Annotated in this window: 108 protein-coding genes and 2 tRNA genes (1 of these 110 running past the window's edge); 62 read left to right on the top strand and 48 right to left on the bottom strand. The window is 41.8% G+C overall.

Annotation, left to right across the window (positions count from 1 at the left end; all coding sequences use genetic code 11):
* The 10 genes from JEY82_RS08340 to JEY82_RS08295 form a co-directional block, all read right to left on the bottom strand.
* Positions 1–97 carry the 5' end (the start) of a YggS family pyridoxal phosphate-dependent enzyme gene (locus tag JEY82_RS08340; RefSeq protein WP_304084829.1) on the bottom strand. Its footprint begins 605 nt before the window's first position, so only the first 97 of its 702 coding nucleotides appear in the window; it begins with the start codon at positions 95–97; its stop codon lies beyond the left edge, outside the window.
* Positions 98–275: 178 nt separating this feature from the next.
* Positions 276–1,190: a GTPase Era gene (gene era / locus JEY82_RS08335; protein ID WP_304084826.1), complete on the bottom strand. Its 915-nt coding sequence runs from the start codon at positions 1,188–1,190 to the stop codon at positions 276–278.
* Positions 1,191–1,481: 291 nt separating this feature from the next.
* Positions 1,482–3,875, bottom strand: a complete 2,394-nt coding sequence (gene topA / locus JEY82_RS08330) for a type I DNA topoisomerase (protein ID WP_304084824.1) — start codon at positions 3,873–3,875, stop codon at positions 1,482–1,484.
* Positions 3,876–3,998: 123 nt separating this feature from the next.
* On the bottom strand, positions 3,999–4,292 hold the full coding sequence (locus JEY82_RS08325; protein WP_304084822.1) for an Hpt domain-containing protein: 294 nt from the start codon (positions 4,290–4,292) through the stop codon (positions 3,999–4,001).
* Between the two features lie 49 nt (positions 4,293–4,341).
* A complete protein-coding gene (locus tag JEY82_RS08320; protein ID WP_304084820.1) occupies positions 4,342–7,515 on the bottom strand; it encodes an efflux RND transporter permease subunit in 3,174 nt (1,057 codons plus the stop codon).
* A 52-nt stretch (positions 7,516–7,567) separates the two neighbouring features.
* The gene (locus JEY82_RS08315; RefSeq protein WP_304084819.1) at positions 7,568–8,581 is read right to left on the bottom strand and encodes an efflux RND transporter periplasmic adaptor subunit; all 1,014 of its coding nucleotides are present in this window, start codon (positions 8,579–8,581) and stop codon (positions 7,568–7,570) included.
* A complete protein-coding gene (locus tag JEY82_RS08310; protein WP_304084817.1) occupies positions 8,565–9,176 on the bottom strand; it encodes a TetR/AcrR family transcriptional regulator in 612 nt (203 codons plus the stop codon). Before JEY82_RS08310 ends, JEY82_RS08315 begins: the two co-directional genes overlap by 17 nt.
* 204 nt (positions 9,177–9,380) lie before the next feature.
* Positions 9,381–10,043, bottom strand: coding sequence for a DUF3431 domain-containing protein (locus JEY82_RS08305; protein ID WP_304084815.1), 663 nt, complete (start codon positions 10,041–10,043; stop codon positions 9,381–9,383).
* Positions 10,040–11,413 (bottom strand): Na+/H+ antiporter NhaA, encoded by a 1,374-nt coding sequence (nhaA, locus tag JEY82_RS08300; protein WP_304084813.1) that lies wholly within the window; start codon positions 11,411–11,413, stop codon positions 10,040–10,042. Before nhaA ends, JEY82_RS08305 begins: the two co-directional genes overlap by 4 nt.
* A 194-nt stretch (positions 11,414–11,607) precedes the next feature.
* Positions 11,608–11,997, bottom strand: coding sequence for a hypothetical protein (locus tag JEY82_RS08295; protein WP_304084811.1), 390 nt, complete (start codon positions 11,995–11,997; stop codon positions 11,608–11,610).
* Positions 11,998–12,168: 171 nt separating this feature from the next.
* Here JEY82_RS08295 and JEY82_RS08290 point away from each other — a divergent pair, with 171 nt between their 5' ends.
* The 3 genes from JEY82_RS08290 to hisG all read left to right on the top strand — a co-directional run bounded on the left by JEY82_RS08290 (position 12,169) and on the right by hisG (position 14,021).
* Positions 12,169–12,606, top strand: a complete 438-nt coding sequence (locus JEY82_RS08290; RefSeq protein ID WP_304084810.1) for a Fur family transcriptional regulator — start codon at positions 12,169–12,171, stop codon at positions 12,604–12,606.
* 165 nt (positions 12,607–12,771) lie between these two features.
* Complete coding sequence (gene hisI / locus JEY82_RS08285) at positions 12,772–13,146, top strand: phosphoribosyl-AMP cyclohydrolase (RefSeq protein ID WP_092158000.1); 375 nt, start codon at positions 12,772–12,774, stop codon at positions 13,144–13,146.
* Positions 13,146–14,021: an ATP phosphoribosyltransferase gene (gene hisG / locus JEY82_RS08280; protein WP_304084806.1), complete on the top strand. Its 876-nt coding sequence runs from the start codon at positions 13,146–13,148 to the stop codon at positions 14,019–14,021. Before hisI ends, hisG begins: the two co-directional genes overlap by 1 nt.
* A 192-nt stretch (positions 14,022–14,213) precedes the next feature.
* On the opposite strand, the gene JEY82_RS08275 is transcribed toward hisG, so the two are convergent.
* Positions 14,214–14,351, bottom strand: coding sequence for a hypothetical protein (locus tag JEY82_RS08275; protein WP_304084804.1), 138 nt, complete (start codon positions 14,349–14,351; stop codon positions 14,214–14,216).
* A 62-nt stretch (positions 14,352–14,413) separates the two neighbouring features.
* Between JEY82_RS08275 and JEY82_RS08270 the strand changes: the two genes are divergently transcribed.
* From JEY82_RS08270 to JEY82_RS08255, 4 genes are all read left to right on the top strand, one after another.
* Positions 14,414–16,303: a molybdopterin-dependent oxidoreductase gene (locus JEY82_RS08270; RefSeq protein ID WP_304084801.1), complete on the top strand. Its 1,890-nt coding sequence runs from the start codon at positions 14,414–14,416 to the stop codon at positions 16,301–16,303.
* A gap of 286 nt (positions 16,304–16,589) precedes the next feature.
* Positions 16,590–17,540 (top strand): hypothetical protein, encoded by a 951-nt coding sequence (locus JEY82_RS08265; protein ID WP_304084799.1) that lies wholly within the window; start codon positions 16,590–16,592, stop codon positions 17,538–17,540.
* 176 nt (positions 17,541–17,716) lie between these two features.
* Positions 17,717–19,060, top strand: coding sequence for a glutamine synthetase family protein (locus JEY82_RS08260; RefSeq protein WP_304084797.1), 1,344 nt, complete (start codon positions 17,717–17,719; stop codon positions 19,058–19,060).
* An 85-nt stretch (positions 19,061–19,145) separates the two neighbouring features.
* Entirely contained in the window at positions 19,146–20,252 is a 1,107-nt protein-coding gene (locus JEY82_RS08255) for a hypothetical protein (RefSeq protein ID WP_304084795.1), read from the top strand.
* A gap of 26 nt (positions 20,253–20,278) precedes the next feature.
* Here JEY82_RS08255 and JEY82_RS08250 read toward each other — a convergent pair whose 3' ends face one another.
* The 4 genes from JEY82_RS08250 to JEY82_RS08235 all read right to left on the bottom strand — a co-directional run bounded on the left by JEY82_RS08250 (position 20,279) and on the right by JEY82_RS08235 (position 26,006).
* Positions 20,279–21,652 (bottom strand): sigma-54 dependent transcriptional regulator, encoded by a 1,374-nt coding sequence (locus JEY82_RS08250; protein WP_304084792.1) that lies wholly within the window; start codon positions 21,650–21,652, stop codon positions 20,279–20,281.
* A 47-nt stretch (positions 21,653–21,699) separates the two neighbouring features.
* Complete coding sequence (locus tag JEY82_RS08245) at positions 21,700–23,133, bottom strand: ATP-binding protein (RefSeq protein ID WP_304084790.1); 1,434 nt, start codon at positions 23,131–23,133, stop codon at positions 21,700–21,702.
* Between the two features lie 243 nt (positions 23,134–23,376).
* Complete coding sequence (locus JEY82_RS08240) at positions 23,377–24,720, bottom strand: glucose-6-phosphate isomerase (protein WP_304084787.1); 1,344 nt, start codon at positions 24,718–24,720, stop codon at positions 23,377–23,379.
* Positions 24,721–24,830: 110 nt separating this feature from the next.
* The gene (locus JEY82_RS08235) at positions 24,831–26,006 is read right to left on the bottom strand and encodes a pyridoxal phosphate-dependent aminotransferase (protein ID WP_304084784.1); all 1,176 of its coding nucleotides are present in this window, start codon (positions 26,004–26,006) and stop codon (positions 24,831–24,833) included.
* A gap of 315 nt (positions 26,007–26,321) precedes the next feature.
* Between JEY82_RS08235 and JEY82_RS08230 the strand changes: the two genes are divergently transcribed.
* Genes JEY82_RS08230 through ilvD form a run of 4 tightly spaced genes read left to right on the top strand, consistent with a single transcriptional unit; the run spans position 26,322 to position 29,966 of the window.
* Positions 26,322–26,681, top strand: coding sequence for a hypothetical protein (locus tag JEY82_RS08230; protein WP_304084781.1), 360 nt, complete (start codon positions 26,322–26,324; stop codon positions 26,679–26,681).
* Positions 26,682–26,708: 27 nt separating this feature from the next.
* Positions 26,709–27,395 carry a cell division ATP-binding protein FtsE gene (gene ftsE / locus JEY82_RS08225; RefSeq protein WP_092158020.1) on the top strand — a complete coding sequence of 229 codons (687 nt, stop codon included), beginning with the start codon at positions 26,709–26,711 and terminating at the stop codon, positions 27,393–27,395.
* Positions 27,392–28,273 (top strand): ABC transporter permease, encoded by an 882-nt coding sequence (locus tag JEY82_RS08220; RefSeq protein ID WP_304084777.1) that lies wholly within the window; start codon positions 27,392–27,394, stop codon positions 28,271–28,273. Before ftsE ends, JEY82_RS08220 begins: the two co-directional genes overlap by 4 nt.
* A 25-nt stretch (positions 28,274–28,298) precedes the next feature.
* A complete protein-coding gene (ilvD, locus tag JEY82_RS08215) occupies positions 28,299–29,966 on the top strand; it encodes a dihydroxy-acid dehydratase (RefSeq protein ID WP_304084774.1) in 1,668 nt (555 codons plus the stop codon).
* Positions 29,967–30,055: 89 nt separating this feature from the next.
* Here ilvD and JEY82_RS08210 read toward each other — a convergent pair whose 3' ends face one another.
* A complete protein-coding gene (locus tag JEY82_RS08210; protein ID WP_304084773.1) occupies positions 30,056–30,724 on the bottom strand; it encodes an HAD family hydrolase in 669 nt (222 codons plus the stop codon).
* A 111-nt stretch (positions 30,725–30,835) separates the two neighbouring features.
* On the opposite strand from JEY82_RS08210, the gene JEY82_RS08205 reads away from it, so the two are divergent.
* Positions 30,836–31,978 carry a geranylgeranyl reductase family protein gene (locus JEY82_RS08205; RefSeq protein ID WP_304084771.1) on the top strand — a complete coding sequence of 381 codons (1,143 nt, stop codon included), beginning with the start codon at positions 30,836–30,838 and terminating at the stop codon, positions 31,976–31,978.
* Here the strand turns inward: JEY82_RS08205 and JEY82_RS08200 are convergent.
* Positions 31,975–32,856: a DMT family transporter gene (locus tag JEY82_RS08200; protein WP_304084769.1), complete on the bottom strand. Its 882-nt coding sequence runs from the start codon at positions 32,854–32,856 to the stop codon at positions 31,975–31,977. The two genes, JEY82_RS08205 and JEY82_RS08200, sit on opposite strands and share 4 nt — an antisense overlap.
* 153 nt (positions 32,857–33,009) lie before the next feature.
* On the bottom strand, positions 33,010–34,182 hold the full coding sequence (locus JEY82_RS08195) for a homocysteine biosynthesis protein (protein WP_304084766.1): 1,173 nt from the start codon (positions 34,180–34,182) through the stop codon (positions 33,010–33,012).
* Positions 34,183–34,434: 252 nt separating this feature from the next.
* On the opposite strand from JEY82_RS08195, the gene JEY82_RS08190 reads away from it, so the two are divergent.
* From JEY82_RS08190 to JEY82_RS08170, 5 genes are all read left to right on the top strand, one after another.
* Positions 34,435–35,739 (top strand): DnaA/Hda family protein, encoded by a 1,305-nt coding sequence (locus JEY82_RS08190; RefSeq protein WP_304084763.1) that lies wholly within the window; start codon positions 34,435–34,437, stop codon positions 35,737–35,739.
* Positions 35,740–35,873: 134 nt separating this feature from the next.
* Positions 35,874–37,037 (top strand): DNA polymerase III subunit beta, encoded by a 1,164-nt coding sequence (gene dnaN / locus JEY82_RS08185; RefSeq protein ID WP_304084760.1) that lies wholly within the window; start codon positions 35,874–35,876, stop codon positions 37,035–37,037.
* Positions 37,037–39,430 (top strand): DNA topoisomerase (ATP-hydrolyzing) subunit B, encoded by a 2,394-nt coding sequence (gyrB, locus tag JEY82_RS08180; RefSeq protein WP_304084757.1) that lies wholly within the window; start codon positions 37,037–37,039, stop codon positions 39,428–39,430. The genes dnaN and gyrB overlap by 1 nt, the downstream gene beginning before the upstream one ends.
* Before the next feature lie 35 nt (positions 39,431–39,465).
* Positions 39,466–41,916 (top strand): DNA gyrase subunit A, encoded by a 2,451-nt coding sequence (gyrA, locus tag JEY82_RS08175; protein ID WP_304084755.1) that lies wholly within the window; start codon positions 39,466–39,468, stop codon positions 41,914–41,916.
* Positions 41,913–42,803: a tetratricopeptide repeat protein gene (locus JEY82_RS08170; protein ID WP_304084752.1), complete on the top strand. Its 891-nt coding sequence runs from the start codon at positions 41,913–41,915 to the stop codon at positions 42,801–42,803. The genes gyrA and JEY82_RS08170 overlap by 4 nt, the downstream gene beginning before the upstream one ends.
* 64 nt (positions 42,804–42,867) lie before the next feature.
* Here the strand turns inward: JEY82_RS08170 and JEY82_RS08165 are convergent, their stop codons facing one another.
* Positions 42,868–45,681: a DEAD/DEAH box helicase gene (locus JEY82_RS08165; RefSeq protein WP_304085066.1), complete on the bottom strand. Its 2,814-nt coding sequence runs from the start codon at positions 45,679–45,681 to the stop codon at positions 42,868–42,870.
* 469 nt (positions 45,682–46,150) lie between these two features.
* Here JEY82_RS08165 and JEY82_RS08160 point away from each other — a divergent pair, with 469 nt between their 5' ends.
* Positions 46,151–46,660, top strand: a complete 510-nt coding sequence (locus JEY82_RS08160; RefSeq protein ID WP_304084749.1) for a nitroreductase family protein — start codon at positions 46,151–46,153, stop codon at positions 46,658–46,660.
* Positions 46,661–46,718: 58 nt separating this feature from the next.
* Here JEY82_RS08160 and JEY82_RS08155 read toward each other — a convergent pair whose 3' ends face one another.
* From JEY82_RS08155 to JEY82_RS08140, 4 genes are all read right to left on the bottom strand, one after another.
* Entirely contained in the window at positions 46,719–47,462 is a 744-nt protein-coding gene (locus JEY82_RS08155) for a dienelactone hydrolase family protein (RefSeq protein WP_304084746.1), read from the bottom strand.
* The gene (locus JEY82_RS08150) at positions 47,455–48,390 is read right to left on the bottom strand and encodes a cation diffusion facilitator family transporter (RefSeq protein WP_304084743.1); all 936 of its coding nucleotides are present in this window, start codon (positions 48,388–48,390) and stop codon (positions 47,455–47,457) included. Before JEY82_RS08150 ends, JEY82_RS08155 begins: the two co-directional genes overlap by 8 nt.
* 163 nt (positions 48,391–48,553) lie before the next feature.
* The gene (locus tag JEY82_RS08145; RefSeq protein ID WP_304084741.1) at positions 48,554–48,649 is read right to left on the bottom strand and encodes a MetS family NSS transporter small subunit; all 96 of its coding nucleotides are present in this window, start codon (positions 48,647–48,649) and stop codon (positions 48,554–48,556) included.
* A gap of 3 nt (positions 48,650–48,652) precedes the next feature.
* Entirely contained in the window at positions 48,653–50,158 is a 1,506-nt protein-coding gene (locus JEY82_RS08140) for a sodium-dependent transporter (RefSeq protein ID WP_304084739.1), read from the bottom strand.
* Positions 50,159–50,660: 502 nt separating this feature from the next.
* Between JEY82_RS08140 and JEY82_RS08135 the strand changes: the two genes are divergently transcribed.
* Together JEY82_RS08135 and JEY82_RS08130 are read left to right on the top strand one after the other, a co-directional pair.
* Positions 50,661–51,017, top strand: a complete 357-nt coding sequence (locus tag JEY82_RS08135) for a response regulator (protein WP_092158048.1) — start codon at positions 50,661–50,663, stop codon at positions 51,015–51,017.
* Positions 51,018–51,376: 359 nt separating this feature from the next.
* Positions 51,377–52,300 carry an ACP S-malonyltransferase gene (locus tag JEY82_RS08130; RefSeq protein WP_304084734.1) on the top strand — a complete coding sequence of 308 codons (924 nt, stop codon included), beginning with the start codon at positions 51,377–51,379 and terminating at the stop codon, positions 52,298–52,300.
* Positions 52,301–52,352: 52 nt separating this feature from the next.
* Here the strand turns inward: JEY82_RS08130 and JEY82_RS08125 are convergent, their stop codons facing one another.
* Positions 52,353–52,619: a hypothetical protein gene (locus JEY82_RS08125; protein WP_304084731.1), complete on the bottom strand. Its 267-nt coding sequence runs from the start codon at positions 52,617–52,619 to the stop codon at positions 52,353–52,355.
* 269 nt (positions 52,620–52,888) lie between these two features.
* Between JEY82_RS08125 and JEY82_RS08120 the strand changes: the two genes are divergently transcribed.
* The 5 genes from JEY82_RS08120 to JEY82_RS08100 all read left to right on the top strand — a co-directional run bounded on the left by JEY82_RS08120 (position 52,889) and on the right by JEY82_RS08100 (position 56,909).
* Complete coding sequence (locus tag JEY82_RS08120; RefSeq protein ID WP_304084730.1) at positions 52,889–53,326, top strand: 4Fe-4S binding protein; 438 nt, start codon at positions 52,889–52,891, stop codon at positions 53,324–53,326.
* Complete coding sequence (locus JEY82_RS08115) at positions 53,323–55,104, top strand: aldehyde ferredoxin oxidoreductase C-terminal domain-containing protein (protein WP_304084725.1); 1,782 nt, start codon at positions 53,323–53,325, stop codon at positions 55,102–55,104. Before JEY82_RS08120 ends, JEY82_RS08115 begins: the two co-directional genes overlap by 4 nt.
* Positions 55,105–55,167: 63 nt before the next feature.
* Positions 55,168–55,243 (top strand) — tRNA-Phe (locus JEY82_RS08110).
* Between the two features lie 161 nt (positions 55,244–55,404).
* A tRNA-Phe gene (locus tag JEY82_RS08105) sits at positions 55,405–55,480 on the top strand.
* 193 nt (positions 55,481–55,673) lie between these two features.
* Entirely contained in the window at positions 55,674–56,909 is a 1,236-nt protein-coding gene (locus JEY82_RS08100; protein WP_304084722.1) for an NAD(P)-dependent oxidoreductase, read from the top strand.
* Positions 56,910–56,979: 70 nt separating this feature from the next.
* On the opposite strand, the gene JEY82_RS08095 is transcribed toward JEY82_RS08100, so the two are convergent.
* Positions 56,980–57,402 carry a GNAT family acetyltransferase gene (locus JEY82_RS08095; RefSeq protein WP_304084719.1) on the bottom strand — a complete coding sequence of 141 codons (423 nt, stop codon included), beginning with the start codon at positions 57,400–57,402 and terminating at the stop codon, positions 56,980–56,982.
* Between the two features lie 110 nt (positions 57,403–57,512).
* On the opposite strand from JEY82_RS08095, the gene JEY82_RS08090 reads away from it, so the two are divergent.
* The 14 genes from JEY82_RS08090 to JEY82_RS08025 all read left to right on the top strand — a co-directional run bounded on the left by JEY82_RS08090 (position 57,513) and on the right by JEY82_RS08025 (position 71,504).
* Positions 57,513–57,857 carry a DsrE family protein gene (locus JEY82_RS08090; protein WP_304084715.1) on the top strand — a complete coding sequence of 115 codons (345 nt, stop codon included), beginning with the start codon at positions 57,513–57,515 and terminating at the stop codon, positions 57,855–57,857.
* 42 nt (positions 57,858–57,899) lie between these two features.
* A complete protein-coding gene (locus JEY82_RS08085) occupies positions 57,900–58,283 on the top strand; it encodes a hypothetical protein (RefSeq protein WP_304084713.1) in 384 nt (127 codons plus the stop codon).
* Entirely contained in the window at positions 58,264–58,869 is a 606-nt protein-coding gene (locus tag JEY82_RS08080) for a hypothetical protein (protein ID WP_304084710.1), read from the top strand. The genes JEY82_RS08085 and JEY82_RS08080 overlap by 20 nt, the downstream gene beginning before the upstream one ends.
* 221 nt (positions 58,870–59,090) lie before the next feature.
* Positions 59,091–61,391 (top strand): Orn/Lys/Arg decarboxylase N-terminal domain-containing protein, encoded by a 2,301-nt coding sequence (locus JEY82_RS08075; protein ID WP_304084707.1) that lies wholly within the window; start codon positions 59,091–59,093, stop codon positions 61,389–61,391.
* 75 nt (positions 61,392–61,466) lie between these two features.
* The gene (locus tag JEY82_RS08070) at positions 61,467–62,933 is read left to right on the top strand and encodes an amino acid permease (protein ID WP_304084704.1); all 1,467 of its coding nucleotides are present in this window, start codon (positions 61,467–61,469) and stop codon (positions 62,931–62,933) included.
* A gap of 82 nt (positions 62,934–63,015) precedes the next feature.
* On the top strand, positions 63,016–64,365 hold the full coding sequence (locus tag JEY82_RS08065) for an amino acid permease (protein ID WP_304084701.1): 1,350 nt from the start codon (positions 63,016–63,018) through the stop codon (positions 64,363–64,365).
* Positions 64,366–64,739: 374 nt separating this feature from the next.
* Positions 64,740–65,519, top strand: coding sequence for a molybdate ABC transporter substrate-binding protein (gene modA, locus JEY82_RS08060; protein ID WP_304084698.1), 780 nt, complete (start codon positions 64,740–64,742; stop codon positions 65,517–65,519).
* 80 nt (positions 65,520–65,599) lie between these two features.
* Positions 65,600–66,289 (top strand): ABC transporter permease, encoded by a 690-nt coding sequence (locus tag JEY82_RS08055; protein ID WP_304084696.1) that lies wholly within the window; start codon positions 65,600–65,602, stop codon positions 66,287–66,289.
* Positions 66,286–67,347, top strand: coding sequence for an ABC transporter ATP-binding protein (locus JEY82_RS08050; protein WP_304084693.1), 1,062 nt, complete (start codon positions 66,286–66,288; stop codon positions 67,345–67,347). The genes JEY82_RS08055 and JEY82_RS08050 overlap by 4 nt, the downstream gene beginning before the upstream one ends.
* Before the next feature lie 14 nt (positions 67,348–67,361).
* A complete protein-coding gene (gene tsaA / locus JEY82_RS08045; protein ID WP_304084690.1) occupies positions 67,362–67,856 on the top strand; it encodes a tRNA (N6-threonylcarbamoyladenosine(37)-N6)-methyltransferase TrmO in 495 nt (164 codons plus the stop codon).
* Between the two features lie 37 nt (positions 67,857–67,893).
* Entirely contained in the window at positions 67,894–68,946 is a 1,053-nt protein-coding gene (locus tag JEY82_RS08040; RefSeq protein ID WP_304084687.1) for an ABC transporter substrate-binding protein, read from the top strand.
* Complete coding sequence (locus tag JEY82_RS08035; RefSeq protein ID WP_304084684.1) at positions 68,927–69,976, top strand: iron ABC transporter permease; 1,050 nt, start codon at positions 68,927–68,929, stop codon at positions 69,974–69,976. Before JEY82_RS08040 ends, JEY82_RS08035 begins: the two co-directional genes overlap by 20 nt.
* Positions 69,967–70,746: an ABC transporter ATP-binding protein gene (locus JEY82_RS08030; RefSeq protein ID WP_304084681.1), complete on the top strand. Its 780-nt coding sequence runs from the start codon at positions 69,967–69,969 to the stop codon at positions 70,744–70,746. The genes JEY82_RS08035 and JEY82_RS08030 overlap by 10 nt, the downstream gene beginning before the upstream one ends.
* Positions 70,747–70,787: 41 nt before the next feature.
* Complete coding sequence (locus JEY82_RS08025) at positions 70,788–71,504, top strand: substrate-binding domain-containing protein (protein WP_304084680.1); 717 nt, start codon at positions 70,788–70,790, stop codon at positions 71,502–71,504.
* Positions 71,505–71,577: 73 nt separating this feature from the next.
* Here the strand turns inward: JEY82_RS08025 and JEY82_RS08020 are convergent, their stop codons facing one another.
* Both JEY82_RS08020 and JEY82_RS08015 read right to left on the bottom strand, forming a co-directional pair.
* Positions 71,578–72,456 (bottom strand): NAD(P)-dependent oxidoreductase, encoded by an 879-nt coding sequence (locus JEY82_RS08020; protein WP_304084677.1) that lies wholly within the window; start codon positions 72,454–72,456, stop codon positions 71,578–71,580.
* Positions 72,457–72,560: 104 nt separating this feature from the next.
* Positions 72,561–73,151, bottom strand: coding sequence for a LysE family translocator (locus JEY82_RS08015; RefSeq protein WP_304084675.1), 591 nt, complete (start codon positions 73,149–73,151; stop codon positions 72,561–72,563).
* 90 nt (positions 73,152–73,241) lie between these two features.
* On the opposite strand from JEY82_RS08015, the gene JEY82_RS08010 reads away from it, so the two are divergent.
* On the top strand, positions 73,242–74,603 hold the full coding sequence (locus JEY82_RS08010; protein WP_304084672.1) for a PLP-dependent aminotransferase family protein: 1,362 nt from the start codon (positions 73,242–73,244) through the stop codon (positions 74,601–74,603).
* Positions 74,604–74,820: 217 nt separating this feature from the next.
* Positions 74,821–75,762, top strand: a complete 942-nt coding sequence (locus tag JEY82_RS08005; protein ID WP_304084669.1) for a sulfite exporter TauE/SafE family protein — start codon at positions 74,821–74,823, stop codon at positions 75,760–75,762.
* 71 nt (positions 75,763–75,833) lie between these two features.
* Here the strand turns inward: JEY82_RS08005 and JEY82_RS08000 are convergent, their stop codons facing one another.
* From JEY82_RS08000 to JEY82_RS19690, 3 genes are all read right to left on the bottom strand, one after another.
* Positions 75,834–75,962, bottom strand: a complete 129-nt coding sequence (locus tag JEY82_RS08000; RefSeq protein ID WP_304084667.1) for a hypothetical protein — start codon at positions 75,960–75,962, stop codon at positions 75,834–75,836.
* Between the two features lie 175 nt (positions 75,963–76,137).
* Positions 76,138–77,325 (bottom strand): type II toxin-antitoxin system HigA family antitoxin, encoded by a 1,188-nt coding sequence (locus JEY82_RS07995; protein WP_304084665.1) that lies wholly within the window; start codon positions 77,323–77,325, stop codon positions 76,138–76,140.
* The gene (locus tag JEY82_RS19690; protein ID WP_369681154.1) at positions 77,306–77,620 is read right to left on the bottom strand and encodes a type II toxin-antitoxin system HigB family toxin; all 315 of its coding nucleotides are present in this window, start codon (positions 77,618–77,620) and stop codon (positions 77,306–77,308) included. The genes JEY82_RS07995 and JEY82_RS19690 overlap by 20 nt, the downstream gene beginning before the upstream one ends.
* Before the next feature lie 120 nt (positions 77,621–77,740).
* Between JEY82_RS19690 and JEY82_RS07990 the strand changes: the two genes are divergently transcribed.
* The 5 genes from JEY82_RS07990 (at position 77,741) to JEY82_RS07970 (ending at position 83,665) form a co-directional block, all read left to right on the top strand.
* Complete coding sequence (locus JEY82_RS07990; RefSeq protein ID WP_304084662.1) at positions 77,741–79,048, top strand: ATP-binding protein; 1,308 nt, start codon at positions 77,741–77,743, stop codon at positions 79,046–79,048.
* A 264-nt stretch (positions 79,049–79,312) separates the two neighbouring features.
* Positions 79,313–79,870: a GAF domain-containing protein gene (locus JEY82_RS07985; RefSeq protein WP_304084658.1), complete on the top strand. Its 558-nt coding sequence runs from the start codon at positions 79,313–79,315 to the stop codon at positions 79,868–79,870.
* Between the two features lie 26 nt (positions 79,871–79,896).
* Complete coding sequence (gene gap, locus JEY82_RS07980; protein WP_304084655.1) at positions 79,897–80,916, top strand: type I glyceraldehyde-3-phosphate dehydrogenase; 1,020 nt, start codon at positions 79,897–79,899, stop codon at positions 80,914–80,916.
* A 188-nt stretch (positions 80,917–81,104) separates the two neighbouring features.
* Positions 81,105–82,664, top strand: a complete 1,560-nt coding sequence (locus JEY82_RS07975) for a hypothetical protein (RefSeq protein WP_304084653.1) — start codon at positions 81,105–81,107, stop codon at positions 82,662–82,664.
* Positions 82,665–82,774: 110 nt separating this feature from the next.
* The gene (locus JEY82_RS07970) at positions 82,775–83,665 is read left to right on the top strand and encodes an alpha/beta fold hydrolase (protein WP_304084650.1); all 891 of its coding nucleotides are present in this window, start codon (positions 82,775–82,777) and stop codon (positions 83,663–83,665) included.
* Between the two features lie 12 nt (positions 83,666–83,677).
* Here the strand turns inward: JEY82_RS07970 and JEY82_RS07965 are convergent, their stop codons facing one another.
* Both JEY82_RS07965 and JEY82_RS07960 read right to left on the bottom strand, forming a co-directional pair.
* Positions 83,678–85,348 (bottom strand): FAD-dependent oxidoreductase, encoded by a 1,671-nt coding sequence (locus tag JEY82_RS07965; RefSeq protein WP_304084648.1) that lies wholly within the window; start codon positions 85,346–85,348, stop codon positions 83,678–83,680.
* 157 nt (positions 85,349–85,505) lie between these two features.
* Positions 85,506–86,537 (bottom strand): elongator complex protein 3, encoded by a 1,032-nt coding sequence (locus JEY82_RS07960; RefSeq protein WP_304084645.1) that lies wholly within the window; start codon positions 86,535–86,537, stop codon positions 85,506–85,508.
* 177 nt (positions 86,538–86,714) lie between these two features.
* Here JEY82_RS07960 and JEY82_RS07955 point away from each other — a divergent pair, with 177 nt between their 5' ends.
* Both JEY82_RS07955 and JEY82_RS07950 read left to right on the top strand, forming a co-directional pair.
* Positions 86,715–87,134 carry an HIT family protein gene (locus tag JEY82_RS07955; RefSeq protein ID WP_304084643.1) on the top strand — a complete coding sequence of 140 codons (420 nt, stop codon included), beginning with the start codon at positions 86,715–86,717 and terminating at the stop codon, positions 87,132–87,134.
* Between the two features lie 125 nt (positions 87,135–87,259).
* The gene (locus JEY82_RS07950) at positions 87,260–87,550 is read left to right on the top strand and encodes an integration host factor subunit alpha (RefSeq protein ID WP_085103387.1); all 291 of its coding nucleotides are present in this window, start codon (positions 87,260–87,262) and stop codon (positions 87,548–87,550) included.
* Positions 87,551–87,649: 99 nt separating this feature from the next.
* Here JEY82_RS07950 and JEY82_RS07945 read toward each other — a convergent pair whose 3' ends face one another.
* The 6 genes from JEY82_RS07945 to JEY82_RS07920 form a co-directional block, all read right to left on the bottom strand.
* Positions 87,650–88,519: a septal ring lytic transglycosylase RlpA family protein gene (locus JEY82_RS07945; RefSeq protein ID WP_304084640.1), complete on the bottom strand. Its 870-nt coding sequence runs from the start codon at positions 88,517–88,519 to the stop codon at positions 87,650–87,652.
* Positions 88,520–88,629: 110 nt separating this feature from the next.
* The gene (locus JEY82_RS07940) at positions 88,630–89,142 is read right to left on the bottom strand and encodes a cyclic nucleotide-binding domain-containing protein (protein ID WP_304084638.1); all 513 of its coding nucleotides are present in this window, start codon (positions 89,140–89,142) and stop codon (positions 88,630–88,632) included.
* Positions 89,135–90,283, bottom strand: coding sequence for a TrkA family potassium uptake protein (locus tag JEY82_RS07935; RefSeq protein WP_304084636.1), 1,149 nt, complete (start codon positions 90,281–90,283; stop codon positions 89,135–89,137). The genes JEY82_RS07940 and JEY82_RS07935 overlap by 8 nt, the downstream gene beginning before the upstream one ends.
* A 191-nt stretch (positions 90,284–90,474) precedes the next feature.
* On the bottom strand, positions 90,475–90,945 hold the full coding sequence (locus JEY82_RS07930; protein ID WP_304084634.1) for a LysM peptidoglycan-binding domain-containing protein: 471 nt from the start codon (positions 90,943–90,945) through the stop codon (positions 90,475–90,477).
* A 58-nt stretch (positions 90,946–91,003) separates the two neighbouring features.
* A complete protein-coding gene (locus JEY82_RS07925) occupies positions 91,004–91,774 on the bottom strand; it encodes a hypothetical protein (RefSeq protein ID WP_092158121.1) in 771 nt (256 codons plus the stop codon).
* A 26-nt stretch (positions 91,775–91,800) separates the two neighbouring features.
* A complete protein-coding gene (locus JEY82_RS07920) occupies positions 91,801–94,215 on the bottom strand; it encodes a Lon protease family protein (RefSeq protein WP_304084628.1) in 2,415 nt (804 codons plus the stop codon).
* Positions 94,216–94,596: 381 nt separating this feature from the next.
* Here JEY82_RS07920 and JEY82_RS07915 point away from each other — a divergent pair, with 381 nt between their 5' ends.
* The 5 genes from JEY82_RS07915 to JEY82_RS07895 all read left to right on the top strand — a co-directional run bounded on the left by JEY82_RS07915 (position 94,597) and on the right by JEY82_RS07895 (position 97,335).
* A complete protein-coding gene (locus tag JEY82_RS07915) occupies positions 94,597–94,857 on the top strand; it encodes an AtpZ/AtpI family protein (protein ID WP_092158812.1) in 261 nt (86 codons plus the stop codon).
* On the top strand, positions 94,847–95,266 hold the full coding sequence (locus JEY82_RS07910) for an ATP synthase subunit I (protein WP_304084627.1): 420 nt from the start codon (positions 94,847–94,849) through the stop codon (positions 95,264–95,266). The genes JEY82_RS07915 and JEY82_RS07910 overlap by 11 nt, the downstream gene beginning before the upstream one ends.
* Positions 95,267–95,271: 5 nt before the next feature.
* Positions 95,272–95,958, top strand: a complete 687-nt coding sequence (atpB, locus tag JEY82_RS07905) for a F0F1 ATP synthase subunit A (protein ID WP_304084626.1) — start codon at positions 95,272–95,274, stop codon at positions 95,956–95,958.
* Between the two features lie 75 nt (positions 95,959–96,033).
* Entirely contained in the window at positions 96,034–96,357 is a 324-nt protein-coding gene (gene atpE, locus JEY82_RS07900; protein ID WP_304084623.1) for an ATP synthase F0 subunit C, read from the top strand.
* Between the two features lie 348 nt (positions 96,358–96,705).
* Complete coding sequence (locus tag JEY82_RS07895) at positions 96,706–97,335, top strand: redox-sensing transcriptional repressor Rex (RefSeq protein WP_304084621.1); 630 nt, start codon at positions 96,706–96,708, stop codon at positions 97,333–97,335.
* Between the two features lie 85 nt (positions 97,336–97,420).
* Here the strand turns inward: JEY82_RS07895 and JEY82_RS07890 are convergent, their stop codons facing one another.
* Positions 97,421–98,896 carry a sigma-54 dependent transcriptional regulator gene (locus JEY82_RS07890; protein ID WP_304084619.1) on the bottom strand — a complete coding sequence of 492 codons (1,476 nt, stop codon included), beginning with the start codon at positions 98,894–98,896 and terminating at the stop codon, positions 97,421–97,423.
* Positions 98,897–98,978: 82 nt separating this feature from the next.
* Positions 98,979–100,142, bottom strand: coding sequence for a lysylphosphatidylglycerol synthase domain-containing protein (locus JEY82_RS07885; protein WP_304084616.1), 1,164 nt, complete (start codon positions 100,140–100,142; stop codon positions 98,979–98,981).
* 204 nt (positions 100,143–100,346) lie between these two features.
* Between JEY82_RS07885 and JEY82_RS07880 the strand changes: the two genes are divergently transcribed.
* The 3 genes from JEY82_RS07880 to rsmG are packed head-to-tail and all read left to right on the top strand — an operon-like array spanning position 100,347 to position 102,960.
* Positions 100,347–100,802: a MarR family winged helix-turn-helix transcriptional regulator gene (locus JEY82_RS07880; RefSeq protein WP_304084613.1), complete on the top strand. Its 456-nt coding sequence runs from the start codon at positions 100,347–100,349 to the stop codon at positions 100,800–100,802.
* 31 nt (positions 100,803–100,833) lie between these two features.
* The gene (locus JEY82_RS07875) at positions 100,834–102,270 is read left to right on the top strand and encodes an MFS transporter (protein WP_304084611.1); all 1,437 of its coding nucleotides are present in this window, start codon (positions 100,834–100,836) and stop codon (positions 102,268–102,270) included.
* On the top strand, positions 102,271–102,960 hold the full coding sequence (gene rsmG / locus JEY82_RS07870) for a 16S rRNA (guanine(527)-N(7))-methyltransferase RsmG (protein WP_304084607.1): 690 nt from the start codon (positions 102,271–102,273) through the stop codon (positions 102,958–102,960). It abuts the gene before it with no gap.
* Here the strand turns inward: rsmG and JEY82_RS07865 are convergent.
* Genes JEY82_RS07865 through JEY82_RS07855 form a run of 3 tightly spaced genes read right to left on the bottom strand, consistent with a single transcriptional unit; the run spans position 102,957 to position 104,332 of the window.
* Positions 102,957–103,148 (bottom strand): hypothetical protein, encoded by a 192-nt coding sequence (locus JEY82_RS07865; protein WP_304084605.1) that lies wholly within the window; start codon positions 103,146–103,148, stop codon positions 102,957–102,959. The two genes, rsmG and JEY82_RS07865, sit on opposite strands and share 4 nt — an antisense overlap.
* A 35-nt stretch (positions 103,149–103,183) precedes the next feature.
* Positions 103,184–103,654 carry a 23S rRNA (pseudouridine(1915)-N(3))-methyltransferase RlmH gene (locus JEY82_RS07860; protein WP_304084604.1) on the bottom strand — a complete coding sequence of 157 codons (471 nt, stop codon included), beginning with the start codon at positions 103,652–103,654 and terminating at the stop codon, positions 103,184–103,186.
* A gap of 6 nt (positions 103,655–103,660) precedes the next feature.
* Positions 103,661–104,332: a metallophosphoesterase gene (locus JEY82_RS07855; RefSeq protein WP_304084602.1), complete on the bottom strand. Its 672-nt coding sequence runs from the start codon at positions 104,330–104,332 to the stop codon at positions 103,661–103,663.
* Positions 104,333–104,619: 287 nt separating this feature from the next.
* Here JEY82_RS07855 and JEY82_RS07850 point away from each other — a divergent pair, with 287 nt between their 5' ends.
* Both JEY82_RS07850 and JEY82_RS07845 read left to right on the top strand, forming a co-directional pair.
* Complete coding sequence (locus JEY82_RS07850; protein WP_304084599.1) at positions 104,620–105,204, top strand: 5-formyltetrahydrofolate cyclo-ligase; 585 nt, start codon at positions 104,620–104,622, stop codon at positions 105,202–105,204.
* Positions 105,192–105,938, top strand: a complete 747-nt coding sequence (locus tag JEY82_RS07845) for a polyphenol oxidase family protein (protein WP_304084596.1) — start codon at positions 105,192–105,194, stop codon at positions 105,936–105,938. The genes JEY82_RS07850 and JEY82_RS07845 overlap by 13 nt, the downstream gene beginning before the upstream one ends.
* Positions 105,939–105,948: 10 nt before the next feature.
* Here JEY82_RS07845 and JEY82_RS07840 read toward each other — a convergent pair whose 3' ends face one another.
* The 4 genes from JEY82_RS07840 to JEY82_RS07825 all read right to left on the bottom strand — a co-directional run bounded on the left by JEY82_RS07840 (position 105,949) and on the right by JEY82_RS07825 (position 110,170).
* Positions 105,949–106,158: a 4-oxalocrotonate tautomerase family protein gene (locus tag JEY82_RS07840; protein ID WP_304084593.1), complete on the bottom strand. Its 210-nt coding sequence runs from the start codon at positions 106,156–106,158 to the stop codon at positions 105,949–105,951.
* 81 nt (positions 106,159–106,239) lie between these two features.
* Positions 106,240–107,211, bottom strand: a complete 972-nt coding sequence (locus tag JEY82_RS07835) for a chemotaxis protein (RefSeq protein ID WP_304084590.1) — start codon at positions 107,209–107,211, stop codon at positions 106,240–106,242.
* A gap of 212 nt (positions 107,212–107,423) precedes the next feature.
* The gene (locus JEY82_RS07830) at positions 107,424–108,518 is read right to left on the bottom strand and encodes a glycosyltransferase (RefSeq protein WP_304084588.1); all 1,095 of its coding nucleotides are present in this window, start codon (positions 108,516–108,518) and stop codon (positions 107,424–107,426) included.
* Complete coding sequence (locus tag JEY82_RS07825; protein ID WP_304084585.1) at positions 108,512–110,170, bottom strand: glycosyltransferase family 4 protein; 1,659 nt, start codon at positions 110,168–110,170, stop codon at positions 108,512–108,514. The genes JEY82_RS07830 and JEY82_RS07825 overlap by 7 nt, the downstream gene beginning before the upstream one ends.
* A gap of 352 nt (positions 110,171–110,522) precedes the next feature.
* Here JEY82_RS07825 and JEY82_RS07820 point away from each other — a divergent pair, with 352 nt between their 5' ends.
* The 4 genes from JEY82_RS07820 (at position 110,523) to JEY82_RS07805 (ending at position 114,782) form a co-directional block, all read left to right on the top strand.
* Complete coding sequence (locus JEY82_RS07820; protein ID WP_304084582.1) at positions 110,523–112,007, top strand: GGDEF domain-containing protein; 1,485 nt, start codon at positions 110,523–110,525, stop codon at positions 112,005–112,007.
* A 318-nt stretch (positions 112,008–112,325) separates the two neighbouring features.
* On the top strand, positions 112,326–112,997 hold the full coding sequence (locus JEY82_RS07815) for a queuosine precursor transporter (RefSeq protein ID WP_304084580.1): 672 nt from the start codon (positions 112,326–112,328) through the stop codon (positions 112,995–112,997).
* A gap of 83 nt (positions 112,998–113,080) precedes the next feature.
* The gene (gene dapF, locus JEY82_RS07810; protein WP_304084578.1) at positions 113,081–113,929 is read left to right on the top strand and encodes a diaminopimelate epimerase; all 849 of its coding nucleotides are present in this window, start codon (positions 113,081–113,083) and stop codon (positions 113,927–113,929) included.
* A 367-nt stretch (positions 113,930–114,296) separates the two neighbouring features.
* On the top strand, positions 114,297–114,782 hold the full coding sequence (locus tag JEY82_RS07805; RefSeq protein ID WP_304084575.1) for a phage regulatory CII family protein: 486 nt from the start codon (positions 114,297–114,299) through the stop codon (positions 114,780–114,782).
* A 116-nt stretch (positions 114,783–114,898) separates the two neighbouring features.
* Here JEY82_RS07805 and JEY82_RS07800 read toward each other — a convergent pair whose 3' ends face one another.
* Entirely contained in the window at positions 114,899–115,114 is a 216-nt protein-coding gene (locus JEY82_RS07800; protein WP_304084572.1) for a hypothetical protein, read from the bottom strand.
* Positions 115,115–115,343 lie beyond the last annotated feature (229 nt).

The following is a 115,343-nucleotide window of genomic DNA, read 5'->3' as shown; positions in this document are numbered from 1 at the left end:
CAGATCCGGTCTTTCTTCCAGTCTTTGCAACTGCGTCAGCAACGTCTTCATTAACTGCCGCGAGGTTTTCTATAAGTTCTTTTTCCCTACTTTCCATCTGCTTACTACCAACCGTATTGAACCGGCTTATATTAAATTTCGGTTGTTATTAAATATTTCTTTAATAAAAAGAAAATAAAAGAACAAGAAAGCTCTTCATTTACCTTTCTAAAACAAATCACTCAGGTTAAAAAAAGCTTTCTCTTTTTTATGACCTCAACAAAACAGATTGTCTGCTATTCTCCAAGACCTATCGATCTCAAGAACCCAACGTCTTCTGTCCAGCCTTCTCTAACCTTAACCCAAAGTTCAAGCATAACCTTCTGCTCAAGCATTTCTTCTATTTCAGTACGGGCCTTGATTCCTATTTTCTTAAGGTTTTGACCGCCCTTACCGATGATCATGCCCTTATGGTTACTCTTAGTGGTGTAGATAATGGCACCGATATTAACAAGATTTTTCTCTGGATCTTCATTCCAGAACTCAATCTCAACGGCAGTGGAATAAGGAAGTTCCTGCTGAAGACTCATGAAAAGCTTTTCGCGAATAACTTCGGCAGCCATGAAGCGCATCGGAACTGTAGAAATCTGATCGTCAGGGAACATGGGAGCGCCTTCAGGCAGTGCTGCTTTGATCTTATCAAGCAATACGTCCGCGCCGTCTCCTTTGCGTGCTGAAATCGGAAAAAATTCAGCATCCGGCCACATTGCCTGCGCCTTTTCCATGACCGGCAAAAGCATAGCCTTATCTTTAACTTTATCGATTTTATTTACTGCAACATAAACAGGACGGCCTGAACCGTTGACCGGCTTTACCAAAGGAGCCAGCTCCTGTTCCATCAGATGAGGTTTGGATGCGAAAAAAGCGGCATCAAAAAGAACTACAATGACATCTGAACTTGAAAGAGCATCCCATGCGGTCTCAAGCAAAAAACGATTCATCTTTCCGCGCATTCTGTGAATTCCCGGAGTATCAAGAAAGACTACCTGAGAATCGTCATCACTGAGAATTCCGCTGATGCGGTTACGGGTAGTCTGGGGCTTGGGAGAGACAATCGCCACTTTCTGCCCGAGATAATGATTCATTAGTGTACTTTTACCCGAATTCGGGGGCCCGAGAAGCGCTACAAATCCGAATTTAAATTCCGACATTGATTTATCCTCATTTATTATTTAAACCCGCATATTTTTTTAAAAAAGCGGAATAAAAATTATATTTTCTTGTTTTTAAATTATTCTCTACCGAAATAACTACACGAAAAAAACGGTACACGCCAATTTTCTTATCGTCAGTTATTTACAACTAAAGGCAACCATACTTTTAACAATCAAGCCCTTCCCAAGCATGCTCGGGAAGGGCTTTGAAACACATTTATAACCTAGATAAAATCTAGCATTTATCTAGAGCCATACAAATATACTTATAAAACAAGCAGATATTCACTACTCTTCTTCTTGAGTATAGCCACATCCTTTTTCAGGACAGGCAATGTGAGTTCCTTTTGCTTTTGTTGTCTTTTTGACAAGCACAGGGTGTCCGCACTTAGGACAAGGTCCATCAATAGGCGGATACCACACGGCATAATCACAATCAGGATACTGATCGCAAGAGAAAAAGATTTTCCCCCGGCGAGAACTTTTTTCTACAAGCTCACCTTTGCAACCTTCTTTCGGACATTTAACTCCGGTAGAAAAAGGCTTCGCAAACTTACAATCAGGATAATTGCTACAGGCAATAAAGCGGCTTCCTGTTCTGGCTCTCTTTATTATGAGATCACCCTTACAATCCGGGCACACGCCCACAACCTGCGATTCTTCCGTTTCAACAACTTTAATAACGCCGTCATCATCACGCGCAAAGTTTTTAATACTGCGACATTCAGGATAACCCGTGCACCCGAGAAATTCACCTCTGCTGGAACGCTTGATTGCCATAGGCAAGCCGCACTTTTCGCAGGTAACTCCGGTATCTTCGGCTGGCTGATCTTCCAGAACTACAATCTGACCTTTATCATCACGAGTAAAGTTAACAATACTTTTGCATTCAGGATATTTTGAGCAACCTAAAAATTCTCCGGTCCGTCCGAACTTGATAACCATCGGAGCACCGCATTTTTCACACATAATCCCGGTATCCTCGCCGCCGCGCTTCATCTCTTTCTGCGCAGTTTCAAGGGTGGGATAGAATCCATCAGCAAAGGTTCTCATCAAGGAAGTCCATTGAAGTTTACCTTCAGCAACATCATCAAGCTGTTTTTCCATGGCGGCGGTAAACCCGACATCCATCAATTCCTTGAAATGCTCACTGAGCTGATCGCTGACAACAAAACCGAGTTCGGTCGGTACAAATTTTTTCTCTTCAATGACCACATATTCGCGATCCTGAATTGTAGAAATAATCGCAGCGTAAGTAGACGGACGTCCTATTCCTTTTTCTTCAAGCTCCCGAACAAGCGAGGCTTCGGAATAACGGGCAGGAGGCTGAGTGAACTTCTGTTCTTTATCAATTTTATTGACCTTGAGATTCTCACCTATTTCCAACTTCGGAAGCTCGATAAGTTTCTCATCGCCAGTCTTACCTGTTACGCGCATAAATCCGGGAAAAAGTAATCTTTCGCCCTTGGAACGCCAGATGGTTTCGCCAGCTTCAACGGTCACTACAGTATCCCAGAAACGGGCCTGCGCCATCTGTGAAGCAATGAACCTGTCCCAGATAAGTTTATAAACTTTAAACTGATCAGCCGGCAAAAACGGTTTTACATCATCAGGCTGAATCGCGGCATCAACAGGTCTGACTGCTTCATGAGCATCCTGCGCGCTGCCTTTTGATTTAAAGACTCTGGCCTTAGAGGGATAAAATTCTTTTCCGTACTTCTCAAGGATGAGTTTTTTTGCTGCATCACGAGCTTCATTCGCGATTCTGACTGAGTCAGTACGCATATAGGTGATAAGAGCTGTTGTGCCTTTATCGCCCAATTCAACCCCTTCATAAAGTCTCTGGGCAAGAGTCATGGTGCGCTTGGCTGAATATCCCAGTCTACGGTTAGCATCCTGCTGAAGAGTAGAAGTAATATATGGAGGCAGCGGGTTACGCTTGCGCTCTTTTTCAGTAAGATCGGTAATTTTAAAAGAAACATCCTGAACGGACTTCTCAAGGGCTTCAGCTTGCTCAGCAGAACTGATCTCGGCCTTTTTCCCTTTATACTTCCAAAGATCGGCACTGAACGGAGGAGGATTATTGCCTTCCAGTTCAGCTTTAAAGAGCCAGTATTCCTCAGGAATAAATACTCGCCTTTCTTTTTCACGCTCGACTACAAGTTTAAGCGCAACGGACTGAACCCTTCCGGCTGAAATTCCGCGCTTAACTTTTTTCCACAAAATAGGAGAAATTTTATAACCGACAAGACGGTCAAGAATGCGGCGGGCCTGCTGAGAATCAAAAAGCTGCTCATTAAGCGGCTGGGGATTCTCAAGCGCTTCTTTAACGGCGCGCGCGGTAATTTCGTTGAACTGAATACGACTTACGTTTTTATTAACGTCCTCAAGAATGGCCGCAACGTGCCATCCAATAGCTTCCCCTTCTCGGTCGGGGTCAGGTGCCAGATAGACGTGGTCAGCTTTGGCTGCCGCTTTTCTCAGTTTACTTACCACATCCTCTTTACCGGGGATGATCTGGTATTGAGGTGTGAAATCACCTTCTTCATCAACACCAAGCTTATTCTTTGGCAAATCGCGGACGTGACCGACTGAAGCGGCCACTTGATAGTTTTTACCAAGAAACTTGCTGATGGTCTTCACCTTTGCTGGGGACTCGACGACAATAAGATCTTTACTCATAGTTTGGAGCCTATAACCATCAAGAGGACACTATGCAACCATAAAAACAGCATGAAAACAAATAATAGCCCTTAAAAAGAAGTGCATAGAGGGTATAAGGGTTATTATTAACCCCGCTAACAATCAGGAAGAAATGATTCTTTTTAACTTGGTCAACTTAGTCTGTAAAAATTTTACATCATTTGAATCGCGTGCGGACAACTCAAGCTCTTTAGCTACCACACTTACGTCAGGAAGTCCGAAAGTTCTGGCTGAACCTGCAAGAGCGTGAGCTCCTTTATATAAATTTTCAAGAGCATCTTCGCTGCCGGATGAAGCATACTCGGACAAAAATCCTTCAATCTTCATAACTCGCTCTCCAAGATCAGCGGCATATCGTTCATTCAATTCAGCCAGCTTTTTTTCCAGTTCATTCACGTTTCACCCCTGTAGACAATAAACTTTGTGGACCGTTGTAGATCTATTTTTAAGACTGGAGACTCTGCTTCCGTTCTTTGCGCTTTTCTTTCCATTCCATGAATCCCATAAGAAGATCCCATTCGACCGGTATAATAAACAAAGTCAGGAATGTAGCAGTACAAAGCCCTGTTACGAAAGTTGATGCCATTGCTCCCCAGACCAGCGAATACGATGGAAAACCTATCGCCATCGGCAATAACCCGAGAGTTGTGGTCAATGTTGTAAGCAAAATCGGCCTGAGTCTTATTCTGACACCTTCACGGAGTGCTTCTTTGCGGCTCAATCCGGCCTGATAAAGTTTATTAATAAAATCTAATAACACTAGCGAATCATTAACAACAATCCCTGTGACTCCTACAGTTGCAATAAAGCTGTTCACCGTAAAAATGGTTTGCGACAGGAATGAGCCGAGTATAACCCCTGTCAGTGAAAAAACAACTGCGGAAAGTATGATCACGGGTTGGAGATATGATTGAAACTGAGTCGCTAAAATCAGATAAATTATCAATATTGCGGTAAAAAAAGCGTAGATAAGGGAAGTATACGATTTCCTTGTAGATTCAAATTCACCGGAAAAATTAATAGAGGCTCCGGGAAAATCTCCGCGCACGGATTCATAGAATTTTTTAATCCTGTTTACTGCTGTAGGTGAAGAAAGCCTTGAACCCGGTTTAATATTGGCTGTGATCGTCACTGCACGTTGACTCATAAACCTGTTGAACTGCCCCGGCTCCATATAAATAGAAGCCTTACACAAATCTCCGAGCCTAAGAGGGCTTTCGTGATGCTCCAGTACCGGAATGCTGAGAGCATCCTCAGGTGAAGTTAAAAATTCAGGATCTATCTTTAGACGCAGGTCTACATCTTCGTCAGCCAGTCTGAATTCCCCTACAAAACGACCATCCAAAACCGAGCCGGATAATCTTGCAACCTGCTTCGGGGTAAGCCCGTATTCTGCGACACGTTCATTTATGGGTAAAAATCTGAAGATTCTATTGGGAGTACCGTCATCTTTACCAAGGTTAACAAGCTCAGGCCCTAGTTCTTCATTTCCTTTTATAAAATCAAGTATTACTTTTGTCAGTCCCTGCACTGCCCCATGATCAGCGCCGAGCACTCTAATGTTTAAATCTTTTCCGGTGGGAGGTCCGTCTTTTTCAGGACGAACGCGAAGAGTCCAGCCCTCTTCACCGAATTTTTCAATTTCCTTTCTGATAAATTCCAAATGAGTTCCGGGATCATTTTCAGGAGCATCAGCAAAGACCTGTTTATTTTTTGCGGGCAGTTCAATTACTATATTGCCTAAATTGCTGCCATGCACCATTTCATAATCTTCATTTTGATAGAATCCGGCAAAAGCAGTAGCTGATTTAGACATGCCCGGTCCCATTTTTTCAATATACACCGACATTCTTTTCAACTTGTCAGATGTAATTTCAATGGGAGTTGCAACCGGACCTTCCATTTCAATATAATACAGGCTGTAATCATCGGGGAAAAACTTAATTTTAATCAACGGAATTGCACCGGAAACAGATACTCCCAGAATAAATATCGCCAGAACAAAAGCAGCAAAAACTACAGAGAGTGAAGTAAAACGGAACCGCATAACAAGTGAAAGCAATTTATCAGTCCAACGCCTTAAAGGACGCATAAAAACAGGCTCGTGTGCTAACTTATCATTTCCCTTGGAAAGTTTTTTAGCTCCCGGCCAATCGAGAAAATGAGAAGGAAGAATCACCAGACACTCAATCAGAGAAGCAATCAGCGCAAAGGTTACGGCTTTTGGAACCTGAGCAAAAAATTCACCTGTCGATCCGGACATAATCAACATGGGCAGAAAAGCTGCAATAGTCGTGGCGGTGGCTGAAATCACAGGCCAGAAAACCTCAGAAATTCCGTCTACTACCGCATCCCGTAGATTCTTACCTTCCTGAACATGACGGAAAATATTCTCAACGACTACGATTGCGTCATCAACAATTATTCCGCTGACCAGCACAAAGGAAAAAAGAGTAATCTGATTAAGAGAATTACCTGTAAGATGCATGATTGTCATAGTCACAAGAAAAGCAAAAGGAACTCCGATTGTAGTCAACATCGCATTACGGAACCCCATAACAAGATAGATCACCACAAAGACAAGCCCGATACCTACAAGCAGATTAAGTCCCAGCGTTTTCATGGCCTCATCAATATGAAGCCTCTGATCATTGGTCAGTACAAGTTTAACCCCTTCACGCTCAAGAGCTTCTTTAAATGAAGCTACGACAACTTCAACTTCTTCCGCAATCGTAACAGCGTTACCGTCTCGCGTTTTAACGATTTTAAGAGTTACGGCACTTTGACCGTTAATGGACGTTATCACCTGCGGATCACGGTACGAAACCCGCGCATCACTCATAACATCACCGATTGTTACAAACGAACCGTCTCCGTCCATGCGAATAATAGTCTCCGCGATCTCCTCTCTGGTACGAAACCGTTCATCAACAACAATTACATACTCTCCGGTATTAGAAACAAAGTCTCCGGCAGGAATAGAAATATTTGCATCTTCCAAAGCTCTGGCAGCATCTTCGAAAGTTATCTTAGTGCGAATTAATTTTTCAGGATCTAAATTTACATGAAATTCTCGAACATATTCGCCTTCAATCTTGACTTGATTGACTCCCGTAATTTTACGCAGCGGCACCTTCATTTCGTCCGCCATCATCGCAAGGGCACGGTTGGCCCTGTCACCCACAAGACATACCCTGATAACAGGTAGCCACTCACTCACATTAATTTCCATAAAGGACGGCGGGTCCATCTCTTTTGGCAGGTCATTTTGAATAGAAAGAACTCTGAAACGCAGTTCATCATAACTTGTTTTGTAATCTGTATCGTCGATGAATTTTACAAGAACACTCGACCGTTCTCGAAATGAGCGTGATCGGATGTATTCGACGTTCTCCAGATCATCAAGCGCGTCTTCAATCTTCTTTGTTACTAGAGCTTCAACGTCTGCGGGGGAAGCCCCCGGTAAGAATCCCGTGATCACAACCTTACCCATGTGAACATTCGGATAACGTTCAACAGGAAGATCATATGCACAGAAAAGACCGACCACCATCAGCAATATAAAAATTATATTTATAAAAACCGTCTGTTTCAGAGTAAACCGCATCAGCCCCTTCATGTGAAGGCTCCTTGTCAGATTGAAATTAACCTTGATAACCGTTCAAAAAATACTATGGCTTCAATAGAAACTGTTCACCAGCTTTGACGGCTCTTGAGGAGACACGGACTTTTCCATCCTTGGTTTTGCCAAGAACTAAAACTTTAACCCTTACGCCGTCGGGTCTGACAAGAAACCGGTCATCATACGCTTTAACAATCGCAGATTCGGGGGCAATCACAGAGCCTCCCTGATCAGGCATTTCTATCTTTAATTCTGTACGAAGCCCGCCTCTGAACTTAAAATCTCCGCTGGAAATTTCAAAATCTACATCAATTTTACGAGTTTCAGGATCAAAATCAGGAGAAATACGCTCAAGCTTTGCTTCAACAGATTTATCAATATCAGGGAGATCAAGAGTCACCTTGCCTTCCATTTTATTAATTTTTTCAAGTTCTTTCACTGTAAGGGCATAGGGAACTAAAAGAACTTTAAAATTACCGAGTTCTGCGACCTTTTCACCTTTAGTCACCCACTCTCCCGGCTCAATATAGCGCTTAACGACCTTCCACCCTACGGGAGCACGCAGGGTATAGCGGCGTAAATGCTCCTGATCAACGTTAAGTTTAAGTTGTAGCGATCTGAGAAGGCTTTCAGCGCTTTTAAGATTACGGATATGCAAATCAAGCTCAGACTGAGCGGCCGTATTCTTTTTAACCAGCTTAATATAACGCTCAGCCTCTTTATGATAATAATGCACATCGGACTGAAGCCTCTCGGTATCAGCCTTCAGCTGCGCGATTTCGAGCTTGATAAACTTTGGATCAAGATCAGCAAATAAGCCATCTGCACCTATTGTGTCTCCAATATCTGCATGAACATTGATACACATAGCGGACTCTTCACTCACCAGAGTCATTTCGACTCTCGGTCTAGTAAATCCGGTTAAAGATATAACCCGTGCAGCCGGTATGGCTTCAAAGACTTCCGGCGAGGAAGCCCCAACCGTTGTAGGAGTTGTCAGGCCAAGCAGCACAACCAAAAGAAAAGAAAGAAAAAAATCAATACAGCTATGTTTTATCTTCATATTGCTTAGCCTTTTTCAATTTTTCACGCTCAATTTGCGGAATAGTTATAAAATCTAAAACATCTTCAAAAATATTATCCATATCGATATCAGGTAAACAACATTGCAATTTGCCGGTTGCCGCCAGCGAAGCCAGCCCGTGAACAGAAGCCCACAAAGCCGCCACAGCCGTATCAACCGAAATATCTCCCACAACTCCGGTTGCAATACACTCGCGCACGGTCTCTTTAAAATTCAAGAAATTCTGATGAGGCTTGCCTAACCATTTTTCACAGGAACAAAACGATGGAGTCGCTTTGATAAAAAGAAGATCATAATATTCAGGCTCTTCCCGTGCAAAATTAAGATAAATACGCCCACCTTCTCTGACCCGCTGAAAAGGATCTTCAATATCTGGCAGATGCTTTTCCATTTGAGCAAACCTCTGATGTCCTTCCTCTCGAAGACAAAGAACAAGCTCTTCTTTGTTCTTAAAATAACGGTAAAGAGCAGCGGGGCTGTAATCTATCCGTGAAGCTATTTTGCGCATCGAAACATTATCAAAACCGTCCTTGGCAAAAAGCTCTTTTGCAGCATCTATAATCAGCTGCCGCATACGATCATGTTCTATTTTCTTTCTGGTGGATGTTGTCATAAGAATGGAAGTAGCAAGCAGTGCTCACTTTGTAAACGCTGTTCACTCTTTTTCAAGACAAAATATACATACAAAAGTCGCGGCTGACCTTACATTTTTGATCAATTGTCTTTGTAATGAATTAATTAATAAAGGAGGGTAAAATAAATGTAAAAGATATAAAAGTTAGGGATTTATAGTGTTGCTGCCGTTAAAAATAACCTGCCATAAACGTTCAAAGGCGTGCCCGGTGTTATTCGTATCACGGGGATCTGCTTCAATTATCGAAAGTGCTTTTTTATAAAAATCCAAGGGGCGGGTAAGAATTCGATCTCTTCGAACCATAAAAAGACCTGTAGCTGCGCTCGCAATAAATTGCTCAGGAGAGGTCCGGTTGAAAAGTTTTTCATACAAATCACCTACAGGAATATCTTTACCCCACCCTGACCATTTTCCTCTGCTTGCAGGATCAGACATTTGATGAGGTCTCCCTAAACGGTCACAACGGAGCCTGAACCAGGCAAATCCCTTAAAAGGAACATTTTTTGTAACCGTTGCCTGAATAAGGTTGACCAACGTAGTGCAATCAGCCCCCTCTTCCATATGAAAAAAGGGTGCACCCTGCAAAAACACCGTAAACTCTGGTAGATCAGAATAATTCCTTACAATATGAGTCAGATAAGTATGGGCCTCCCTGCCTATATTGGGTAAAGAAACTGCGCCTTCCACAACTGTTTCTCCCTTGTTATAAACAGTTGCGAAGCAATGAAGATCCTTAACCCATTCAAGATCTTCACTGTAACGAGCCACAACAGCCTGCACCTGCTCTTTGCTTAACTCGATTGTCATAACTGATTAGACTTGTTGCATGTAAGTGAAAGCGAACAGCTGCGTAAAACAAGAAAACCAAGAAGCCCTGCTACCGCGGAGGCTGCCAGAATACTGAACTTTGCATCCACAATAAATTCCGCATGATTTCCCCATGCAAGAGTGGCAATAAAAATAGACATGGTGAAACCGATACCGGCAAGTAGCGCTGCTCCTAAAAAATGTCCGGTCTGCATGGTCACAGGTCTATCCGCAATACCAATTTTAATAGCCACCCAGCTGGCCAGACAGATCCCGACAGTTTTACCAACAATAAGCCCAAAAAATATACCGATACTTACCGGGTGAAAAACATCAAGTCCGCCGCCGCTATCCGAAGAAAAACTTATTCCGGCATTTGCAAGAGCAAATATCGGCATAATAGCGAAGGCTACAAAATAATGAAGATTATGCTCAATCCTTTTCAAAGGGGGTGAAGCCATTAAAATATCATTGTGCATCTCCTCAAGCGAAGAAAGCATTTCCTTATTGGAAAGAGTAACCGGGCTCCTACCTCCTGCAAGTTCATATTCCATAAGACTTTTACGAATCGAAGAAACAAAATTTCCACAGCAAAGAGTTGTGGAAGCTGGAATTGTCATTGCTGCTAAAACTCCGGCAACCGTCGCGTGAACTCCGCTTTTTAAAAATGCGAACCACATAAAAACACCCAGAATTAGGTAAGGAAAAGGAGCTCTGCCCCCCATCCGGTTGAGCATGACCATCACCAGGAAAAATAAAAGTCCGAGACCTATGATCCAAAGAGATACACCAGAAGAATAAAAAATAGCGATAACCAGAATGGCCCCGATATCATCAACTATAGCGATTGCTGTTAGAAAAATTTTCAGACTGACGGGCACGCGGTCACCCAGCAGAGAAAGTACCCCGAGACTGAACGCAATGTCAGTCGCCATAGGAATGCCCCAACCGTGTACAGAAGACGTACCGTAATTGAAATAGGCATAGACAAGAGCAGGGACAACCATCCCCCCCACAGCTGCACAAATCGGTAATGATGCCTGCCTCAAGGAATTAAGCTCCCCGACTAAGACTTCACGCTTGATTTCAAGCCCCACCAAAAAGAAAAACACAGCCATAAGGCCGTCATTAATCCATAGAATTGCAGGCTTCGAAAGAATAAACTCCCCGGCTCCGACCGTAAGAGGAATATTTTTGAATTCTTCATAATAATGAGCCAAAGGGGAATTCGCCCATATCAAAGCAATAATAGTACAAAGTATAAGTACAACCCCACCGGATGATTCAATTTTTACAAATTGATTAAACGGCAGCAGCATTTTTTCAATAACAAGCAAATCTTCCTGAGTATGAATTTCCTGTTCACTCATAATCACTCCGTATTTTTTCAATAGCAATGAGACAAAACAAACTACGGGATACCAATAAAAAGCTCAATTATTCAATCAAAAAACTAAGAAAGCTTTTATTAATTTCGAACTCGCAGAAAAAAATAACTGGCATGTATTTAAATACATGCCAGTTATTTTTTTAGAGTAAAAGCGAAGCGTAAGTCTTCGTCAACCTACTGATTTGAGTGGGCTTCCGTAATTCTGGCTACAAGATAATCCTTCATAGCAGGGCTGTCTGCATCGAAACAATGCCCGTCTTCACCGAGCAGTCCACCGGGAACAAGATCACCAAGTTCGTCAGGGTCGGTTATTGTATCACCGAAAAAACAAACTGAAAGCCAGCGATCGGAAGGATCATCATCTATTACATCAACCATTACATAAAGAGGCCATTTGCTCTGCGTATTTTTTACTCCGCGAAGAGAATAAGTTACACCCGGTCTGGTTTTAAAAACCAGATCAGTTGCATCAAGTGATTCCAGCAAAGTTTTTAATGTAATAAATGTTTCTTTAACACCGGCGGGGTCTTGATCCCATTCGGCTATAAATTTATCAAGTTCCATTTCTAAGCTCCTTGTAAAATTCTTACCCATATATAACTTCAAATCGCCTTTAAGTTGCGACATTGATACTATTATGTCGAAATATGAGCAATGAGGATTTGACATTTACCTTTATTACATTGTAGAAAAATTTATCAATAACGGTAATAATCAGTCAATCGAGTACAGTTAATGAAATCAGCGAAAGACATTTTTTCAGAATATCTGTCCAAACAGAGACTTAAAATGACCCCTCAGAGACGAGCTATTCTTGAAGCTTTTCTTAATGAAGAAGGGCATATTTCGTCTGAAGAACTGTACAATCTTATCCGTAAAGAAGACTCTTCCATCGGACAGGCGACTGTTTACCGTACCCTAAAACTCCTAGCCGAATCCGGCATTGCTAAGGCTGTTGATTTCAATGATGGCGTGCTCCGTTATGAGCATAAATATGGTCATGATCATCACGACCATTTAGTTTGCGAACATTGCGGCAAGACCATTGAAGCCGTTGATCCTGAAATTGAACATCTTCAGGAAGAACTCGCAAAGAAGCACGGATTTGTGCTTACCCATCATGAAATGTACCTCTTCGGCGTTTGTAAGGAGTGTCAGGATAAAAGCGAATAAATCGCATTTACCTACAAGCACACTTAAAAGCGCCGCCTGAGACTCAGGCCGGCGCTTTTTTTCGCTTATAGGGACTAATTCAGATTGGTGAGTATCCGAAGTAATCTTTCCTTAAAAACTTTAAAATTCAAGCGGCTGCAAACGCCTACCAAATCAGAGGATTGTATGATGAAGCCTGATTTTGAAAAAATGAACGGACTCGTACCTGCCATAGCACAGGATGCCGAAACAGGAGAAGTCCTGATGATGGCATACATGAACGAGGAAGCATGGAACAAAACCCTTGAAACCGGTGATGCTCATTATTGGAGCAGAAGTCGTAACACCCTCTGGCATAAGGGCGGAACATCAGGCCATGTTCAGAAAATAAAGTCCATCAGAATTGATTGTGATGACGATACGTTAGTCTTGCTGATTGATCAGATCGGTGGAGCTGCGTGCCACAAAGGTTACAGAAGTTGTTTTTTCCGTGAACTTAAGGACGGCGCCGTTACAGAATGCGCGCCCTATATTTTTGACCCCAAGGAGGTTTACAAATAATGTCCAATATGCTCAAAATCGGCCTTCCTAAAGGCTCCCTACAAGATGCTACAATCAATCTTTTTGAAAAATCAGGCTGGAAAATAAATCTGCACCACCGCAATTATTTCCCGGATGTCAACGATGAGGAACTGACATGTGCCATGTGCCGTGCGCAGGAAATTTCTCAGTATGTTGAAAACGGAACTCTTGATGTAGGACTTACCGGAAAAGACTGGATCCTCGAAAATGAATCTGATGTTGTTGAAGTCTCAAGCCTTGTTTACTCCAAAGTAAGCAACCGCGCAGCACGCTGGGTTCTCGCTGTTGCAGGAGATTCTCCTTACCAGACAGCACAAGACCTTGCCGGCAAAAGAATCTCCACAGAACTTATGGGCTTCACCAAAAGATACTTTGAATCAATCAACGTTCCAGTTGAAGTTTCATACTCATGGGGCGCAACAGAAGCGAAAGTTGTAGAAGGGCTTTGCGATGCTATCGTTGAAGTTACCGAAACAGGTACAACCATCAAAGCAAACGGACTTCGCATTATATCCGACCTGATGTCCACAAACACCATGCTGATTGCCAACAAAAAAGCATGGGCTAACCCTTGGAAACGTAAAAAGATTGAAAACATCAATTTACTTCTACAGGGCGCACTTAAAGCTCAGAAAATGGTCGGCCTTAAGATGAATATGCCTAAAGCTATTCTTCCCGAAGCAATGAAAGTTATGCCAAGCCTGAACTCTCCTACTGTTTCAGAGCTTTCCGATGCAGCATGGGTTTCAGTTGAAATCATGATAGAAGAAGTTGCTGTCCGCGAACTCATCCCTGAACTCATAACAATGGGCGCAGAAGGAATTATTGAGTATCCGCTTAATAAAGTAATCTAACATACTATATTTAAAGGGGAAGACTTTCTTCCCCTTTAATCAAACCATTCATTTAATCACTCCGGATACAACTTCAAGCTGATAAAACTCTGGCGGACCGTATTTAAATCGTGCAAACTGATTTAAACGCGTCAGATGTGATTTTTACTTAAATAATATTTCGATGGCTCCCTCTATCATATGTACAAGCTGCTAATATTCATATTCATCCTCTTTCTGATATTCGGGTACCGGAGAAAACAGAAACTCAAAGGCGGCATCAATATCAACACTATTTTGATGGCGGCGCTGGCTGTTCTTTTCATAATTTCCCTGCTTACACGCTTTCAAAATTGATTCCCCTGCTGACTCAGCTTTGAATAAAAAAACGATCCAATTTTAAGAGGTCATCAATGAAAATATCCGCATGTTCATTAGATTGCCCCGACAGCTGTTCATTCGTAGTTGAAACGGAAAACAATAAGATCATCCTGAAAGGCAATCCTGAACATCCCGTTACCAATGGATTTATATGTGCAAAAGGAAAAAACCTTTTAAAACGCATCAATCATCCAGATAGAATTACTAATCCCCTATTAAAAAGAAACGGCTCCTTTGAGCTGATCTCATGGGAAAAAGCTTTTAGACTCTGCGCTGACAAACTCAATTCATTAGATCCTCAAGAAATTCTGCATGTCCGTGGTTACGGCTATAGAGGCGTGCTTGCTGATGCCAGCAATATTTTTTTCAGAACACTTGGAACTCTTGAAACTTACGGGTCCCTTTGCGACGAAGCCGGATGTGAAGCAATAGTCAGAGCCTTCGGGTCGCTTGAGCAAAACGATTTATCTGAACTCAGCAATGCCGATATAATAATCAACTGGGGCAAAGATCTTTCCCGAAGCTCTCTTCACACCGCTGCGTATATCAAAGATGCCATAAAAAAAGACAAACTTGTTATTTCCATTTCTCCGGGCGGCGACGGCAACGAAAAATTCAGTGACAAAATCATCACAATCCGGCCCGGCACAGACAGATTTCTGGCAGCAGCGTTAATCAAAATTTTACTTGAATCAAATAAAATAAGCTCTAGCTTAATTAAAAAAAGCAGCGGATTTGAACTGTTCAAAAAGCTCATTCAAACCTTTGATCTCAATAATCTATCTGAACTCTGCGGAGTAGATTTAAAAACTATTCGAGAACTTAGTAAGATCTATATATCGAACAAAAAAGTATCGTCGCTTATCGGTTGGGGAGTGCAAAGACACACCTTTGGAAGTGAAAACATTTCCTATATCTGCTCACTATGCGCGCTAAGTGGACAAATGGGAAAATCCGGGACAGGCTTTTATTATAACATTTCATCAGGCCGAAATTTTTCATCATGGGCGGCTACTCCCGAAACAAAAAACGATAACAATGTTCTCCTGCAAAAACTTGAAAGCGAACTAGCGAAGAGAGAAAAAAAAGTAAAATTTATCTGGATTGACGGTACGAATTTGGCAAACCAAACTCCGAATTGTGAATCCACCGCCCGCACCCTTGAAAACTGCGAATTTGTTGTAACAGTTGACGCTTTCATGAATGACACCGCCATGCGTTCTGATTTAATCCTGCCTTGCGCCCTGACCATGGAACGTGATGAAATTATTGGCAGTGCGCTTCACAATTACGTCAACTGGTCTGCAAAAGTTTTAACTCCGCGAGGCTCAGTAAAATCTGATTTTGAAATAATCAAAACACTGGCAGCTATGGTTTTGGACAAAAACCTGATTCCGGAAGCTGAACTTTGTTTTGAAAAAGCACTTAAATCTTCAACCACCCTTTTTACCTTTGAACAACTAAAGGAAAAAGGATTTGCGAAATGTGACTGGCCTTCAATTGCGTACGAAAGCTTCAATTTTAAATCCAATAATGGGAAGTTTACGCTTCCCAAAAAGCTCAGTGTCGAAGAATCAAACGGGAAAGGCTTTAATTTATTATCCCTGCTCAGAAAAAATTACTTACATTCACAAATCCCAGAAGAACATCAAGCCGGAACACCTGAACTTATCATATCTCCCGAATCTCCAAACCTTAATGACTTAAAAGAAGGAGAGAAGGCCATGCTGACCACAAAACTTGGCAGCATGAAAATTAAAATATGTTTTGACGAAACAATACACCCGGACGCTGCAATCATCAGAAGAGGCGGCTGGTTGAAACATGATCACAGCTCTAACAAAATTATAGAACCGCTGATTACAGATTTAGGATTCGGAACAGCTTACTACAGTCAGAAAGCGTGGCTTGAAAGGATATAGGCAAAGACACTCCCTATTGACCTGTCAGACGATTACAGTTATCGATAACCCATAAAGAATAAAAATTTCACTGCATCGCACTCTGAAGGCGACGATCTACCTCCCATAGATCGTTCCTAAATAGACAGAATGCGGTATTGGACGGAACCGGAAAGGGTTTTTATTCGCGCCTCAGTTATATGGGTACCCGACTCAAAAGAACTAAACGCGAAATCCTGAATCCGGTCCGTCCTGCCCCATTAAGATTCAACCTAAAAAAAACTCAAAAACAGGATAATCCTGACCGATGGGCACAGACACACTCACACACAAAGACCTCGCCGCGACCTCAGGCGTGTCTGTCACCACAATTAAAAGCTATCGTAAAAAATTCCCTGAATTCTTCCTGATTGCCGGACACGGTAAACCTTTGCGATTCAAAAAAGGCGCGGACAAACTTTGTTTGCGGATAAAAGAACTATTTGAGAAAAACCTATCGACAAAGCAGATTCGCGACAAACTTCTTGTAGAATTTGAGTCTGTTAAAGAGAATCATCACCTATCGGTAACCACAGAACCAAAAGATAATTCTAGTCTAGAACTAGAAAAACTTACCCGCATAACAATGCAAATGATGAATGGCATGGCAGGACTTGTAACTGCTCAGGCAAAAGCCGAACAGCGCCTTGGAAAGATTGAAAAAGGGTTATTTAAGCTTATAGAAAAACATGATTCGAATAACTCTGATAATGAACACTTAATCTCAGAGATTAAAAATATTTTTTCCTCCGCTACCGGTTTACCCCAACCTGAGAGAGTTACCGCCAAAAAACTTATTACTATCAAAAAAGACCATGGCGATTCCAGTTCGTACACTCTGGAATCAGACTCCAGTCAGATTTATCCTGAAAAAGACTTCCTTGAACTTCCAGTTGTAATCCACTCTGAAAACGGTGATTTTCTGGGTATGCCGGGAAAACCCGGCCAGCCTTTTACACTTAAAGAGCTGGTTGAACTCATAACAACTAAAAAAGCTCTCAATTCGAATAAAATATGGCGTAAAGAAGGACGTGAATGGATTCTTTCTTTTAAATCCCCTACAGGTCCACTCCACGAGCTTTTTTTCCAACGCACAAAAACACCTAAAGGAAACATCGTTTCCTTCTTTAACCGCCTGGATATCAATTCCGAATCTAAAGACCAAATCTTCCTTCTTTCGTTCTTCCGTGAAGTTCGTGACCTGATTGATGAAACATAACTTTCCCACTTAAAAATTGTATTAATATCGTTTGCAAAAAGACCGTTGACTCAGCTATAATCTAATGATTAGTAAAGCCTTCATCTTTTTTTTGAATATATGACAATACGTTAAACATATTTTGACGACGTCAACACATACTAAACATAACTTCTTCAATCAGGAGGAAAGCAACTATGGATGCACCTATCTTTAATTGCAAAAATGCAGATGATGTTCTTAAAGCTGTACGAGACTACAATATCAGCTTTGTTCAGTTCTGGTTTGTAGACATTCTCGGAACACTGAAAAGCTTTCAGATCACTCCTAAAGAACTAGAATCAGCATTTGAGGAAGGAATGGGGTTTGACGGCTCCTCCATTCTTGGGTTCACCAGAATCGAAGAATCAGACATGATCGCATTGCCTGACCCTAAAACTTTTCAAATATGTTCCTGGAGACCATCCCAACGCCCTGTTGCCCGTATGTTCTGCGACATTCAAAACCCCGACGGAACTCCTTACGAAGGAGACAGCAGATGGGTACTCAAAAAAACCCTCAATAAAGCCGCTGACAAGGGATACACTTTCTATGTCGGACCGGAGCTGGAATTTTTCTTATTCGCTAATGAAAAGGGTACCCAAATAATCGATAAGGGCGGATATTTTGATGCCCCCCCTCTTGATCTTGGTAATGATATCCGCCGCGACATCATCTTTTCTCTCGAAGAAATGGGATATGATGTCGAATACAGCCATCACGAAGTAGCTCCGAGCCAGCATGAAATTGACCTTCGCTATTCTGAATGTATGAGAATGGCTGATATCGCCATGACTTACCGTGTAATAGTAAAAAAAGTCGCCCGCAAACACGGTATCTACGCGACCTTTATGCCTAAACCTATGTATGGCGTTAACGGTTCCGGTATGCACGTTCACCAATCTCTGTTTAAAAACGGAAGAAATGTATTTTTTGATCCCAATGATGAATACCATCTCAGTCCTGAAGGAAAAAGCTACATTGCAGGAATTTTAAAGCATTGTCCGGAATTCACTTGCGTAACGAATCAGTGGGTAAACTCTTACAAACGCCTTGTTCCGGGCTATGAAGCGCCAGTCTACGTAGCATGGGCCAGAAAAAACCGCTCTACGCTTGTACGCGTTCCTATGTATAAACCGGGTAAAGAATGCGCGACCAGAATGGAACTGCGTTCTCCTGATCCGGCAGCAAATCCATATCTATGCTTTGCTGTTATGCTGGCTGCAGGCCTTAAAGGAATAGAAGAAGAGTACAAACTTCCGGACCCCATTGAAGGAAACGTTTTCGCAATGGATGCTCCAACCCTTGAAGAACATGGAATAACGGCTCTTCCCGGTAACTTATATGAAGCTGCTGTGGCTATGAAAAAGAGTGAATTGGTCAAAGAATGTCTCGGCGAACACATTCATACCAATTTATACAAAAATAAAATTAAAGAATGGGATGCCTACAGGACTCAAATCACTGAGTACGAACTCAAAACATACCTGCCCGTTCTTTAAATCTCACGATTACGAAGAACATATTAAATCCCTTCCGTGTCATGCGGGAGGGATTTTGAGTTTATAAACAATGGAGAAAGCTTTCATGATCAAAATATCCGACCTGAACACCGATCAAAGGCTTGAATCACTGACCTTGATGCCGGATTACTATCTTCAGGAAATATTCACCCGCGATATCAGTAATGAAACAACTGCAAAAATTCTCGTTATTCTTTCAGAACAATCAAAAGAAATAATCCTTTCAAATCTGAATACCGTCCGCAAAGAAAAAATTTCTTCCTTGCTTGAATCTTATTTTTCAGAACAATTATCACTTAGCACCATTGAAATTGAGCAAGCCTGCGAAGCATTACTTGATCGTGTAGAAAATCTTGTAAAATCCGGATTTATAAGACCGGCCCCGACTGTTGAGATAGATGATTCTTTTTTTGATCTGTCAGCAGAAATCAAACATTTCTCAGACTCACTTCCAAGATTTGATTTTAACCAAAATGATTTACATGATCTTATTTCGTGGTGGAATCTGGCGGCTAAAAACAGCAAAAAACTTTTCGGCAGGAAACCTGAAGTTCAAAACCTCATTTTAGAGCGGCTGGACGACACATTCAGCTCATCAATTTTCAGATTATCAATTGATGACGCTAGTGACATGCTTGTTCTTAAAGAATCAAAAAAATTACGCACTCGAATTCTCGAAGACTATAAAAAACGGGTGGACCTGATTGAAATTTTCTTTCTTTCGATAAACAGCAAGCAAGACTCAAACGAAATTGCTTCAAAGTTGGCCGCATTCTTTCCAGACAATGCAGCGATGCTGAGCCGTTTATTAAAACACGGACCGCTTCTGCTTTATCCTGCGGTAAAAGGCCGCCTTCCGCCCGAAGATATTGCAATGAGTCTTTTCAAACTGAAGCTTATTGAAGATGAAAACGGGCAAGCGGAAATGGAAAAATACACCCAAAAGTTTGATGACCAATTTTTCAACAAAGGATTGTCACTGATTCTTGCAAAGATGGATGAAAAATATCTGCGAAAAATATTAGCCGAGCGCAAAAAAGCGTATACTTTGGAGCTTGAAATTAAAATGAAAATGATAACTGACGCTATAATATGTATTAGAAACAACGTCAGCCCATATATATTGCTCGAGCTTATGAGCAGCTATACTGTCTACGATTTTCAGGAATAACGAAGGGGTGATGACCTTCAATCAAACTATTTCCCGCTGATACTGTATTTTTTCAGCTTATACTGAAGCAGACTTTTAGAAAGTCCAAGCATTTCAGCGGCATCAACTTTCACAAAATTACTTTGAACCAAGGCTCTGCGAACAAGAGTTGCCTCAATTTTATCTAAGGCCTGAGCCAGGTTGATTTTAGTAGGTAATAAATCGACAGCGCTTTTAAACTGTGCTTCTTCGTCTTTAATTTCAGCGGGCAGATCATCCGTATTGATAACCGTTCCGGAAGTAAGAACAACGCAGCGTTCAATAACATTTTGAAGCTGACGAACATTTCCCGGCCATTCATAAGCGGACATGTAGTCCATCGCAGCAGGTGAAAATCCTTCAAACTTTTTATTATTCTCCGCTGAATACTTAGCTAAAAAATGATCAATCATAAAAGGAATATCTTCTCTGCGCTCACGAAGCGGAGGAAGTTCAATACTCACAACATTGAGTCTGTAATAAAGATCTTCGCGGAAAGTTCCATTCTCAACAGCTTCCTTTAAATTTTTATTAGTCGCAGCAACAATTCGGATATTTATTTTTATAGACTCAACTCCGCCTACCCGTTCAATTGTTTTTTCCTGCAATACTCTTAGAAGCTTAACCTGCATGTCATGCGAAAGTTCGCCTATCTCATCAAGAAAAAGTGTTCCCTTGTCCGCCATTTCAAAGCGTCCGCGCCTAAGAGCTACAGCGCCGGTAAAAGACCCTTTTTCATGACCGAAAAGCTCACTTTCAAGCACTCCAGCACTTAGAGCCATGCAGTTTACTGATATAAAAGGATTATCACAACGCGGAGAAGACTGATGTAGAGCCTGAGCTACCAATTCCTTACCGGTACCGGATTCTCCTGTAATAAGAACAGTCGAATTGCCCGGAGCGGCTTTTTGAATCATCTCAAAAACCTGAAGCATCGGTTTTGAACGACCAATTATATTGTTCGGAGAGTAGCGATCTTTAATCTGTTCGCGAAGCATTCTGTTTTCACGCTGCGTTTTCGCGAACTGGGCGGCCTTTGTTACTGAGAGCATCAGCTCTTCATTGGCAAAAGGCTTGGTAATATAATCAAAGGCCCCTATTTTCATAGCTTCAACGGCTGACTCAATTGAACCAAACGCAGTCATAATGATCACAGGAATATGGGAAAAATTCTTTTTAACATGCTCAAGAACATCGCGTCCGGTGAGCTTCGGCATCTTCATATCAGTTATAACCAGATCCACTTCTGATTCATCGAGAAAAGCCAGACCTGTTTCGGGGTCTGAAAGCGCAGTAATATTATATCCCTCATCGGAAAGCATAGCTTCAAGAATGAGGAGGTAATTCTGTTCATCGTCCAATATCAAAATGTTAGTAGCCATAAATTATTACTCTATCCAAAATTTTTAAATCAGCACCGATAAAAGTGCTAGCAATCATGTTTTGCAGATAAAAAGACTTCTATCCGCGCGCCGCCTTCAGGATTATTCCCTACAGTTAATCTTCCCTCATGGTTTTCCACAATATTACTTACAATTGCAAGCCCGAGACCCGTTCCGCTGTCTTTAGTTGTAAAGAAAGGATCTTTAACTTTATCGATTATATCAGCGTTAAAGCCCGGTCCTGTGTCTGAAAAAACAATTGATAATCCATCTGCAACTTCATTGATAGAAATACGTATACTGCCGTCCTTCTCTATGGCCTGCACAGCATTCCCGACAAGGTTGTAAAAAGCGCGATAAAGCAAATCCTCATCAGCACATATTTTATGACCATGCGCATATTCAAGCTTAATCTCAATACCGCTTTCATGACATTTCGGTTCTAAAAAAGTAGCTATTTTATCAAGTAAATCAGAAGGATCAATTAAAACAAACGTTAATTTACGAGGCCTTGCGTAATCAAGAAAATCGCTGACAGTACGGCTGAGCCTTTTACACTCTTCATGAATAGCCGAAAGAATTCTCGTATTCATCGGATCGACATCTTTCATTCTTTTAAGAAGCAGCTCTGAACTGGAACTTATTATTCCTAAAGGATTACGTATTTCATGCGCAACACCCGAAACCATACGCCCAATACTTGCAAGCTTTTCACTTTGATTCAGCTCCCTTTCGAAAGTCTGCCTGTCTTTCATCCGCTGTGCATTAATGATATCTGCACGCTTGATAATCATCATGATGGTAGCAAATAAAATCAACGCTGAACAACACGATGTAAAGAGTATCAGCCTCTCAAAATTTATAACTGACTGGTAATCTTCAGTAATATCTTGAGTTAAAACCAAGGCTCCCATAATGATATTTTCATCAATATTCAAACTCTGTTCTGAACGCAGAGGATAAACTATCTTCAAAAGCATTGTTCCCGGACGCATATTAAAATCAAAAATAGCGCCTATCGCAGACTTTTTACTTATAAATTCATATTTCGGCTTACCGCTTTCAAGAACGGATTTAATAACTTCACCGCCTAAATCGTCTTTCCCTATATTCTCTTTATTCAATGAATACGAAATAATAAGGCTGGGATCATAAATACGCACTTCACTGACTTTATAACTATGAACAGTAGAACGAATTACCTGATCCAGACGGTCCATCTGTTCTTCGTTTTTTAACCCGATTTTACCATAACCTATGATCGTCGGCAGAATAAAACGCCTATATATCTGATGATTAAGGTTTTCAGCCTGTAACAGTGCAAATTCCTTATGCTTTTCAAGAAGGGTTTCATCTGCATGCTTCGCAAGAAAAACAGAAAGGCCCAAGCTGCTTGCTACAATGACTACCAGCAAAGTCCATGATAGCAATTTAACCAGCTGAAAAGACTGCATCTGCGGATCTTTAGATTTAGAATCCAAGTGTTGAGGCTCCTTATTTAAAGGCAATAATGCCGACTTTACCCTTTAAGAATCATAGTTATGGCAAACTGATTTCATTATTCAACCTAATCCTGTGAAATCATCTTTATAAGCCTTATGCAACAAAATCAAATCGGTCATCCATTAATATGAACGACCGATTTTTATATATCTTACCAAATAGGGTTTCCAAAGGGGATTATCCCCTTTGGTCCAGCTGAAAGCGAAATCATTTCTCAAATCTTAAAAAATCTGTTCTTCGCGTTTGGTGCTCAAAAAAGCTTCCAGATCATTTTTTTCTTCCTGCAATCCATCTGCTCCTAAACGAGCTTTGGCAAGACGCTTTCCAAGTTCAACTGCCGGCTGATCAATCGGATTAATACCCATCATCCAGCCTGTGAAAATGGTTGCCGCCATAAGAACCCCCATCAATCGTCCGGCTGATTCTTCGGAAGCCTCAGCCATCTTAAATTCTACTAAAGGAACATCGTTGGCCGACAGGGCCATTTTTGTTCCTAGCCCTTCAGCGTGAATCAAATCGCCAAAACTTTTTCCTTTGATATATGAAAATTTATCCGGGATATCCTCAAGGAACTTTTCTCCGTGAGGAAGTGAATCACAGGTTAAAAACAAACACCCCTTGTTCCGCGGCCCGTCTAAAAACATCTGATTAACAGAATGCTGATCAGTTGCACCGACTGCCGGAATAGGTTGACTACCCTTACCTTCCTTACCTAAACTTTCAGCCCATAGCTGGGCAAACCATTGTCCGAAACAAGCCCACTGAGGGATATAAGAGAAAAATATCAGCTCATTATAACCTTTTTCCATCAATGCGGCATTCCAGCAGGCTATTTTATATGATGGATGGTTAAGAAGTGTCTCAGCATCAAGAGTGGAAGACGCAAGCGGAGACAATACAGCGGAAGCTCCTTCCACCAACGAACGATAATCAATTCCCATAAACATTGCAGGAAGCAATCCCACAGCCGAGAGAACAGAATACCTTCCGCCAAGATTGTCGGGAACGTCTAAAGTACGAATAGAAAGCTCATCAGCCTGTTCACGAAGAAAACCGCTTTTCTTGTCTGTTACAAACAAAAAATTGCGATTCCATTTCTCGCCCAGCTTCTTCTGCATCTTTTTACGGATTAGAAAATATTGGCTGATAGTTTCAATTGTCCCGCCAGATTTGGAAACAACTGCAACTAAAGTTTTTTCAAGAGGAAGTTTTTCAAGATAAGATTCAAGGGTCTTGGCGCAGACATTATCGCCTATCCAAAACCAGGGGCCTTTGTGACAGGGTTCATCCTGCTCTGAGAAAAAAGCTTTCTGCAATGCTCTTGCTCCGAGGGCGGAACCGCCGATTCCGAGCAGCAACATGTGATCAAAGCCTTTAACGTAGTCCTCAAGACCTTCAAGATCATATAGAAGTTCCGCCATGTACGGCATGGAACAAAATGGTAATTTACCTTCGGCAACTTCTTTGCTGAATCTGGCGGAAATTGCATCCGCAGAAGCATACTTTGATTTTATATCAAGCTTATCCTGCCAACTGTCAGTCCAGTCAATAATGTTCGCTGCCATACTCGATCTCCGCGATTAAGGGTTCGTAAGCCTCTCCCGGAAAGATTTAATCTTTTCCGGGAGAGGTAAGATCCTATTACTAATCAAATATGACTATCTTTACGAACATTTTATTTTTTCATCAACACTTTCCCAACTTTTTCCAATGAAGTTTTGAGAACCTCATCATCAAGAGCATAGGAAAAGCGGATACAACGGTCATCGCCGAAAGCGGAACCGGGGACTAGAGCAATGCCTGCCTCTTCCAGAATCTTAGTACACATGGAAGCGGAATCAGGTGTTTCTTCGTCGAAGAAAGTATTCAAAACGGGGAACAGATAAAATGCTCCATCAGGTTTAGGACAAATAACTCCGGGCCACGAAGAAATAATATCATAAGCAAGATCTCTGCGTCTCTGGAAGGCAACAGTCATTTTATCAATCAAGTCCCAAGGACCTTCGAATGCTGCTACAGCAGCTTTCTGTGTCATGGAATTAACATTCGAAGTGGATTGTCCCTGAATTTTAATCATTGCTTTAACTAAGTCAGGATGAGCAAGTGAAGTTCCAACGCGCCATCCGGTCATGCAGAAGCTTTTGGATAATGCGCCGACAATAGCTACGTCTTCAGGATACTTTTCCCAAAAATTAGAAAGTGTAGAATAAGTCGCAGGCTTGTAAACAAGTCTATCATAAACTTCATCTGAAATAATGAAAATTCCTTTCTTTCTAGCCCACTCAGCAATTTCAGTAAGATGATCCTGAGGGTAATGTCCGCCTGTCGGATTGGAAGGAGTGTTTAAAACAAGAACTTTTGTTCTAGAAGTACAAGCCGCTTCCAGATCTTTAACCTGAGCAAGAAAACCGGATTCAGCAGTTGTCGGAACTATTACGGGTTTACCTTCTGCAAGTTCAACCATCGGAGGATAACTAACCCAATAAGGAGCAGGAATAAGAACTTCATCACCCGGATCGATCAGAGCCATGAATAGATTGTAAAGCGAATGTTTCCCGCCATTACTGATGATTGTGTTTTCTGCTTTGGCTGAAACATCGTAAAATCTTTTGTAATAACCGGCAACAGCTGTGCGCAGTTCAGGAATTCCGGGAACCGGAGTATAACGGGTGAAACCTTCATCGACAGCTTTTTTCATAGCATCACAAACATGTTGTGGAGTCTGAAAATCAGGTTCGCCAACCGCAAGGCTGACAATTTCTTTGCCCTGTGCGCGCAGTTCCTGTGCTTTTGCATTGACCGCCAAAGTTGCGGACGGCTTTGCTCTCATAAGTCTTTCAGAAATTTTCATATCGCTTTCCTGCTGCTTCAGTTATATGTTATTCCCCGATCAATGACTTGCTTTTGCCCCACTGACATCGGGAGCAATTTTCACAAAAATGACCAGTTACCGATTACCACTCTTTTTTATAAAACAAATTTGGGTTAGAAATCTTGAACATACTTTGCTTATATGACTTATTAAATATAATTCAAAAGAAGATGAACGTAAATCTTTCTGTGGGATATATCCTGCTTTCCACCGTGATTTTATAACCATTAACCGAAACAAACCTTTTTGCAAATCAGGTTCACCCCTGCTAAGATCTCAAATCAGGAGCTAAAAATGACCTACAGAATAATTTTTTTGATTACACTGCTTATGACCCTTGCCGCATGTGCTGCCGTTCCCATGAATGGTGACGTTACAATCGGAGACAGTGATCTGGGATCGGTTAAAATGTCTGCAACCAGAAATCCAACCGTGAAATCACACGCCACGTACTCCATTGTTTCAGAGCTTCCGGACGGAGCAGTATATAAAGGTAAAATACAAAGTAACCTTAAATCTGTCACTATGTTCAGTAACGACGGTAAAAGCATGAAATGCAACTTTAAAGTAAATGATTTAGTCAAAGGATTTGAATCCGGCGGAACAGGATCATGCACAACTTCTGAAGGACAGAACTTAAACGTAAAATTCTAGCCTTTCAACAACAAGGCACTATTTAATATGATCCGACTTAATCGCCTGTCGTACAGCTTCGGCTCAAACTGGGCACTCAAAGATATCTCTCTGCATGTTGATAAGGGAGAATTCATATTCCTCACCGGACATTCCGGGGCAGGCAAGACTACACTTATGCGTCTGCTTTATGGAGCTCTGCCGGTAACAAGAGGGCAGGCAAGCGTAGCAGGATATGATCTGCATAATATAAAACGTAAACATATTCCAAATCTGAGGCGTGAACTCGGAGTGGTTTTTCAAGATTTTAAAATTTTACCGAACCGCTCAGTTTATGAAAATGTGGCTCTGGCACTTACAGTCAGAAGTATGCCCAAATCCATAATAGATAAAAGAGTCAGGGCTATCATACGCGCTCTGGGCCTCGAAAGTAAAACCTATTCCAATTGCCACAAACTTTCCGGCGGTGAACAGCAACGTGTGGCAATTGCAAGGTCAATGGTAGTTAATCCCAAACTGATCCTTGCAGATGAACCCACAGGCAATCTAGATTTTGAACTTTCCATGCACCTGATGGATGTGTTCAAGCAATTTCACACCCACGGAACAACCATAATAATGGCCACTCACAGCCGTGAAATACTCCGCACAGTGCCGGATGCAAAAATTATTCACCTTGAAGACGGGCAAATATGTGAGCCTCCGGATTATATCCTTTCGGAGTTAAACCTATGATTTTTCTTCTTTTCAGACTGATAGGCAGAGGGATACGGGATTTAGGACTTCATCCCTGGGCAAACCTTTTTACGCTCATTGCAGTCACAATGGTTTCTCTGCTTGCAGGACTTTTTATGGTCACCCTGCATAACGTAAATCAGGAATTACTGAAAAGCAGAGGACAAGTTCAAATCCAGCTTTTCTGGCAGGCTGAAACATCTTCTGACCAATACAGCAAGCAATGGGAAAAACTCTCAAAGCTTGATGGATTAAAAGAAATCAGAACATTTACGCCTGACGAAGCATTGAAACAACTTTCCGAAGCTCTAAGCGGAACCGATGACTTTGCATGGATGAAAGAAGGTAATAATCCACTTCAACCAACCGCACTGCTGGCTTTTTCAGTTGAGCCGGGGGTTGAAAATGAAATGTGGGCAACCGATCTTCTCAACCAGCTTAAAGCTCTTCCTTTTGTTGATAAGGTTCATTACAATCCTTTACAGATTGATTTAGCCAGAGGTTGGATCAACCTTACACAATCCGTAATATGGCCCATAATCGGATTTCTGGGACTAGTCGTTGCACTTGTAGTCGGTAACACCATCCGCCTCTCACTCATGACTCGTAAAGACGAGATAGAAATTCTTTCTTTAGTAGGCGCAAAACAATGGTTTATCCGTCTGCCGCTTCTTACCGGAGGAGCTCTGCTCGGTTTATTGGGAAGTTCCATAGCACTTGGAACACTCTACGGTGCGCAAAAATTTTTCGAGGACGCCTTAAATTTTCCGCCGCTATTTATGAAACTGACATTTCTGCCGCCTGAACAATGCGGAGCTCTCATCGGAGCTGTCACTCTGATCGGAATGCTGAGCAGTTTTGTCGCTGTACGCGGCTAATTTTAATAATTTGATAGAGGACTTTATGAGAAGTAAAAAAATGACAGGCGGGCTGGAAAAAGCCCCTCACCGTTCCTTATTATATGCACTGGGTCTTTCTAAAGATGAAATGAACAGACCCCTTATCGGTATATGCAATTCTGCCAACGAAATTATTCCCGGTCACATTCATCTACATACAATCGTCAGAGCCGTTAAAGACGGTGTCCGCCTTGCCGGCGGTGTTCCAATGGAATTTCCCGCCATCGGAGTCTGTGACGGACTGGCAATGAACCATGCCGGAATGCGCTATTCCCTGCCGAGCAGAGAAATTATTGCTGACTCCATTGAAATCATGGCCACCGCTCATCCATTTGATGCTCTGGTTCTGGTTCCCAACTGCGATAAAATCGTACCGGGAATGCTCATGGCAGCTCTAAGGCTCAATATTCCTACAGTTATTGTCAGCGGCGGGGCCATGCTGGCAGGTAAAAAGGACGGCAAAAAAGTCGACCTGATTACTGTTTTCGAAGGAGTCGGTCAGGTTAAAACCGGTAGCATGACTGAAAATGAACTTTCTGATCTTGAACAAAGCGCCTGCCCTACTTGCGGATCATGCTCGGGTATGTTCACAGCAAACTCAATGAACTGCCTCTCCGAAACAATCGGACTTGCATTGCCCGGTAACGGAACCATACCGGCTGTAATGGCTGACCGTATCCGCCTCGCCAAAAGAGCAGGTACACGAGTAATGGATCTGCTGGAAAAAGACATTAAACCACGCGATATCGTTACTGAAAAAAGTCTCACAAATGCGGTTACAATGGATATGGCACTCGGCTGTTCAACTAACACCGTGTTGCATCTCCCCGCAATATTTGATGAAGCAGGTCTTAAACTGGACCTGACTATATTTGACAAAATCAGCCGCAACACACCAAACCTGTGCAAACTTTCACCGGCCGGACCTCATCATATTCAGGATCTGCACGATGCAGGCGGAATTCAGGCTGTGCTTGCCGAGCTGGCAAAATCAGGACGTATCGAACTGGATGCCATGACTGTCACAGGCAAGACCATCGGCGAAAATATCAAAGAACTTAACGCATGCGTTAAAGACCACGAAATAGTCCGCCCTATTGATAATCCATACAGCAACGAAGGCGGAATCGCTATTCTGTTCGGTAACATCGCCAAGGAAGGATGTGTTGTTAAACAGTCTGCGGTTGCTCCCGAAATGATGAAAACAACCAGCAACGCCAAAGTTTACAACTCCGAAGAAGAAGCTGTTGAAGCTATTCTGGGCGGTAAAATTGTCAAAGGAGATGCGATTGTCATTCTTTATGAAGGACCAAAAGGCGGACCGGGTATGCGCGAAATGCTGACACCTACATCCGCAATATCGGGCATGGGCCTTGGCGCAGATGTAGCACTCATAACTGACGGTCGCTTCAGCGGCGGAACACGCGGAGCAGCAATCGGACACGTTTCACCCGAAGCAGCATCAGGCGGAACCATCGGTATTGTTCAGACCGGAGATAAAATAAAAATTGATATTCCCGGCCGTTCAATAAATGTAGTTCTTACTGATGATGAAATTGCCGACAGAATGAAAACATTCAAACCTATCCAGAAAGAAATGCCTTCAGCATTTCTGAAAAGATACAGCCAAAATGTAACTTCAGCGTCTACTGGCGCTATTTATAAAAAATAAGTTTTATTAGCTTTCAGCATATAAAAAGGGGACTATTTTTCAAAATAGTCCCCTTTTTAATCTCCTACGAAAACTTTTAGCAATCCAGCCTAAACCCTACCCATTTCTTTCAAAATACCCATCAATTCTTGACAATCTTTTGCTATAAAATCCGGCTTTACTTTTTTTAAATCTTCGACTGACATTCTGCCTGTTGCTACAGCTGCTGTCAGTGTTCCCGCTCTTTTTCCCGTTTCAATATCAATCAGGTGATCACCTACCATCAACGCATTTTCAGGACATAAATTTATGACACCGAGAGCTTTTAAAATATGCTCTGGATGAGGCTTCACATTGTCCACATCGTCTCTGGATAAAAAACAACCGCACATTTTTTCAACATCAGGGAGTATTGTTTTTACCGCAACCGAGGTATTACGTGTAATGATTCCGGTTTTTATACCGCTTTGTTGCAATCCACATAAAATTGAATAGGTAAACGGAAACAATTTTCCATGTTTTGCCGCTTCAATTTCCATTGAAATTATTAAAAATCTGCATCTTGTGTGAAATTCTTTCCCGAGATCAGGATCATCTGTTGCAAGACAGGCTGCAATATGATCAACCCACTCAAGTGCCGGAAGGTTATCGGTTTCAGGCAAAGGGTCCAAAAAAGCTTTACCAATCGCCTTTAATCTCTTTTTCATTTCATTGAAATCAATGGTTAATTCTGCGAGAGTTCCATCAAAATCAAAAATTATTCCTTCAATTTTTTTCATAGTTTAAAAATATCCAAGGTCTTGCTTGCGAAAGCAGGTTTCTAAAGGTTATGAATGCAAATCTTGTTAGAAGATTTTACGAACTAATAACTGATTTTATCAGGAGTTCTTGTGCCAGGTAAATTTGATGTCATTATTGCAGGGGGAGGCCCAGCAGGCTCATCAGCCGCATATATCCTCGCTGAAAAAGGTTTTAAAGTAGCTATTATCGACAAGGCTGAATTCCCCAGAAAAAAGCTTTGTGGTGGACTTATTACCGACAAGACGATGAAAACTCTGGAAAAAATATACGGTTGTAACGAAAAAGATATAATTGATAATGGACTTATTGACTACGAAGCAGCCGAATATTCCGTTTATTACCGAGATCATAAAATACAGGACGGAGCATCACCGGTTCCTTTCCGTTTCGTAAACAGAGAAGTCTTTGATTACTTTCTTCTTAAAAAAGCTGCAAATGCCGGGGCGCATATTTTCACCTCGGAAGAAATAGTTCACTGCAATTATCAAGATGCTGAAATAAAAACTAAAAGTAACAAAATTTTCAAAGGTAAATATCTTCTGGGAACTGACGGAGTTAATTCCACTATCAGAAAATTTGTTCCTTATGACAAAAAAGCCTGGAAAGAAAACATGGCTTCCACCATCGAAATAACTTTCGATGCCAAAGATTATCCCAGAGAAGTAAAATGGCCTGAACTATACATAGGATGCCTTAAGGCAGGGTACATCTGGGTTTTTCCGGCAAAAGACAAGGTTGTGGTAGGTATCGGCAGTTTGAATCGCTGTACAACAAATTTTAAAGCTACTTTCATGAATTTTCTTAAAACTCAGGGAGTCAAAAATCCTGAGTCCATTCCTTTACACGGCTTTCCACTTCCGTACGGAAATTACATCAAAGATCCTTGCTATGGCAGAACCATACTGGCAGGTGATGCGGCGGGACTGGTAGAGCCTCTTTTCGGAGAAGGAATATTCTACGCATTACAGACTGGAAGATACGCTGCGGAAGCTATAGCCAAAGGTATTTCAGAAAATAAAAATCCCGCTCAATTCTATATTCCACGTTTACAAAAATATATATTCCCTGAAATTATCTACTCAAACAGATTGCGCTGGACGCTCTTCTATTCTCAAAGACTGCTCAAACACGTTTCATTTAAAATAGCGTTTAAATCTCTACCCACAAAACTTGCAGAAATGATCCACGGAATCAGATCATATAAATTTCTTTTGAAAAAATATTGGGATTAATGCGACTTAACCTGTGAAATCAACATACCACATAGCATAAGCCCGCAACCGAATAATCCTTGAGTTGTCAGCACCTCGCCCAATAGCAGACATCCGCCCAACGCCCCGAATACGGATTCTAAACTCAGTATGATCGCAGCGTGTGCAGGCTTCGCATCCTGCAATGCTATTACCTGCAAAGTGTACGCAACACCTACGGACATTAACCCGCCGTATAGGATAGGAATAGCTCCGTCAAAAATACCGCTTAATGAAACATCTTCTAAAATAAACGCGCCTATAAAACTTAATATTGAACAGGCTACAAACTGGCCGATAGCAAACTTAATAGGTTCTATCTTTGATGAAAAAAGTGAAATTACAATTACGTGCGCGGCCCAGAAAAAAGCACTTATAAGTACTAATAAATCACCGAAAGATATATTAAATCCTTCGTTAACACTCAGCAGATACATTCCGACTACCGCCAGCAAAGCACCAACCCATGTTGGCAATCCTGTTTTCTGCTTAAAGAAAAGCCCCATTATAGGAACAATTACAACATATAAACCTGTAATAAATCCGGCATTTCCGGCAGTGGTGTAAACAAGACCCCACTGTTGCAAAGAAGCTCCCAAAAACAAGACTAATCCGGTAATTAAACTTCCCTTGAAAAACTGATTCATATCCAGTTTTTTGTAAGTTCCGTCTTTCTTTTTTTCCCTGTCCATCCTGTGGACAAGTGGAAGGAGCGCAATGGCACCGAGAGCAAAACGAACAGCATTAAAAGTAAGCGGACCGACGTAGTCCATCCCTACTCTTTGCGCCACAAATGCTGTTCCCCAGATCATTGCTGTAACCAGTAAGAGTACATCAGCTTTTATATTTTTAGACTGCATTATTTTAACTTAGGTTTGAGTTTTAAAACAAGCGGGAAGAATGAACACAATTATCTAATTTCGCAAGACAAAAAGTTCCGTAGAAAAATTAATTTCTACGGAACTTTTATTAAAAACAACAAACTAAATTACAAATAAAAACAATCTGAAAATCTAAGTGGATTCAATCTCTTCAACTGGTTCAGTTAAAAGGAAATCACCCTTCTGAATCCATGATTTAAGCTTATCTGCAATTTCAAGAGAAATGACATGACTTGTTAACGGCACAGTAGGAATAACTTTCCCGTTAACTGTTATTTCACCTGATTTAAGTTCTTCAAAAGTTACGTGAGCAAGAGCACGTCCAATTCCGTTAGGATAGTCATAGCCGTAATCTTTCACAGGCATCTGAATATCAGCATCACTTACGCCGGTAAACCAGGCCATTTCTTCATTAAGAATCGGAATAGGAATACCGATACCTACTGAAGCTGTACAACCGTAACCTTGGAAGCTCAAACCGCGGAAATAACGTGGATCCATTCCTTCTAAATCACCTTTGATCATAAGAGTTCCGGATCCGCCGAGAGGTATACCTCTTTCATTACGGGCTGGATTCTTAACATGCTGTGTTCCAGCACCGATAACATACCCTTTAGAGCCAGCTAAAAAGATGCGTGTTCCAAGACCGATAGTCTTCAAATACGGATCATTGAAAAGCGGTGAAAGCTGTCCGGCTGTAGCGTAGTTTGCATTACGCTGATTAGCTTTAAGCGGCCCCATGTAAGTATAAATAGTACGGCTGGTCATATTAACTGCGCAATTGTAATTTTGATAACAATTGCGAGGGTTTAACATAACAGCATTTGGTAAATCTTTCAGCGTGATATCTTTTTCAATCTCTTTGCGCGGATAACAATCTGTTCCGTAAGCTTTGGCTTTAAGACGAACAGTCTTACCGGCAATCAAATCTTCGATTACATGACCGCCACCGTAAGCAAATCTTCCAGGATATACTTTGTTAAGCGGGTCGTCCTCAGCAGGCTCTGTAGCGCCAATATAAGCGTCCGCAGCTGCAATTCCAGCATAACATGGAACGTTATTCAGCCAAACCTGTGAAGTCTTCATTGTAGGCGGTTCCTGCCCAATATTGAACAGCATACCTGAAGAACACATCGGTGAAAAAGTTCCTGTTGTAACAACATCGATTTCTTTAGCTGCTTCAACTTTACCCTTGGAACGGACAATTTCGACCATTTCCTCAGCGTTGACAACTACAGCCTTACCATTTTTGATGCGCTCGTTTATCTCTTTTATAGTCTTGTTGACTTCAAAGGTCTTCGCCATTGAAAAGACTCCATTTTGATTAAGTTTTAGAAGAACAGAGATTGTGGCTTAAAAGCCCCTTGAATGCAATTTTATTTTTAAAATGTAATTTATCCTGACAGCAGTTTTTTAAAACGTTTTTAAGGGCATATCCGTCTTGGCTAAAGCTTTCTTTTAATGTATAAGAAACAATGCTTTTTAAGGGAAAAAAAAACTAAATTTTTCCTCTTTAATTTCAACAACTTACATCATTGGTATAAAAAAATAAATCACTTGAAGAATGCACTTAGAAATCACCTTCTGAATACATGCTCCGATTCAGACTTAAAACGCTGGTTTGACCCTATTAATCTCGATATTTCCGACGACACCGGAGATGTAGTTGTAACTTTTCCACATGCTTTTTTCGCTCAATGGTTCAGATCCAGCATCCAAGACAGATTTGAAGAGCAGTTAGGTTTATTCCTCGGTGGAGGATTTTCCGTTTCATACCTCAACAGCAGCACTTCAAGAACTCATACAGCCGGGCAAGTTACCGACACTAAAAAAATTGATTTTCCTTTCGGCCATAAATTTACTTTTGAAAATTTTCTAATCAGCAAGAGTAACTATTTTCCTCTGGCTTCCGCAAAAGAAGTAACACACGTCGACAGTGTTGCATTTAATCCCTTTGTTATCTGCGGTAAAAGCGGTTCAGGTAAATCCCACTTACTTAAATCTATTGCAAACGAGATCAGCAAAAAAGTTGAATCTGATAAAATATTTCTCGGAAATATAGACGATATTCAAAATATTTATTCCGTCCGCTTCGGCGGAGATATGATTCGCGCCAGAAACTACTTTTTCGATTTTGAATATTTCTTTCTCGATGATCTTAAGCAAATCCAGAAATACGAAAAACTCCAGCAGGAATTAATTTCTATTTTTAATAATTTCTATGAAAATGGAAAACAGATGGTTTTCTGCTGCACCGATAAATTAGCCTCCTACAGCTTTCTTGATCAGAATCTGAAGTCAAGATTGGAGTGGGGACTTATTGTGAATCTGAAACGCCCTGATCTCGAAATAAGGGCTATTTACATTCAAAAGCAGTGCAAACTTAAGAAGCTTCCGCTTACCAAAGACCAAATCCTGACACTTTCACAGAGATTTCAGGATTTCAGATATCTTCAGGGAATAATAATAAAACTTTCAGCATTCAGAGAACTTGTCCGCAAGAACATGGATGAAAAAGATTTTGAAAACATTTTGAACAACACTGAAGAAAAAACAGATGAGACTCTCACTCCCGAGTATGTGATCAAGTCTGTTGCAACGCATTTTAATCTCAAACCATCTGACCTTACCGGTAACAAACGGCATAAGATGACTGCACACGCAAGGCAGATTGCCATGTATGTTTGCAGGGATCTTTTAGGAATATCTTACCCTGCACTCGGAAGGATATTTGGAGGTAAAGACCACAGTACAGTCCTATATTCTGTTAAAAAAATACAGTTATTACAAAAGGATGATAAGGTTTTGAAAAGGGTGTTGATAGATTTGAAGAATACGTGTCTATTACGTGTTTCAAACTGAACAAGTTCATAAACAGTGTCTATATGTTCACAATGAATGACATTGAATGTATAAAAAAAAGTAAATGTTTTTAAATAGTTAACTCAATAAGAAACATAAGAACCAACCTTACTAAATCTACAAGGAGAATATATATGTATTTAAAGGTGAATAGGGACGAAGTCATCGAAGGATTGCAGAAGTCTGCCAGCATCATTCCCGCAAAAACAGGAGCTGCATATTTGCGGACAATCTGGCTGAAAAGTGAAGAAGGAAATTTGAGGATTATGTCCACAGATTCCAATCTTGAATTTTGCGGAACTTATCCTGCTGAGATCATCGAAGAAGGTCTTGCCGGAGTTCAGGGACGTGCTTTTTATGATCTGGTAAGAAAACTTCCTTCAGGAGAACTGGTAATCAAAAGTGATCCTGACGGATCAAGTATTCTGGTAGAGCAAGGATCAAGGAAATACAAACTTCCAGTAAATGATCCAACATGGTTTCAGAAATTTTCCACTTTTCCTGCTGAAGGAGCTGTGTACTGGTCAGGTGACTTTCTTCTTGAAATTATCGAACGCATTGCATTCTGCATAAGCGACGAAGACAGCATGGAAGCAATTGCTTGTATGAACATCGTTCCTTCTTCTGATGAAAACGGAAACTATGTTGAAGCATGCGGTCTTAACGGACATCAATTCGCAAGACTTAAATTTTTCAATGATGATATTCATGCTCTTCTTCCTGAGGAAGGCATTCTTATTCAAAAAAAATATCTTTCTGAACTTAAAAAATGGCTCACTGATGATGAAATTGAAATGAGCCTTATTGAAAAAAGATTATTCTTTAAGACTGCTGATGGAAAAGAAACTTTCAGCATGCCTCTGAGTTATTATCAGTATCCAAATTACAAGAATTTTCTGGCAAAGCTTAATGACGATGATGTTTCCCGTATGAAAGTTGAAAAATCAGAGCTTTCAAACGCTCTGGACCGTATTTCTATTTTTAATACCGATTCAAATCGTTGTGCGTCTTTCATGTTCAACCCCGGTGAACTTATTCTTTTCAGTCAGGGGCAGGAAGTCGGAACAGCAACAGAATCCATAGAAGTTGAGTTTAGCGGTGAAATGGAACGTATTGCATTTCCTACAAAGAATCTGATTGAGATCCTCGGTCATTTTCAATCTGGAAAAATCAGCTTTACTCTGACAGGATCTGAAGCTCCTTGCGGTTTAACCGGAGATGAGGACAATGAGTACCTCGTAATTGTTATGCCTATGAAGGTTCAGGAAGAGACTTACTACAGCGAGGAAGATGTTTAATGGCTCAAAACAAAGATCAGTATACAGCCGATTCGATTACCGTCCTTGAGGGATTGGCAGCTGTAAGAAAAAGACCTGCTATGTATATCGGTTCAACCGATACAAGGGGTCTTCATCACCTTGTATACGAAGTGGTGGACAACTCTATCGATGAAGCTATGGGTGGCTATTGCTCAAAGATTAAAGTTAAACTTCACATGGATAACAGTGTAACCGTTTCGGATGACGGCCGCGGTATTCCTGTCGATATTCATCCGAAAGAAAAAAAACCCGCTCTTGAGATCGTTATGACCCTTCTTCACGCGGGTGGTAAGTTCGACAACGATGCTTATAAAGTTTCAGGTGGCCTTCACGGGGTCGGAGTATCGTGTGTAAACGCTCTTTCCGAACATCTTGAGGCTACGGTCAGGAGAGACGGTAAAATGTATCGTCAGTCGTATGTGAGAGGAGTTCCGACAGGTCAAGTGGAATGCATCGGTGATGCTGTTACAACCGGAACAACCATCCGTTTCAGACCTGATGAACAGATTTTTGAGACTAATCACTATGATTTCAATGTGTTAAGAAAGCGTTTTCAGGAACTAGCTTATCTGAACAAAGGTCTTGAAATCGATTTTCTCGATGAAAGAACCAATGAAAAAGCAAGTTTTAAAGCTGAAGGCGGTATTGTTGAGTTTGTCAAAGATCTTAATAAAAGTCAGACAGCTGTAAGTGAAGTTGTATATGCTTACACTGAAGTGGAAAACGTAGTTACCGAACTGGCATTGCAATACAATACAGCCTACAAAGAAAACACTCACACTTTTGCCAATAATATCCGCACAGTTGAAGGCGGAACTCATCTGGCCGGTTTTAAAACCGCGCTGACAAGAGCAATCAACACTTATATTCAGAACTCTGATCTGCCTAAAAAGCTTAAACAGAAGCTTTCCGGTGAAGATGTTCGTGAAGGTCTGACTGCTGTATTGAGTGTTAAACTTTGTGATCCTCAGTTTGAAGGACAGACCAAGACCAAACTTGGTAACTCCGAAATGATGGGTATTGTTGCAACAATGGTTTACGACAAACTTTCATCTTATTTTCAGGAAAATCCGAAAGATGCGAAGTCAATTGTCGAAAAAGTTGTTGATGCTGCAAGAGCAAGAGATGCGGCAAGAAAAGCTCGTGAACTTGTCCGCAGAAAAGGCGCTTTGTCTGACCATTCACTTCCCGGTAAACTTGCTGATTGTCAGAGTAAAGATCCTTCAGAATGTGAATTATTCATAGTTGAAGGGGACTCTGCTGGCGGTTCAGCTAAGCAGGGGCGTAATCCTAAACATCAGGCAATTCTTCCGCTCAGAGGTAAAATTCTGAATGTTGAAAAAACCCGCTTTGATAAAATGCTCGGTAATAAAGAAATCCGTGCTCTTATCACTGCTATGGGTATCGGCATAGGACAGGAAGAAGGTGAAAAAGATTTTAACAAGCTCAGATATCACAAAGTCGTAATTATGACTGATGCTGATGTTGACGGATCGCATATCCGGACACTTTTGCTTACTTTCTTTTTCAGACAGTATGAAGAACTCATCCAGAGAGGTCATTTGTATATTGCTCAGCCTCCTCTTTATAGAATTGCAAAGGGTAAATTTGAAAAATTCATTAAAGACGATATAGAGCTTTATACTTTGCTTATTCAAAGGGTTGCAAAAGATATAATTATCAAAAGTAGTAACGACAAAGAATACACAGGTGAAAGACTTGCCACTCTGCTTGAGGATATCCGCTTTATTAAAAATAAAGTTTTTGATGCTATAAATATGGGTATTTCTGATAAACTTTTTGCTGCTTTAATCAGCTATGAAGGTAAAATAACTCCTGCTGATTTTGTTGAAAGTGATCCTGAAGAATTTGTCAGTAAAATGCTTAAATCCGGGTTTAAAGTTTTTATCGAACGTGAAGATGATGATGGTGAAGAACGGGTTTATGTTACTTTTGAAAATGAAAACGGAAACCGCACAAGACTCGCTGTTGAATTCTTCAATTCCAAACTTTTCAGACATTCTTTTGAAAAGAACAGGAATATTGTACAAGAATGTTCCGGAAACGATTTTGTTATTGAACGCGGTGAGATAACTATACCTGTCACCGGAATATTTAACCTTCTCGATGCAGTCCTTGAAGAGGCATACAAAGGAATCAATCTACAGCGCTATAAAGGTCTGGGTGAAATGAATCCTGAGCAGCTGTGGGAAACCACAATGGACCCTGATAAAAGGTCTATGTTGCAGGTAACTATCGAAGATGCTGTAGGTGCCAATGAAATCTTCATGGATTTGATGGGAGATAACGTTGAGCCACGCAGAGAATTTATTGAAAGAAACGCTCTTGCAGTTCAAGAGCTTGATATTTAATTCCGGCAATTTCCGTTTCCAATCGGAGGAAAATAGTGGATCAGATTACTATCGAAGAAGAACTTAAAAAATCGTACTTAGAGTATTCTCTAAGCGTCATCATAGGGCGAGCTATCCCTGACGTAAGAGATGGTCTAAAGCCGGTTCACAGGCGTATTCTTTACGCTATGCACGAACTGGGAAATAGTTATAACAGAGCATACAAGAAATCGGCTCGTATCGTCGGTGACGTAATCGGTAAATATCACCCGCATGGTGATTCTGCTGTTTACGATGCTCTTGTACGTATGGCGCAGGGATTTTCCATGCGCGATCCGCTTGTTGACGGTCAGGGTAACTTTGGTTCCATTGACGGCGACGCTGCGGCAGCAATGCGTTATACTGAATCAAGAATGTCAAAGCTCAGTTCTGAGTTTTTAGCTGACCTTGAAAAAAATACAGTCGATTTCCGAGATAACTATGACAACTCTCTGCAAGAACCGACTGTTCTGCCTACTAAAGTTCCTAACCTTCTGCTGAACGGAACAACTGGTATAGCAGTCGGTATGGCGACAAATATTCCGCCTCATAATTTAGGTGAATTATTAGACGGAACTCTGCATCTTCTGGATGCTCCTGAATGTTCTATTGATGATCTTATGAGATTCATCAAAGGGCCTGATTTTCCTACATCGGGATTGTGTTTCGGTGGTAAAGGGCTTGAAGAAGCTTATAAAACAGGTCGCGGAAGTATTAAGATCAGGGGTGTGTTGGGAGTTGAAGAACTTAAAAACGGTCGTCAAAGTATCGTTATAACTGAAATTCCATATGCTCTTAACAAATCAACACTAGTTGAAAAAATAGCACTTCTCATCGGAGAAGGTAGAATTGAAGGTGTTTCTGATCTTCGCGATGAATCAGACCGTAAAGGTATCCGCATTGTTATTGACCTTAAAAGAGGTTCAATCGCTGATATCATTATCAATTCACTTTACAAATTCACTCAGCTTGAAACCAGTTTCGGTATCAACATGATGGCTGTTTCCGGTAACAGACCAATGTTGATGAACCTTAAGAATATTCTTAGTTTCTTCCTTGAACATCGCCGGGAAGTTATTATCAGGCGTACAAGGTTTGACCTTGATAAGTGTGAAAAGCGTGCACATATACTCGAAGGTTTAAAAATTGCCCTTGATAATATTGATGAAGTTGTAAAAATCATCAGAGCATCAAGCAATGGCGATGAAGCCAGAATCGGACTTATCGATCGCTTTGAGTTTTCAAGGGTTCAGGCTCAGGCAATTCTTGATATGAGATTGCAGAGACTGACTAACCTTGAGCATGAAAAAATTCTTGAAGAATATGCTGAGATTCTCAAAAAGATTGAATACTTCAAAAGCATCTTAGAAAATGAAGACGTTTTGAAATCTGTAATCAGAGAAGAGCTTACTGATATAAGAGCTTCATATTCAACAGATCGCAAAACCGTGCTTATGGATCAGAATCCTGATGATATTGATATCGAAGATCTGATTCCTGATGATGACGCAGTTATCACTCTTTCAAGACGCGGCTATATCAAACGTACCCCTCTTTCCAATTATCAGCAGCAGAAGAGAGGCGGAAAAGGTATTGCAGGAGTTCAGACAAAGGACGGAGACTTTATCCATACTTTCCTGACAACTTCGAATCACCAATTCCTGGTGCTGTTCACTACGAAAGGGAAGATGTTCAAAATTAAAGTACATCAGGTTCCCGAATCCAGCCGTATAGCCAGAGGTGCACATATTGCCAATCTGCTTCCGCTGGAAAAAGATGAAGCGATCGCAACAGCTCTTACTATGCGCGAGTTTGAAGAAGACCGCTTCTTCCTGTTCGTGACTAAGAAGGGAATGGTAAAACGTTCCAGCATTGCTCTTTACCGTAATTGCAGACAGTCCGGAATCAGGGCCGTCAGTATGAGGGAAGACGATCAGCTGATCACGGTAAAAGAAGTTTATGCTGATTCCGAAGCAATTCTTGTTACCAAGAACGGTACTTCTATCAGATTCAGCTGTCAGGATGCCCGTGCAATGGGTAGAGTTGCCAGCGGCGTAAAGGGTATTGCCCTCCGTCCTAAAGATGAAGTTGTTTCAGGTGTTGTCACCGGTGATGAAGAACGTACCCAGCTCCTTACAATCTCTGAGGGCGGTTACGGTAAGCGCACAAATATTGAGCAGCATCGTCTCCAGACCAGAGGTGGTAAAGGTATAATCAGTATGCGCGTTACAACCAAAACCGGTAAGGTTCTTGGTTCCATTATGGTTTCAACTGACGATGAAGTTGTTATTCTTACTTCTGCTAATAAAATTATCCGCCTCGGAGTTAAAGACGTAAGTCTTGTAGGAAGAGCAACTCAGGGTGTAAGGCTTGTTAGAATGGATGAGAATAATCATGCAGTCGGATTTGACCTTGTAATGGATGACGGCGTTGAAGCTCTTGTTGATGAGGAAGAAACCGAATCATGAGACAATGGTTTATATTAATTTTCGTATCCCTGTTCCTTATGGTTCAGGGGTGCGAAAAACCCGCTGATGATAATTTTAAGGTAATTGAAAAAGCGCGTAAAAATTTTATCAGCGGGTTTTATGTTGATTCTGAAAAAGGCTTTGAAAGATATCTTCAAGATAATCCACAAGGTAAATACAGGTTTGAAGCGTGGAATTACCTCGTAAAAATAGATTCAGAAGTACGTCATGACAGTGAAAGAGGAGCTTCTTTACTGGAAGCTATGTATCTTGAATTTGGTCACAAGAACGATCTCGCGGCGGATTTAAAGGGTAAGCTTGCGGAGATGTACATAAGAAACGGTCAATATAAATTAGCCGTTGAAGCTCTTGAAAAAAGTTTAGAATTTCCAGATCAATCGTCTGAACAGCTTGATTCAACAAGAACATTATTAGCTAAAACTTTTCGTGATTTAAGAAATTATGATTTGGCAATTTATACCTATAATGATCTTGCCGGCAGCACTGATGATTCGAAAATAAAAGCTAAGGCTCTGTATGAGATGGCACAAACCCTCACTCTTATTCAGGCGTGGGAAAGAGCAGAGTCAGAACTTAATAAATTGATAGTAATGGATAATGTTCCAGAAAATATTCATGCAAAAGCGACATTTCTGCTTGCAGATATTCATGAACAAAAGCATGAATTTAAAGAAGCTATAGAATTGTTAAATAGAATCGTTGATACTTATCCTAATCCGCAAGCGGTGCAGTATAAGCTTGAATATTTAAAGAAACTTGAATTGTCCGGTGGAAAAGAAATAAAAGAAGTTAAAGATCGTAATATTAAAGTTAAAGACACCGGTAATGATGAAAATGAATCTGACGATTTTGGTGGGGCTATTTGAATTAAAGCTGGTGGCTGAGATATTTAATCTTTAAGGAAAATATCCCGCCACCATTTTTAATTTCCTACCACTCGACCGGCAACCGCACTTTCTTTTTATCCTTATTCGTGAAAAGCACATACCCGTTTTCTTTACCGAATAGATAAACATCTCTGGTTACAGCAACATCCTGCTTGCAATAATCGGTGATGAGATCCAGCCTTCCTTCTTTCCACCATTCCAAAGCTTGCAAACCATCTGCGCTTTTAGCTGTGTCTAATGTTGCCTGCGCGATGTTATCAAGTTTCAGTCTATATCCCAGCTTTTCGTGTACTTTTATAAGTAGATCCAGAGTAGGTAAACCTTTGTAATGGAAAGCATGCACTCCTGATAGTACTTTGTAATCAAACCTATCGATATTAAAGCCGATTATTAGGTCCATTTTTTGAAGGCGATCTATCATTTCAGGGATCTGATGCTCTTCATATTCGAAGAATTTATCTTCTTCAGAATCGTAAAGGACAGCGATGGATATACCCATGCGTTCAGCTTTATTCCAGCCGCCAACTTCTTGAGCTGAGCGTCTTGTTTCAACATCAAGCACTCCGAAATTTTTCGGTTCAATAACTTCCTTTTTAATTTCTTCGCCGAAAGGTCTGAGAAGCATATTTATATCCTCAATATTTTTAGGTGTTTCACCATGTATCATATTTTGCAGAACAAAAATTGCGGCACTTTTATCGATAGGACGATTGCCTGATCCGCATTTCGGAGAATGCACACATGTCGGACATCCAAGTTCGCACTCACAGTCTAAAACTATTTGTAAGGTCCGTTCAAGTAGTTCCTCTGCATGTTCAAAGGCCTGCATAGTTAGCCCTGCACCGCCGGGAATACCATCATAGATAAATACTGCCGGACCATCTACCTGCTCGTGCATGGGAGTTGAAATTCCGCCTAAATCGTTGCGGTCAGTGAGAACCATTAAAGGAAGAATTCCAATCGCGGCATGTTCCACAGCATGAATACCGCCCATGAAATGAATAAATTCATCCTCAGCTCTAAGTTTAATTTCAGATGAAATTTCCATCCATAACCCTTGCGTTTCAAATATGACCGGAGGCAGATCTAGAGGGACAATTCCTAACAACTGTCCGCCGCGCACAGCTCTTTTTTCATACCCTGTCACTTGCTCAGTTACTTTCAGTTTACCGAAACGCATTACAATGCCGAATACTGTTTTTTGAGAGTATATCTCAAGTATCTGTGTCGATTTATTTTTACGCGCGCGGGTGTAATAACCAACTCGTTGTTTGACAGCTGAAATTTTTCTGGAAGCTAAATCCAATTCTTTAATGCAGTATGTATTTCCGCGATGAATATAAACTGCGCCTTCGTGAGCCTCGGAATATGCTTTTACTTCGTCAATGGTACCGATAGGTTCTGATGTATCATAGTCTTCAATGTGAATGGTACCGCCGGCACCGCGTAGAGATATTTCCCGATGAGGTCTTTTTCGTTTGGAATAAATTTCATCGCCGCGTTTGTTTCGCAGAAGTACGCCTTCCTGCTCAAGTTCAAGAACTCTACTTCTGATTTTATCATCTTTGAGAAGATAGTCATTTTCGCGCAAAGTAAGTTCAGAAGCAGCACAGATGAGGTGTTTTTCCATAATTACGGGATTATATGGATTGAGCACAGCGTTCTCAGGCGGCCGTGAGAAAAAGTCTTCAGGATGGCGCATGAAATACTGATCAAGCGCATCTTCCTGTCCAATGAGGATAACTGCTGATTCCTGATTACTGCGCCCGACGCGTCCACCTCTTTGTAAGGTGGCCATAATTGATCCGGGATAGCCGACCATAATACAGAGATCCAGTCCGCCGATATCAATTCCGAGTTCAAGCGCGCTTGTGGATATTACTGCAAGTAATTCGCCTGAGGACATTTTTAATTCAATTTCTCTTCTTTCCTCAGGAAGAAATCCTGCTCTGTATGCACTTATTTTATCTTTATATTTTCCGGCTTTTTCACTCACCCACATGGCTATGAGTTCAGTCATTTTGCGGGACTGTGTATAGACTATTGTTCGTAAACCTCTGGTAAGTGCGGCTTTGAGCAGCTGTATAGCTGCATTTGAAGGGCTGACCACAGGATTGAAAAAAACAAAATTGCGTTTTCCTGATGCGGCTCCACTTTCAGTAATTGCTGTAACTTCAAGACCCGTCAGAGAATTACAAAGAGCGGCCGGATTACCGACTGTCGCTGATGAAAAAACAAAAGAAGGGGTCGCTCCGTAAAAGTTACATATTCTGAGCAGTCTGCGGAAAACCATAGCCATGTGTGAACCCATCACGCCGCGATAAGTATGCACTTCATCCACAACGATATGTGTAAGTCCGGCAATAAAAGAAGCCCATCGTTCGTGATAAGGCAGGATGGATAAGTGAAGCATTTCAGGATTGGTAAGAATAACAGACGGTGGATTATCGCGTATTTTTTTACGTTTATAGGGGGTGGTATCACCGTCATAAATTGCTGCATCCGGCCTGATATTTTCTGGCAGAAGGGCAGTCATTTCATTGAAAGTTTTAAGCTGATCCTGTGCAAGAGCTTTGAGCGGAAAGAGGTAAAGAGCGTGGTTATCAGGATTACGCAGACATTGTTCAAGAACAGGCAGATTATAAGTAAGTGTTTTACCACTGGCGGTAGGTGTTGCAACTACGACATTTCTTCCGGCACGGGCGTAGTCAGTTGCTTCCGACTGATGAGAGTAAAGATTCTCTATTTCTCTGAAATTCATAACGCAATCAAGAGATTCAGGCCATTTATGACGCGATTCACCGTACAAAGCACTATTACCGTCAATCACTCTGTGATGAACGACCTGATCCCCCATCACCGGAGAGGCGAGAAGTGAATTTATGTATTCCTGTACTTTGTCTTGCTGTTTCAAGTGGCAACCCGGTTTATGATTCAAGATCAATTAAGAATCATACCGGATGAGCACTTCGTCAAGGATTAAGAATGGAGTTAAAAGGCAAAAAGGATGGCGGCATCGAGTGGTGAGGGAGGAGGCTCGACACCGCCAAAGGGGTTGAACTAACAATTCCAAATGAGTAAGGCTTGTGTAGTTATTTCTATAATATAATAAATTCAGCGAAAATCAAGAATATTTAGTATTTTTTTTAAGTAATAAAGGTTTAAGAAAGATATATATTAGTAATTGTTTAAATACAGTATATTACAAAAAATTATGAACATATCAAAGAATGAATATACGAGCTTGCGCTTATAAAATTTGAATGTATATTGAAGTTTATATTTTTAATCATTTTGATAGAATCTAAAACCCGGAGCGAACTAAAATGGAAGTATTAGAAGCGATCCATACTAGAAGAAGTGTCAGGAAGTACGAAGATAAACTTATTTCTGAGGAATTGATTAAAGAGCTTCTCAGCGCAGCTATGATTGCGCCAAGTGCGGGCAATGCACAGCCGTGGCAGTTTATTGTAGTTGATGATCATGAAAAATTAGCCGGAGTTAAAGAATATAGTCAGTATGCCGCAATGGCGGAACATGCGCCTGTCGGTATTATTGTTTGCGGTGATTTGAGTCTTGAAAAATATCCCGGATACTGGGTGCAGGATTGTGCCGCAGCTACACAGAATTTACTGCTGGCAGCTCGCGCGAGTGGTCTGGGCGCAGTCTGGACAGGTATTTATCCGATGGAAGACAGAGTGAAAGCTTTCTCACAGCATTTCAATCTGCCTGAAAAAGTAATACCGCTCAGTTTTGTAGTACTGGGATGGCCTACTCATGAACAAAAGTATAAAGATCGTTACAAAGAAGAACGGGTTCATAAAAATAGCTGGTAGTTGATTTCTATAAATTGATCTTCGAAAAGCCTCGCAAAATGCGAGGCTTTTTTATGTTTTAAAGCCACTTGTTAAAATTATCTAAAATAATATCCCATGCCTTTTCAGCTAAAATGGGATCAAAAGCTGTGTCGTCAGGGTTTGCAAAGCCGTGCTTGGCATTTTGAATGCGTATCATCGACCAGTCAGGCTGTGCTTCATTCATTTCTTTTACGAACATTTCAGCGTGCTTTTCGGGTACTACTGGGTCGTTTTCAACATGAAGCGCAAGAAGCTTTGCTCTGATTTGTCCATATGCGGCTGGATGAGTTGTTTCTAAGTATCCGTAAACACTGATAGCGCCGTTTATTGTTCCTGCTAACTGCGCATCTTTTTCATTAAACTGTTCATTGCAACGGGCGAGTTCCAATACAGCCCCGCCTCCGAATGAGAACCCGAGAGCCGCAATTTTTGCGGAGTTAGCTTCAGGCTGATTAGTTAGAACTTCAAGGCATGCCTGTGCTCGTTTGCGCATCAAAAGCCGATCATCGCGGTAAATTCTGTGTGCTGTTCGCGCTTCATCAATATTTTTAGGTCGGTTGTCAGGGCCGTAGAAATCTGCGGCAAGCACAGCGTAACCGGTACGGGCAAGTCGTCTTGCGTGGCCTAAGGTGACTTTGTTCAGTCCGGTATATTCATGAATTAACAGAACAGCCGGGAACGATCCTGAAACGTCCGGTGTAACGAGTACGCTTTCGAGCTGTTCGCCTTGGTGTGTATGTTTAATCGTTCGTTCTTTAAGCACTGTGATAAAATTATTCATTATTTGATCTGAGAATAGAGCCGCATAAGCCGCCGGTTTCTTCGCAGTCATAAGAAGATTTATCTTCTTCCGGCTCAACATGAATAGTTACGTGGCAATTTTTAAGTTCGTCTTTTATGCAAATTTCAATTTCACTGCAAAGCGTATGAGAGCTGGCAATGGTTGATTTGCCGGGCAGAAGCAGATGAAAATCAATAAAGCGCTGAGAACCAGCCTTACGGGTTCTCAGTCCATGGTAAAGAATTTCTTCTCCTGCACATTTCCTGATAGATTTATCAATAAGTGAAAGCTCCGACTTAGGAAGGGTATTATCCATCAATCCTGAGTATGATTTTTTTATCAGGTAAAATCCTGTGAAAATAATATTCAAAGCCATTATAATTGCGATGATCGGATCAAGGATAGCCCATGATGGCGGGGTGAAAAGCATAACACCGAGGCCGAGCACAAGACCTATTGAAGTCCATACGTCTGTTAGTAGATGTTTAGCATCTGCTTCAAGGATGATTGAATCATGAATTTTAGCGCCCTTCAGCATAATTTTAGCGGTAATAAAATTAACGGCTGAGGAGAGCAGGGCAATGAGAAGACCGGTCAATAAATTATTGGGAACTGACGGTGATATAAACCTCTCAATGGAAGCATAAACAATACCTATGGCTGCAATTAATATAAGCATTCCCTCTGCGCCGCTTGAAAAATATTCTGCTTTTCCGTGTCCGTATGTGTGAGCGTGGTCAGCCGGTTTCATGGCGAGAGTCAGCGCTGCTAAAGCAAATAACCCTGCTGAAAGGTTAACAAGTGTCTCCATTGCATCTGAAAGCAAGCCTACAGAATCGGTGATATGCCATGCCCAGAATTTAAGAACCAGCGTGACTATCGATGCGGTAATAGAGTAATATATATATTTCTTGGGAGATTCGGACATAAGATGCAGCCTGCTAAGAGGTTAAAATCAGTTTTTTTAATAGTCTTGAATTACATTATCATTTGAAGATTGAGCTTAGCAAGGAGTTCATAAGTATATAAATAGAATTATAAAAAAGGCCGCTCCATCTGGAGCGGCCTTTTAACTTGTATATCAACTGTGATTATTTATTCTTAAGAGCTATGCGGAAACAGATTATTGCGCCGCCCCAGGTGATGCCGAGTCCGAATACCATCATAATTATTGCGCCGGTAGTCATAGTCTATCTCCTTTTGAGGAAGTGGTTGTTTTCTGATTTTTTCACAAAAGCAAAATCTTTGTGTGCAAATGTCATTGAGAATATTGAGCAGACAAAAAGGACAGCCCATCCGAATAGTATAATGGCTGTGTTTGAGTATCCGCCATAGTTTGTCTGAAGATCACCAATGAAGTTGTTGATGACCATGAAGCCGAGCATAACAGGCACAATGTACCGCAGGCAGGTTTTCCATAAGCCACCGACTTTCAATTCAGAAGTTGTGTTAATGTGCTGACTGAGAGCGTCCAGATCGCAGAACCATGCGATGAAGATGATTTCAATAAATCCGCCGATGAGTATTCCGAAGTTGTTCACAAAGTGGTCAACAATATCAAGCAACAGAAGTCCGCTGCCGGTTGTGAACATAATACTAATGAGGAATCCTATAACGCAGAAAAGAGTTGCTGCTTTTTGACGAGTAACGTTCAGTTTATCAATAATAGCTGAAACAACTGCTTCTGTGATGGAAATCATGGAAGACAGTCCGGCAACTACGAGAGCCAGAAAGAACATTACACCGAAGAAAACAGGCATCGGCATCAGATTGATTGCAGTCGGCAAAGTAATGAATGCCAGGCCAACACCGGAATTGGTAACTTCACTGACTGGAACACCCTGCTGTAGAGCCATGTAACCGAGAACACTGAAGATCATTATACCTGAAAGCATACTGAATCCGCAGTTGATGAAAACAGTCATACAGGCGTTATTGGTGATGTCAGATTTTTTTGGAAGATAACTGGAATATGCCAGCATGATGGCAAAACCTATTGAAAGGCTGTAGAAAATCTGTCCGAAAGCGTCAGCCCAGACTTTTCCTTTTAAAAGTGCGGAAAAATCAGGTTTGAAGAGCCAGTTGAGACCATCTGCAGCTCCGGGAAGCATTAATCCGCGGGCAATGAATATAAAAACCAGCAGGAAAAGAAGCGGCATAAATATTTTATTAGCTCTTTCAATTCCTTTTTTAACGCCGGTAAAGACGGCAAGAAAAGTACAGAACCATGCAGTAGCAGTTGCCGCAAAAATGGCCCACTGTATGCCGCCGATCTCCATTGGTGAACTACTGAGATGTAAAAAATCACCATAGAAGAAGTCTTTCGGGGCCATCCCCCAGCCTTGCGTGAATGATAGAATTAAATAATTCATGGCCCACGCGATGACGACTACATAATATGTGTCAATAATGAAGGCGACCATGATCTGCCACCAGCCGAGCCATTCCCAGCGTTTAGATATGGAAGCGAAAATTTTGGGAGCTGATCCTTTGAATTTCTGACCGAGTCCAAACTCCAGAATCATGAAGGGAATACCCGCAGCCAGCATCGCCACAAAATAAGGAATAAGGAAAGCACCACCACCGTTTTCATAAACTATGTATGGAAAACGCCAGATGTTACCTAATCCGATTGCAGACCCTACAGCGGCTAAAATAAAGCCGGAACGTGAACCCCATGTTTCTCTTTTTTGCATTTTGTTTGAACTCCTTTCGAGAAAAGACAACGGATTAAGCAAAAATTATACGTAATCCGAAAAAATATGTATATTAATGTGCTAAACGCACGAATGGTGATTCGCATAAAATACATTTTGACAATTGTCTATTAAAGAAAGCGGCTATTTTTTGAAGCTACGACTGAGGGATGCGGAGAAAATTGATTTTTTTAATTCATAAAAACAAGTTAATTAAGTGAATTTTATATAAAAAGATAAGTTTTAAGCAATAAAGAGTTAATGTACTATTAAGAAAAATTATATCTTTTAGAGAGTTGCATAGAAGAGGGTAAATTTTTAAAAGACTAATAGTTGCGATAGGTTAATGTTATATTCTAATATGCTTATTGCAATGGGTGCAAAGTGATTAATCTGTATCAGCACAGCTATTTAATCAGTCATTTTTTTTATAATTAGATGGTCGACTTATAGGGGCTGAATAGAATATGCTTTTCTAAGTAGTTTTTAAGGAGCATTAAGCATGGCTAATATCTTGGTTCTTGATGATGTAATAGACGCTGGAGTCCTTCTGAAACGTATTCTTGAACGTAAAGGACATGAGGTTTCGGTTTTTTCCGAAGAAGAAGAAGCTCTTAATCATGTTGCAAAGAATAAAGTTGATTTGGCGATTCTGGACATAAAGCTTAAAAAGATGACCGGAGTGGAAGTCTTGGAGCTGATGAAAGAAATATCACCGGATATAAAAGTGATAATGCTTACCGGATATCCTACTCTGGAAACAGCCCGCGCATCAGTTAAACACGGTGCCAATGAATATTGCGTAAAGCCTATTGATAAGGAAGAGCTTGAATCGAAGGTTGCGGATGTTTTGGGATAGATAGTTATTTTTTGCGCGCAAGATTTGTTGATAAGAGTAAGCTGCTAGTTTGTATCTTCAGTTTTTTTAAGTTGTTCAACTGTATAAATTACTTCATTTTTATAAAATTAAATCAATATAAGATTGATTTTTTTATAATATACGTTTTTTTACGTGTAAGGTTTTTTCTATAGCTTTTTATTAAGAAAAATAAATTTCAGCATGATTTTATATAGAAGATAGAGCTTGAATTGATCCGCTAAATTTGCTTTTTATAAGCTGCTTTTGGCGGATTATTTAGAAAGAACAGTCATTTTAAAATATAATTTATATACAGCGGTGAAAATACCGTAATGTAACTATAATCATAAGGAGAAATAATGTCTGATTTATCAATACTTTTCCCCGGTCAGGGATCTCAGGAACTTGGAATGGGGCGTGAGCTTGCAGAAGAATGGTCTGTTGCAATGGACATGTGGAAATTTGCTGAAACCGAAAGCGGACTGCCTTTAAGAGAAATTTACTGGCAAGGTTCCCCTGCGGATATGTCCAAAACCGAAGCGCTTCAGCCTGCGTTGACAGTAGTAAACTTGTCACTCTGGCTGTATCTCAAAGACAGCCTTACTCCCGCCGCAACAGCAGGACATAGTCTCGGCGAGTTTGCTTCTCTTGGAGCATCCGGCATTCTCAGCATCAATGATACAATAAAAGCTGTATCATTGCGCGGTAAGCTTATGTCGCAGGTCGCAAATGCGGATCATGGCATGGCCGCTGTTCTTAAGCTTTCACAGGGTGACGTTGAAGAAGCCGTTGAAATTGCCAGAAGTGAATCAGGTAAAGAACTTAGAATTGCAAACTACAATTCTCCGGCTCAGTATGTGATCAGTGGTGAAAAAACCGCTCTTGATGCTGCCGGCGTAGTAATAAAAGAGAAGAAAGGACGTGCTATAGTCTTGCCTGTCAGCGGTGCATTCCACAGTCCTCTTATTCAGGAAGCAGCGGATGAATTTGCAGCTTATCTTAAGAAGATGGATTGGAATATCCCTGCATTTCCTGTTTATTTTAATGCGACTGCTGCACCGGAAAAAAATCCAGAAGAGATTAAAAAGATCATGTGTGCTCAGATGACTTCATCAGTACGTTGGATTGAAATTATAGCCAATCAATATGAAGCCGGCGTAAAGACCTTTTTTGAACTCGGACCTAAAGGAGTTCTTACCAAACTTCTCGTAGCAAACCTTAAGGGTAAAGAATACGAAGGCCAGGGAATCGGTAATCTTGCGCAGGCTCAGGAAGTCAAATAGTTCTAAAATATAAGTGGAGGACAGCTTAGCAGTCCTCCACTTATTTTTAATGCTAAATTTTACAGGCATCACTGCCGGAGCAATAAGCATCAATAAAGCCCATTAATTGGTTTCCGAAGTAGACACATTTTTCACCTTCGATACATTTTAAAGCATCTCCGGTTTTGATGTGGGTCTGGAGGGTCTCTTTTCCTTTGCTCAGAGTGATGATCCATTCATTTTTTTCGTCGCTGAATTCGGCGGTAACATCCAGATTAAATTTTTTGATTTCAGGATAAAGCTCAATAATTTTTTCCGTTATCTGCGTACCTACTCTCATGATTTCCTCCGTTCCGGTTACCTGTGAACGCGGGGCCTATGCCACACATTAATTTGTTTTGCTTAGATATTAAATAATATAATAATGAGACGACAGGTCAAGGGTAATTTGATTAATCTTTGAAGGAAGAGCTTTTTGTTACGAGAATAGTGAGTGAAATTAATTTTCATATTTTTTCAGTTGTGTTAATAGTTGTTTCTGATTGTGTTGCTGGAAAAAACATTAAATTTTATCCATAAATTGTTTAATTGAACCTTTTGGAGTTTATTATGAAAACCCTGACTGCTGCCCATATGGAACGATGCATAGGATGTCATTCATGCTCCTTTGCGTGTGCGCGGCAAGTGCATAAGTTGCTGTCATGGAACACCGCAGGAATCAGAATTTCCTCTTCCGGAGGGTTATCTACCGGATTTGTGGCGAAAGTCTGTCTTGCCTGTGATCCTGCGCCTTGTGCGGTTGCTTGTCCCACTCAAGCTATGTCGCCACGCAAAAAAGGTGGCGGTGTTATCCATAAAAAGGATTTGTGCATACGTTGCGGAAAGTGTGCAGAAGCCTGTCCTGTTGATGCAATTTATTTAGATCTTAAGAAACGCCCGTTTGTCTGCATTCATTGCGGAAGATGTGTAAAATTCTGTCCTCATGAATGTCTTGAGATGCGTGAGTCCGAGAGCACGAAAAGAGCAAAGAAGGAGGACGCATTATGATTCGCGATTATTTTAGAGTTCTCGTGGTTGATCTTGCGACCGGTAAGGGAAATGTTGCCAAGATTGAGGGACGTAATGAATTTGCAGGGGGGAGCGGTTTAGGCGCGCTCCTGTTCGATATTTATGGACATGCTCAGCGTCCTTGGGATGACCCGGACCAGCCTTTGATTTTTTCAATCGGTGCTTTGACCGGACTTTTTCCGCTCATGAGCAAAACCGTTTGCTCATTTAAATCTCCGTATCATGATCAGTTTGCAGAAAGTCATGCCGGAGGACGTTCAGCTCTTGCTATCCGTTTTGCCGATTATGATGCCATTGTTATCAAAGGGCGCGCTCCGCGTTTGTCCTGTCTTTCCATCGGAATGAGTCATCTTGAAGTTAAAGATGTTCAGTTTCTGGCCGGAAAAGATGTTTTTTCCACAGGTAAGCTGCTGCGCCGCATGTTCCCCGGTTCAGGGCATCGTTCCATTTTACGCATAGGACCTGCGGGTGAAAGTTTATCCGGCATGGCTTGTATTAATGCCGATACATATCGTCACTTCGGCAGACTCGGTTCCGGCGGAGTTATGGGGTCAAAAAACCTGAAAGGTATTGTTATTCAAGGTGACGGTTCATTCGCATTGCCGGATAATAAAGATTATTCGAAGGTTTTTGATGAAGTTTATGAAAAAATGACCGGTACTGACATGATGAGTAAATATCATAATTTAGGTACTGCCGCGAATCTGAATGTTCTTAATGAGCTTAAGTCTCTGCCTTGGCGTAATCTTCAGGCCACTAAAGATGATGACATCGCCGGAATTACGGGAGAAAAATTTGCGGATGACACTTTGCTCAGGAACGCAGCCTGTGCCGGTTGTCCTGTCGGCTGTATCCATTTAGGTTTTGTTCGCGAAAAATTTATGGAACAGAATCAGTACATGTACCGTCAGGTGGCCTATGATTACGAGCCTATTTTTGCAACTGGCTCCATGCTTGGCGTGACTGATGCATTTCATGTTCTTGCCATAATGGACGAAATTGAAAAAGTCGGACTTGATGTCATGTCGGGCGGAGTTGCTCTTGCATGGGCAACTGAAGCTTTTGAAAAAGGTATTATTACTGAAAAAGAAACAATTGTTCCGCTCGCTTTCGGTGATGCTGAAGGATATAAAAAAGCGGTTAATTATTTAGGACAGGCAGAGAACGAATTTTATGCCGCACTCAGTAAAGGAACTCTCGTAGCCGCCAAGAAATATGGCGGAGAAGACTTTGCATGCGTCCTTGGTCAGGAAATGGCGGGATATGCCACAGGAGAGACTTTCTACGTTGCGGAGAGTCTAGGGTTCAGACATTCACATCTGGACTCAGGAGGGTACGCCTGGGATCAGAAAAACGACAAGAAGGATGTTGACGCAGTCTGTGATTTCCTTATCGGAGATGAAACAGGACGTGCTTTCATTACTTCAATGGTCGCTTGTCTGTTCGGACGCGGCGTTTATAATGATGAGCAGCTTTCCGCCTGTCTTAAATCTGTCGGATATACTGAAATTGCCGAGAACATGGATACCATCGGGGAAAGAGTCCGGGCAATGCGGTGGAAAGTTCGCTTCGATACCGGCTATGATCCGGATGCCATATCCATTCCGAAAAGATATAATGAAGTGACCACCTGGAAAGGTAAAACAGATCCTGAATATCTTGCCGCGTTAAAGAAAGAATATGGTAATAGAATACGTAATCTGGTTTCAAAAGAGGCCTTAATCAGGCTCGGATTGGATAAATACGAAAAAAATTAAGTAAAAACTAAAAAAGAGCTTGCCAAGGCGAGCATGTTTAGTTAGTTATCTCTCCTCAGCGGCGCCGAGGTAGCTCAGTCGGTAGAGCAGTGGACTGAAAATCCACGTGTCGGGAGTTCAATTCTCTCCCTCGGCACCATCTGTAAAGAATAGCCCTCATAATTTATTATGAGGGCTTTTTCTATTGTGGAAGATTTCAATCGAATTTGAGTCGTTTTTTTGGGTAAGCTTATAAATTTCTTTAGAGCTGAAATTCTCAGTTGACATAAATCAATGTTATGATAGGACTTACCTATCGGCGCCGAGGTAGCTCAGTCGGTAGAGCAGTGGACTGAAAATCCACGTGTCGGGAGTTCAATTCTCTCCCTCGGCACCACTTGGAAATTTAAGGGTTAAGCTAAATCAGCTTAGCCCTTTTTCTTTTTGTTTTTTAGGACCTTACATATAAAGTATAGTTACTCATCGTTAGAAATAAGTCTCTTGTCCAATCCGCTAACGTTATCAATAGCATTTGTTTTACGGATCTTGAAGCCAACACCATCCACTAAAGCCATAAAAGGGGTAATATAATGGGAAAACATATTATTGAGGAAGCAAGTCGCTGCCTGCAATGCAAGCGTCCTTTGTGCACTAAAGGATGCCCGATCAGTACCCCGGTCAATAAAATGGTGAAGGCATTGTTGGATGGGGATATGCAGAGAGCTGGCGAATTACTTTTCATGAACAATCCACTTTCTGTAGTTTGTTCACTCATTTGTCCTCATGAAAATTTTTGTGAAGGACACTGCATTCTCGGGCGAAAGAGTTCTCCCGTACAAGTGAGTGACATTGAAAATTACGTATCCAGATATTATCTGGATCAATATCAGCCAAGTCAGCCGCAAAACAAGAATAACGGCAAACGAATAGCCATCATCGGATCTGGACCAGCCGGCATCTCCGTTGCTTTTATCCTTGCCTCTCAAGGATTCGCCGTGACCATTTTTGAGTCTGAAGAAAAGATTGGCGGTGTCCTCCAGTATGGCATCCCTGACTTCCGACTTCCTAAAGATATTTTGGAAAAAATCAAAAAAAGATTGCTTAAATTAGGCGTAAAAATTCGCCCTAATACACTCATTGGTCCGGTAATAAGTATTGATGACCTGTTCCGGGATGAATATCAGGCCGTCTTCATCGGAACTGGAGTATGGAATCCCAGACCGCTGCGTCTTAAGGGAGAAACGCTTGGGCATGTTCATTATGCTATCAATTATCTCAAAAATCCCGATGTTTATACATTAGGAAAAAAAGTTGCCGTCATCGGAGCTGGTAATGTTGCCATGGATGTGGCGCGAACCGCATTACGGAAAGGTGCGGAGGAAGTGACCATTTTATACCGGCGTGGCGAAGAGGATATAAGTGCTACCAAGTACGAATATGAATACGCTAAACTGGATGGTGTTAAGTTCAAATTCTACACTTCTCCTCTTGAGATAGAAGATACTCGCGTATTGTGTGCCAAGACGCAGAAAGTTGAAGATGAGCAAGGTAAAACACGCCTCGAAACAATTGCGGGTGTTGAAGAATATTTTGAAGCAAACTCAGTGTTTGTTGCTGTCAGTCAGACCCCGAGGGGTAATTTATCTGGCCTTCAGGTTGGCAAAACAGGTCTAGTTATTACAGATGAGGAAGGACGTACAACCCGGGAAGGGGTTTTCGCATCTGGAGATGTTGTGACCGGTGCCAGGACAGTGGTTGAAGCGGTCAATTGTTCAAAGCGTTCGGCGCAATCAATTCTTGAGTACATTGAGAGTAATGCTTCGTAGAAGATTTCATTAAGGGCTAAGCTGAATCAGCTTAGCCCTTTTTCTTTAGGATGTTACAGATCAAGTATAATTATTCATCGTTAGAAATAAGTCTCTTGCCCAATCCTATAACGTTATCAATTTCATAGCCCAGACCTTGATAGAAAGCTAAAACCTCAGTATTTGTTTTACGGACCTGAAGATTAATTTTAGGGCATCCCTTCGCTTTTATTCTGTCTTCCACACAATTCATTATCTTTTTTGCAAATCCTTTTTTTTGAACTTCCGGAGATACTGCCAGATAGTTTATCCATCCTCTATGTCCTTCGTATCCGCCCATCACTGTGGCTACAATTTCGTTTTTGTATATACCTACCAAAAATAAATCAGGATCAATTATCATTTTTCTGCGAATATCATTTTTCGGGTCATTCCACGGTGCAACAAGATTGCATTCTTTCCATAATTCAATGACTTTTTCTTCGTCTTCCTGTTTGAATTCTCTTACTTGCATTAATTAATCTCATTTATGACTGAAGGGTTGCTTTTGGTATTTTTAAAAACAAATGATACCAAAAAAGTATCATTAGCAGCAATAACTAAAACATAAACACGGGGGTGATAATGAGCGAGAAAACACATCTTTATATTCTATGGACTAATGCTGATGTTGAAGCTGCAGAAAAAATGGTATTTATGTATGGTGTTAATTCATTACTTAAAGGATGGTGGGAGGAAGTAACCATTATTATTTGGGGCGGCTCGGTAAAGCTTGCAGCTGAGAACGAGACAATAAAAAAACTTATTTCAAGTGCGCTAAAAGCTGGCGTGAATATGAGTGTGTGCCGTTCCTGCGCTGATATGTATGGCTTGGTCGGAGAAATCGAAGCGCAAAAAGTGGAAGTCATTTATTGGGGAGAGCCGTTGACTGATCTTCTTAAAAGTAATGAAAAGTTACTGACAGTTTAATTTTTTATAAGTTATTATTTGGCAGAAGAACGAGGAGCAAAAATGAAAATACGGATATTTACATTAGTAATGTCGTTTTTAGTCGTATTCGGGTTGTCCGCTTGTGCAAGCTATGAGCGAACTACCGGAGTGGACAATACATGGCGATCAAAGGATGCGCCTGTTTTTAAGACTGGCGTGACGACTCAGGCGGATGTCATCAAAGCTTTGGGGCCTCCTTCACAGATTATTACTCTTAAAGAAAAGCCTGTTTTTTATTATTTGCATGAGCACAGAAAAGGTGGCGGAGTCTTTTTGCTTGTATTTAACTATGCCAACGATAAGGCTGTTTACGATCGGGCCGTATTCTTTTTTGATGCCGAGGGAGTTATGGAAGATTTCAGCTTTAGCAAGGAAAGCGTGCCTTATGAGCCAGAGATCGATTAAATTTTTAACAATACTTTTGCTTTGTTCTGTCTTGTTTTCAGGCTGTACTATTATCAAAAAAGAAGGCTTGAATTCGATTGCTTTTGATCCGGCTGAGTATGAGCAGGGCAAATCCTCATGGAATGAGCTTCTTGCCGATTTAGGTCCACCTGATCAGATCGGTGAAATGGGCAGTGGTATGGTCTGGCTGTATGAAAATATTGATATCAGTGAATTTCAAGTAGGTGCTTCTCTGCAATATGAATGGCTATCACTTATTAAACTTGTTCACGCAACAGCTGATGCCAAACGGGTGGCTTTATTGCTGACTTTTGATGAGGACAGGGTGTTGAAAAGCGGTAACCTTTTTGAGTGGGAAGACGACCTCGGCCACGATAATGCCGTTCAATTTTTCCTGGTTGTAACAAGTCTTGCGGATGCAGATCATTTATCTCGTGAACCGCAGCAGCTTCGATGGGGGAAAAATCTTCTTGCTCCATTGCCGGAGGGATTGAATGCTGCGTGGTTACCTGAATTAAACGGGAAAGGTATAGAGCTTAGAGGAACGCCTTTAAAAGCTGGGCAACATACTTTAGAAATGCATTAAGCTAGGTGTGTATGAAACTTTGATTTGGTAATGTAATGAAATAAGTTGAATTTGTTTTGCAGCTGATAGTCCCTTCATGAGAAATCATGGGGGCTTTTTTTTGATACTATAGCCATTATTCCAAATTTGATGTAATTGTAATTAATATAAAAAGTTTTTTAATGAGGGATGAATATTTTTTAAGGGAATTAAATACGAAATACTAGAAAGGAGTACGCGGGATGAAGATAACCAAGCATTCTTGGCCTGTTTTGATTGTTTCCGGTCAGTTTGAAGCATCAAATGATGAAGGACTTCGTCTTCGTGAGTTAGAAGAAGAACTTATCGGAGAGCAGGAATGCTCAGTAATCCCTTCTTACAGTTATGAAGATGCTGTTGAAATTTTCATGTCCCGTGCAGACCTTGGCGCAGTGGTTATTGATTGGGATATTCAGGGAGAGAGAGCGGATGAAGTTATGCCTCCTGAATTGCTTCTCGATGAAATCCGTAAACGCAATAAGACCATCCCTATTTTCCTGCTGACTGATCGAACTGCGATGGAAGATTTGGCGACGAAGGTGTTGCGCCAGATCAATGAATGTCTTTGGAAAACAGCCGATACTTCTGAATTTCTCGCCGGACGCATTGAAACTTTGCTCATTGAGTACGTAAAAAGTGTGTATCCGGTCTTTTTCGGTCAAATGGTTAAATATTCTGAAGCGTACAAATACGCTTGGCACACTCCCGGACATATGGGCGGTGAAGGTTTCCTCAGAAGTCCTGCCGGTGTTGCGATGCACAAATTTTACGGTGAAAATGTTTTTCGTTCCGATCTTTCCATTTCTGTTCCGGAGCTTGGTTCACTGCTCGATCATGAGGGGGTTGTGGGCGATGCTGAAAAGAATTCAGCGCGGGTATTCGGTGCCGATCAGACCTATTATGTTCTTAACGGAACATCGAATGTAAACCAGATTATCTGGCGCAGTCAGCTGGTGCGGGATGATATCGCTTTTGTTGATCGCAACTGCCATAAGTCGCTCAACTACGCCATGGTCATAACCGATGCCTATCCGATTTATATGGTTCCCCGCCGTAATAAACGCGGGATTATCGGTCCTTGCCGTTTGTCAGAATTTTCCGAAAAATCCATTCAGACTAAAGTTAAAGAAAACAAACTGATACCGGATAATATTAAATCGAGCAGCGTAAAAATGTCTGCGCTCACCAATTCCACTTATGACGGCATTTGTTACAACGTAATCAATATCAAAAAGCAGTTGCAGAAAAGTGTTGAGAACCTTCATTTTGATGAAGCTTGGTATGCTTACGCCCGTTTTCATCCGATTTACAAAGATCATTTCGGCATGGCTGACGATGATCTCAATGAAAATCATCCGCCTATTTTCTGTTCGCATTCTACTCATAAGTTGCTGATGGCTTTTTCACAGGCATCCATGCTTCATGTCAGGGACGGAAGTCATGTGAAAATTGATCCTGATGAGCTGAATGAATCATACATGATGCATGGCTCTACTTCGCCTCAGTACAGCATGATAGCCTCGCTTGATGTTGCAACCAAAATGATGGAAGACAGCGGCGAAGTCTTGATGAATGACACTATTCTGGAAGCTATTAATCTGCGTAAAAAAGTTTCCAAAATTGCTAAGGAAATGAAGGATGAGAATGATTGGTTCTTTGAAATGTGGCAGCCCGCCAAGGTTGATCAGGACGGGGAAATCAAAAATTTTGAAGATGTGCCGACACAGTATCTTTGTGAAAATCAGAAACCGTGGGTTTTCAGTTCAAAAGATGATTGGCATGGATTTGATGACATTGAAGATAATTATGCCATGCTCGACCCCATTAAGCTCACTTTCACAACTCCCGGTTTGAAGGAAAGCGGTGAAATGCTGGATGAAGGCATACCTGCTTCAATAGTCACTAACTATCTTATTAACCACGGAATTGTTTGCGAAAAAACAGATTATTATTCTTTCCTGCTCCTTAATTCAATGGGAACAACCAAGGCTAAACAAGGCTCCCTTTTGGCCGGATTGCTCAAGTTTAAAGAGCTTTATGACGGCAATGTTTCTTTGAATAAAGTGCAGCCTGATCTGGTGCAGAGTTTTCCGGAAGCTTATGACGGAGTGGGTTTGAAAGACCACTGTAACTCCATCCATAAATATTACAAAGAGCACAAACTGCTTGATAAGATGCAGGCCGCATTTCAGGTAATTCCTGATCAGGCTATGAAGCCTTCGGAAGCTTACCATAACGTTGTCCGCAAAAATGTTGAATATGTTGAACTTAAAGAAATGAAGGGCCGTATTCCAGCAGTGATGGTTGTTCCTTATCCTCCCGGCATTCCAGTGATTATGGGCGGGGAAATTTTGAATGACAAGGCTGATGCTGTTTATGAATATTTGGAAACCCGTCAGAACTTTGAGAATGTGTATCCCGGATATGAAAGTGATATCCACGGCGTTGAACGCATAGAGCGCGACGGCAAAAAGTACTTTAGAACCATGTGCGTAAAAAAATAATAATCAAGCAGATAAGTCCTTCGTAATATGCGGAGGACTTATTTTTTTTGAGATAAACGGGGCTGAATAATATAAATGGCTGAACTGAATAATTCACAAAAATCTAGCAAATTAAGCGTATTCACCCTGATGATGATCAACGTTGCGGCTATTATGTCGCTGCGTGCTTTGCCGGGGCTTGCCGAGTATGGCTGGTCATTGATTTTTTATCTTACTTTAGCGTCACTTTGTTTTTTTATTCCTTCTGCTTTGGTTTCCGCGGAACTTGCTTCCGGCTGGCAGGGCGAGGGCGGTGTGTATCTCTGGGTGAAGGAAGCCTTCGGACCAAAATGGGGATTTGTTGCCATCTTCATGCAGTGGGTGGAAAATCTTCCGTGGTTTCCGGCAGTGCTTGCCTTCGGAGCGTCTGCCATAGCTTATACTTTCAATCCTGAACTTGCTGAAAACAAATGGTTTATTGTCGGAGTTATTCAGATAACGCTTTGGGTTACTACTTTTCTTAATTTCAGAGATATGAAGCTGTCAGCTTTTTTCAGTTCTTCAGGTGCGATTGTCGGTACAATTATTCCCGGAATTTTGATTATTGTTTTGGGAATTATTCATGTGCTGTCCGGCAAGCCTTCGGAAATAGTTTTTTCAATGCCTGCGCTGGTCCCTGATATCGACAGCTTGCAACAGCTTATGCTGCTTGCGGCAATGCTTGTTTCATTTCTGGGTATTGAGATGTCTGCGGTTCACGTGAACGAGGTGAAAAATCCTGCGAAGAATTATCCTCGTGCAATTTTTGCGGCTTGTCTCATCATTATATTACTTTCAACTTTTGGGTCACTTGCAATTGCGTTGGTTATTCCGGCTGACGGGGTAAGTCTCAGTGCCGGAGTGTGTCAGGCTTTTGATAAGCTTTTTAAAATTCATAACATGCCGTTTATGACCCCTATTATATGTTTTCTTCTGGCTTATGGGGCGCTCACAATGGTTGTGACGTGGATGGTCGGACCTTCGAAAGGGATTCGGGAAGTTGCAAAGGAAGGGTATCTTCCTAAATCGTGGCAGAAAACCAACAAGTACGGAATTCCAACAAATATTTTAATTATTCAGACCGGTCTTTCAGCTATTCTTTCCTGTGTAATCCTGTTCATGCCGACAGTCAGCAGTGCGTTTATGCTTATGAGTGCTCTGGCGGCTCAGCTTTATCTGATCATGTATTTACTGATGTTTGCCGCGGCCATTCGGCTTCGCTATACGCATCCCGAAGTAAAACGCGGTTATACCATTCCGGGCGGCAAGATTGGTATCTGGATTGTTTCGTCCGTAGCAATGGTTACGTGTTTGTTTGTTATTGTGTTCGGTTTTATTCCGCCTCATGCCGTTCGCTCACAAGGAATGTGGCCCTCACTTTATTATGTCGGATTTCTTTTAACAGGCGTTGTTGTTTTCACATTGGTTCCATTAGTTTTTTATCATCGGGCAATAAGGAAGAAGGCTATGGCGGAAGAAGATATCCAAGTTGAAAAGATAATACCTGTTGAAGCTAATTCGTAATATATTAAACGTTTTTATTCCCTTATTATTACATAGGACTACGATTTAATATCCCAATTTAACGAAGATAAGGAGATGCAATATGGCTACAGCCGAACACAAAAAAATGGGCGTGATTGCGTGTACCGCAGTTGTAGCCGGAAACATGATGGGGTCGGGAATTGCTTTGCTCCCGGCAAACTTGGCCGCTATTGGCAGTATTTCTTTGATCGGATGGGGAGTTGCTCTGGTCGGAGCATTGGCGCTGGCATATGTGTTTGCAAGGCTCGGGATGGAAGATCCGCAAGAGGGCGGCCCTATCGCTTATTCCGGCGAAGTTGCTCCTATTCTGGGATACCAGTCCGGTCTGCTTTATTATCACGCCAACTGGATAGGTAATATTGCGATTGCTATTACAGGCGTGGATTATTTGTCAATTTTCTTTCCCATTCTGCAAGATCCGCTCTATTCGGGCATAACTTCCATAATAATTATCTGGATATTTACCGGTATCAATATTCTTGGAGCTGACTGGATCGGGCGGCTCGTTTCTGTCGGAGTTGTGCTGCTTTTAATTCCGGTGATAATAACGGGTACAGCCGGCTGGGCCTTTTTCGATATGGCACAGTTCAACAGCAATTGGCTTGTGGAAGGTCAAACTTCGGAATCAGCAATTCTAGCGGCTATTATTCTATGTATCTGGAGTTTTATCGGTGTGGAAAGTGCCTCGGTAAACACCGCAGTTGTAAAAAATCCGAAGCGTACAATTCCTATTTCAACGATGGTAGGGACGGCAGTGGCGGGGGTTGTATATATTCTTTCCTGCACCACTATCTCAGGCATGTTTCCGGCAAGTACTGTTGCTGCGTCGGGAGCACCATTTTCGCTGGCAATGGGCCATATCTGTGCAAATATCCCGTATGCTGAATATGTTCCTAAACTGGTTTCCGCTGTCACGGCTTTTGCCTGTCTGGCCTCACTCGGTTCATGGATGATGCTTGTTTCGCAGGCCGGTTGCAGGGCTTCAAATGATGGAACTCTTCCTAAGGTTTTCGGCAACCGGAATAAGCATGGTGTTCCCGTTGAAGGTCTTGTTTTTTCATCCATTATGATGAGCGTGCTGCTTGTTGTGTTGATGGTTCTGTCTAAAGGCGGAAGCACACAGAGTATGTTTGGAAATATCATTAATATTGCAGTATTATTGACTCTTCCTCCGTATTTTTACTCTGCACTTAATCTGCTGCGCCGTTATGGATTCAAAGCTAAAAAAGCATGGCTGCAACTCACCTCAGCGCTTCTAGCCTGTGGATTTTGTCTGATAGCCCTATCGGGTGCGGCAAAGGACGCATTAATCGGATGTATGGTTGTAATGCTTTGCACATTTATTTTTTATGTAGGAAAGGATCGCAGTGACTTTGAGAAGAAGGTCAGGGCTGAAAAGGAAGCTTCGTAAAAACGTACTAAGAGCAATATAAGTTTCGAACAAAAACAGCCTCCGCATTAGTGCGGGGGCTGTTTTTGTTTTATTATGTCTGTTTTGTCATAATAAAACAATGTTGAATGATAATGATGACTATCTGTCTGCATGTAACTGAAGCGAGTACTAGTATATGATGCTTGGGTCTGTGTTTATAATTGTTATAAAGGTTAAAAAATGAATGATAATAGAAGAGCAGGTTGTTTTATATTTTATTCTAGTACCATCTTGTAACTAATAATAGACGCATTGCTATTAATAGTCTTCCTTGTTATGTCAAAAAACACATATAATATTGACCTATTATAAATATTATAGAGTTTTTTTATAATTAATTTGGGGGATTTAAAATGTATAAATCAAAGTTACGTGTATTAACCATTTTTATGTTTTGCTTATTCTTTTTAGGATTAACAAGTGTCGTAAAAGCTGAAGAACTAAGAATTTTTTCCGGTGCCGGACTTATGAAGCCGATGGAAGAGTTGCGGCAGAATTTTGAGAAAAAAAATAACGTTACAATAAGTGTGCATTATGGCAGTTCCGGTGAAATTTTCGGAATGATGTCTATGGGGCAGACTTGTGATGTATTCATTCCCGGCGCAGAAAAATATACAAATGATGCCGTTAAAAACGGCTGGCTCTATAAGCCCAGCATCATCAAAATAGTTAAGCATATACCTGTGATTGTGGTTCCTGCTGGAAATCCGTTAAATATTAAGAGTCTTGATGATCTTGCCCGGCCCGGTTTGAAAGTTGCGCTTTGCGATCCTAAATCTGCTGCAATAGGAAAAGTTTCTAAAAAACTTCTCGGTAAATGCAAACTTTGGAAGAAAGTTGAGCCGAATGTTGTTGTTTTTGCTCCTACCTGCAATCAGCTTCTTATCTATACTGCTCTTGATCAGGCTGACGCCACAATTAACTGGTTAGACGTTACCACATGGGCGGAAGGCAGAGGCAAGGTGCAGACTATTAAAATCGATCCTGCCCGCAATATGATTAAGACGATTCCGACAGCGCTTCATATCTCGGCAAAAGATAATCCTCTGGCTGTTAAATTAAATGACTATATTGCTTCCTCTGAAGGAATGGCTGTATGGGAAAAATGGGGATTTGAAGCTTGCACAAGGTAAACTTTTTTAAGATATGGCTTCTTTGCTGTACGTTTTTTATAACAGCGCTTCTGGTTCTTGCAATCGGAGCGTTGTTTACTGTGCCTACTTTTGAAGATGTCTGGATGAATCTCCAAAGTGAAGAAATGCGTTTTTCGCTTACTTTGTCCTTGATTACGGGGCTTATTTCTTCTGTTTTGGTGATGTTGTTTTCTCTTCCGATTGGTTTTGCACTTTCAAGACTTCGCTTTCCAGGCAAAGGAATAGTCAGAACCATTATGGATCTTCCGATTGCTTTTCCAGAGCTTGTTTTGGGGCTTTGTCTCATTTTACTTTTTGGGAAAACTCCGATTGGTGCCGCTCTTAAATCAATAGGAATTAATTTTGTTTTCACTCAGGAAGGCGTAGTCGTTGCGCAGTTTTTTACGGCGCTACCCTATGCTATTCGCATAATGAAATCGACATTTGATTTTATCAGTCCCCGTATGGAATTTATCTCACGCAGTCTCGGCTATACTCAGTTTGAAACATTTATAAAAGTTTCATTACCTCTTGCCGGTAAAGGAATATTGGCTGCTTCAGTTATCGCTTTTGCCCGCTGCATCGGAACGTTCGGTACTGTTCTGATTTTAGCCGGTGGGTCGTATATGAAAACTGAAACGCTGCCTGTAACCTTATATCTCAATATTTCTTACGGAAACATGGGAATGGCATTAACAAGCGGATTGCTGTTGGTAGCGGTTTCATTTGCGGCGATTTTTGTATTTGAAATGACGGAAGTGAAGCTATGAGTTTTCTAAGTGTAAACGATTTGCATATTGATCTTGGCCAGTTTTCTCTGAAAGGAGTGTCCCTTGATCTTAAAAAAGGTGACTACCTCGCAGTGATGGGACCGACCGGTTCGGGGAAGACCATTCTTCTTGAATGTATAATAGGTTTTTATAAACCTAAGCAGGGTCATATTTTTTTAGAAGGGCGTGACATTACAGATGAAAAACCTGAAAAAAGAAGAATAGGCATTGTCTATCAGGATTACGCACTTCTGCCGCATTTAACCGTATTTAAAAATATTGAATATGGTTTGAAAAAAATTGATGCCGGAAAAGAAAGCAGAAGAGCTAAGATTATCAAGATGGCTGAATCGCTTAATATCAGTCATATTCTGCACCGTAAACCTGAAACTCTTTCAGGGGGTGAGCAGCAGAGAACAGCACTTGCCCGCGCCTTGGTTGTTGAACCGAAACTTCTGCTTATGGATGAGCCGCTTTCAGCCCTTGATCCTAAAACAAGACATAATATCCGTTCACTGCTCAGAAAAACTATCGAGAAGCTCGATATTACTGTGCTTCATATCACACATGATATGGACGATGTCTGGTCTATGGCAAATAAAGTAGCCATTTTTAAGAACGGAGAATTGTTGCAGCACAATACCAGAGAACAGGTCTTCAACTGTCCGGAAAGTTCCTTTCTTGCGGATTTTGTCGGGGCGGTCATTTACGATGGAAAGGTTGTCAGTAATTGTGGCGGGAAAAGTCTGGTTGATATTCAGGGACTTGAGCTTTCAGTTGTCGAGAATGTAAAAAGTGATCCGGCTGTAAAAGTAGCGTTGCGACCTGAAAATGTGATGGTTTTCAGAGAAAAGCCGACAGATGCTTTTGAGCGGAATATTTTCGAAGCAACTCTGGATGATTTTTATCATGAAGGGAATCTCTGCCACCTTTCATATAGCAGTAAAGGCGTTCGGATACCGGTTATGATGATGACCAATTCGTTTTATGAAATGGATTTGAAAAAGGACCAGAGTTCTTTTTTGGCGATCCGTTCTCATGATTTAAGAATATTATAAGGCGGGAACACTTTATGGACACAATTAATTTTCACCCGATAGGCTACATTCACTCCCCGTTTGATAAGCTTGAAGGAATGCCTATACAGCCTTCAGGAGCAAAGGATGATCTCGGATATATTGAACTTTCTGAAGATCTTCAAGAAGGCTTGAATGATTTGGATGGATTTTCACATATTATTCTATTGTATCATTTTCATAAAAATGAGGGCTACAAGCTTAGCGTGAAGCCTTTTATGGATACTGTTGAGCGAGGATTATTTTCTACCCGTGCTCCCCGCAGGCCGAATATGATAGGAATATCTACAGTTGAACTACTCGAAATTAAAGGAAATATTATTAAAATTAAAGGGGTGGACGTTTTAAACGGAACTCCCTTGATTGATATTAAACCGTATGTAGCAAAATTTGATGCAGTTCCGGCTGATCGTTTCGGCTGGTTGGAAAAAAATGCAAAAAAGTCGGAAACACTTAAATCCGATACAAGATTTGTTGGCGATAGTGATTGATAATTTGGATTTAAAATTTATAAAGAGAGAATGTTTTATGAAGAATTTAAGAATGTTAGGTGTGTTGAGTTGTTTGGCTATCAGTTGTTTAGTCCTTTTTGCTGCTCCTGCTATGGCGCAGAAGACTATTACTGATCAGCTTGGCAGAACAGTTATTGTTCCGGATGTAAGTAAGCGTGCGGTTGTTTTGCAGCATCAGGCTTTAGATATTATGATTCAGCTTGGTGCAGCCGACTCTGTTGTCGGTATTCTTGAGAAATGGGATAAATATCTGCCCGGCGCACGTAAAGGTATCAAAAATATCGAAAGCATGCCTACTCCCGGCGGCTTGAAAAGTGTGAATATGGAGAGCCTGTTAACTCTGAATCCTGATCTTGTAATTGTTACTCATTACGCTTCGAAAGATATGATTGATCAGATTACGAATGCCGGAATACCTGTTGTCGGGATATCCCTTTACAACGCAGGATATGAACATACCTCAGTTCTCAATCCTGATTTGAAAGATGCGAGCAAGGCTTATAATGAAGGATTGAAAGAAGGCGTTCGACTTCTTGGTAATCTTTTCGGCAAGGAAAAGAGGGCTGAAAAATTAATCTCTGTTATCGACTCAAATCAGAAAATATTGAAAAAACATCTCGGTAAAATTGCCGAAGATAAACGTGTAAGATGTTACATGGCTCACTCCAACCTCGGAACCTATGGTCGCGGCAAATATACAAGCGTAATCATGGAGCGCGCCGGTGGTGTGAATGTTGCTGCTAAGGATCTCGTCGGTTTCAAAAAAGTTACTATGGAAGATATCTTGCGTTGGAATCCTGAAGTTGTCTTTATCCAGTGGCGTCATCGTAAAATAGCAAAAGACTTGATTAGTGATCCGATTTGGAAAGAAGTCAGTGCTGTTAAAAATAATCGGGTATTTATTTGTCCTGAGTATGCCAAACCTTGGGGACATCCTCTGCCTGAGTCTATGGCTTTAGGTGAATTGTGGATGGCAAAAACATTGTATCCTGAAAAATTCAAGGATGTAGATCTGTCAGCTCTTGTTCAGGCTTATTATAAAGAATTCTATGGCACAGAGTATAAATAAATCCGGAATCTTAAGCGGCAGGAATATTCGAAGTAGATGGACTATTCTACTCTGGGTAGCTCCTGCCGCTGTTTTTTGTCTGGGGCTTGCCTGGGGAAGATATCAAGTTGACCTTTTGGATGTGTTGTTAATTTTAGGGGATGCTTTAGGGCTGCCTGTGGGTGGAGAATGGTCCTCAATTGTCCAGACAGTGGTGCTTAATGTTCGCTTGCCCCGCGTCCTTGCGGCCATGCTTATCGGAGGCGGGTTATCTGTTTCAGGAGCGGCCTTTCAAGGGCTTTTTCGTAATCCGCTGGTATCTCCTTATGTGCTTGGTGTTGCTTCCGGCGCAGGTTTTGGTGCCGCTTTAGGCATTATCATATGGAATCAGCCGGTGATGATTCAAGGTTGTGCATTTTTTTTTGGAATGACTGCCGTAATTGCCGCATGGTTGATGAGTCGTTTATATAAAGCCAGCGGGTCAATGATCATTGTTCTTGCCGGGGTGATAGTTGGAGCTTTTTTCCAATCGCTTCTTTCACTTATCAAATACCTTGCAGACCCTGATGATAAGCTTCCCGTGATTATTTATTGGCTTATGGGTTCTCTCTCCTCAATTACTATGGAAGACCTTTATACTGTTCTTTTGCCTATGGGAGTCTGCATTGTCGGGCTTTTGATGGTGCGGTGGCGGCTTAATGTTCTTTCTTTCGGTGATGAGGAAGCCAAAACTCTTGGAGTGGAAGCCGGACGGTTGCGCTTCGGTGTGGTTGTGGCGGTCACGATTATTACAGCCAGTGCTGTTTCCGTCAGCGGAATTGTGGGCTGGGTTGGACTCGTTGTGCCTCATCTCGCCAGAATGATGGTCGGTCCTGACTACAGAAAATTAATACCTGCAAGCCTTGCATTAGGTGCGTGTTACCTTGTGTTGATTGACGGCATTGCCAGAAATATAAGTTCAGCTGAAATTCCACTGGGAATCCTTACTGCCACAGTGGGAGCTCCATTTTTTGCTTGGCTCTTAGGAAGAGGGAGGACAGGTTGGGCATAGTTTTAACGGTTTCAAATCTTTCTTTTGCTTACGAAGCCGGAAAGTCCGTCTGGACAGATATTTCATTGGATGTTCACGCCGGAGAGGTGCTTTCTATACTTGGGCCTAATGGAACCGGTAAGTCTACTCTGTTAAGATGTATGGCTGGACTGCATGTTCCTTCGCTCGGTCAGGTTTCGATCGAGGGGAGGAAAGTACAAAAGATGAGTCGCAAAGATGTGGCTAGAGCTATCGCTTTTGTGCCGCAGATGCACACTCCTGTGTTTTCTTTTTCAGCTCTTGAAGTTGTTGTTATGGGCCGAACTGCACATATTGGTGCTTTTGCGTCGCCCTCTGCTAAAGATTACGCCATATCAGAACAGGCTATGGAAACTCTAGGGATTTTATCCCTCGCGCATAAATCCTACGATGAAACAAGCGGCGGGGAGCGGCAGTTGATTCTTTTTGCAAGAGCGCTTGCTCAGGAAGCACGCATTCTCTTGCTTGATGAGCCTACTTCGCATCTGGATTTCGGCAATCAGGCCCGAACGTTAGTACTTGTGCGTAAACTCGCTGATCAGGGTTTAGCCGTTGTAATGACCACTCATTTTCCCGATCATGCTTTAGGTTTTTCAGAGCGAACCGCATTGATTGCAGATGGAAGATTGCAAGGTTATGGAAGAACTGAGAATGTTCTTGATTCTGAAAAGCTCAGTGATTTGTATGGACTGCCCGTTGATGTGTTTACTCTTGAAGCCGGAGAAAAAGTGTGCATTGCCCGGGCAACATGATCAGGCAAAAAATGCTTAAGTAAAAAATGGAAGATTAGAATATGACAAAAGAAATACGTGTTTTTGCGGCTGGAAGTTTGCGTAAGGTTTTACCCGCTATGGCTGGACGGTCCGGTTTTTCAATAAATTCTGTCTTTGGTCCTTCCGGAGTTCTAAGGGAACGGATAGCACAGGGAGAACGACCAGCTCTGTATTTGTCTGCAAACCTTAAGCATTGTAAGATCCTAGCTGATATGGACCTTTGTTCCGAGCCGATAGTTTTTACTGAAAATTCGTTGTGCTTGTTCGGGCGTCCGTCAGCTTTGCAGCGCGGGGATGCTTTGCAAAATATGCTGAGTTCTGAAAATAGGGTTGGAACATCAACTCCAGTCGATGATCCCGGAGGAGATTACGCTTTTTCAGTGTTCGACAGGGCCGAGGTTATACAGCCCGGAAGCCGTGAGGTTTTGAGAAATAAAGCTCTGACGCTGGTCGGAGGGAAGAATTCTCCCAAATCGGCTGGACCGCATTCTCCGGTATATGGCTTGTTTGCCGAGGACAAAGTAGATCTTTTCTTGGGATACCGGACAACCGCAATGGATATTGCTCGAAGAATGGATAATATCGAAATTATGGATTTGCCTGATTCACTTAGTGTAAAAGCGCAATATTTTGCTGTTGTTATAGAAAAAAATAATGATGGAGTTGAACTTCTTAAGGGTTTGCAGGCTAGTGCTGCTCAGAATGCTCTTGAAGAGTTCGGGTTTAAAAGACCTTAGTATCTTTTTTTCAAAGAATAACCCCGCTGAGATCTCTTTTAGATAAGAAGTTTCAGCGGGGTTTTTATTTAATTTAAATCGCGTTCATTTTCTCAAGAACCTTATAAAGTCCCTGTGTTCCGAGCTCTTCATGCCCCATTGCCATGGCGGAAATGTAGAATTGATTTACAAGTGCAAGTCCGGGGAGTGAAAGTTTCATGCGTTTTGCTTCATCAAGGGCAATACCCATGTCTTTTACAAAGTGTTTGATGAAAAATCCCGGGTCGAAATCGCTGTCGGCAATTCTGCGGCCTAAGTTGTTGATGGACCATGAACCGGCTGCGCCTGAACCGATGACATCAATTACTTTATTAAGGTCCATGCCCGCTTTTTGAGCATAAAGCAGGGATTCCACAACGCCGATCATTGTTCCGGCTATTAGAATTTGATTACACATTTTGGTGTGCTGTCCCGCCCCTGTTTCGCCCATGAGCTGAACATTCTCGCCCATTATATCGAAAAGATCTTTGACCTTATCAAAAACTTTTTTATCGCCGCCGACCATAATTGCCAGTGTTGCATTGCGTGCACCGAGATCGCCGCCCGAGACAGGAGCATCAAGGGAGCCGACATTCTTATCAGCCGCTTCGGCGTGGATGAGTTCTGCCAAAGCCGGTTCGGAGGTTGTCATATCAACGATAATTTTACCGGGATCAGCATTGGCAAGTACGCCCTTAGTTCCGAGGATTGTCTGCTCAACATCGGTTGGGTAACCAACTATAGTGAAGATAATATCGGCCTTCTGCGCGACTGTCGCGGGTGAGTCACACCATGTTGCGCCCGCTGCAATAAGATCGGCAGCTTTGGCTTTTGTGCGGTTGTATATAAAAGCTTCGTGGCCCGCTTTTACAAGGTGCATACACATAGAGCTTCCCATTACGCCCGTTCCAATCCAGCCTATTTTCTTACTCATAATCCTGATCCTCACATAAAATTATATTTCAACAGTACTTAAAAGTTCATATCCTAATAAGTTCGAAACGAAAACCATTTGATACCGAAGTCCGGCTATATATTTTATTTATACAAAGCATATAAAGTTGCGCCGACCATAAGCACTACCATTGATGAATTGATGCAGAGTCTAAGTTTGCGGGTGCGCATTAGACGAAGCAATGAGGATCCCGTGTAGCCCCAGAGGCTGTGGAAAATTAATGCTCCGCAGGCAAAAGTAAGCACAAATATGCTGATTTCAAAAATTCGGGGGGCCGTAGGGTCTGCAAATTGACTGAATGCGGATATGTTCATAGCCCAGTTTTTGGGGTTCAGCGGGTGGAGCATCAGCCCGTCATATATTGAGAACGGCCTGATTTTTTCGGGAGGCTGCACGTTCATGCGCATAATTTTTAAGGCGAGATAGAGGATATATATGATGCTTACAACCTTGAAAGCTGAGGCTGTTCGTGGCGATGTCGTATATAATTCTCCAAGACCTAAGGCTATAAGCAGCCCGACAACTATTCCGCCAGTAACCATCCCGATAAGAAACGGTATGGATTTTTTGAAGCCCACTGTCTGACCCAGTGCCAGCATCGATAAATTGCCGGGACCGGGTGTTCCGGTCATGACAATAACAAAGAGCAAAAACGGCCAGTAATTTTCCTGCATAATATTTTCCTTTCGAGATTGTGTGTATCAATTTTTCTGATTGTAGACATATTGTTGACATTGTGTGTAGTCAATGGAATTATTGTGTGCATGACAAAATGGAACCCTATACTTGAAGTCGGGACAGGTCCGAAATATCGAGCACTGGCTGATGTTATTGAGCGTGATATCTTTGCAGGCAAGCTTAAACCGGGGGATCGACTCCCCACACACCGTGAACTGGCTGACGAGCTGGCAATCAATGTCAGTACTGTTACGCGCGGTTATGTTGAGGCTGAGCGGCGCGGTCTTATTTCGGGAACTGTAGGGCGCGGAACATTTGTGGCTTCGGATGCGCGGATTTCTTCATCTATGGTTTCATTTGAACCGCATGCTCCCGGTCTTATTGAGATGGGTATGGTTAATACCTTTTACGATCTGGACCCTGACATTCAAGAGGGAATGAAAAGGCTTATCCGGCGGCGTAACTCGAATGCCTTTATGCGCTATACTGATCCGCGAGGATTGCCTGAGCATCGTGCGGCAGGGGCGGAATGGTGCAAACGTTACCGTCTTGATGTCACTCCTGATGATGTACTCGTCTGCTCAGGCGCACAGCACGCACTTACCTGCTGTCTGACAGGGTTGTTTCGTGCGGGGGATCGTATTGCTTCGGACGCTCTCACTTATCCCGGCATGAAAACTTTGGCGGCCATGCTCGGCATCCGGCTTGTTCCGATTACAATGGATAAGGAAGGTATGCTTCCTGAAGCGCTTGATACTGTCTGTCGCAGAGAGAATATCAAAGGGCTTTACCTTATGCCCGGAGTACAGAATCCCACTACTGCGTGTATGTCTGCGCAACGACGCGAAGCAATTGCTTTGATCGCGCGTAAGCATTCTCTTCTTATCATTGAAGACGATGCTTATGATCTGACCACGCAAAGTTCTCTGCTTCCGGTTTCATATCTGGTTCCTGAAAACAGTGTTCACATTGCAGGGCTTTCTAAATCTCTGGCAGTGGGATTACGGGTGGCTTTTATGTCCGCTCCCAATCATCTGCGCGATCAATTGGCGCATGCGATTTTAAATACAGTATGGATGACTCCGCCGCTTAATGCAGAGCTTGCTTCTGAGTGGATAAAGGATGGCACCGCAGATACTATTATTAATCTTAAGCAGAATGAAGCCAGAAAGCGTTTTTCAGCTGTTAAAGATCTTCTCGACGGGTTGATCTATTACGGGCAACCAACGGGATTTTTTATTTGGCTTCAATTGCCGAAACCGTGGCGGGGTTATTTGTTTGAAGCCCGGGCCCGTGAGGCTGGAATAAATATATTCGGTGCGGAAAAGTTTGCGGTGGGGGACAGCGTTGTTCCCGCAATGGCTAGGATTTCACTTAGCGGGCCGCGCACGGCAGATGAATTGTTGAGGGGGCTGACGATGTTGCGGGAGATTTTCTATGGTGGCTAGATTTTGAAACAAAATGCCCCGACCGAAGTCGGGCTGGTGTGATTAGATGGATTTTCAAAGTTTCAGCTTGAGCCGAGTCAGGTCCGGGGAACTAAATTCTGCTTAAATTGAAGTTGTTTTCTACTCACAAGGTATGATATAGGAAGTCAACGAGTGAAGATTATAATAACAACGCTCTATTTGTGAGCTGCACAATCTGAAAAGCGAGAATAAGTCTATGTATTTTCCCGTTGCCGGAATCGAAGTAAACCCTCTTGTCCCTCCATTAGTGGCTTTCGTTGTATCTTTCTTCACTTCTATGGGCGGAGTTTCAGGCGCATTCCTGCTTATGCCTTTTCAGATGTCGTTTCTCGGTTATACTTCACCATCCGTTTCGGCAACGAATCAGCTCTTTAATATTGTCGCTATTCCGTCAGGTGTTTTGCGCTATATCCGTGAAGGGCGCATGGTTTGGCCTCTGACTATTGTTGTTATTGTGGGAACTTTGCCCGGTGTGCTTGTCGGGGCTATTGTTCGCGTCAAGTGGCTTCCTGATCCAACAGCATTTAAGCTTTTTGCATCAGCAGTGTTGTTGTGGATCGGCGTTAAACTCGCCTTAAGCATACTCAAAAAAAATAAAAGTCCTAATAAAGACGCTGAAGAAAAGTTTCAGCAACTCGTCAAAGATCATTCAAAGAGAAATGATGAAGGTGAAAAACTTCCGACTGTACGCGTTCTGAAATTCTCAGCTACACGCATCAGTTATGAATTTTATGGCGAGGTTTATGATTGCTCATCAATCGGCCTTCTTTCACTATCTTTGATAGTTGGAATTGTGGGCGGTATTTATGGAATCGGAGGCGGGTCTATAATTGCTCCGTTTTTTGTGACTATTTTCGGGTTGCCGGTTTATACCGTGGCAGGTGCGGCGCTTATGGGAACTTTTGTTACTTCGGTGGCGGGAGTGTTGTTTTATCAAGCCATCGCCCCGCTTTATCCGAATATGGCAATAGCTCCGGACTGGACGCTTGGCATTCTTTTCGGCATCGGCGGCATGGCGGGCATGTATTTCGGTGCGCGTTGCCAGAAATTTTTCCCAGCTAAGATTATCAAATGGATGCTTACGGTCATCATTTTATTTACCGCGGGTAAATATATTTCAGAGTTCTTTTTGAAGTAAGGATAGTAAAATTATGTGGATTGAGGAAAGTCTGTAATGTATACGGTGACAAAGGAACCCGGTTCCAATTGTCACGGATGATTATTTTTTTTGATTGTTTCTACTACTGCAGTTGCTTTACGACGTTTTGCTTCTTTAACTGTGATGAATTGTCCATTCTTGGCATCTCTACCAATTTTTCTGGTTTTTTCTTTTGACATGTTTACTCCTTAACAACTGATATTGCTATTGCGTGATGCTCCGATGTCATGGTAGCTATGCTTACTTTACAAGGAGCTACCCGGGTCATGATTTGGGAGCAATTTGTGCCGCGACCCCAGTTGCTTAGATAGGTCGCTTTATTAAAAAACCACTCACTGCTATGAGTGGTTTTTTTTAATTAAATTGGCTTCTTATTTTTCCATGTCCAACATAGCGAGAAAGAAGTCGGTAGTTCTTTTTTTCATATCTAATTCTTCCAGCAACAATTGCTTGATGAATATCTGCTTCTCTTGCAAGACAAATAATATCAGCAATTTTTGCAGATTTAGGCGCATTAGATGCTAACCATAGTTTTTTAGGGATTAACACTTCTTTTGCAAATTTATCAGCTTCTTTTTCTATATTATCTAGCGAGTTATGCAATTCTAAATCATCAATAATGCAATCGTCGGAGGCTGTAAGGTGGTTCAGTGCTAAGTGAGCTAGTTCATGCAGCAAGGTAAACCAAAAATAGTCAATTCTATCATATCGTAAACTCATTCCTATTACGGGAATTTTTCCTTTTTCCAGCAGAAGTACAGCATCAACATATGTTCGCTTCAGATGAGGCACTATGACTAGTTTAATACCTTTGTTTTGCAAATATTCTTTAGCGTTTGCTGGGCCAGAAGAAAGAGTGCTAAGTTGAACGACCTTGCGTAAAAAGTCATAATTAAGTTCAGATTGATTGAAGTTTGAGTCCATTTTAATATTATGAGCTTCAACTAAAACTTTGAGAATCCAAGCTTGAAGAGCAAACGAATCATCTTTTGCGTTACGGCGAGTTCCTTGACGAAAACAGGCTGTTTGGGTCAAAAAATTATCAACCCCTGCTTGAGCCGCAAGGTTACGCATTATTTCTTCTTGCTGTGTACGAGGATCAAGATCCGTCACCCATCCATGCGAAATTATTTCAGATGTTGGAAATTTTTTCCAATCAACATCATCTCCGTCTTGGTAAAAAGGACTTCCTTCTTGGATTAGTGTTTCAGCTGGAATAGAAAGTCCTGTGTGCAAGGCTCTAATCATTGAAAGAGTTAAGGGTCTTTTTCCACTAAGCACTTCTGAAACTTTAGACCTACTCCCTATAAATGGAACTAAATCGGATTGATTTAATCCTTGTTGATCTATCACGAACTTAATAGCTTCAATAGGGTTTGGTTGAGGAACAGTGTGATGTTCATTTTCATAAACAGATACCAAGGTAAGAAGAATATCAAGTTCGTTACCTTCTTGAGTATTGGCCTTTGCTCCCCATAGCGATTCAATGCGTTCGAGGGCGAGTTCATAGTCGCCTTCTGTCTTAACAGGGCGGATATTCATGTTTCACCTCCGAAGGGTTAATTTTGTTATAGTCTTTATGTCTGCCAAACCATTTTACGTAGGCAGATTGGCGAAGGAAATCTATATTTACAATTAATCTGAAATGATTGCCTTTTATATTAAAAAAGATCACGTCATTAGTGATTAAATCAGCTGACCCAAAAATTTGTTTTAATTCTGAAAAATGTTTGAAGTTACTTTTTTTCATAATTACAAGCCATGTTCGCAAGGCTTGATCCGCCTCAGGATAACAGTTGCGATAAGCATTTAATGTTTTGGTTGAGATTACGTTCACAACTAATATATATGTTCCCAAAAAAAATAAGTCAAGAGTGTTCCCATAAAAAAAGCTTGTTCTTTTTGAAGTAAGCAGTTGCCACTTGCTAACATATACGTCTGCATGTAACTCGTTTTCATGGGACACATCATTGCAAAAGATATTTATCGGCAGTTAGGTCAAAAGGTTGATAATACCACGGTTCGCATGCCGTGGTCTGAGCCTTTGCATGAACTTCTTAAATCTCTTTATTCCCTCGCAGAAGCGGATCTTATTGTCCGCATGCCCTATCGCCCTTCAAGTTTTCAGCGTATCGCAAAAATTACCGGCATTAATCAAAAACAACTCCAGCCTATGCTTGAAGAGATGTGCTTCAAGGGGCTTGTTTGCGATATGTGGGAAAAAGATGAATATCTCTATATGATCAGCCCGTTTGTTATCGGCTTTTTTGAATTCACCATGATGCGTACGGGCGGCAATCTTGACTCCAAAAAATGGGCAGAATTGTTTCAAAGTTATATGTTCGGAGACCGATCTTTTATCGACGCAAATTTTGGTGACGGGCAGCAAATTTCGGTCATGCGCGCACTGCCTTATGAAGAAACTATCCGCGATGTCGATCATGTTGAGATTCTTGATTATGAGAAAGCATCAGCTCTGATTGAACAACAAAATCTATTCGCAGTCGGTTTATGTTCTTGTCGGCATGAAAAAATGCATCTCGGCAAACAAGGGTGCGATGTCCCCCTTGAAACGTGCACTTCCATGGGTGACGCAGCGCAGTTTCTGATTCGTAATAAATTTGCCCGCGAAATTTCACGTTCTGAAATGTTCGATATTCTCGCTCGTTCTAAAGAAATGGGATTCACGCTTTCTACGGATAACGTCAAACAGAATGCAGGCTTTATCTGCCATTGTTGCGGGTGCTGCTGCAATCTTATGCAGGGCATCAAATATTCAGGTTACCCGGGCATGCTTGTTTCTTCATCTTTCATTGCAAAATATGATCTTGCAGGCTGTAATGGTTGTGGATTGTGCGCCAAGGCGTGTCCGATTGATGCCATCACCATGCTTGAAAAAAATGACGTTGATTCTGTTACCGCAACCGCTGCCGTTCCTGCTAAAAACCGAAAGTATCCTGAAATTAATAATAAGCTCTGCCTTGGATGCGGAGTCTGTGCTTTAAAATGCAAAACCGGCGCATTGCAGATGGAAAAGCGCGAGCAGAAAGTTATTCATCCCGAAGACAGTTTTGAACGCGTTATCCTGCAATCCCTTGAACGGGGAACTTTACAAAATCTTATTTTTGATAATCCCAACAGTCGCAGTGAATCATTTATGCGAGCTGTTGTTGGTGGATTCCTTAAACTTTCTCCAGTTAAAAAAGGACTTATGAGTGAAGCCTTACGGTCTCGTTTTCTCGGAGCAATCAGAGATAAAAATTAAAACAAAAAATCCGAAAGGCTTTGCTTTTAATTATTCAATATGCAACATTATAAGTTATAGTGAATCTTAAATCTAGCTTTAATGTTGCAAAGTGAACATACTTCTATTTTTTGCTTAACAATCTCTTTCGTTCTTTTACATGCAATGTCGGGCACAATGTGCTAGATTGCTAATAATAAAGTTTGACGTGTTTTAAAAATTGAAGTGCCGTATTTCCCTAAGGCGGTCTTTTTTACGAAATTTAAAACAAGGTAGGTTTGAGAAATGGGTAAAACCAGACTCTACAAAGCGATTTATGAGATTACCAGAGCTATCAATTCCAGCTTGGAACCGGAAAAGGTTCTTTCCCGGATAGCCGAGAAGGTTGCTACGGAAATGAATCTGAAAGGATGTTTCATTCGTTTACTTGATCGTAGCGGTGAGCTTCTTTTAGCGGATGCCTCATACGGACTGAGTGAAAGATACGAAAAAAAAGGACCTGTACAGGTTTCTAAAAGTCGTATCGATCAGGAAGTCTTAAAGGGCGCAATTTTAAGTATTGCCGATGTCCGCAGTGATGACCGTTTTCAGTACCCTGAAGAAGCAGCAAAAGAAGGACTTGTTTCCTTGGTTGTTCTTCCGCTTACAGCACGGGGTGAAAAGGTTATCGGTGTGCTCAGAGTGTATTCGGGCGAAAAGCGTGAATTTTCAGAAGAGGAACTTGATTTCCTCAAATGCGTTGCAGATCTTTCAGGGCTTGCTCTGGAAAATGCACGCATGTTTCATGCACTTAAGAGAGCAAGTGAACTGGCTAACGATTACATCTACCGGGTCGACGACTGATCCGTTCCTTTTATGAGGATAGCAATATGAGTAAAGTAAAAGTAGGGATTAATGGATTCGGGCGTATTGGGCGTCAGGTGCTTAAAACCATTTGGGAAAGGCATCGCGATAATATAGAAGTTGTTGCAGTAAATGATCTTTTCGATATTAAAACCAATGCGCTACTTTGTTCCAGAGATACAAATTACGGTAAATTTCCGCCTGAAATCACTGTTGACGGCAACATCATGCAGATTGGCGATGATTTCACTATAAAGAATTTTGCTGAACGTGATCCGCGCAAAATCCCTTGGGGAGAATGCGGCGTGGATGTGGTTGTGGAATGCACTGGTATTTTCAGAACCGGAGAAAAAGCTGCTCAGCATCTGCAAGGCGGAGCAAAAAAAGTTGTAATTTCAGCCCCGGCACAGGATGAAGACATCACTGTTGTTATGGGTGTTAACCATAAAGATTATGATCCAATAAAACATAATATTATTTCAAATGCTTCTTGTACGACCAATTGCCTTGCTCCGATTGTAAAGGTTATACATGAGAAATTCGGCATTGAAAAAGGTGTTATGACCACCATTCATGCCTACACAAACGATCAGCGCATTCTCGATCAACCGCATAAAGATTTAAGGCGCGCGCGTGCTGCTGCTTGTAATATGATTCCTACGTCCACCGGAGCGGCTAAGGCTGTTGCGTTGGTTATTCCTGAGATGAAAGGCAAGTTTGAAGGATATTCTGTACGTGTTCCTACACCGACAGTCTCTCTTGTGGACTTTGTAGCAATACTTAGCAAAGATACCACAACTGAAGATCTTAAAGCTGTGCTTAAAAGTGCGGCTGAAGGAGAACTCAAGGGCATTCTCGGTTATTCCGAAGAGCCGCTTGTTTCTTCTGACTATCTGGCCGATCCTCGTTCAGGTATTGTGGAAGCCGATTTCACCGTGGTTCAGGGTGGAAATCTTGCCAAAGTATACGCATGGTACGACAACGAGTGGGGTTACTCCTGCCGCGTTGCAGACCTGATTGATTACATGGCGAAGTGCGGATTGTAAGAATTCGTCTTAAGTAAGTTTATTGAGAGATAAGTCCGTTGAAGTTTGCGCTTCAACGGGCTTTTTTTGTGTAAAAAACCCATCCCCCGGACCTGACTCGGCTTATTCATGTCCGCCTTGCTCGGTACTCTCCTGTTTCAACAGATGCATTTTTGTAAATAAATCAATGTTAACAGGGAGCGTAAGAAATGCCAAAAGTTTCAGCGGGTGGAATGGGTAAATTTTCAGCGGAGCAAGGGCGGCGCGATGTTTTAGGTGCGGACGGAGGGGCAAAGGCCGTTAGTCCTGAGGTTGAGCTTTTGCTCAGTAAAAAGGATATAGCTCCTGAGCTTATGAAGCGTGCCCATGACAGGCAGGATGAAGAACGTGATTTGCGGGTGCTCGATGCTTATAATTCTTTTGAGGCAGGATTGCAGGAGATTTTAAATTCTCCTGAAACAGGAGTTTTGCAACGGCAGGCCGGGGCGGCGCAAACCGCAACCAATGAAGTTAATGATTATTTTTCAGAGGAAGGCGGCAAGCATCTCGATAATCTGCCGGATGATGAAGCTCGTGTAAGGTTTACGGCTCTTTTGAATTCCCGCAGGAAAACAGCGATAAATTTTGTCGCACAGTATCAGAGTCAAGAATATCAGAATTGGAAGGATAACACCGCCCGTGCCACCATTGATTCTGTGCTCAAATCGGTAAACCTCAGCCCGGATTATGCAACACTTGTGCATGGTGAGAATCTTTTGGAAGGCGCGGTTTTAAGGCTTTACCGTGGAAGTGATCCCGCTGTTTTGAATCATCGCCTTAGTAGCGCAAAACAGGCTATGTATGGTGGTGCAATCGAATCTATCGGAGCAAAAGATCCAGTATCTGCCTTGCTTGTGGCGGTAAGCTGGAAAGATAGGCTTTCAGAAGAAACTTATCGACGCCTTGAAGAAAAATTAAAACCTCTGGCTTGGAATCAAAGTCTTAAACAGGAATTTGCTGCGTTACGCGGATTAAGTGATGAAGAGGCGCAGGCCAACCTTGAAGAAATAAGTGATCCGGCAATGCAGCAGGAACTTGTTGAAATGTTTCGGGCTGATAAATTTCAACAAGCTGCTATGGCCAAGAAGGCGGAAGAGGAAAGGCTGAACACATTAAATCGTGCTCTTTTTCAGGAATATAGCGAGGGTCGATTAACTCCAGAAATTATTACAGATTCAGGTTTACCGGTAAAGTTCCGTCAAAGATGGCGCCTTGTTATCGAAAGAAAAGATACGGTCGGCGAAGATGGACCGTTTATTACCGCAGTAGATGGAATAATTTCCCGTGCAATTGCTGTTGAGTATCAAATTTATTCATTGATGGCTGAAGGACTTGGAGCTGGAGATACCGTTATGCTCGCGTCCTTATTCACTATGCGGGATAATCCGCAGGCAAAACTCATTATGAATTGTCTGAAAGATCTTGCGGAAGTGAATGAATCGGCTGGAGGTGATCTGGAAGATTACGCCGCCGCCATTCGTGATTTGCTTCACCGTGTTCAGTATTTATTACAGAAGGGGGAAGTATTCAGTATTACATCAATACGGAACGAGGTCAGAGACGATTATTTTGGAGAGAGCAAGCTTATTTCCAAAGAGTCTTTGGTCTCAAAAGTAGAAAATATGGAAGGTGATGAAATAAAAAATAAGAGAGCTGAATCTGTAGAAATTGAATCCGCTGGCAATGAACCCGATGGCACTAAAATAGATGAAATCGAAGCCGAGGCGTAATTGATAAAGAGAGCACTCTGTCGCAGGCAGGGTGCTCTTTCCAAAACTATCTCTACGAGGTAATGTTCATCAAAATAAAAATTAATTTATGAAATATATCAGGAGCCGTCATGCAGCGCTATTTTAACTTATTTGTTTTATTTATTTTGTTATCCAGCATGGCTGCTTGCGGACCTAAAAATAATATTAATACCGCGCCGGATATTAGCGCGCTTCCGTATTCAACGGTGCAGGTTGCAGACGCACAAATAGCTTATCGAGTGTATGGAAATGGCGAACCGCTACTTATGATCATGGGTTTTGCCGGAACTATGGATCTATGGGATCTGGATTTAATTCGTGAACTTGCTAAAAAACATCAGGTAATCTTGTTTGATAATCGGGGCATGGGTGGTTCTTCCGCTGGAACGGAACCAGTATCAATAAGTCGTATGGCTGATGACAGCGCGGGGCTGCTGGATGTACTGGGATATGAAAAAGCTCATATTTTAGGATGGTCTATGGGCGGGATGATTGCTCAGGAACTAGCTTTGAATCACTCTGATAAAGTTGATAAATTGATATTGATGGGAACAGCCTGCGATAGTGTGCCTGTAGCAAAAATTACAAAAGAATTAATGAAAATGGATACAAAAGAACTGCTTTCCCATTTTTTTCCAAAGGCATGGCTGGATAAGCATCCTGATGCAATTTCAAAGTTGCCATATTCAAAAAATCCTCCGAATATAGAAATTATTAAAGCACAGGGCGAGGCAATGATTAATTGGCCTGGAACATGTGGCAGGCTTGAATTAATGCATAAAGATACATTGATTATTTCAGGCGTGCAGGACGATATTCTTCCTGAAACTCTGAGCTTTGAGTTGGCAGAGAAGATCCAAGGAGCATGGCTGATCCGTTTTAAAAATGCGGCTCACTGGCTTATGTATCAAGCCCCTGTGAGCCTAGCCCGGACCATTTCCACATTTCTTATTGTGCGCGAAGATATGCTTGCACAGTAGTTGAAAATTAATTTACCAGATATTTTTTGGGATTTTATTTTCATCAGCATAGAAGCGGTTGAAATCTTCAAATGCTGTCAGCGCTGCCGCCGCTCCCTGTCCTGTGGCTGTGATAATCTGACGGACTCCGCCGGTAACATCTCCGGCTGCGTAGACTCTTTCAATGTTGGTCCGTTGTGAAGTGTCTACTTCTATGAATCCGTCATCACATAACTTAACACCAATTTTTTGGGCAAGAACAGTGTTCGGTGTTTGCCCTATAGCAACGAAAAGACCGTCCGTTTCTCTCTCAAATTCAGAGCCGTCTTTAGTGTTTTTAAGGCGTGCACCAACAACTTGATCTTCTCCCAGCACCTCAGAAACAACACAATTCCATAAAATTTCAATTTCCTCGCGTGCTACAGCGTCCTGCAATACTTTTTCGCCTCTGAAAGAGTCTCCGCGGTGAACTATCGTTGTTTCGACACCGAGTTTTTTTAAGTGGAGAGCATCAGTCATGGCTGTATTCCCTCCGCCGATAACAAGAACTTTTCCGCCGCGATAGAAATTTCCATCACAGGTGGCACAATAACTGACGCCATGTCCGTAGAATTTTTCTTCGCCGGGAACGCCGAGCATGCGCACTTTTACACCTGTTGCCAGCAATATGCCTTTGGCGTGGTAAGTTGTTTCATCGGTTACCACTTTAATACGTTCTCCGTATTGAATATCAAGAACCTCAACAAATTGTTTTATTTCAGTATATTCACGTGCATGAGTGCTGAGTATTTCAACAAGATCAAAACCCTGAACATTCGGAAAACCAGGGTAGTTTTCAACTTTAGGAGTGAGGGCTATTTGTCCTCCAACTCCCTGCTTATCGAGGATGACGCAACTCAGCCCGCTTCTTTTCGCATATATTCCTGCGCTCATTCCAGCAGGCCCGGAACCTATAATGACCAGATCAATGTCCGTTTCGTTCTTTTTCTGTCCTGTCTCTTTTTTTATCTCGCGCTGTTTTTTAAGGATATCATCCAAAGGTTTGAGAAAGAGCAGTTGTGTCATAAATTTTTCTTCGGCTTCAAGGCCGATGAATGAAATTTCGTTGTTGAAATCTGTGTGAGGCACTGAACCCACTTTGTACTTTTCAGCTAAATCTGAATTTTCCAAGGTTGATATGCACCATGCTGAAACCTTATCAGGGCTGACAACAGCTGCTTTGAATGCGTTTATAGCCTGTCCGGGGCAGTAGGGGCAGGTCGGGCTGGAAAATATTTTAATATGTCTTTTAGAATCAAGCTTGGACATGATTTCTTTTGTACTGTCTGAAATAATTGACGTTCCTCGTGAAGCAAGGTTCAGGGCTTCAATAAGAGCTCTGCCTTCTTCACCTGCCGGAGCGCCTAAAAAGCGGATGTCGTATGATTCAGGAGAGATAAGGACTGTGGGAGTTGTGTCTACTCCGCGTTTACTAGCCATGTCAGAGTCCAGAGAATATTCGAAGATCTTGATTTTACCCGTAAGAGTGGCGAGGGCGTGGCAAAGATTCAGTGTAAATTCATTGTATTCGTCATGAGGTCCTTTTCGAGTGTAGACTTCAATGATTGCGTCCTTATCAAATTCAGAAAATAATTTTTCTAAATATTTAAGGCTCTCATCGGGAATAAAGTTACGATATTTATCTTCAGCAGTTAATGCGCTCATATAATTCTCCTGTTACTTTCTGATGAGATTAACTCATGGAATCCTTTTCTGAAAGAATTAATCTATTAATTATGAATATGTGATATCCATATCAAAAAGACTTAACAGGAATCATTACTAAATAAAAATAAAAAGTTTAATAATAATAGGATGGATTCTAGGAATGCAGTTCAAACTGTCGTCCCTTGCTGAAACGTACCTTGTCGGGGGTAATGTTGAGGCGTGAGTAGAGGGGTTTAAGAGTCCCTTTGTGTCCCCAGAATTCACCGGAGTATTTAGATGGGACAACAACCTGTTTTACTTCTGAATTTAATAACGGCAACCGTGAGCGAATGAACAGGTATAAGGCCTTCGAACGTACGAGTTGTCCGAGTGCCGGATGTACAGGGCCTGCTACAATGTTATCTTGAAATCCATCTTCGGAGGCAACGCCAAGCCTGATAACGTGAATTTTTTTGTTCCATAACCTTAGCAGTGCAAAGGAAAGTTCTTCTTCTGTTCTTGGCAAGCTCCAAGGTTTATATTTGCCTGCATTGTAAAGTTTCTCGAGCGCAGTCCCTTTTACTGTGAGGCATGGATAAATTCTTACAGCATCCGGTTGTATGGAAATTGTTCTGTCGATATCGTTTTGAAATTCACCTTTTGCTGAACCCGGCAAACCCGGTAAAAGCTGAACGCCCAGAGAAAGACCTGCTTTTTTGACTGTTTTGCAGGCTTTAAGAGCTGTTTCAGGAGAGTAGTTGCGTCCCGATCTTTTTAAAGTGTGTGCTGAAAAACTTTGAATGCCCAGTTCGAGCATATCCATTCCGGATTCTGCCAACTTCGTTAAATTATCAAATTCGATGAAGTCCGGTCTGGTGGAGCACCTTATTTTTGTGATGAAACCATTTTCTTTATGTTTTTTAGCTGCGCTTAAAAAGCGTTGCTGCCATTCCATTGGAAGAGCTGTAAATGTGCCACCGAAAAAAGCCAATTCAAGAGGTTTTCGGTTTGAATTTGAAAAAAAAGCGGGTATATCTTCGGTAATAGCTTGATATATTTTGTTTAATCCCTTAGCGCCTGTACCAGTTTGTCTTTCTTGTGAACAGTATACACAGCGTGATGGGCAACCCATAAAGGGCATAAAGACAGGCCAGATACGGGTTTTCGGGCGGCTAGGTTCAGGGTGTTTGAAGAGGAGACAGCTCATTTTTTGGGGGTATTCCTTAAATAAAAAACACTAGTCATGTCTTTATTTAATAAATTAGCTTGATTAAAAAAAAATGGTTAGGTAAATAATTAGTAATCTTATCACTGTGGAACGAGTTATACTCGTTTAGAATTATTTATCACAACACGCAACACAAGTATTTCAACATTAATTAATATGAACAATCAAGACTGTATTTTTTGTAAGATAGTTGCTGGAGATATTCCTTGTTTTAAAATTTATGAAACAGAAAATATTCTCAGCTTCTTAGATATCGGGCCTGTTAACAAAGGACATGCGCTTGTAATTCCTAAAGGGCATTATAAAAATCTTTGGGATATTCCTGCTGATCTTGGAAAAGAGCTTATGACAGCTTCGCAGGTAGTTGGTGATGCTATTGTTAAAGCCACCGGAGCTGATGGGCTGAATCTGCTTATGAACAACAATGATGCCGCAGGGCAGCTTGTTTTTCATGCGCATTTTCATCTTATTCCCCGTTTTAAGGACGATGGATTAAAACTTTGGGATCAAGGTGAATATAATGATATGGATGAAGCAATGGCCCTTGCCCAAAAGATAGAAAAGATGATAAAGTGAATAAATTGATAGGTAATTTATTCTGGAGATAACGTTTTAGCTAGTATAGCCGCTGGGCAAAACCAGTGGATAACTTAAAAACCGCCGCCCCTGACCACAGGGCCGGGGATACCGGAGGAGAGGAAATGGCGAACGGAAATACTCTTACAAAAGCCAGTGTCGTTGATTACATCTATGAGAAAACCGATCGGAATAGAGCGGAAATCAAAGATCTGGTTGAAAGCATCCTTGACATCATGAAGCAGGCGATCAAAAGCGATCACGCAATGCTTGTCAGCGGTTTCGGTAAATTTGAAGCTTATGATAAGAATGCAAGAAAGGGGCGTAATCCCCAGACAAATGAGTCAATAACATTGCCTGCGCGCAAAGTTGTTGTCTTTAGACTTTCCCGTAAATTCAGATCAGAGCTTAACTAATAACATCCGGTTTTCCGGCTGCGATTGGCTCGACCCGTTTTTCAATTAAATAAGGGTCCCGAATTGATTATTCGGGCCCCTTAATTTGTTGTCTTTTTTCTAATCTGTCACAATGAATACGTCTGTGAATTCAGATCCGAGAGAACTCAGAGCTTCTTCCGCTGCGAGCAGTGTCTCAAAGTGTCCGGCTTGAACCCTCATATATGTTGCTCCGTTCACACTCACTTCCACCATTCTTGATTCATTGTAGCCATTCCTGCGCAGTCCTTCCAAGATTGATTCGGCGCGTGCGCGTTCAGTAAAAGAACCTACTTGAATGAAGTATTGCGTTTCGTTCGTTGCGGTTTCTGAAACTAAAATTTCTTCTATTTCCGGTTCGGCCCGAACGGTTTCTTCTATCACGGCGATTGTTTCAGGAGCCGCGGTTACGGCAACAATTTCAGAAGCAGCGACAGGTTCAACATTAACATTATCAATGGTGCGAAGGTCAACGCGGGTAATCCCTTTGTTAGCAATGCCCAGTTTTGATGCGGCCGTATATGAAAGATCGATAATTCTCATGTCCGGGTCTGCAAAGGGGCCGCGATCATTGATGCGGACAACAACTTTATTGCCGGTTTCATGTTCAGTTACTTCTACCATGCTACCCATGGGTAGAGTTCTATGTGCTGCGGTCATTGCATACATGTCATATGTTTCACCGTTGGCTGTGGTCCGACCATGAAAGTCATCACCATACCATGAGGCAAGACCTTCTGCTTTGTATCCTTTAGAAGTGAGGTACGGCACGTAGGTTCGTCCGTCTATTGTGTAGGGATCGGTTTTCAAAATCGGTTTTACAGTGTTTGGAGTATCCCTGTGCACAATTTTAGGCTGCGCGAGCGGCCTTGAAGAGTGGATGACTTTTTTACCGCAACCTGCTGCAAATAGAAGTAGCAACGAGCAAAAGCAGACTATTATTTTTTTCATTTATTCCTCCGGAAGATCAAAAGAAGTTATTTCCTCTGTGCTGTTCAGTTGATCTGATTCAGAACAAAGGTATAGGTTTCATAATTGGTGAATTTACTTAAGTCCAGTTGTTAACGAGTGCGGGATAAAGCAAGCGCCAGCGCTGTCGTCAATTTTACAAGTTCGCCATTATTTTTACGGACCGTTGCCGCCAGACGCTTTCCTATGGTCAAAAGAAGTTTATTACCTATGGCAGGGTGTTTTTCAATCAATGCGAAAAATTTTTCTCTATCTGTAATCAAAAAATCAGAGTCTTCAACAACTGTAACGGTCGCGGAACGATGGTCATTATCAATAAGTGCAATCTCACCAAAAACAGGAAAAGTTGAATCATCAAGACTGGCAAGAACTTTGCGCGGATTTTCCATTTCTAACAATGGGATACTCATACCTTTCATAAGCATGGCTTTTGAAATTTTAACTTTCCCATCGACCAGAATAAACATTTCATGTCCTTCCTCTCCTTCAGAGATGATATTCGTGCCGGATCTGACTGATATTTTTCTAAAAATATTTTGAACGTGAAAAAGTTCTTCATCTTTAAGATCATTGAATATCGGTATTAATTTCCATGAATCAGTCATGATCAAAATCTCCTGCCGCGCTGATAACCAGAAGAGCGTCATACTGGGCCATCGGTTCGCTGTCAGCAGGGTTCATTTTTACTTCAGGCCCTTGCAAGCCCAGTGATGTATCCTGTCCAGAGTTTTCAAAAAGTTCTATTATGAATTGATCGAGAGCTGAACCTTCATCCATAACGTCTTGCAGTGAAAGATTTTTACCAAGTTTGCAAGCTGCAACAGGAAGGGCTCCGTCAGTTGTCCGGAGGATGGAGCTGAGTTCTCCCCAGTTTTTGTGTTTATCATCAGAAGTGCAGGGTCTAAAAAGTAATCTTCCTGAGTTTCCGATTCCCAGAAGATTGCGGAAGAAAGAGAGCATTGAGGAGTTAATTCCCATCATGCCCATCATGCGGGCAGAAATTTCACCTCTGTGCAGAATTTCATTTGCCCCGGCCCTGCGGAGGTGTTCCCGGTTTTCATATTTGGCGATTTCAGCGTAAATCGGGACTTTCGGGGACATTGTTCGAAGAGCCAGTACTGCGTAAATAGCTTGCTGGTCAGCCTCTTTGCTTTCAATATTATCCTGACAGAGAACATAGATAGTTTTTGCAAATTCAGGATTTGCTCTGGCAATAACACTTGCCTGACAAATGGAGCCGTGAACAAAGTGCAGTTTGTCGCCAAGATCAAGTTTAAAAGCTATCTCGTCTCTTTGCTGTTCAAGCAGATCGCAAACAATGACAATGTTGAAATTTTTCAGCGCGGTTTGCTTTAGCAGTGATTCAATCAGTCCGAAAGCATAATCATTCCAGCCCAGTATAATAACGTGATCGCTGATTTTCACAGTTAAAAGCCCCTTACGTTTTTTAGCTTTCTGCTCAACCAGCATGGAAGCCATATTACCGGTTAGCGACGTAACCAGCCCGATGCCTGACAGCATCACCAAAGCTCCCAGAATTCTGCCCGGTACAGTTGCAGGAACTAGATCTCCATAACCTACAGTTGTGAGGGTTACGATCGACCACCAGAACGCATTGGAAAAATTTGCATTTGCACTTTCTTTAAGCTCAAGCCAGTAGAATCCGAAGGTGCTGAGCAACAGCAATCCGGCTGTAGCCAGCACCAGTTTTCCAAACCCAGTTTTCAGCCATGTAATAAAATTCATTCTTCCCCGCGGGTGAACTAATAAACAAAGTTACCTGAAATCATTATTCGGGATCTGTGATTTATTTTAATATAGTCTTTTTTTCGGGGGGGATTCAAGCTTGATTTGCTTTTAAGGGCATAAAACAGAGAAACCCGATTTCCGTTTAAACGGAAATCGGGTTTTAATCGCAGAATAAAGGCTGTGTATTTCTACAGATAGCCGAGAGCTGCTTTCATTTCACCGGGAACAACTGCGTCCTGCTGAGGTTCCAGGGTCTTCCATGAAGCACCGGCTTCTTTGCGGGCATCCTTAACTTCGTCAAGGCTGTAGCCTACGCGGGGAACTTCAAGGTTCTGTCCTGCATAAATCAGGTCAGGGTTTTTGATCTGATCTCTGTTTGCCTTATAAATAAGGGGCCACATGAAAGGATCATTGTAAATCTGCTGGTATTCAGCAATCCACCAAAGACATTCACCTTTTTCTACAACATGAGAAGTAGGAAGGTTTCTGTACTCAGCTTCATAAATTTCCATAGGTGTTGGGGGAACAACTGCTTCCTCAACAACTATAACTTCAGTTTCTTCAACAACCACAACTTCTTCCTGGACAACTTGCTTTTTAGCACAGCCCATTACGAACATCAGGCTGAGAACAACTGCGAGCCAGATAAGTTTTTTCATTTTTTAGAGGCCTCCTCTACGTAATAGAAATTTAAACTAGGGTACCCGTTGATTACAGTCAAACTTTAACTCTTTTCGTCCAATTATCAACTATTTCTTTTTCTTGCAATACCTTGGGATTTTTAGGGTTCAATTTATACGCTTGTTTTGTCGCATCAATAGCTTTTTCCATCCATCCGCCCATTCTTAAGCTTCTGGCGGCAAGAACATAAAGAATTTCAGGCTCTTCTTCGTAAATTGTCTCCACTAGGTACTCATATTCATCACGAAAAACTTCCCGTATAAGGTGATTTTGTGAGTAAAGGAGCCGTCCAAGAAGAGCATTTTCTTTATGATCTCGGAGAAATAAAGGTAAAAGTTTTCTACATCTGGCAATAATAAATCTGATGCGGCTTATTTCCCGCTCCATACTTTCTTCGGTCTGTTCAACTACCTGAACAAAATCCTGCCCGATTGAAGATTCCTGCAGAGCAATATCTTTGCCTCTCAAATTAGAAAAAAGAGGTGCATAGTTCAAATTCTGATAAGCATCTTCTCTCAGTTTGAAGGCTTCATGGAAAATATATCCCAATCCCCAATCCAGAAATCTACCGGACAAGGGATCTTCCTTTGTATTGCGGAAAAGCAAATGGGCTGTATCTTTGAGTCTCCAAAGTAACCCTTTATTCATTGCGGTTCCGATTAAATCATTTAGAACTTCAAAGCTTACACTTCGTTCCCGGTCGAAAGTTTCGAACTGTTCTTCGAGTGCGCTTCCGGCCAGACAGAAGTCTCTGAATGTATCACGAACAAATTCCGGCATTTTCGCCTGTATCCATGAATTGGACATAGGGGATTCCTATACTTTTAAATTGTTTATATTGTTTTGCATTCCGACCTGCGCGCAATTTCAGCGAGTTGCGCAAGTCTGTCATCGGCTTTGCGGTAGAGAGATCCTAAAGGAAATTTTTTGCCGCGGCTTATTTTTCCAATTTTTACGCCAGTTAGAATAGATAAAGCATCTTCTATGGTTTTTATCGGATAAATATGGAATTTACCTTGCTCGATAGCCTCAACCACTTCGTGCCTGAGCATCAAGTTTACTACGTTATCAGCCGGAATCAAAACGCCCTGTTCTCCGTTTAAACCTCTACGGCGGCAAACTTCATAGAATCCTTCAATTTTCCGGTTAACTCCGCCGACAGCCATGATAGAGCCTGTCTGACTGACTGCTCCGGTGAAAGCATATTTGAATTTGATCGGAACTCCTGAAAGAGCAGACAGTAGACTTGCCAGTTCTGCTCCGGACGCGGAATCTCCCTCGATTCCGGCATAGCTCTGCTCGAAACAAAGACTTCCGGTTAGAACAATAGGCTTATCCTGTGCAAAAAGCCCGACAAGATAACTTTTGATGATCATCATACCTTTAGTATGAATAGGCCCACCCATGCGGGCTTCACGTTCAAGGTCAAGAATTCCGCCATGACCAACTCCGACGGTACACGAAATCTGATGCGGTAGGCCGAACTCGTAGTCTCCGAACATGGTTACAGATAATCCGTTGACTCTTCCGACCCCTTCACCGGAAGTCGCTACTTTGATAACTTCACGGTCATATTCGGTCATGAACTCATCTTCATAAAGATTAGAACGGTAATCGCGCATTTCGATAGCTTCATTGAGAGATGCCCGGTCAACAATCTTTTTTCCGTCAAGTCTGGTTAAAGCGGAAGCTTCGACCATCATTTCTTTCATGACCGGGATACGAAGTGATAGTCTTTTCTGATCTTCTGCAAGTCTGCTTGAGTAATCTACAACACCTGCAAGAGCTTCTCTGCTGAATGGAATAAGATCAGTATCGTGAATAACTTTTCCCAATACTTCCACGAAACGGCGAATATTCGCCGCGTTTCTTTCCGCAGTAAGCTGCATGTGAGCTTTCAGTTTGAAATATTTACCGAATCTTTCATCGTTATAGAGAAGAAGTTCATACGTTTCTTCTGAACCGATTAAAATGACGGTCAGTTCAAGCGGGATTGGTTCCGGTTCAAGTGTTTTGGTTCTGATATGATCGCCGTCGCCCGGATCTTCAATTTTAGCTTTTCCGGTTCGCAAAGCTCTAAGCAATCCTTCCCATGATGAAGGAGTTGTCAGAATATCTTCGGCGTACATGATTAGATAGCCGTGGTTCGCTTTATGAATGGCACCTGCTCGGATAAGAGTGAAGTCCGTATAAAGGGCTCCCATTTCGGATTCGCGGTCGATGCTGCCGAGAAGATTAAAAGCGGTAGGATGGTCAGCCATCACAACCGGAGCGCCCTTAGTCGTACTGTTATCAACCAAAAGGTTGACCTCGAATCGGGAAAAAAGATCGTCCGTAGGTGAAGATTCCGGAAGGTGCAGTCCTGTGGGCAGGGCGACAGGCTGAGGCTCTTTAGCCATGAAAAGGTCGATATTGTCGAGCAGTTCGTCTTCAACTTCTTTCAGGTAGCTTTTTATTTTTTCGTACTGATTAAAGTCTTTATGCAGGGGATTCATAATATCTTTTAACAGTTCTTTTGCTGAGTCCTGATGAAGTTTACGTTCATCTTTTCGGAACCCTTCCTCTGTCTTGCTGATCTGGCGGAGGATGGTAGTCACTTCAGCGAGCAGATCATCTGCTGATTTGCGAAGTGTTTTTCTCAGTTCTGGATCAAGGCGTTCGAATTCCTCATCTGTTAAAATACGGCCTTCAATGAGAGGGATCAACGTCAATCCGTCTTGGTCATCAACTTCAAGGCTGAACCCATTTTTTTTGGCGAGTTCTTCCATGTCCGAGAACAGGTCGTCACGTTCATCCTGAAAAGTCCGCGAAATTCGCTCGTGCGCCTTTAGATGAGGCTCACGCTCAAACCATGCCGGAAGTTTTTCCTTGATGTGGGAAACGGCATCAGACAGAGCTGTTTTAAATTTTTTGCCACGGCCTGTCGGAAGAGATACGGCTATAGGCTTATCCTGATCCGCAAAATTATATAAATAAAGCTGATCCGGCGGAACAGGTTGCTTAGCGGCTCTAAGTTCAAAGTATTCACGGACAAAATAGCTTCTGCCGAGATTCGATTCACCTGAGAGATAAACGTTGTGACAGCTGCCGGATATGGCAAGAGCCATTCGGAAAGCTTGCAGAGCTCTCGGTTGAAAAGGGTCGTAAGCTCCAGTTGAAGTGGGTATTTCGGAGCTGTCGGCAAACTGGATTTTTTCCGGATCGAGTTTCGATCTGAGCTTTGAGTGGGATAGCTGTTTTGCAGTCATATTTTTTTATTTTCCTGTGTATTCGAATCTTGAGCATAAGCTCATAGATTTATGTTTACTTGGTTACGGAAGAATTGTCACTTGGCTTAATCAGGAGATTTGTGAAATTTTATACAATAATCGTTGATCAGGTTGGTTTTTCTATAAGCCAAGGCAGAGAGAAGGATGAGTTCAAGTTGAAAGAAAGTTGGGTAACTAAGCGTGCTGACGGATAATATTTTTTAAGATGAGTGGCAAAAAAAGTTCAAAAAACAGTGCTTATGACAAAGAAGCCGTTGACGCACATCAAATGATTATGCTAGACGAATCTCACTTGTGAAGGTTTGCGCAAAGTCAGTTTGCGTCGCAAGTGCATCTCAAGTTTCAGAAAAAAGTAGGCACATATTGTTTTTTAAAGGAAACAAAGAGGCTCTGGATCTCCTCGGCAATGCCGCGACAATCGGAACTCATCTTGTCTGTTCTACTTTTGTTGGGATGGCTATCGGGTGGTATCTCGATAAATGGTTGGGCACAAAGCCTTGGTTTCTACTTATTTTCTTGTTATTTGGAATTGGAGCTGGATTCAAAAACGTTTTTGATGAAGTGCAAAAAATCCAACGAAAGGATCAGGGGAAAGGTCCGGGAAGTAACAATGAAAGTTAATCAAAAACTAGAAACATTTCTCCACAGGCGAGGCTTTACTCATCCGGACGTACGCAGTTTGGTACGCAATCAGTTGTATCTCACTGCCGGAACATGTTTTTTTGCTGCTGTAGCCTTCGGGTTTGCCCCTTGGGCATTGGCTTTGGCAGCCGGAACTGTTCTGACCACGTTCAATTTCTGGTCGCTGGCTAAATTTGGTCAGCATCTGGCGTATATGCGCAAGGGGGCGGTTGTTTCCTTGCTGATTCGTTTCTACGGTCGGATGTTATTATCCGGACTGGTCATATACGGACTTATAGTCTGGGGGCAGTGTTCAATAACTGCACTTTTGGCCGGGCTCAGTTCCGTAGTTGTGAATGCAATATTTTGGGGCGTTGCCGGATTTCGGCAAAAAGCGAAGGAGGCATAAGGATCATGGCTGCAGGATTACCACATCCATTAATATTCATGACAGAGTTGAACAATGCTTTGGGAACTCACATCCCCATTCATGTATGGTACACATGGTTAGCAATGCTCATTCTGTTCACTATCGGGTTTCTCGTTTCCAGAAAACTTAGTCTGGTTCCGGGCGGGCTTCAAAATCTAGTCGAGATAATTGTCGGCGGTCTTGAAGACTTTGTTGTTGCGAACATCGGTGAGGGTGGGCGTACAGTTTTTCCTTTCATGTGTACTTTGTTTGTTTACATCCTTGTGATGAACCTTTTAGGCCTTGTTCCCGGTTGTGACGCTCCTACTGCGAATGTCAACACCAATGCGGCAATGGCTGTTTGTACTTTTCTTTACTACAACTACATTGGTATCAAGCAACACGGTGCAGGATACATCAAGCATTTCTTTGGGCCGGTTCCAGCACTCGCTCCTTTGATGTTTATCATCGAGATCGTTTCGCACATTTCTCGTCCGCTTTCACTTACTCTACGTCTGTTCGGTAACATTCGCGGTGAAGAAATTGTTCTCGTGCTCTTGTTCATGCTTGCTCCCGTAGTTTCTACCTTGCCCATGTACTTCTTGTTCATGCTTGCAAAGGTAATCCAGGCATTCATCTTCTTCATGCTTACCATGATTTATTTGAAGGGCTCTCTGGAACACGCTCATTAGAATTAGTGAGCACTAATATTGGGGAAATGGTCTAACGACTACTTAAATAAACGTACTTTTTTGGAGGTTTTTATTATGCGTAAAGCTCTACTTATCGTTGTAAACACAATGGCTCTCGTTTTCGCTGCTGGTGCAGCATTCGCTTCCGGCGTTGCTCCTGAAGTTGCTTCCGCTACTGCTTCCGCTACTGCTATCGGTATGGCTATTGCTGCTGCTGGTTGTGGTATCGGTCAGGGTCTTGGACTTAAAGCTGCTTGTGAAGGCACCGCACGTAACCCAGAAGCTGGTGGTAAAATCACAGTTACTTTGATTCTTGGTCTTGCATTCATCGAATCCTTGGCTATTTACGCTCTCGTTGTTAACCTCATCCTTCTCTTCGCTAACCCACTTATCGGTTAGTTTTCAGGATTTGGAAATATTTGAAGGAGGCTTTCGGGCCTCCTTTATTAGGACTATAATTGTTAATTTTTTCACATAGTTCTGGTTTGTTGTAAGGGTATCTCTATTTCTAGGTCCTTATAATATAAATAGATCACAAAAAATGTTTTTTGGGGGTATCGGAAAGCTACTGCTCTAGTGTATAGTTTTATCCGATTGAAGGTGGTTACAATTGTTGAGTTTGACTAATCAGTAAATAATCTAGAGCCAGATTTGTGAAAGCGAGCATAGTTTCAGCGTTTTGCAATCTGAGATTTCCAACATTTTATTTTTCATGACTATGCGGGACATGAAAAACAGGTACTTATTGTGAAAACCCAGAATATCCCCAAAGCGACAATCAAACGACTCGCAGTTTACATACAAGTTCTTACGGGGCTGAAGCGTGACGGTGTTGAAGTTGTATCCTCAGAAAAGTTAGCTCGTGCTTGTTCAGTTAACCCTTCCCAAATTCGCAAAGATTTAGCTTATTTCGGAGAGTTCGGAGTGCGCGGTGTCGGCTATTATGTGCATGAATTGATTTCTTCCATTAAGCACTCTTTAGGTGTCGACCGAGTTTGGGGCTGCGCCCTTGTCGGGGTCGGTAACCTTGGACGGGCTTTGCTTCGTCATAAAGAGTTTGCATTAAGAGGTTTTTCTATCAGGGCTGCTTTCGATTGTGATCCTTATAAAATAGGTGAAATCGTTTCAGGACTTGAAGTTGTCTGCACGCGCCAGTTAAAGGGCAGAGTTGATGAGTTCGGGCTTGAAATCGGAATAATTACTACTCCTCCTGAAAGGGCTCAAAGAGCAGCCAACTATCTTGTTGATGGCGGTATAAAAGGGATTGTAAATTTTGCGCAGGCAAGAATTCAAGTTCCAAAAGAAATTACTGTTGAGTACGTCGACTTCACTCATCATTTTTATTCAGTGGCATTCAATATCAGCTCATCAGATTAATAATAAGCTGTGAAATAGTTTGCTTTATAAGAAGTTTTTTTCTTAAAAAAAGCCCGCAACACATATGTGTTGCGGGCTTTTTGAATTAATTGCTGAAAAATGTTTTTTTAATTTTATACTTTTTAAGGAGTGCATAGATTCGGGAATTTGAAAGACCTGAAACCTGCGCTGCCTGACTAATATTACCTTTGCAATGTAGAAAAAGACTTTCGAGATAAAGTTTTTCAGCCTGTTCAAGTGCTTGTTCCCGATAATCTTTCAGAAGAGGAAAATTATTATTTATAGGGACTTGGTAGGCAGGAATATTTGTATCTTTGTTTAATGTTTGTTTTTGTGTAAATTTCTTGTTTTGAATTACAGTTAGAACAGGCTTGTTTTCTATTTTGGGTAGAACGGAATGCTGCGCAGCCGCAATTCTCACACGGACAGGCAGATGTATCGGCAAAAATTCTCCAGCCTCACTATTCGTCGTGAAAACTTGTTCAAGAACATTGAAAAGTTCTCTGATATTTCCGGGCCATGCGTATACATCAAGTGCCGCAAGAAATTCTTTTGAAACGGATATCGGTGATGTATTCAGATCTGCACTAAGTTTGTTAAAGAAATATTTTGTAAGTTCAGGGATGTCTTCTTTACGCTGTCTCAGTGGTGGGAGTTGAATAGTAAATGTTTGTATTCGATACAGCAGGTCCTGTCTAAAACGTCCGGTCTGAACAAGCGCTTCGAGATCTAGATTTGTGGCTGTAACCAATCTGAAGTCACTTTTGATTTCTTTGTGATCACCTACGGGGCGGAATGTGTGTTCTTGAAGAACTCTTAAAAAAGATTTTTGAAGTGACAGTGGTAGTTCCCCTACTTCATCCAAGAACAGAGTCCCTTCGTCAGCTTTGGCAATCAAACCTTTATGAGATTCATCCGCACTGGGGAAAGCGCCACGTTTGTGCCCGAAAAGTATACTTTCAACAAGGTTTTCAGGAATTGATGCGCAATCGACTATAATGAAAGGACCATTTCTGCGCGAGCTGTTGTCGTGTATGGCCTTCGCGAAAAGTTCCTTACCAGTACCTGTTTCACCGAGAATTGAAACACTAACATGGCTTTCAGCCGCTTGTGCCGCCTGTTCCAGACAGCGGGTAGTCGCTTTGGAACGTCCAACAATGTTGTGGTGTCCAAGTTTGGGACGAGATGCTTGTTTTTCCGTTCTGTATTGCAGTACTCGTTGCATGTGAAGGAGATATTGTTCTGCTGATGCAGGCTTGCTTATGTAGTCCCATGCACCGGAGTTGATAGCTAATTCTGCGCCTTTGGAATCACCTTTGCCCGTAATAATAACAACTTCAGGAGAGTTTTTCAATTTTTGTAATTCAGGCAGAGTATTAAGTCCGTTACCGTCAGGAAGAACTACATCGAGAAAAACGATATCGAATCTTTCCTCATTAGCAAGAGCCAGCCCTTCTTTAAGAGTAAGAGCCTTCTCTCCGCTGTGTCCAAGGTGTTTAGCAAGGGCAAGGAGCAGATCCCCTATGTGTGGATCATCATCGATTATTAGAACGTTAGCCATATTATTTTTTTGATAGTGGTAAAGTTGGTAAGATTAAAGTCTAAATTGATTGTTTAATTTATAAACCAAAGCATACTCACAATCAGTTTGCAACTCTTTTTCGCTTTTCGCGAAGTAAAAATGGAATTCCCGATAAGCTGAACAGGGTAGTCCATATTCGCATCATAAGGTAAATTGAAGCTCCAGCTGAGATGGTTCCGCTGGAAGCAAGCGATAGAAGAGTTTCAAAAGCCGCTTCGTTGACACCGAGACCAGCCGCAGGAGCTGGAATAATCCCGGCAAGAAAAGCAATCGGTGCCGCGAAAAGTATTTCATAGAAATTGGGGATAGCAGGCAGATTTTGAGCCTGTGAAAAGAAATATAGCGATAAAATTAAGAGAAAGTGTTGCACCGCAGTGATGATAACGGTTTTTAAAAATATCAAGGGGCAGTTACGGTATAGCAACAGTGCGGACACAAGCTGACCTATTTTAGAGCCTACCTTAGAACCGCTGAATAGTTTTTTATAAATCCATCCTTTCTCCAAAAATTCCGGTGCGATTAATGCTGCGAAAATTGAAAGAATCGATACGAGAATAAGCATAGGGGCTAACTCAACAGCTAAAAACGAGACCCTGTCAGTGTAGCACATAGTGACTATAGAAACTAAAATAGGAATGCCTATGTAAAGTGCGGCGCATCTACCCTTTATTAATGAGATAATCCCAAGTAGAAATGAGAGCCAGAGGCCGCATAGAAGCCCGAGCAGGGGTACTGCTACTGTGCGGAGTTCAGGAGAAGATTCCACTAGCGACCAGTTGAGAATTATGCCTAGACCGGATAGGCCGAACAGGCCCATGGTTCCGATAATTCTGTCGGCCATAATTGCGGCGCCAGTTTGCGCCCCTTTTTCTGTTTCTTTTACTGTATAATAATATCTTGCGAAGTCACCACTTGCCGGACCAAGTACGCATTGAGAAAAGAAATACATAATAGATGTAATTTTCAAACATTTAAGGGTATTAACTGGTGCTCCCGCTCCCTTCAGCAGATCTTTAAAGCGAAAAGCGCTGAGAGATAGACCAATGAGAAGAACTATACACCCTGTAAGCAGCGCCGGGAGTTTATCTAAAGATACATAAAGAAATTCAAGACGGATGCTGCCGGATTTTATGAGCCAGTATATTAAGCCCGCTGCAATGGCAGTCTTAATACATGATGAAAGAAGAGCTTTAAAGCGACTGGTCTTTGGTTCAGGGTAATTCAATATGTTTTCTCCGGAAAATAAGCTTATTGGTTTGAAATTATTAATAAGAGCAAATACGGTTTTTTGTTCTTACAAATTTTGGCTTCTATAAGCAACAGAAAGCAATAATTGTTTAGGCAAATCTTGTTGACATCTGTATTTTTACCATGTTAGTTGATTAATCAACAGTTGATTGATCAACGGTTAGAAAGTCAAGAGGAACTAATGAAAAAATATGCTTCGTTTGGATATATGAACGCACAGATGGTGCGTCTTCACAAAGCCATTCTTGCTGATAAATTGAGTGCAATCGGTATTACTTACGGTCAGATAGGTTTTATTATGCAAGCTCTGAGGAATCCAGGGCGGAACCAGGATGAACTTTCGCATGTACTGAGCGTAGATAAGGCTGCGACCGCACGTGCATTGGCTAAGCTCGTAAAGCTTGGATTTTTAATTAGAGAAGAAAATCCTGAAAACAGGCGTGAAAAATTAGTTTACCCAACCGAAAAAGCGGAAGAAATAAAAGAAGATCTTCATCAAGCATTACAGGCTGCAAATGAGCTGATGATGTCTGGTCTGGATGAATCTGAAAAAGTATTTTTAATGAAAATGTTGAAAAGAATGATCGATACCGGGCGGGAATCTTTAGGAATGTCTTCAGTTTGGGATATTCTTTAAATATATTTGAATTTAATTGAGAGGTTTTACTGTGGATGAAGCAAAAAAAAAGGCGGTAATTTTAGCCGTTTCCGTCACTCAATTTACGATGCCGTTTATGTTTTCCGCAGTTGGAATTGCATTACCTGCAATCGGTCGCGAATTCGGGGCAAGCGGACTTGATTTAAGTCTGATTGAATCAATATATATTGGTGGAGTTGCAGCACTGCTTCTTCCTTTCGGAAGATTCTCAGATATGCACGGAAGGCAGCCTGTTTTCAGACTGGGCGTGCTTTTGTATGCGATATTTACCCTTTTGTTAGGTTTTTCGCAGGATATCAATACTGTAATTCTGCTCAGGTTGGGGCAGGGGATTTCAGGTGCATTGGCAATTGCTACAAATATGGCTCTGTTAACTGACTGTGTTCCTCTGAAAGAACGTGGTCGAGCGATGGGCCTTGCTGTTGCCGCTGTTTATGTAGGCCTTTCCGTAGGGCCTTATTTGGGCGGATTAATTGCAACTCATCTGGGCTGGCGTTGGATATTTTACATGGGAACAATTCCCTTAGGCATAAGTTATATTGTTGCCCATCTGAATTTGAATGGAAAATTTCGTTTATCTGATGAAAAATTTGATTATGCAGGAAGCGCGGTAGTAATATTTTCCGTGGCGGCATTGGTCTTCGGTGGAACCAGCTTGAATGCCGGGTGGCCTGGAGTAGTCCTGTTGCTATCCGGGGTGGTTGGATTCACGGTTTTTATTTTCATGCAGGATCGAACAGAGTTTCCACTTGTAGATCTAGTGCTCTTTAAGGAACGAAGGGATTTTTCAGATGCAGCTCTTGTTCAATTTATAAGCTATGCCGGGACATTCGGGATTGTTTTCCTTTTCAGCTTATATTTACAGAGTGTTAAAGCAATGACTCCGCATCAAGCGGGAGTTGTTCTGGTTGTACAGCCTATCGTTCAAGCTGTTTTATCGCCTCTTGTCGGTAGATTGTCGGATAAGTTTTATCCGCGTATAATTGCAATGGCAGGAATGGTTGTGTGTACAATTGGATCTATCATGGGCGCGGCTGTCGGACCTGAAACTTCGCTTGCATATTTGTACACAATGTTTGTCGTGCTTGGCGTTGGATTTGCTCTATTTTCTTCACCCAATATGATCATAATGATGGGAAGCGTGCCGCCTTCGAGATTTGGTTTCGCGTCAGCTATAACGGGTGGGTTGAGAACTCTCGGCATGGTTGCAAGCATGGTAATTATAGCAATTTTTATTTCAATATATATGGGGGATACTCTCGTATCTCCTGAATCTGCTGTTTCATATATGAAAGTTATGCACTATTCACTGATAACACTTTCAGGCTTATGCGTGCTGGGTGTTATTATCTCAATTCTCTGTGTTTACAGACGTTTTTATGGAAATTGCGAGGTTGCCAAGGATGACCTTTGTGTGCAATCTGCGGTCAGCAGAAAGGAGGATTAAATGGCGGAATCAAATGTCAGTGCAGCAGATATACTAGGTGCTTCAATCAAGGCCAAGAGAAGGCTTGAGGATGATACGCGGCTTGATTCCGGATTTATAGCCGCAACTGATCAGGCTCGTGTTTTGGCTTATTATGTAAACATGCTGGTGAAATGGAATAAAGCCATGAATCTGGTCGGGCCTAAGAGCTGGGATGATATTTTTCATTCGCTTATAATTGATAGTCTGCATCTGGCAGATTTTCTTAATGATCTTGATCTTCCCAAAAGTCCGGTAACACTAGATCTCGGAGCTGGAGCAGGACTTCCGGGGCTGCCTCTCAGAGTCGTTTGGCAAAAAGGAGCGTATCATTTGGTGGAATCCCGTCAAAAGCGTTCAATCTTTATGAGAACTGCTATGCAAATGATGAAATTACCGCGTACAGAGGTCTTTCAGGGAAGGGCGGAAGCCATTCCACAGGAGGTACTCCCCGCAGATCTTATCTTAAGTAAAGCCTTCATGCCGTGGAAGGAGCTTATGCCGTTTGTAAAACCTATGCTCGCCGAAACCGGAAGGCTCGTAATCTTATCAAATGACAGCGCTCCGACTTCTGCTGAGATTGCAGAATGTGGCTATGAGCTGGAATCAACTATGGAATATAAAGCTCAAAAAAAGACTCATTATTTTTGGTCGTTGTTGCCGTTAAGCTAACCGGGCATTCCGCCTTTGAATATAAGTTTAGTGGCATGTTCGTCAGCTATTTCAGCTACATCCATTAACTTTTCCAGAAATTCAAGGATTTCAAATCTTTTTTCTTCGGTACCGTTATCGAATTCAAACTGCATGTCACCTGAGGTCATGTAAAGTTCAAGTTTTTCAAGATATTCCGGTTTAATCATGTTTTTTTCCTTTGTACCTTCAAGGGGCTTTAAATTTATACGTGATGGTAAGGCGAGCCTTTTAATATAGAAGACGCGCGATAAAGCTGCTCAAGTAGCATGGTGCGGGCCAGCTCATGCGGCAGAGTCATCTTGCTCAATGAAAGTTTGATTCGAGCCACGTTTTTGACTTCATCAGATAGCCCGAAAGGTCCGCCGATTACAAAGCAGGGAGTAAGGTTCGGGTCTTCCGTCCATTTCAGGAGACGCTTTGAAAGGTCAACTGACGTCATTTCTATGCCGGTTTCATCAAGACAGATGACCATGTCCGAAGAGCGAATTTTTGTTATGATGGTTTTACCTTCGCGCAGCACTTTGTCTTCCGGTGGAAGTTTTCCCGGAGCATCTTTAAGAATAGTTTCATCAAGTTTGTGAAATCTTCCTAATTTTTTTGCATAATGAGCGCAAGCTTCATTAAAAAAAGGTTCCTTAAGTTTGCCTACCCAGATGAATCTTAATTTACTCATATAATACTATTTCCCTTTCAAGGTTGCTTCAAGCTTGCCGTTTTTTAATGTGATCAGCACATATCCGCCGCCGGAAGCCATGCCCGGATTAAAAATACGTGATTTTCCTATGACATCTTCACCTTTTGATTCGTGAATATGACCACTTACGACAATATCAGGTTGAACTTTTTCAATGAAAGCTCGAACAGAGTGGCTGCCTACATGCTGCCCGTTTGAAAGCATGTCCAGCTTGGTATTGTAGGGCGAGTCATGTACGGCTAGAATCAGTTGATCGTAGTCTCCGATTTTTTCGTATGTTTCTTCAAGCCATTGTCCGAGCTGTTTTTCGCTTACTTCGCTGGGAGTTCCGAATGGAGTAGGAATAGAAAAACCCACTCCCATGATTTTGATCCCCTTAGCCAGTTCGCGGAATTCCAGATGAATATTGGCATTTTTATTTTTGAGGAATTCTGTAACATTATTCCGATCCATATTTCCCGCTTGCGCGAGTATATTAGGATTTTTATCGGAAATGGTTTCCCAGAATTTTTCCATTGCACCTAAGGGAGAATGGTTTGTGATATCTCCAGTGACAATGATCCCGGTAGTATCATGGATTTCAGGAATTAATGATACAAAGTTAAGACTTTGGTGAATGTCACCTAAAGCAATCCAGTTCATTATATTTTCAGGCATATTGTCTCCTGTTGTTTTGATATATGGTCGTCGTTGAAAATGAAGTTAATTTTCAGTAGCGTTGCGCCATAGTGATTGCAAGGTTCAATTTAATAACATTAATGGATTCAAAAACCAATGATGCCAAATCCTGACAATCAGGTTGCCAATTTTATCTGAGAAGGTCTAAGTTGTTTTTATAGTATGCAAATTTTTGTGTAGATTCAGAGTATGTTCAAGCGTATATTTTTCAAGATAGATTATGGAATTTTAATTATCCAACTGAATAATTGTAGATATAAAATCGGGTGATAAATTTGGATAAGAATGAAATAAGACGCAGTTTGCAAGTTCAGCGGGAACGGTTGTCTAAATCAGAAGTTGAATCCATGAGCCGTGAGATAGTTTTTTCAGTTCTGTCTCTTGCAGAGTGGAAAAAGGCCAAGGAAGTCCTTTTGTACTGGCCTATCAAAAATGAGGTCGATGTAATCCCTCTGTTTCATGACGCATTGGAATCAGGTAAAAAAATTTTTCTGCCTTGTTGCCGCAAAAATGAACCGGGTATTATGGATTTTGGAGTTGTGAGGGCGGAAGCGGATCTTTTGCACGGTTCGTTCGGTATAAAGGAACCATGTAGAAGTAAATGTGAATTTCCTGATGTTGTCTCGCCTGATATTATGATCATTCCCGGAGTCGGATTTGATCGCAGAGGTTACAGAATAGGATTCGGAGGCGGGTATTATGACAGATTTCTTGCCCGCCCGCAGAAGTCCGTCTTTTTAGCTGTGGGAGTCTGTTATTATTTTCAGATTATTGATGAAATTGCGGTCGAAGCGTGGGATAAACCAGTGCAGTCCATCTGTACAGATAAGGATATTATATGGCCAGAATAGATTGTATACCGTTCACTTTTCCGGGGCTGGAGAATATTTCGTGTGTATTTACAACGAGAACAGGCGGAGTCTGTAAGCCTCCGTTTAATCGAGGGAATCTGTCTTTTGATGTCGGTGACACCCCTTACGACGTAAGAGCTAACAGGACTTCTCTGGCTGCCTCTATGGGGGTTGCACATTGGCATGAGTGCGTACAGGTGCACGGTGATGTTTTACATTTTGAGTCTGAATCTCAAACACCTGAGCAGCAGTCATCTCTGGAAGGAGACGGTTTCACCTCTTCTGAACGCGGACATGCTCTTGTTATCAAAACGGCTGACTGTCAGCCTATTTTGATTGCTCATAATAAAGGTGATTTTGTGGCGGCATTGCATAACGGCTGGCGAGGTAATTCAATAAACTACCCGGGCAAAAGTGTTACGCAGATTTGTGAGCACTACGGGTGTAGTCCTTCTGAGCTTATGGCCGTAAGAGGGCCAAGTCTTAGTCCTGCTTTGTCGGAGTTCGTGAATTTTAATTCTGATTTTGAACCGGGATATGATAAATATTTCAACAAAGAAAATAACACGGTTGATTTATGGAAGTTAACTCATGATCAGTTAGCTGGCGCAGGAATTAATCCGCAAAATATTTTCGGTATTGATATGTGCACGTATTGTATGAGCGAAACTTTTTTTTCATACAGACGTGACAGGAACACAGGGCGGCAGTTGTCCGTAATTTGGATTAAGTAGTAGTTGAAAATTATTTACTGGTCTTTTGTTTGCGAAGTTCGTCAACGGGAATGCCTCCGATGCCCCAGTTTTCGGTCTCTACTTCATCAATGGTGACAACTGTTGTGGCTGGATTTTTCCCTAAAGTATCCATCAAGAGACTTGTAACACCTTGTATTAGTTTTGCTTTTTGTTCGCGCGTTGCACCTTCGCGTGTAATGCGGATGTTTACGTATGGCATGTTTCCTCCTGATAAAGAAAACCCCTTTGACGCTTGCGTCAAAAGGGGTTTAAATTAAAATCTTAAAACTTTTCCTGATAATTAACTTCGTGCAGCTTGAGATTTTTCAATCAGTTTAAAAACTCGTTCAGCTAACTGATTGATCTCTGCTTTTGAGATCTGGTCATCGGCTCCGACAGACTGTCCTTTATGGTAAAGTGTGTCGGTGATGATGGAAGAACAAAGCAATACCGGAAGATGTCTGAGTTCCGGGTCATCCTTTATTCTTTTTGTAAGGTTATGTCCGTCCATGACAGGCATTTCAATATCCGTGACAACTATGTCGATGAAATCATCAATGGTTTTTCCTTCGTCTTTGGCCTGATTTCTCCACTCGTTGATTTTATCCCATGCCGTTTTACCGTTGTGAGTTCTTGTTACCTTGAAACCTGCATCTTCGAGCATTTGCCCGATCATGCGGCGGATCATGGTTGAGTCGTCAGCTATGATAGCCTTGAGCTGCTGGGTCTCGATTTTTTTGACCAGAGCGGCATCAGGTACTTCTGCGAGATCCATGCCGGGGTTCAGGTCAGCAACTATTTTTTCCAGATCAAGCAGGAATACAATACGACCTTCCAGCTTAACTACCCCGGTGATTGAGTTTGCTGTGAGGGATGAAACCTGTTTGCTTGGAGCTTCCACCTGTTCCCAGCTGATGCGGTGAATTCTTGTTACACCGGAAACTAGAAAGGCTGTAGAAATTTTATTGAATTCGGTAACGATAACTTTAGGAGCTTCGCTTTCAACTCTATTTTTACCTACTCGGCTGCTAAGATCGATCAGAGGGATAATTTCAGATCTGAGATCAAATGCCCCCAGAACAGCTGCGTTTGTAGCATCAGGCATATCCGTGAGTTCCGGCAGACGGATAATTTCTACAACTTTAGCGACATTTATGCCGTAAAAGTTACGTCTGGTTGTGCCACCATGTACACTGTCAGTCTCATCAATGAAAAATTCTACGATTTCAAGCTCGTTAGTGCCTGATTCAAGAAGAATATTTGTTTGGGACATTTTTCATCCTCCCCCGAAATTCATGTGAAGTCAGCATTCAAATAAATTTATTTGTTTCGCTCAGTTTAAGATTAGCTCGAAAATACTGTTTATGAAAGATATTTTTCAAGATTATAACAAGACTCGTCCTTTTAACTCAAATAGAAACCATAGTGTAGTCAATCTAATTAAGCATCAAATATTAAATATGAGTAAAAAAATAACACAATAAACTAATTGCGGTCTAGTCGGTAATATACTTTTTTATAATCTTTAAGCATTTTTATTTGGTTATATCGTTTTGAGCCGGTTTGAAATCCGACAAGTCCAAGTTCACGGGAGAGTCTTTGGTTGAGCAGTAATGTGGAAATTTGTTTGATGAAATCGTCTTTATCAGAAGGGTTTACCAATATTCCGTTCTTTTCACTGATGATCTGTTCGACAACCCCGCCGACCGCATAACTGACGGGAGCGAGCCCTTTGGACATGGCTTCAAGGATCACCAAAGGGTGATTGTCTGCGAGAGTCGGGTATGCAAGAACATTTGCCGCCGTCATAAATTGACCGAGTGTATCTCTGTCCACATAGGGAATGTTTATGAAATCGCCTTCCCTTGAAGTTTTATTTCCGCCTATGGCAAATCCGATAGCATCAGGAACTCTTTTTTTGATTCCTTCCCAGTAAGCTTTCCATTCCGAACCTGACTTGTAGGCAGCGTTAACTCCTCCGTGAGCAATGAACAGTACGACTTTTGCCGCAGGGTGTAAGCCGAATCTTTTTCTTGCGAGTTTTTTATCTCCGATGGAATCAGGCCAGGGAATACCATTTGGGATAATTTTTACTGCAAGTCGTGAGTCTGCTATCCGGGCCTGATTAGCCAGCCATTTAGACGGAGAAATTAAAACGGCTTTCCGTTTCAGCAGGGTTTCGATGCTGGTTTTGCGAACAGTTTCAGAGTCTTGAAAACCTCTCGGACAAGAGGTCCGGCAACCCTTTTTAAAGTGTGCGCAGTCAAGAGGGTGTGAGCATCCTCCTGTTATCATTTGGGAATCATGAAGGGTCACGATAAGAGGTAATCCCTCCGGGAGTGCGGAAAGAAATTTTGCGGGATTTGCAGAGGAGTGAAGATGTACTATGGCATTGGTAGGAATTTTTTTTGCTGCTTCTTCTGGAAAAATGAGCGAATCAAGTGGATTTTCAGATGCTTCATAGGAATGCATTGATTTATATCCTGATTCTTTCATTCCACTATGAATGAGCAGGGCTATTCTTGTTGCGCCTCCGCTTTTTTTGAGGGCGGTGTGGTGAATAATTGTCCGTTCTAGCATACCTTTTCCAGAATATCATGCTTAAGGGACCATAGAATATGAAATTCGGCTTCCCGTTTGTCTAATTCCGGCACCATGGATTTAATTTTGGTAATAAGTTCTAACGTAGTAATGGGTTTGCGGGCAAAGAAAGCCATTTTACGGACAACTTCCTGATTAAGATATCTTTCAATTCCTTGATATATGAGCGGAAATTCTTTCCCCTGATAGATTGCCAAGCCTGTAGAACCTGTTACAACCATTGTTTCTTTGCTGATAGTCGAGGTCGGATAGTGGGAAAAGATCTCACCGAATCGAACTTGAGCGGGATGTAGTATTTCCGAAATCCCCTTGGTTTCAACAGGGGCTGTATTCAGTTCTTCCCATAACTGTATGTGCTGGCGAATCACTTCTTTCCATGTAAATTTTTTGTTTACTCTGACGGCTCCGGCTGTGCCCATGGCGGACCTTAATTGCGAATCTTTTATCAGCTTTTCAAGTCCTTTTGCCAGTTTAGGCGTGTCTATTGCTGTTTGCTGGGAAATAAGCAGGTGGTAATGACTGTCGAAGCATAATGGAGCCATAAGATCCACAGCAGGAGTTGCCTCCGCCCCTATGGTTTCAATTAAAAATCCTGTTTCATCGTGAACAACCAGATCTTTATAACCGTCGTAGTCTGAAGCGATGATGGGAAGCCCCATTGCTCCGGCTTCAAGTATTGTCAGTCCGAAAGTTTCCTGCGGGTTGTCGGAAATGGACACATAAATGTCTGCCGCGCGATAAAGATCAATTTTTTGAAGGTCGGTGGGGCGGGCAAATATTGACAACTCCAGTCCCATATTCCGGCTGATTTCCTTTAGTGTCTGTGGAAAATCGTCTTCGTCATCCATCCATCCGGCCAGAATCACTCTCACATCTTTTCTATCTATTCCGGCTTTAAAAATACGCTGCATGGCCCGTAAAAGAGGTAGAATATCCATTTTGGAGTAGTGCGCAATGCGGCCGAATACTAAAATATTAACTCTGTTGTCCCCGGAATTCAGTTCCAGCGCATCTAGAGCTTCAAGTTTTTGCTGCGGAGTCGGGGGAGTAAAAGTTGAGGGATTAATTCCAAGAGGAATTTTTTTGATTTGCGGAGAAGGAAACTTTTTTTCATCCAGTTCAAAACCTTCGCGCAGATGCAGGAAATATTTTTCGACAACCTGCATTCCGGGGGTGGAGGTGGCAACGATGCAATCACGGGCGGTAGTACCCTTCCATATATAATTAAGGAAAGCTGAACCGTAGTTGCTGTAACTCAAAGAATGGGTTGTTCCGGTGATAGGGAATATGTTTTTTGCAAAAGCGTTTCTTACTCGTGCAAGGTGCGGTGGATATACTATGCAGTCTGACTGATGGAAGCAGAAGTATTCCTGTTTATTTATATATTCAGGAAGATCTCGTCGATCCAAAATTTTGACTTTATTATTTTCAATTAATTTAGGGAAGTTCTCCTTTATAAAACCGATCAGGCTGTCTCGGACGTTCCCGCTGCTTAGAAAGAAGTGGTATTCATCAAAAGGGTCTTCAGTCAGTAATTCATTTAAAAACCCGATGTTTGCTACTTTCCGCCCAAGAACCGGTCCCGTTTCATAAAAGGGGTCCAAAGTTCCCCATATTCTTTGAGTTTTCATACCTTATTTCAAGCCATATTTGGGCCTGCTTTGTCAAAGGGTTTTATTTTCCGAAATAGATGCAGGTGACAAAAATATGGCAGACTTTGCCACTTTCTTATATTTGCTCAGCCTGCATATTTAGCGTGGTCCTCGTGGTAAAAGATTATAATACGATTTAAATTATAAGGTCTTTTGTGGATAACTGCTTGTAACATAGCGGTTTTTAGAGGTTTCGATTTGGTTGCCATGGGGCGATTGATTTTGCGAGCTGGTTTTCAAAAGGAGTGACTCTTTTATTTGGTCTTTTTTTTGCATTATAGAAGGCAGTAAACCCTTCTGACAGTATTTGGAATGCACAAGGAGCCCCGATATGAATAGAGGAGAAAGACCTGAACTGCTTTGGGGGTTCGGTCTAAACAGTATAGAAGCCGACAAGATTGAAGACTCCCTCGGACCTGGATTTTTCTTGAGGAATTTTTCCGAAAGAGCTCTTCCCGGCGAGAAAGAATTTCTTCAGCCTGAAAAACCTTCCGCTACATGGATTCCGCTTCGGGTTTGGAACGAGCTTTCTGAAGCGCGCCGGGCAACTTATCGTAAGCTGGAATCTACTCAGCGCATCCTTATACAGGATGAGTCTCAAAAAAAAGTTGACCTGGAGAGTGTTCTTGAAGATGGATTTCTTGCGGTAGTAAGTTCTCCATTAACAAGCTCCAAGGTTCAGGATGCCCTTTTCAGAGCAAAGGAAGTATCCGGACTTTATGGAGATCTCTATAGAATGACCGAAGAGATCATTATGGAACGTGAGCTTCTTTCCCGTAAGACGGAACAGTTGATGTTCTTAAACACCGTTCTATCCAATGCGACCGAGCGTCTTGAAGTTTCGGACATCCTCGGACAGGCTGCTGAGGATTTGAAGCTGTTGCTTCCGGTTCTTTCCGTTCAAGGTGTTTTCTGGGACGTTGTTCCTGCCGGAAAGCAGACCGAAGCAGAAATATTTGTCAATCCCGGCCTTATTTCAGCCGTTCAGGCTGAGTGGACCGAATTTATGATTGGAAGTGTTACACAGCTTAGCGGAATTGAAGTCGGTGGGTATAATATTTCTGAAACTACTCCTGTCGCAGACCTTGCAATGTGTTACGGTCCGACCGGAGGAAGAGTGCTGGCGCTCCCCTTGATTTCTCGCGGGGAAAAGTTCGGTTGTCTGGTTATGCTTTGTGATAAGTCTGTAAGACTCGCAAAGGATCAGGTTAATACACTGAACGCTGCTGTGAATCATCTGTCACTTGCACTTAGTAATGCTCTGATGTTTACCAAGATTAAGACTCGCGCGGATCGCGATGGACTTACCAGAGTTTACAATCGACGTAGTTTTGATGAAAGACTTGTTGAAGAACTCAGACGTCATCAACGCCATAATATGGATCTATCACTATTGATGGTCGATCTCGATCATTTCAAGAGTGTGAACGATACATACGGGCATATGGCTGGCGACCTGGTGCTTGAGACAATAGCCAGAATTTTTGAAGAGACATTCAGAATAACTGATTTCATCGCCCGTTACGGCGGAGAAGAATTTGTTATTCTACTCCCTCATACCAACGCGGATCAGGCAAAAATGCTGGCTGAACGTATCAGGGAGAAAATAGAATCTAAGAACATGTCTTATCGGGATGTTAATTTTAATGTCACGGTAAGTGTCGGAGTCTCTTCGGTCCGTCCCGGAAGTCTTGCGAAGGAAACTGAAATAGTGCGTAAGGCAGATGATGCTTTATACATAGCAAAGGAACAGGGGCGTAACAGGGTTGTTGTCTCCGCTGCTCCGGCGGCGAGGTTGAAGGTTATATCGGCTTAAGGGTTTCGGTAGGCTTGTTACTGTCAGTGTTTACGAAAGGACGGTGCGAAATGTACGCACCGTCCTTTTTTTTGATAATATGGTGTCCGGCTTGACCTAACTCGTGAATGGGTGCAAATCCACCAAATTGGTTTTTGGGTCAGGTTCTGTATTATATTCAGAACAGAATCGTGGCTATGTTATTATTGTTTGGAATTTATGACAGGCATAAATTCTGGCAACGTATCCGTAATTATATAAATTTCTGGATATACTAATTATTTCAACAGATAGCGTTTTGACTGTTTTCAATTTCGCTGCTGAGGGAGCATCAATTTCATGAATGAGATACTTTGGATTGGATTCGCTTTGCTGGATTTGAGTCTTGTGCTCGTTGTTTATAACTTTTTCGGCAAAACAGGCTTGTTCGGGCTTATCGTTTTTAATCTGATACTTTGTAATATTCAGGTGTTAAAGACTATTGAACTTTTTGGAATGACTACAACTCTGGGTAATATTTTATATGCCAGTGTTTTTCTTTCAACTGATCTGCTGAGTGAGTTTCATGGCAAAAAAGAAGCGCAGAAAGCGGTTTTTCTAGGTTTTATGATTCTTGTGATGGCTGTTATTTATATGCAACTGGCTTTAATGTTTAAGCCGTCAGTCGATGACTTCGTTCAGCCTCACCTTGAAGTTATTTTCGGTTTTCTGCCGAGACTCGCACTGGGAAGTCTTTGCGCTTATCTTATTTCACAGCTCCATGATGTTTATGTTTTTCATAAGCTTAAAGAAAAATTTGGAGATAGACATCTCTGGCTTAGAAATAATGCCAGCACACTCTTAAGTCAGCTCCTTGATTCCGCTGTTTTTTGTTTCGTTGCGCTATGGGGAGTTTTTCCTTTTGAAGTCTGGCTTGAAATATTTTTTACCACGTATCTTTTTAAAGTCATTGTGGCTGTTATGGATACTCCTTTTATATATCTGGCTCGTAGAATTCGCTGTCGCGCATAATGAATCAGGCGGCAAAGCTTGACGAATTCTCGCTTGAGATTAATACTTCTGTAAAAGTAAGTCATATTTAAGAGAGGTCATATATGAGTCAAATGTTCGGTAAAAGCATTCCTTTTTATAAAATGCAGGGTTGCGGTAATGATTTTGTTGTAATCGATAACCGCGAACTCGGTGTTCCCGTGGAAAAAATGCCTGAATGGGCTGAAAAAATTTGTAAACGGGCCTTTGGAATTTATGCTGACGGGTTGTTTTTTATTGAAAATGCGGACGAAGGTTCCGGTTTAGATTTTAAGTGGCAGTTTTATAATTCAGACGGATCAAGAGCTGAGATGTGCGGGAACGCTTCCCGTTGCGTCGGACGACTAGCTCACGCTCTTGGTATAGCCGGAGAACAGCATACTTTCGGCTCTGATGCCGGTCCGATTAAAGTGCAGGTGTTTCCTTTACAGGAAGAGGTTAAAGTTCAGCTGCCCGAGCCTAAAGATGTGAAGCTTAATCAGACTCTTGAGATTGATGGAGTGGAACACCATTACCACTTTGCGAATACCGGAGTACCTCACATAGTCGTTCAGGTTGCGGATGTTGAGACCGTTGACATCAAAAAACTGGGAAGTGCATTCAGATATCACAAAGATTTTGCACCGGCAGGAAGCAACGTTAATTTTGTTCAGATTGATGACAACGACAGCCTTATCGTGCGTACCTATGAACGCGGTGTTGAAGACGAAACATATGCTTGCGGAACAGGCGTTAGCGCGGTGCAAGTTACTTTGCATAGGCTGGGGCTTACAGATGCGGCGGTCCGTGTCAAAACTTCCGGCGGTGAAATTCTTAAGGTTATAATCGAAGGCGAAAGTGTTTTTCTTCAGGGTGGCGCTGAACTTACTTTTTCAGGGCAACTATTTTTAGAATCACTGAATCTTGATTGCTAGATCACGTATGATTAAAAATTAAAGGGCGTTGCCGGCTGGTGACGCCCTTTAATTTTGATAAAGATTCTATACTAAAATAGAATAATTTAAAAATTGATTAATTCTATACTTGCAAGGGCTGAGTATTCGCTGTATAGCCTTGTTTACGAGCTGGGTGTGATTTGCAGGATAACAGTTATTCCTGTTTCGCAGTAAAAGTTCTTGTTTGGTGGTAAAATAATAATAAGCCTTTTCGGTTTGATATCTGTAACATGTTTTAATTTAAGACTTAATGAACCCAAGTTATTTTAGAATGCAATAGCATGATTTTAGCTTAACATTCTTAAGATTAAATAAATATATTATAATAAAGTCAAGGAGACACATTATGGGAAATAACGAACTTACTAAGCTTTTGCAGGACGTTGTACTTAAAAACGAAAAGCCTGCTCGTGATGTTGCTACTGAAATAAGCAAACCTTACCCAACACTTCTTCGTGAGATTAATCCTGAAGATAAGGGTGCGAAAGTCGGTATTGAGGAGCTTGTTCCTCTCATGAGATCTACAGGAAGTATTCGTCCTCTCACCAGACTTGCTAATATTATGGGTTACGTACTCGTTCCTATGGATATCAATCCTGGTGATCCTGATGAAGCAAACTACATGGCACTTGATCTGATGGACGGGTTCGGAAGATACTCCAAGGCTCTCAAGAGTGCTTTGCAGGCTGACCCTAAAGAAGACTTGGTTAATATTGTTGAGCAGGAAGGCTTTGAAGCAATTACAGCAATTCTCACAATGGTTCATTACCTGCGTAAGAGAGCTGAAGAAGAAAAGACTAAAAACGCTCCTCGTCTTGCACAGGTAAGCTAGTCTATTCAGTTTAGTTCAAAATGCTCCGAAAAAAGAGCAAATGTCTATACAAAAACCCCGACTACCATTGGTAGCCGGGGTTTTTTTGCATTTGCTGAAAAAGTGCAGTCTGTAGCTCAGCAGTTATGAACGTCTTTATTAATATAAAAACATAAATCAAAAAGGTTGTTGACCATCTGTTCTACCAGCTGGTCCTGTTCCGGATCGATTTCGCAACTGGTAACAGTCTTGTTGATGATTTTTGCGAAGAGCGAGGATACTAGCTCATCATCCTTGCTGGTCCAGTACTTGTTGGCAGATACAGTTTTATTATCAAATCCGTGATAATACATACACTCCTCCATGAGTGGCGACATTCATCCGGCGTGGAGATGCCTCACGTGTTCATAATTAAAATATCGGTCAAAAGAACGGATCACTTTACGGGTAAAAAAATATTTTTTAATAAATATGGATAGATGCTGCTTAACGTTGATTTAATCAAACCTAGATTCAACTAGTAAGTGCAACTGTTGTTTAAGTCTCTAAATACTTGATTTGGCGTTTTAAAATCAAGACATT

This window comes from Maridesulfovibrio ferrireducens (assembly GCF_016342405.1).
In the GTDB taxonomy this organism is placed as follows: Bacteria; Desulfobacterota; Desulfovibrionia; order Desulfovibrionales; family Desulfovibrionaceae; genus Maridesulfovibrio; species Maridesulfovibrio ferrireducens_A.
Note: the sequence above shows the minus strand (reverse complement) of the source record. Positions and strands in the feature narration are given on the sequence as shown.

What these genes read in the sequence shown, in the direction of transcription:
- era (WP_304084826.1), bottom strand. Translation starts at nt 1,190, where the DNA reads ATGTCGGAATTTAAATTCGGATTTGTAGCGCTTCTCGGGCCCCCGAAT.
- topA (WP_304084824.1), bottom strand. Translation starts at nt 3,875, where the DNA reads ATGAGTAAAGATCTTATTGTCGTCGAGTCCCCAGCAAAGGTGAAGACC.
- JEY82_RS08320 (WP_304084820.1), bottom strand. Translation starts at nt 7,515, where the DNA reads ATGAAGGGGCTGATGCGGTTTACTCTGAAACAGACGGTTTTTATAAAT.
- JEY82_RS08315 (WP_304084819.1), bottom strand. Translation starts at nt 8,581, where the DNA reads ATGAAGATAAAACATAGCTGTATTGATTTTTTTCTTTCTTTTCTTTTG.
- JEY82_RS08310 (WP_304084817.1), bottom strand. Translation starts at nt 9,176, where the DNA reads ATGCGGCAGCTGATTATAGATGCTGCAAAAGAGCTTTTTGCCAAGGAC.
- JEY82_RS08305 (WP_304084815.1), bottom strand. Translation starts at nt 10,043, where the DNA reads ATGACAATCGAGTTAAGCAAAGAGCAGGTGCAGGCTGTTGTGGCTCGT.
- nhaA (WP_304084813.1), bottom strand. Translation starts at nt 11,413, where the DNA reads ATGAGTGAACAGGAAATTCATACTCAGGAAGATTTGCTTGTTATTGAA.
- JEY82_RS08295 (WP_304084811.1), bottom strand. Translation starts at nt 11,997, where the DNA reads ATGGAACTTGATAAATTTATAGCCGAATGGGATCAAGACCCCGCCGGT.
- JEY82_RS08290 (WP_304084810.1), top strand. Translation starts at nt 12,169, where the DNA reads ATGAAATCAGCGAAAGACATTTTTTCAGAATATCTGTCCAAACAGAGA.
- hisI (WP_092158000.1), top strand. Translation starts at nt 12,772, where the DNA reads ATGATGAAGCCTGATTTTGAAAAAATGAACGGACTCGTACCTGCCATA.
- hisG (WP_304084806.1), top strand. Translation starts at nt 13,146, where the DNA reads ATGTCCAATATGCTCAAAATCGGCCTTCCTAAAGGCTCCCTACAAGAT.
- JEY82_RS08270 (WP_304084801.1), top strand. Translation starts at nt 14,414, where the DNA reads ATGAAAATATCCGCATGTTCATTAGATTGCCCCGACAGCTGTTCATTC.
- JEY82_RS08265 (WP_304084799.1), top strand. Translation starts at nt 16,590, where the DNA reads ATGGGCACAGACACACTCACACACAAAGACCTCGCCGCGACCTCAGGC.
- JEY82_RS08260 (WP_304084797.1), top strand. Translation starts at nt 17,717, where the DNA reads ATGGATGCACCTATCTTTAATTGCAAAAATGCAGATGATGTTCTTAAA.
- JEY82_RS08255 (WP_304084795.1), top strand. Translation starts at nt 19,146, where the DNA reads ATGATCAAAATATCCGACCTGAACACCGATCAAAGGCTTGAATCACTG.
- JEY82_RS08250 (WP_304084792.1), bottom strand. Translation starts at nt 21,652, where the DNA reads ATGGCTACTAACATTTTGATATTGGACGATGAACAGAATTACCTCCTC.
- JEY82_RS08240 (WP_304084787.1), bottom strand. Translation starts at nt 24,720, where the DNA reads ATGGCAGCGAACATTATTGACTGGACTGACAGTTGGCAGGATAAGCTT.
- JEY82_RS08235 (WP_304084784.1), bottom strand. Translation starts at nt 26,006, where the DNA reads ATGAAAATTTCTGAAAGACTTATGAGAGCAAAGCCGTCCGCAACTTTG.
- JEY82_RS08230 (WP_304084781.1), top strand. Translation starts at nt 26,322, where the DNA reads ATGACCTACAGAATAATTTTTTTGATTACACTGCTTATGACCCTTGCC.
- ftsE (WP_092158020.1), top strand. Translation starts at nt 26,709, where the DNA reads ATGATCCGACTTAATCGCCTGTCGTACAGCTTCGGCTCAAACTGGGCA.
- JEY82_RS08220 (WP_304084777.1), top strand. Translation starts at nt 27,392, where the DNA reads ATGATTTTTCTTCTTTTCAGACTGATAGGCAGAGGGATACGGGATTTA.
- ilvD (WP_304084774.1), top strand. Translation starts at nt 28,299, where the DNA reads ATGAGAAGTAAAAAAATGACAGGCGGGCTGGAAAAAGCCCCTCACCGT.
- JEY82_RS08210 (WP_304084773.1), bottom strand. Translation starts at nt 30,724, where the DNA reads ATGAAAAAAATTGAAGGAATAATTTTTGATTTTGATGGAACTCTCGCA.
- JEY82_RS08200 (WP_304084769.1), bottom strand. Translation starts at nt 32,856, where the DNA reads ATGCAGTCTAAAAATATAAAAGCTGATGTACTCTTACTGGTTACAGCA.
- JEY82_RS08195 (WP_304084766.1), bottom strand. Translation starts at nt 34,182, where the DNA reads ATGGCGAAGACCTTTGAAGTCAACAAGACTATAAAAGAGATAAACGAG.
- dnaN (WP_304084760.1), top strand. Translation starts at nt 35,874, where the DNA reads ATGTATTTAAAGGTGAATAGGGACGAAGTCATCGAAGGATTGCAGAAG.
- gyrB (WP_304084757.1), top strand. Translation starts at nt 37,037, where the DNA reads ATGGCTCAAAACAAAGATCAGTATACAGCCGATTCGATTACCGTCCTT.
- JEY82_RS08170 (WP_304084752.1), top strand. Translation starts at nt 41,913, where the DNA reads ATGAGACAATGGTTTATATTAATTTTCGTATCCCTGTTCCTTATGGTT.
- JEY82_RS08165 (WP_304085066.1), bottom strand. Translation starts at nt 45,681, where the DNA reads ATGGGGGATCAGGTCGTTCATCACAGAGTGATTGACGGTAATAGTGCT.
- JEY82_RS08160 (WP_304084749.1), top strand. Translation starts at nt 46,151, where the DNA reads ATGGAAGTATTAGAAGCGATCCATACTAGAAGAAGTGTCAGGAAGTAC.
- JEY82_RS08155 (WP_304084746.1), bottom strand. Translation starts at nt 47,462, where the DNA reads ATGAATAATTTTATCACAGTGCTTAAAGAACGAACGATTAAACATACA.
- JEY82_RS08150 (WP_304084743.1), bottom strand. Translation starts at nt 48,390, where the DNA reads ATGTCCGAATCTCCCAAGAAATATATATATTACTCTATTACCGCATCG.
- JEY82_RS08145 (WP_304084741.1), bottom strand. Translation starts at nt 48,649, where the DNA reads ATGACTACCGGCGCAATAATTATGATGGTATTCGGACTCGGCATCACC.
- JEY82_RS08140 (WP_304084739.1), bottom strand. Translation starts at nt 50,158, where the DNA reads ATGCAAAAAAGAGAAACATGGGGTTCACGTTCCGGCTTTATTTTAGCC.
- JEY82_RS08135 (WP_092158048.1), top strand. Translation starts at nt 50,661, where the DNA reads ATGGCTAATATCTTGGTTCTTGATGATGTAATAGACGCTGGAGTCCTT.
- JEY82_RS08130 (WP_304084734.1), top strand. Translation starts at nt 51,377, where the DNA reads ATGTCTGATTTATCAATACTTTTCCCCGGTCAGGGATCTCAGGAACTT.
- JEY82_RS08125 (WP_304084731.1), bottom strand. Translation starts at nt 52,619, where the DNA reads ATGAGAGTAGGTACGCAGATAACGGAAAAAATTATTGAGCTTTATCCT.
- JEY82_RS08120 (WP_304084730.1), top strand. Translation starts at nt 52,889, where the DNA reads ATGAAAACCCTGACTGCTGCCCATATGGAACGATGCATAGGATGTCAT.
- JEY82_RS08115 (WP_304084725.1), top strand. Translation starts at nt 53,323, where the DNA reads ATGATTCGCGATTATTTTAGAGTTCTCGTGGTTGATCTTGCGACCGGT.
- JEY82_RS08100 (WP_304084722.1), top strand. Translation starts at nt 55,674, where the DNA reads ATGGGAAAACATATTATTGAGGAAGCAAGTCGCTGCCTGCAATGCAAG.
- JEY82_RS08095 (WP_304084719.1), bottom strand. Translation starts at nt 57,402, where the DNA reads ATGCAAGTAAGAGAATTCAAACAGGAAGACGAAGAAAAAGTCATTGAA.
- JEY82_RS08090 (WP_304084715.1), top strand. Translation starts at nt 57,513, where the DNA reads ATGAGCGAGAAAACACATCTTTATATTCTATGGACTAATGCTGATGTT.
- JEY82_RS08085 (WP_304084713.1), top strand. Translation starts at nt 57,900, where the DNA reads ATGAAAATACGGATATTTACATTAGTAATGTCGTTTTTAGTCGTATTC.
- JEY82_RS08080 (WP_304084710.1), top strand. Translation starts at nt 58,264, where the DNA reads ATGAGCCAGAGATCGATTAAATTTTTAACAATACTTTTGCTTTGTTCT.
- JEY82_RS08075 (WP_304084707.1), top strand. Translation starts at nt 59,091, where the DNA reads ATGAAGATAACCAAGCATTCTTGGCCTGTTTTGATTGTTTCCGGTCAG.
- JEY82_RS08070 (WP_304084704.1), top strand. Translation starts at nt 61,467, where the DNA reads ATGGCTGAACTGAATAATTCACAAAAATCTAGCAAATTAAGCGTATTC.
- JEY82_RS08065 (WP_304084701.1), top strand. Translation starts at nt 63,016, where the DNA reads ATGGCTACAGCCGAACACAAAAAAATGGGCGTGATTGCGTGTACCGCA.
- modA (WP_304084698.1), top strand. Translation starts at nt 64,740, where the DNA reads ATGTATAAATCAAAGTTACGTGTATTAACCATTTTTATGTTTTGCTTA.
- JEY82_RS08050 (WP_304084693.1), top strand. Translation starts at nt 66,286, where the DNA reads ATGAGTTTTCTAAGTGTAAACGATTTGCATATTGATCTTGGCCAGTTT.
- tsaA (WP_304084690.1), top strand. Translation starts at nt 67,362, where the DNA reads ATGGACACAATTAATTTTCACCCGATAGGCTACATTCACTCCCCGTTT.
- JEY82_RS08040 (WP_304084687.1), top strand. Translation starts at nt 67,894, where the DNA reads ATGAAGAATTTAAGAATGTTAGGTGTGTTGAGTTGTTTGGCTATCAGT.
- JEY82_RS08035 (WP_304084684.1), top strand. Translation starts at nt 68,927, where the DNA reads ATGGCACAGAGTATAAATAAATCCGGAATCTTAAGCGGCAGGAATATT.
- JEY82_RS08025 (WP_304084680.1), top strand. Translation starts at nt 70,788, where the DNA reads ATGACAAAAGAAATACGTGTTTTTGCGGCTGGAAGTTTGCGTAAGGTT.
- JEY82_RS08020 (WP_304084677.1), bottom strand. Translation starts at nt 72,456, where the DNA reads ATGAGTAAGAAAATAGGCTGGATTGGAACGGGCGTAATGGGAAGCTCT.
- JEY82_RS08015 (WP_304084675.1), bottom strand. Translation starts at nt 73,151, where the DNA reads ATGCAGGAAAATTACTGGCCGTTTTTGCTCTTTGTTATTGTCATGACC.
- JEY82_RS08010 (WP_304084672.1), top strand. Translation starts at nt 73,242, where the DNA reads ATGACAAAATGGAACCCTATACTTGAAGTCGGGACAGGTCCGAAATAT.
- JEY82_RS08005 (WP_304084669.1), top strand. Translation starts at nt 74,821, where the DNA reads ATGTATTTTCCCGTTGCCGGAATCGAAGTAAACCCTCTTGTCCCTCCA.
- JEY82_RS08000 (WP_304084667.1), bottom strand. Translation starts at nt 75,962, where the DNA reads ATGTCAAAAGAAAAAACCAGAAAAATTGGTAGAGATGCCAAGAATGGA.
- JEY82_RS07995 (WP_304084665.1), bottom strand. Translation starts at nt 77,325, where the DNA reads ATGAATATCCGCCCTGTTAAGACAGAAGGCGACTATGAACTCGCCCTC.
- JEY82_RS07990 (WP_304084662.1), top strand. Translation starts at nt 77,741, where the DNA reads ATGGGACACATCATTGCAAAAGATATTTATCGGCAGTTAGGTCAAAAG.
- JEY82_RS07985 (WP_304084658.1), top strand. Translation starts at nt 79,313, where the DNA reads ATGGGTAAAACCAGACTCTACAAAGCGATTTATGAGATTACCAGAGCT.
- gap (WP_304084655.1), top strand. Translation starts at nt 79,897, where the DNA reads ATGAGTAAAGTAAAAGTAGGGATTAATGGATTCGGGCGTATTGGGCGT.
- JEY82_RS07975 (WP_304084653.1), top strand. Translation starts at nt 81,105, where the DNA reads ATGCCAAAAGTTTCAGCGGGTGGAATGGGTAAATTTTCAGCGGAGCAA.
- JEY82_RS07970 (WP_304084650.1), top strand. Translation starts at nt 82,775, where the DNA reads ATGCAGCGCTATTTTAACTTATTTGTTTTATTTATTTTGTTATCCAGC.
- JEY82_RS07965 (WP_304084648.1), bottom strand. Translation starts at nt 85,348, where the DNA reads ATGAGCGCATTAACTGCTGAAGATAAATATCGTAACTTTATTCCCGAT.
- JEY82_RS07960 (WP_304084645.1), bottom strand. Translation starts at nt 86,537, where the DNA reads ATGAGCTGTCTCCTCTTCAAACACCCTGAACCTAGCCGCCCGAAAACC.
- JEY82_RS07955 (WP_304084643.1), top strand. Translation starts at nt 86,715, where the DNA reads ATGAACAATCAAGACTGTATTTTTTGTAAGATAGTTGCTGGAGATATT.
- JEY82_RS07950 (WP_085103387.1), top strand. Translation starts at nt 87,260, where the DNA reads ATGGCGAACGGAAATACTCTTACAAAAGCCAGTGTCGTTGATTACATC.
- JEY82_RS07945 (WP_304084640.1), bottom strand. Translation starts at nt 88,519, where the DNA reads ATGAAAAAAATAATAGTCTGCTTTTGCTCGTTGCTACTTCTATTTGCA.
- JEY82_RS07940 (WP_304084638.1), bottom strand. Translation starts at nt 89,142, where the DNA reads ATGACTGATTCATGGAAATTAATACCGATATTCAATGATCTTAAAGAT.
- JEY82_RS07935 (WP_304084636.1), bottom strand. Translation starts at nt 90,283, where the DNA reads ATGAATTTTATTACATGGCTGAAAACTGGGTTTGGAAAACTGGTGCTG.
- JEY82_RS07930 (WP_304084634.1), bottom strand. Translation starts at nt 90,945, where the DNA reads ATGAAAAAACTTATCTGGCTCGCAGTTGTTCTCAGCCTGATGTTCGTA.
- JEY82_RS07925 (WP_092158121.1), bottom strand. Translation starts at nt 91,774, where the DNA reads ATGTCCAATTCATGGATACAGGCGAAAATGCCGGAATTTGTTCGTGAT.
- JEY82_RS07920 (WP_304084628.1), bottom strand. Translation starts at nt 94,215, where the DNA reads ATGACTGCAAAACAGCTATCCCACTCAAAGCTCAGATCGAAACTCGAT.
- JEY82_RS07910 (WP_304084627.1), top strand. Translation starts at nt 94,847, where the DNA reads ATGAAAGTTAATCAAAAACTAGAAACATTTCTCCACAGGCGAGGCTTT.
- atpB (WP_304084626.1), top strand. Translation starts at nt 95,272, where the DNA reads ATGGCTGCAGGATTACCACATCCATTAATATTCATGACAGAGTTGAAC.
- atpE (WP_304084623.1), top strand. Translation starts at nt 96,034, where the DNA reads ATGCGTAAAGCTCTACTTATCGTTGTAAACACAATGGCTCTCGTTTTC.
- JEY82_RS07890 (WP_304084619.1), bottom strand. Translation starts at nt 98,896, where the DNA reads ATGGCTAACGTTCTAATAATCGATGATGATCCACACATAGGGGATCTG.
- JEY82_RS07880 (WP_304084613.1), top strand. Translation starts at nt 100,347, where the DNA reads ATGAAAAAATATGCTTCGTTTGGATATATGAACGCACAGATGGTGCGT.
- rsmG (WP_304084607.1), top strand. Translation starts at nt 102,271, where the DNA reads ATGGCGGAATCAAATGTCAGTGCAGCAGATATACTAGGTGCTTCAATC.
- JEY82_RS07865 (WP_304084605.1), bottom strand. Translation starts at nt 103,148, where the DNA reads ATGATTAAACCGGAATATCTTGAAAAACTTGAACTTTACATGACCTCA.
- JEY82_RS07860 (WP_304084604.1), bottom strand. Translation starts at nt 103,654, where the DNA reads ATGAGTAAATTAAGATTCATCTGGGTAGGCAAACTTAAGGAACCTTTT.
- JEY82_RS07855 (WP_304084602.1), bottom strand. Translation starts at nt 104,332, where the DNA reads ATGCCTGAAAATATAATGAACTGGATTGCTTTAGGTGACATTCACCAA.
- JEY82_RS07845 (WP_304084596.1), top strand. Translation starts at nt 105,192, where the DNA reads ATGGCCAGAATAGATTGTATACCGTTCACTTTTCCGGGGCTGGAGAAT.
- JEY82_RS07840 (WP_304084593.1), bottom strand. Translation starts at nt 106,158, where the DNA reads ATGCCATACGTAAACATCCGCATTACACGCGAAGGTGCAACGCGCGAA.
- JEY82_RS07835 (WP_304084590.1), bottom strand. Translation starts at nt 107,211, where the DNA reads ATGTCCCAAACAAATATTCTTCTTGAATCAGGCACTAACGAGCTTGAA.
- JEY82_RS07830 (WP_304084588.1), bottom strand. Translation starts at nt 108,518, where the DNA reads ATGCTAGAACGGACAATTATTCACCACACCGCCCTCAAAAAAAGCGGA.
- JEY82_RS07825 (WP_304084585.1), bottom strand. Translation starts at nt 110,170, where the DNA reads ATGAAAACTCAAAGAATATGGGGAACTTTGGACCCCTTTTATGAAACG.
- JEY82_RS07820 (WP_304084582.1), top strand. Translation starts at nt 110,523, where the DNA reads ATGAATAGAGGAGAAAGACCTGAACTGCTTTGGGGGTTCGGTCTAAAC.
- JEY82_RS07815 (WP_304084580.1), top strand. Translation starts at nt 112,326, where the DNA reads ATGAATGAGATACTTTGGATTGGATTCGCTTTGCTGGATTTGAGTCTT.
- dapF (WP_304084578.1), top strand. Translation starts at nt 113,081, where the DNA reads ATGAGTCAAATGTTCGGTAAAAGCATTCCTTTTTATAAAATGCAGGGT.
- JEY82_RS07805 (WP_304084575.1), top strand. Translation starts at nt 114,297, where the DNA reads ATGGGAAATAACGAACTTACTAAGCTTTTGCAGGACGTTGTACTTAAA.
- JEY82_RS07800 (WP_304084572.1), bottom strand. Translation starts at nt 115,114, where the DNA reads ATGTATTATCACGGATTTGATAATAAAACTGTATCTGCCAACAAGTAC.